We start from the raw sequence: 114,360 nt of genomic DNA, 5'->3' as shown, positions 1-114,360 counted from the left end.
CTCGAAGGACACGGGCTGGACCATGTCGGGCCCCGTTCTCGAACCGCACGCGCACGGTGTGACGTGGGGTCCGTGGTGGTCGCTCCAGTCCTGGACGCGGGACCGGTGACCACGGTCCAGGCGGGACGTGGGGAGCGCTCGGCCGGGCGCCCCGGGCAGGACGCCGGGCAGGCAGGCACGGTGCCCGACGGCGCCTCCCGCCCCGCGCCCGACGACGCACCCTCGGTGCGGGACCTGCGCCGCGGGCGCCACCGTGACGTCTGGGTCATGGTGGGGCGCCGCCTGCTCTTCATCGTGCCGGTCACGGCGGCCGTCTCCGCGGGGCTGTTCGCGGCCGCGAAGTACTCGCCGTTCGACCCCCTGGTCGGGTACCTGGGCACCCGGTACATGACCACGACCGAGGCGGACAAGGCCGTCATCTCGGAGCAGCTCGGGTTCGACCGGCCCTGGTACTCGACGTACTGGGGGTGGGTGCGGGACCTGTTCGGCGGGGACCTGGGCCTGTCGCGGTCGTTCCACCAGCCCGTCGCCCAGGTCGTCGGCGAGCGCCTGCCGTGGACGCTGCTGCTCGCGGGGGCCGCGCTCGCGCTCGCGATCGTGGTCGCGCTGGCGCTGGGCATCGCGGCGGGCGTGCGCAGCGGCGGGATCCTCGACCGGGGCGTCACGGCGCTGTGCGTCGTGGTGCAGGGGTTGCCGCCGTTCGTCCTGTCGCTCGCCGCGATCGCGGTCTTCGCGCTCGGGCTGGGGTGGTTGCCTGCGGCGGGGCTCACGGACGCGGGGGCCGACCCGACGGCCGGTGGCGTGCTGCGGCACCTGGTCCTGCCGGTCGTGGTCCTCGCGGTCGCGCAGGTGCCGTGGCTGCTGCTCGCGGTGCGCGAGTCGGTCGTGACGTCGAAGGGGGAGGACTTCGTCGCGGGGGCCGTCTCGCGCGGCATCCCGACGCGCGCGGTCACGCGCCGCCACATCGTGCCGACCTCGCTCGCGCCGTTCGTCAACATCGTGGGGGTGCGGCTGCCCGAGCTCGTGGTGGGTGCGGTCCTGGTCGAGGAGGTCTTCAGCTGGCCGGGCGTCGCTGGGGCGATCGTCACGTCGGCCCGCGACCTCGACATGGCGCTGCTGGCGTTCCTGACGATCGGGACCACGGTCGTGGTCATGCTCGGATCCCTCCTCGCGGACGTGGTCGTGGCCCTGATGGACCCCCGGGTGAGCACCGATGGCTAGGCGCCACCTCGTGGTCGCGGGCGCGGTCCTGGCGGTCGTGGTGCTCTACGCGGTCCTGGTCCCGTGGCTCGCGGGCGTCGACGACCGGGTCACGGACTTCGCGCAGGCCCGCCAGGCGCCGTCGTCCGAGCACCTTTTCGGTACCGACTCGGCGGGCCGCGACCTGTTCGTGCGCATCGCGTCGGGCATCCGGACCTCGCTCGTGGTGGCCCTGCTGTGCGCGCTGCTCGCGACCGTGATCGGGGTCGTGGTCGGTACCGCCGCGGGGTTCTGGGGCGGGTGGCCCGACCGGATCATCATGCGCAGCACCGACGCGGTCAACGCCCTGCCGCACCTGCTGCTCGGCATCGTGATCGTGGCGATGTTCCGCGGGAGCCTCCTCGCGATCGTCCTGTCGATCGCCCTGACCCACTGGACGCAGGTCGCGCGCATCGTCCGCTCGGAGATCCTCAGCCTGCGCCGGCTCCCCTACATCGACGCGGCCGTCCTGGCGGGGGCGAGCCGCCGGCAGGTCGCGGTGCGCCACCTCGTGCCGGCCACGGCCCCGCAGGCGCTGATCGCGGTGGTCCTGCTGCTCCCGCACGCGGTGTGGCACGAGTCCACGCTGTCCTTCCTGGGCTTCGGCCTCCCGCCGCACGAGCCGAGCCTCGGCACGCTCCTCGAGGAGGCGCGCAGCTCCCTGCTCCTGGGCGGGTGGTGGACGCTCGTCTTCCCGGCGGCGGTGCTCGTGGTCGTCACGCTCGCGGTCGCGTTCGCGGGCCAGGCGCTGCGCAAGGTCGTCACCCCGCCCCAACCCTCGGAGCTGAGGCTGTGAACGCTGTGAACACCATGAACGCTGCGAACGCCGCGAGCCTGCGCATCGAGCACCTGACCGTCCGCCTGCCCCTGCCGAACGGGTCGGTCGTGCACGCCGCGAGCGACGTGAGCCTCGACGTCCCGCGAGGCACGATCACTGCCCTCGTGGGCGAGTCGGGCTGCGGCAAGTCGATCCTCGCCTCGGCCGTCATGGACCAGCTCCCGGCGGGGGCACGTCGCACGGGGTCGATCACGATCACGACCCCGAAGGGCGTGCTGGACGTGTTCGCGGGCGCACCCTTCCGGGGCCTGCACGCCGCGCTCGTCCCGCAGTCCGCGGCCACGCACCTCACGCCCGTGCGCACCGCGCGCTCGCAGCTCGACGAGACGATCGCGACGCTCGGCTCGACGCGCACGAGCGACGACCTGGCCGTCCGGGTGGGCCTCGACCCGTCGGCCCTCGACTGCTACCCGCACGAGCTCTCGGGCGGCATGGCCCAGCGGGTGGCCGTCGCGGGGGCGCTCGCGGGCGACCCCTCGGTGATCGTCGCGGACGAGCCCACGGCGAGCCTCGACCGCGCCCTGACCGACCGGATCCTGGGGCTGCTGCGCGAGTGCGCCGACGACGGCGCGGCGGTCCTGCTCATCACGCACGACCTCGCGTCCCTGGTGCGCACGGGCGTGGCCGACCGGCTCGCGGTCATGTACGCCTCGCGGATCATGGAGACGGGCCCGGCCGGCGAGGTCTTCGAGGACCCGCTGCACGACTACACGCGCGACCTCCTGGGCGCGCTGCCCTCGCGCGGGCTGCACCCGCTGCCGGGCTCGCCGCCGCAGCTCACCGACCTGCCCGACGACTGCGTCTACCACCTGCGCCGCCCCGAGACCCGGCAGTCGGGCGGCCCGACGATCCTGGTCCAGGTCGGCGACCGCGCCTACCGCACGCTGCGCGAGGTGGCCTGATGAGCCTCGAGGCGCGCGGCGTCGTGGCGGGCTACCGCCGCAAGCCCCCGGTCCTGACCGACGTCTCGATCAGCGTCCCGGCGGGCACGATCGTGGGGCTCTGCGGCCCCTCGGGCACGGGCAAGACCACTCTCGCCCGGGTCCTGGCGCTGCTCGACGCACCGCGCGCCGGGTCCGTGAGCATCGACGACCAGGTCGCGACGGGCACGCGGTTCGCGGTCCAGGGGGAGCTGCGAGGGTCCGTGGCGATGCTCTTCCAGTCGCCCCGCGCGTCGACCGACCCGCGGCTGACGTTGCGCTCGATCATCGCGCAGCCCGCCGAGGTCGCGCGCCGCCCGGTCGACGTCGAGGGGGTCGCGGCGCGTGTGGGCCTGACCCCCGACCTGCTCACGCGCAGGCCCCACCAGGTCTCGGACGGCCAGCTCCAGCGGGCGTGCCTCGCCCGGGCGCTCGCGCAGCAGCCCCGCTACCTGATCTGCGACGAGGCGACCGCGATGCTCGACGCCGCGACGACCGCGACGCTCGTGCGCCTCGTCGAGGCCGAGGCCGCCGACCAGGGCGTGGGGGTGCTCCTCATCAGCCACGACGAGGAGCTGCTCGCCGCGTGCTGCGCGCGGGTCGACGCGCTCGCGGACCTGCGGCGGGAGCCGGCCCAGCACTGAGCGGTCCCCGCCCGGGCGGGGCGACCGGGGGAGAGGGTCCCTGCCCGACGGCGGTGCGCGGCGCCGTCGGGCACCTCACGCTCTCTTGACGGTCCAGCCGGGCCGGGCAACCGCTCAGACCGTGGGCGTCGCCGCCTCCTCCGCCCGGGCCGCCGCCTCGACCGCGGCCGCGACGACCGTCGTGACCTCGGGGTTGAAGACGCTCGGCACGATGTACGTCGGGTTGAGCTGGTCCTCGTGGATCGTCGAGGCGAGCGCGCGGGCCGCCGCGAGCAGCATGGTGTCGGTGATCTTGTGCGACTGGGCGTCGAGCAGACCGCGGAACACCCCCGGGAACGCGAGCACGTTGTTGATCTGGTTCGCGAAGTCGCTGCGGCCCGTGCCGACGATCGCGGCGTGCTGCGCGGCCTCGACCGGGTCGACCTCGGGGGTGGGGTTCGCCATCGCGAACACGATCGAGTCCGGCGCCATGGTCGCGACGTCGTCGCCCGAGAGGATGTTCGGGGCCGAGACCCCGATGAAGACGTCGGCCCCGACGAGCGCCTCGACGAGCGTGCCGCTCACGCGCCGCGGGTTGGTGCTGATCGCCGTCCACGCGAGCGCGGGCGACAGGCCCGGGCGGTCGGGGTGGATCACGCCCTCGACGTCGGCGACCACGACGTCGTGCGCGCCCGCCGCCAGGAGCAGCTTGAGGACCGCGGTGCCCGCGGCGCCCGCACCCGAGAGCACGATCCGCACCTCGGCCAGGTCCTTGCCCACGACCTTGAGCGCGTTCGTCAGCGCCGCGAGCGCCACGATCGCGGCGCCGTGCTGGTCGTCGTGGAACACGGGGATGTCGAGCTCGGCGCGCAGCCGCCGCTCGATCTCGAAGCAGCGCGGCGCCGAGATGTCCTCGAGGTTGATCCCCGCGAAGACCGGCGCGATGGCCTTGACCGTGCGCACGATCTCGTCGGTGTCCTGCGTGTCGAGCGCGATGGGGAACGCGTCGATGTCCGCGAAGCGCTTGAACAGCGCGGCCTTGCCCTCCATGACGGGCAGCGACGCGAGCGGGCCGATGTCCCCGAGGCCCAGCACCGCCGACCCGTCCGTGACGACCGCGATCGTGTTGCGCTTGATCGTCAGACGCCGCGCGTCCTCGGGGTGCGCGGCGATGGCTTCGCAGACCCGCGCGACGCCGGGCGTGTAGATCATCGACAGGTCGTCACGGTTGCGGATCGGGACCTTGGACTCGATCGAGAGCTTGCCGCCCAGGTGCAGCAGGAACGTGCGGTCCGAGACGCGGTCGACCACGACCCCGTGCAGCACGCGCAGGGCCTCGACGATCTCCTCGGCGTGCGACTCGCCGCGCGTCGCGACCGTGACGTCGACCGAGATCCGCTCGTGGCCCGACGCGGTGACGTCGAGGGCCGAGACGATCCCGCCGGTCTGCTCGATCGCTGTCGTGAGCTCGCTGACCGCGGTGGGCCTGGCCTCGACCTGGAGGCGGACGGTGATGGACGAGGAGACGCTCGGCGCTGAGGGCATGGGGTCAGCGTATTCGGCGGGCGCACGGGGCTGGTGCACGCGAGCGGGCGAACCGGTGACGAGATGGTCAGGAGCTGGGTGCACTCGTCAGCGGTGAGAGCGTCCATCCACCGGTCGTGGCGGTGTGGAAGGTGGCCCGGACACGGGAACGGCGCCCCGGAGGGGCGCCGTGCTCGCCAGCGGGGCGAGGGTTAACAGGCGTGCTGCGAGGGTAGTGCTGCAACGGGTCAAGCCCGGTCAGCCAGTCCTATGCGTGGACTTCTCGCGCGTGGGTTCCGCCCGCCCCTGATGCTGTTGTTCCTCAGTGATACTCCTGTCCCAGGAGCCGCACAAGAGGGACGGGCCGGAACGGCGGAACCTCCACGAGGTGTTCGATCCCGAGCCGGGAGGACCCGGACAACGAGGACCTGGTTCGAACGCCGCTGTCGCGGGGCGGCGGGTGGCGAGAGGACCGGGTGGCGGACGCTCCGGCGGTCCGGGCGGCTCCCTACGCGCTGGTGCCGCCCGGCGCTCCGCCGCCCGACCGCCGGCGCACGGACCGCCACACGAGCCACGCGACGACCGCGACCGTCACGGCGCCACCGACCACGGCCGCGGTCCGCGGCGGGGAGAGCTGGGTGCGCAGCGTGACCGGACGGGTGAACGTGAGGGTGCCCCAGCCGCTCTCGCCCGCGAGACGCCGCAGCGTCCGGTCCGGGTTGACCGCGAAGCCGTGCCCGACCTCGGCGAGCATCGGGGCGTCCGTGATCGAGTCGGAGTAGGCGTAGGAGGCGTCGAGGTCGTAGCCGTGGGCCTCGGCGAGCTCGCGGATCGCGATGGCCTTGTTCTCGCCGTACGCGTAGAAGTCGATCTCGCCCGTGTACCGTCCGTCGACGATCTCCATGCGGGTCGCGACGTAGTGGTCGGCGCCCAGGACGGCCGCGATGGGTTCGACGACCTCCGACCCCGAGGCCGAGACGATCACGACGTCGTGCCCCCGGTCGTGGTGGCTCACGATGAGCTCGACGGCCTCGGCGTACACGACCGGGTCGATGTACTCGTGCAGCGTCTCCTCGACGATCTGCGAGACGGTCCGCACGTCCCAGCCCGTCACGAGCGCGCTCAGGTGCGCGCGCATGCGCTCGGTCTGGTCCGCGTCCGCACCACCCACCATGTACAGGAAGTGGGCGTAGGCGCTGCGCAGCACGTCGCCACGGCTGATGAGGCCGCCCGCGTAGAACGGCTTGGAGAAGGCCGCGGTCGACGACGTCGCGATGATCGTCTTGTCCAGGTCGAAGAACGCGGCGACCTTCCGCGGGCGCCCCTCAGGGGCACCGGTCGTGGGGCGGGGGCCGGTCTGCGGTGAGTCCTGGGGATGGGTCACCCGGCGAGCCTAGCCGCAACCGGCGGCGGGTGGGGTGGGTATGTCCCGGTTCCGGGACGCTCGGGAGCGTGCGGATGTCGAACGCGCGAGCGCGCGGTACGTTCGCCGGGGACCAGCCGCGGCACCGGGGCTCCGGCGGCCCGTCGCTGCGACCCAGTCCGCCGGAGGCACTCATGATCACGCTCGACGAGCTCCGTGCCATCTCGATGTTCGAGCCGCTGCCACCCGAGCCGCTCGAGTTCCTCGTGGGCGCGGTCGAGGACATCCACCTCCTGCCCGGGGAGTACTTCGCGCACGAGGGCGACGAGCGCGCGTTCTTCGTCGTGATCGAGGGCAGGGCCGAGATCACCAAGATGGTGGCGGGGGCCGAGCGCGTGATCGGGGTGCGCACGCCCGGCATGTTCTTCGGCGAGGTCCCCATGACGCTGAGCACGGCGTTCCCGGCGAGCGGCCGCGCGACCGAGGCGTCGCGCATCATCAAGCTCGAGGCTCCCGTCTTCTACACCCTCGCGGCGATGGCCCCCTCGGTGCCCGACCACGTGGCGAGCCTCGCCCGCTCGTACCTCGACGCGCTCCAGGCGCACGCGTCGCAGAAGCCCGTCGCGGAGGCGTGCGTGATCGGCCCCCGGTTCGACGCGAGGGTCCGTGACCTCGCGACGTTCCTGACGCGCAACCACGTCCCGTTCGACCGGGTCGTGAGCGAGCCGGAGGACGGGCCCGACGGCGGCGCGCACCCCGTGCTCGAGCTCCGCGACGGGTCCCGGCTCGCCGACCCCGCGATGCGGGACGTCGCGCGGGCGGTGGGGCTCGCCGTCGAACCGGCGCACGGCGAGTACGACGTGGTCGTCCTGGGCGCCGGTCCCGCGGGGCTGACCGCGGCGGTCAACGCGGCCGCCGAGGGGCTGCGCACGCTGGTCGTCGAGAGCCTGGCGCCGGGCGGCCAGGCCGGGACCTCGACCCGCATCGAGAACTACACGGGCTTCCCGTACGGCATCTCGGGGGACGACCTCGCGAGCCGCGCGCTCACGCAGGCGCAGCGCCTCGGGGCGGAGATCGTCGTGACACGTACCGTCCGGGCGATCGAACCGGTCGCGCACGAGGTCCTCCTCGACGGCGGCGAGACCCTGCGGGCGCCCGTGGTCATCGTCGCGACGGGCGTCGAGTGGCGCTCGCTCGCGTTGCCGTCGGTCGACCGCTTCCTTGGCAACGGCCTGTACTACGGGGCCGCACGCAGCGACGCCGCGCTCGCGCAGGGGCAGGACGTCTGCATCGTCGGGGCGGGCAACTCCGCCGGCCAGGCCGCGATCTTCTTCTCGCGCCACGCCCGGTCGGTCACGATGCTGGTGCGCGGGCCCTCCCTCGCGGCGAGCATGTCGCGCTACCTGATCGACCAGATCGGCGCGAACCCCGGCATCCGCGTCGAGACGCGGCACCAGATCACCGAGCTGCACGGCGACGGCGCGCTCGAGTCCCTCGACGTGCTGGACTCCGCGACGGGGACCACGACCCGGCGTGCGCTGCCGGTCGTGTTCGTCATGATCGGTGCGGACGCGGTCACGGGCTGGCTCCCGCCCGAGGTCGCGCGCGACACGCACGGATTCGTCCTCACGGGCGGGGACGCGGCGGCCGCGCCGCAGTGGACGGCCGACCGGCGGCCGTTCGCGCTCGAGACGAGCGCGCCGGGCGTGTTCGCGATCGGCGACGTGCGCTCGGGGTCGGTCAAGAGGGTCGCGGCGGGGGTCGGTGAGGGCGGGATGGCGATCGCGTACGCGCACCAGTACCTCGCGCTCGGACACTGAGTCGGGGGCGGCCTGGGCGGTCGTCCACAGGCACCGTGCGGCGCGGGTTGTCCACAGGCCCGACGACGCAGCCCCCACGCGCTCGCGTCTCCCCCCAGGATGGACCTGGCCCGGTCCCGGGCCGCCGACAAGGGGGATGTTCATGGGCAGGGCAGTGGCAGCCGTGGTGGGTGCGATCGGCGCACGCGGCGGAGCGGGGACGAGCACGGTGGCCGCCACGCTCGCGGACGGGCTGCGCCGCACCGGCCGGCGCGCCGTGCTCGTGGACCTCGAGACACGCGGCGGCGGCATCGACGTGCTGCTCGGCATCGACCACCGGGACGGTCCGCGATGGCCCGACCTTCGCGACGCGCGCGGCGCCGTCGACGGGCAGGCGCTCGCCGGGCTCCTCCCCGCCTGGCGGCACGTGCCCGTCCTCAGCGCGCACCGCACCGACCCCGTGACCCTCGACGACGGCGTGGTCGTGGACGTCTGCTCGGCCCTCGCGGACGCGTGCGACGTCCTGGTCCTCGACCTGCCCCGGTCCGTGCTGGACGGTGCTGAAGGTGCCGCCGGTCCCGGGGGCACAGGGGGCGCCGGGCACGCGGCCCTCGTGGGGGCCTGCGACACCCTCCTGCTCGTGACCCCGCTCGACCTGCCCTCGGTCGCCGGGGCCGTCGCGACCGCGGCGCTCGCGACCCGGCACGGCGCCGGACGCGCGCTGCGGCTCGTGGCACGGCGACCCGCACCCGGTCGCCTCGACCCCTGGGAGGTGAGCGACGTCGTCGGGCTGCCGCTCGCCGGGGTCGTGCCCTGGGACCGGGGCCACGCCGCGCGCGTCGACCGCGGAGAAGGGCCCGACGTCCGGGCTCGGCGTCCCCTGGGACGCGCCGGTGCGGGCCTGGCCGCGATCGTCGGCGGCCTCGGAGGAGCCGTCGGCGCAGCCCCGGTCCGAGGTGTCGCATGAGCGGTGACGCGCTCGACGACGCCCTGCTCGCCGAGGTGCGCGGGCAGCTCGTCGGCGGCGCCCCGGCCGACGACGCCCAGCTCCACGCGGCCCTGCGCGGGTCCGGGCGGGTGCTCGGCAGCGACGCGCTCGCGGACCTGACCCGGCGCGCCCGCGCCGAGCTCTACGGCGCGGGTCCGCTCCAGCCGCTGCTCGACGACCCCGAGGTCACCGACGTCCTGGTCAACTCCCCGGCGGAGGTGTGGGTCGACCGGGGCGCCGGGCTCGAACGGGTCCCCCTGCACCTCGGGAGCCCCGCGCAGGTGCGGGCGCTCGCGGTCCGGCTGGCCGCAGCAGGCGGGCAACGGCTCGACGACGCGAGCCCGCTCGTCGACGCCCGCCTGCCCGACGGCACACGCCTGCACGCCGCGATCGCGCCCGTGTGCGAGTCCGGCGCCGTCATCTCGCTGCGCGTGCTCCGCTCCCGGGCCTTCACGCTCGACGAGCTCGTCGACTCGGGCGGCCTGCACGGGTGCTGGGCGCCCGTGCTCCGACGCCTCGTGGCGGAACGCGCCAACATGCTCGTCTCGGGGGGCACCGGGACGGGCAAGACGACCCTGCTCGCCGCGCTCCTGTCCCTGGTCCCCGGGCACGAACGCATCGTCTGCGTCGAGGAGGCCCGCGAGCTCGTGCCCGACCATCCGCACGTCGTGCCGCTCACCGCCCGCCGACCCAACGTCGAAGGGGCAGGCGCCATCGACCTCGCGGTCCTCGTCCGCAACGCCCTGCGCATGCGACCCGACCGCATCGTCCTGGGCGAGTGCCGCGGCGCCGAGGTCCGCGAGGTGCTCATGGCGCTCAACACGGGCCACGACGGCGGCCTCGCGACGCTCCACGCCAACGCGGCAGCCGTGGTCCCCGCGCGGCTCGAGGCGCTCGCAGCGCTCGCGGGCATGCCGCGCGATGCGGTCGCGGCCCAGGCCGCCGGGGCGCTCGACGTGGTCCTGCACCTGCGGCGGTCCGGGCGGGTGCGGTACCTCGCGGAGATCGGGGTCGTACGGCGTGACGCGCGCGGCGAGCTCGTGGTCGACCCGGTCGCGACCTGGGACCGGGTCCAGGACCCGGTCTACGGGGTCGGGTGGGACGCGTTCGTGGACCGTTGGGGCGGGGCGTGATCCTCGGCCTCCTGGTCACGTGCGCCGTGTGGACGGCGGTCGCACCGTCGGGGCGGCCTGCGACGGAGGTCGGCCCGGTCGCGGCCGGGCGCCCGCCGGGGCGACGGTGGACCGGGCGACACCGGTCCGCTCCGCCGTCCTCGGTGCGCATGGTCGTCGCGGACGTGGCCTCGCTGCTCCGGGCCGGCGCGGCTCCCGGCCCCGCCTGGGTCTCGGCCGCCGGGGTACGGGTCGACCAGCAGGGGGTGCCGGACCGCGACGACCTGCTCGCCGTGGTGGGCGCTCGTGGATCGGCCGAGGGGCAGGGGCAGGTCGCCGCGGTCGTGGCGGCGAGCCGACTGGCCGCCGACGTGGGCGCGCCGCTCGGCGAGGTCCTGGAGTCGATCGCGCGGGCGCTCGCGGCCGAGTCCGAGGCCCGCGCAGACCGCGAGGCGTCGCTCGCGGGGCCCGCCGCGACCGCACGGGTGCTGCTCTGGCTGCCGCTCGTCGGGGTGCTGCTCGGGGTGGTGCTGGGCGTCGACCCGCTGGCGACGGCGCTGGGTGGCGGCGTGGGGTCCGCCGGGCTGCTCGCCGGTGGTCTGCTCCTGCTGGTCGGCCGACGGTGGTCGGGGCGGCTCGTGGCGCGGGCCCGCGCCGCCGGGGCACCGTCGTGAGCGACTGGTTGGCGGGTGTCGACCGGTTCGTGGTCGGGGCGGTCGGGTGCGGGGTCGCCGTCGCGCTCGCTCCGTGGTGGGCCGCGCGGGCGGGGGTGCGGGCACGTCTCGTCGCGCTCACGCAGGCCGTGCGTGTCGTGGGTCGTGCGCCGGGACCGGCCGGGCAGGTCGAGATCGGCGTCCTGCTCGAGCTGCTCGGGGCTGCGGTCCGCGCAGGGACGAGCGTCCCGCGTGCGCTCGAGGCCGTGGGGCAGGCGATCGGAGGCCCCGACGGCGCCGCGCTCGCCCGCGCCGGGGCGGCGGTCGTGCTCGGGGCCGGCTGGGCCGAGGCGTGGTCCGGTGCGCCCGCCCGGCTCGCGGTGGTGCGTTCCGCGCTGGGACTCGCGTGGGAGCAGGGCGCGGCCCCCGGGGAGGCGCTGCGCGCAGCGGGTGAACAGCTGCGCAGCGACCAGCAGGCCGCGGCGCGTCAGGCCGCGGCCCGGCTCGCGGTGCACCTCGTGCTGCCGCTCGGGGTCTGCTTCCTGCCGGCCTTCGTCCTCATCGGCCTGCTGCCCGTGCTGCTGTCCCTGGGCGGCGGGGTGCTGGGGGACTGAGCGGCCGAGTGCTCGCGGTCGGTCGCCGGTGCTAGCGGCGGTGCCCGGGAGGGCCGTCGTCCAGCAGGTGCGCGACAGGGCAGCCGAACGCGGCCGCGATGGTGCCGAGGTCGTCGAGCGACCACGCGACCTTGCCCGTGAAGCGCTGGGAGACGGCGCTGCGCGACCTGCCGAGGAGCTCGGCGAGATCCTCCTGCGTGATGTCCCGCCGGGCCGACTCGAGCCGGACGGCTCCTGCGGCGATCCGGCTGAGCGGGACCGGGCCGCCGTCCCAGCGGTCGTCGCTCCGGCGCGGGTCGTCACTCCGGTGCTGGTCGTCGCTCCGGTGCGGGTCGTCACCGAACGGCATGGCCGGAGTCCTGGTCGCTGTCCTGCCACGGGGGCGGGGTAGCAGGCATGTGTGCTCGCAGAGGTGTGGGGATCGGAATCGGTGTTCGCTCAGCGGGTGGAGGTTTCGCTCAGCGAACAGTGCTGGTCGTCGTTCCTGCGTCGGTCACCTGGATCGTCGGGCGTCCGGTCGCCTCCATGGTGGCCCGACGACCGGCGGGAGCGGCGGCTGTCCACAGGGAGACCGTTCCGGGGAACGCCGGGGTGAGCCACGGGAGAGCCGCTGGAGAGCAACGGGAGAGCCTCGGGAGTGTCGGAGGCGCAGGGATCACCGGCGCGCGGCCGCCGCGTGCACCTCGGCCAGCCGTCGCGCCAGGTGCTCGCGCTCGGCCGTGTTGCCGCAGCGCCGGACCGCTTCCTCGAAGAACACCGCCGCCTCGGCCGGTCGGTCGGCCCGCCACAACAGCTCGGCACGCGTCGCGGGCAGTCGGTGACTGGTCCGCAGGACCTCCTCGATCCCCTCGAAGTCGTCGATCAGGGCGAGGGCAGCGACCGGCCCCTGGGACTCGGCGACCGCGACCGACCGCGCGAGCCGCACCATCGCCGAGCCCGTGGCCACCTCCAGGTCCGCGTACAGGTCGGCGATCGCACCCCAGTCCGTGTCGGCGGCGCGTCCCGCGACAGCGTGTGCGGCGGCGATCGACGCCTGGAGGCGGTACTCGTCCGCGAGGCCCGTGACGTCGTCGGGCACGGACGCCAGCAGCGCGAGGCCCGACGCGATCTCCTGGCCGTGCCACCGTGACCTGTCCTGGTCCGCGAGCAGCACGAGCGAGCCGTCGGGCGTGGTCCGCGCGTCCCGGCGCGAGTGCTGGAGCACCATGAGGGCGAGCAGCGCGCGCACCACCGGGCGTCCCGGCAGCAGCTCGTCGAGCAGCCGCCCCAGCCGGACCGCCTCGCCCGCGAGAGCGACCCGCAGGACGTCGGGCCCCGTGCCCGGCGCGTAGCCCGCCGTGAAGGTCAGGTACAGGACCGAGGCGACGTCGTCGAGCCGATCGCCCAGGCGTGCCGGCGGCGGGACCTCGAACGGGATGCCCGCCGCGACCAGGCGCTTCTTCGCGCGCGTCAGGCGGGCGGCCATGGTCGAGTCCTGGACCAGGAAGAGCCGCGCGATGTCCGGGACGGGCAGGCCCGCGACGAACCGCAGCGTCAGCGCCGCACGTGCCTCGACCGACAGGGCAGGGTGGCAGCACGAGAAGACGAGACGGAGCCGGTCGTCGGGCAGGTGCGCGCCGTCGTCGGGCGGGCCGGGCACTGCGTCCGAGGCGGCCGCCGCGGACCTCGCCTCGACGACCATGAGCGGCGCCTTCTGGACGGCGACCGCCTCGGCGCGCAGCCGGTCGAGGACCCGCCGCCCGGCCGCGGTGCGCAGCCAGGCGGCGGGCGAGTCGGGCACGCCGTCGACGGGCCACGTGCGGGCCGCGGCGGCGAACGCGTCCGCGAGCGCGTCCTCGGCGAGGTCCGGGCGGCGGTAGCGCGCGATGAGCATCGCGAGCAACCGCGCCCAGTGCTCCCGCCAGGCGGCCGAGAGCGCGTCGTCCGCCTCCGTCACCCGTGGTCTCCGAGGCGTCGGCTCACAGGTCGCCCACGTCCACGACCGGGCGCAGCTCGACCGGGTACTGCGGCAGGAGAGCGACGGCCTCGATCGCGGTGTCGATGCTCGGCAGGTCCGCGAGGTAGAACCCGCCGAGCTGCTCGGTGAGCTCGGCGTACGGACCCTCGGTCACCACGACCTCGCCGCCACGGCGCCGCACCGTGGTCGCCGCGGCGACCGTGCTCAACGCCTCGGCGGACTCCAGCGTCCCGCGCTCACGGAGGAACGCCGCGAAGTCGTCGTGCTGCACCATGTAGCGCGACCTCTCGTCCGCGGAGGCGGCGGCCCAGACCCGCTCGTCCTCGTACAGCAGGAACATGACCTTCACGGGTCAGACCTCCGCGCCGGCGGACGAGGCGACCGACGCGGGGTCGGCCGTGTCGTCGGACCCGCCGTGGTCGACCGTGGGGCGGATCTCGTACGTGCAGCCGTCCCCCGCGAAGACCTCGTCGATGATCGTCGCGAGCCCGGGCAGGTCGTCGCTCACGACCAGGTAGAGGCCGCCGATCTGCTCGGCGAGCTCGGTGAACGGGCCCTCGGTCGTGCCGACGCCCGGGCGGACCAGGGTCGCCGTCCCGGCGGCCTCGAGCTCGACCCCGCCCGAGATCCGGTGGCCCTCGGCCACGACGCGGCGCGAGAACTCGTCGTGCTGGGCCATGATCTCCGCGGCCAGGTCCGGACGCATGGCAGGGGTGCCGTCCTCGGGGGCGTGGATCAGGATCGCGTACTCGGTGCTCATGATTCCTCCAGATGAGTGGGTGGTGGGTCCTTCATCACGTTGACGCGTGACCACCGACGGAATCGACAGCCGCTGACGACCAGTTTCGTGGGAAGACGTGGTGGACGCGAGGAGAACCGGACACGGGTTGACCGGTACCGGTGCGCACCATTGCGGCATGAACCCACCGACGAGCCACAGTCTCCCCGACTTCCCCGAACCCACCCTGGTAGCCGTCAACGGCGTGGAGCTCGAAGTCTTCGAAGCAGGACGGCGCGACGCTGGACGGGCCGTCGTGCTGTGTCATGGCTGGCCGGGTCACGCCATCTCCTGGCGCCACCAGATGTCCGCTCTGGCGGCAGCGGGCTACCACGTCATCGTCCCGAACCAGCGCGGCTACGGCGGCTCGTCGTGTCCGACCGACGTGACGGAGTACGACATCGAGCACCTGTCGGGCGACCTCGTCGGGCTCCTCGACCACTACGGCTACGAGGACGCCATCTTCGTCGGTCACGACTGGGGGGCCTTCGTCGTCTGGGGACTGACCCTGCTGCACCCGGAGCGCGTCAGCAGGGTGATCAACCTGAGCCTGCCCTACCAGGAGCGCGGAGAGAGGCCCTGGATCGAGGTCATGGAGGCCGTGCTGGGCGGCGACTTCTACTTCGTCCACTTCAACCGCCGACCAGGCGTCGCGGACGCCGTGTTCGACGAGAACCCCCACCAGTTCCTGCGCAACCTCTACCGGAAGAACGAGCCCCCCACCGAGCCCCGGCCGGGCATGGCGCTCATCGATCTCGCCAGAGCGACGACGCCGCTCGGTGATCCCGTCCTGAGCGACGGCGAGCTGGCCGTCCTCGCCTCCTCCTTCGAGTCGACGGGGTTCACGGGAAGCGTCAACTGGTACCGGAACCTCGACCGCAACTGGCACCTGCTGGCGGACGCGGACCCGGTCGTCAAGCAGCCCGCGCTCATGGTCTACGGCGACCGGGACCTGGTCGCCAGGTCCGAGAGCCTGGCGGAGTTCGTGCCCGACGTGGAGGTGGTCACCCTGGACTGCGGTCACTGGATCCAGCAGGAGCTGCCCGACGAGACGAACCGCGCGATCCTCACCTGGCTGGAGAAGCAGGACGCCTAGCGACAGCCCGCGGCGGTTGACGGTCGCGGACCCGTCGACCGGGACGCGGTCGCGCGTGGAAGGCGTCGTGGGGAGCGGACGCCGGTGCGGGCCGTCCACAGGTCGCCGCTGCGGAGCACCGCTCCACAGCGGCGACCTTCGTCCGAGCGCACCGGTGCCGGTGCTCGCCACAGTGGGCGGCACGGCGCGCGACGGGCGGGCCACGAGAAGGAGGAGGCACCCATGCAGGCTGTGCACGGAGCGAGAGCGGGGTGGGCGGGGTTGCTCGCCCGCGTCCGCGGCGAGGACCCGGAGGCCGGTCTCGCGACCGCCGAGTACGCGGTGGCCACCATCGCGGCGGTCGGGTTCGCCGGCCTGCTCATCGCGATCCTCAAGAGCGGCGAGGTGCGCGAGATGCTGCTCGGCATCATCCAGCGCGCCCTGTCGATCGGGTGAGCGTGACGGCCATCAGCGTGCGGTGGCGGCTCGGGCGCAGGTTCCGCGACCGTGAGCGCGGCACCGTGACCGCCGAGCTCGCGCTCGCGCTGCCAGCGGTCGTCCTCGTGCTGGTGGCCGTCCTCACGCTCGCCGCGGCGGCGAACGCGCAGCTCCAGGCCGCCGACGCCGCGCGCGCCGCAGCCCGGGCCGTCGCGATCGGCGAGGACGACGCGGCGGTGCGCGCCGTCGTGGGGCAGGTGGCCGGGGCCGACGCCACGGTGACCGTCACGCGCGGCGACCCGTGGGTCGAGGTGCGGGTCGCCAGACCGGTGGTGGGTGGCTGGTTGTCGCGCTCTCCGCTCCAGGCACGCGGGGCCGCGGTCGCGTGGTCCGAGCCGTGAGCCCTCGCGACCGCGGGTCGGGGACCGTGCTCGCGCTCGGACTCGTCGCCGTGGTGCTCGTCCTGGGGCTCGCCCTCGCGGCACTCGCCTCGGCCCAGGGGGCCCGCGGCAGGGCGCAGGCGGCGGCCGACCTCGCAGCGCTCGCCGCGGCGACCGCCCTCCAGCAAGGGTGGGAGGCCTGCCCGACGGCGCAGGAGACCGCAGAGCGCAACGGCGCTGTGGTCGTGGCGTGCGTCGAGCAGGGCGGCGGGGTGGTCAGAGTCGACGTCACGCGCGAGGCGACGGGGTGGGGCGGAGCGCTGGGCACGGCACGTGCGGCAGCACGCGCGGGACCGGCGTCGGCGCGGTGAGGGGGCGAGCAGTCACTCGGACGGCGCGTACGCGAGCACCGCGTCGAGCAGGCGGACCGCCGCAGCCTTGTCGAGCGGGTGGTTGAAGTTGCCGCACTTGGGCGACTGCACGCACGCGGGGCAGCCGTCCGCGCACGGGCAGCGCGAGATCGCGGCCCGCGTCGCACGCAGCCACGTCGCGCCCAGGTGGAAACCGCGCTCGGCGAAGCCCGCGCCGCCCGGGTACGCGTCGTACACGAAGACCGTGGCCTGCTCGGTGTCGACGTGCATCGCGGTCGACACCCCGCCCAGGTCCCAGCGGTCGCAGGTCGCGAGCAGGGGGAGGAGCCCGATCGACGCGTGCTCGGCCGCGTGCAGAGCGCCCGGCGCCGTGTCGGCGTCGATGCCCGCCGCGTCGAGGACCTCGGCGGGGACCGTCCACCAGACGGCCGTGGTCGGGAGGGTGTGCTCGGGCAGGTCGAGCGGTTCGGTGCCCAGGATCTGCAGGTCGGGCAGTCGTCGCCGCTGGAAGCTCACGACCTGGTTCGTCACCTCGACCGGCCCGAACCCCCAGCCGATCGGCCCCCACCAGCGGTGGATCGCGGGGTGCGCGGTGTCGTTCGGGGCCGTGCCCTGCGGGACGGGCGGCTGGTCGCCCGGGGTGGGCTCCGCCGTCGGGCCGTCGCTCGGGGGCTCCCCACCGGGGACCGCAGCCGGGTCCTCGCCCGGCTCCTCGTCGCGGATGCCGTGGATCGTGATCTCCGTGACCGAGCGCGACCACGTCCCGAAGTCGACGTCGCGGCGCGCCACGAGCGCGACCCCGTCGCGCAGGTCGAGCGACTCCACGACGTAGCTCACGCCCTGGTGCACGTAGACCGCACCGTCGTGGACCGAGCCGTCGGCGGACCCGGCGTCGACGGTGCCGAGCAGGCGGCCCGTGCCGGTCTCGACGACGCGCACGGGCGAGCCGCCCGAGCCCCGCAGGTCCGTCATCGCGGCGGCGGACCGGGCGTGGGTCCAGTACCACCCGGACGCCCGACGGCGCAGCGCACCTCGTGCGACCAGCACCCCCAGGAGCTCGGTCACCGCGGCGGGGTCGCCGAACACGGGGAGGTCCGACTGCCGGAGGGGGACCTCCGCGGCGGCCGCGCACAGGTGCGGCGCGAGGACGTACGGGTTGGCGGGGTCGAAGACCGTCGCCTCCAGGGGAGCCGCGAAGATCGCCTCGGGGTGGTGCACGAGGTAGGTGTCGAGCGGGTCCTCGCGTGCGACGAACGCGACCAGGCCGTCGGCCCCCGCCCGCCCCGCGCGCCCGGCCTGCTGCCAGACCGACATGCGCGTGCCCGGCCAGCCCGCGATGAGCACCGCGTCGAGACCCGAGATGTCGACGCCCAGCTCGAGCGCGTTGGTGGTTGCGAGACCCCGGATCGCACCGCTGCGCAGCGCCTGCTCGAGCGCTCGCCGCTCCTCGGGCAGATACCCGCCGCGATAGGCCGCGACGCGGCGCGCGAGCTGGGGCGAGACGACGCGCAGGTGGTCCTGGGTCTGGGTCGCGACGGACTCGGCGCCGCGACGCGAGCGGGTGAAGGCAAGGGTCCGGGCGCCTGCGGCCGTGAGGTCGGCCAGGAGGTCCGCGACCTCTGCCGTGGCCGACCGGCGCGGGCGCTCCGGCGGGTCGCCCGGGGTCGCCGGTTCGTCGGGGTCGTTCGTCAGGCCGGGGAGCATCGAGGCGTCGTGGGCCGTGGGGTCCGTGAGCTGCGGGGTCAGGAGGGACTCGGCGGCGGGGTCGTCCGCCGTGGCGGCGCGAGCCCGTGCGGCCTCGTAGCCCAGGACCTCGGGCGGCTGCCACAGCGCGAACGTCCTGCGCCCGGCGGGGCTCGTGTCGGCATCGACCGTCACGATCTGCTCGGGCGGGACCCCGATGAGCCGACCCGCGCTGACCGCGGGGTCCGCCGTCGTGGCCGACGCGACGACGAACGTGAGGCCCCTGGTGGCGGTGCTGTCAGAACGCGCGTGACCTCGACGGCTCGCTGGTTCTGACAGTCCGGCGGGAGTCGACGGGGGCGCCGGGGCGTAGTGCGCCGAGAGCCGTGCGAGCCGTCGCAGCACCAGGGCCACGTGCGCCCCGAACACCCCCCGGTAGGAATGCCCCTCGTCGACGACGACGTAGCGCAGGTTGCGCAGGAACCGTGCCCAGCGCCGGTGGTTCGGCAGGAGCGCGAAGTGCAGGAAGTCGGGGTTGGTCAGCACGACGTCGGCGTACTCCTGGACCCACTTGCGCTCCTCGAACGAGGTGTCCCCGTCGCACGTCGAGACCTTGACGTCGCCCGCGCGCGACGCGTCGAGAAGTCGCTGGAGACCGTTCACCTGGTCGGCTGCGAGAGCCTTGGTCGGGCTCAGGTAGAGGACCGTGCCGCGTGTCCGGGCGCTCTCGATCCGGCCGGGGGCCAGGGTCTCGGCGGCGCGGTCGGCACGCACCGCGCTGAGCGCGGGGAGCCAGAACGCGAGCGACTTGCCCGAACCGGTCGAGGTCGCGAGTGCGACGTGCCGACCCGACCAGGCGGCCTCTGCCGCCTCGACCTGGTGCACCCAGGGCCGCTCGACGCCCATCGAGCGGTAGCCCGCGACGAGCGAGGCGTCGGCCCAGACGGGCCAGTCCGCCTGGCGGCCGGGGCGTCCGGGCAGGTGCTCGACGTGCGTCATCCGGTCGGCGCGGCGGCCCCCCGCGAGCAGGACGTCGAGCAGGGCGCCGGGGCGCTCGGAGAGAGGCGGTGCGCCGGCGCTCGCGTCGGTGCGGGCACCGGGGCCGCGGGAACGTGACGAGACGCTCGCCGAGTCGTCCGACGCGGCGTCCGGTTCCGGGGTTCGCGACGGGCTGGGCACGTCCCCGAGTCTCCCACCTGGGCCCTGCGGGTGCCGAACCCGAGGTCGGTCGGGCAGCTGCGACGAGTCGCCCGACGACCTCGGGTTCGGCACCGGCGCCGTGCTCAGCCCGCGAGCACCCGCCCGATCGCGCGGGACAGGTAGTACGGGTCCGCGACCGCCGTGAGCTCGCGCGCGGAGTGCATCGAGAGGATCGGCGCGCCGACGTCGACCGTCCGGATGCCGAGGCGGGTCGCGGTCAGCGGCCCGATCGTCGACCCGCACGGCACCGTGTTCTCCGAGACGAACTCCTGGCTCGGCACCCCGGCCGCCGCACAGGCAGCTGCCCAGGCGGCGGCGCCGTGGGCGTCGGTCGCGTACCGCTGGTTGGCGTTGATCTTGAGGATGGGCCCGCCGCCCGCCACGGGGCGGTTCGCCGGGTCGTGACGCTCGGGATAGTTGGGGTGGACCGAGTGCCCGACGTCGCTCGACACGCACAGCGACCCCGCGAGCGCCCGGTGCCGGTCCTCGTTGCTCGCCCCGAACCCGTCGCCGATGCGCGACAGGACGTCCGCGAGGAACGGCCCGCTGGCCCCCGAGCGGGTCTCGCTGCCGATCTCCTCGTGGTCGAACGCCGCGAGGACGGCGATCGGTGCCTGGCCGCTCGGGCCGACGGGGTGGCCGGGACCGCCCTCGTCGGCCGGGTTCCCGGCCGACACCTCCAGCAGCGCGACGAGCCCCGCATGGACCGAGAGCAGGTTGTCGAGCCGTCCCGAGGCGAGCAGCTCCTCGTGCGCGCCGAAGATCCGCGGCGCCTGCGTGTCGGCCACGACGAGGTCGTACCCGCCGACCTCCGCGGCCCGGACCCCCGCGTGCTCGGCGAGGAGCGCGAGCAGGTCGGCGTCCGGGGCGCCGAGCGCGCCGAGGCCCCACACGGGCTGCGTGTGGCGCTGCTTGTCGAGCTTCAGGCCGTCGTTCGCGGCGCGGTCGAGGTGGATCGCGAGCTGCGGGATGCGCAGCAGGGGCCCGGTGCGCACGAGGTGGCTGCGGCCGTCGAGCGTCACGAGCCGTCCGGCGAGCTCGAGCTCGCGGTCGAGCCACGAGTTGAGCAGGGGTCCGCCGTAGACCTCGACGCCGGCCTGCCACCAGCCCTCGCGTCCCGTGGTGGGCGTGGGCTTGAGCTTGAAGCCGGGGGAGTCGGTGTGCGCTCCGAGGATCGCGAAGGGCGTCGTCGGGCCTGCCCCGGCGGGTGTGACCCATGCGATGACCGCACCGTCCCGTACGACGACGTAGCGGCCCCCGGCGGCCCGTTGCGGCCAGGGGTCGGCCTCGTCGAGCAGCGTGAAGCCTGCCTCGACGGCGCGGCGTGCGACCTCGTGGGCCGCGTGGAAGGACGAGGGCGACGTCTCGACGAATCGCGCGAGGTCCTCCGCGTGGGCTCGCGCCTGCGGGGACGGGCCCCGTGGGGTGGCGACCACGGGGGAGGTGGGACGGGCGGGGGCGGGGGCTGCGTCGTCGGGCATGGGTCCATTGTCCGCCCGTGCGCGTCTCGGCTCGCCGGGTCGCCCGTCCGTGCGCGGGGCCGGGTAGTAGCGTGAGTCCCGCCATGAGCCCGTCAGACGTCGTGTCCACCCTGCGTGCTGCGGGGTGCGTGTTCGCCGAGGAGGAGGCCGACCTCCTCCGTGCGGCCGCGACGTCCGCAGCAGAGCTGGACGCGATGGTGGCGAGCCGGGTCGCGGGACTGCCCCTGGAGCAGGTTCTCGGCTGGGCGGAGTTCTGCGGGCTGCGCATCCTGGTTGAGCCCACGGTGTTCGTGCCGCGACGACGCACGGAGGTCCTCGCCGCGCTCGCGAGCGGGCTCACGGCGGAGCACGCGACGGTCGTGGACCTGTGCTGCGGCACGGGCGCGCTGGGGGCGGCGCTGCTCGCGGCGCACCCGGGCATCGACCTGCACGCGGCCGACATCGATCCCGCCGCAGTGCGCTGCGCCCGCCGGAACCTCCACGGACAAGTGCACGAGGGGGACTTGTACAACGCCCTGCCGGCCCGTCTGCACGGGATCGTCGACGTCCTCGTCGTGAACGCTCCCTACGTCCCGACCGCCGCGATCGAGACCATGCCGCCCGAGGCGAGGGTCCACGAGGCGCGGGTCGCGCTCGACGGCGGCCACGACGGCCTCGACGTGCATCGCCGCGTCGCCGCGGACGCGGCGGCCTGGCTGGCACCACGCGGCCACCTCCTGATCGAGACGAGCGAGCGGCAGGCACCGGTCGCGGTCGGGCTCTTCGAGCGCGCGGGACTTCAGGCGCGCGTCGAGACCGACGACGAGCTCGGGGCGACGGTCGTGATCGGCGAGAAGCCGTAGCGTCCCGTGACGGGGCCGGCCCGCCCAGGCCCGCCCCGTAGGATCGGGGGAATGCAGTGCCCCCACTTCGACGCCCACGAGTGCCGTTCGTGCACCCTCATGGGCCAGGGCTACGCCGCGCAGCTCGCCGACAAGCAGCGGCACGCGGGCGAGCTCCTCGCGGCGCACGCGGACCTGCGGTGGGAGCGGCCGGTCGCGAGCCGCGAGTCGGGCTTCCGCAACAAGGCCAAGATGGTCGTGGCCGGCACGGTCGAGCGCCCGACGCTCGGCATCCTCGACGCGGGCGGCCGCGGTGTGGACCTCCAGGACTGCGGCCTGTACCCGGCCGACCTCCAGGCCGTCTTCCCCGTCCTCGCGGACTTCGTCACGCGGGCGGGCCTCACGCCCTACGACGTGGCCACCCGGCGCGGCGAGCTCAAGAACCTTCTGGTCACGCAGTCCCCGGACGGCGAGCTCATGGTGCGGTTCGTGCTCCGTTCGCAGGAGCCGGTCTCGCGCCTGCGCAAGCACCTGCCGAGCCTGCTCGACGAGCTGCCGCAGGCCCGCGTGGTGTCGGTCAACATCCTGCCCGAGCACAAGGCTGCGCTCGAGGGCGAGCAGGAGATCCTGCTGACCGAGGCCGACACCCTGACCATGCGGGTCAACGGCATCGAGATGCACCTGCGTCAGCAGAGCTTCTTCCAGACGAACACCGAGGTCGCCGCGGCCCTGTACCGCCAGGGGCGCGAGTGGGTCGACGAGGCCGCGCCGGCGAGCGTCTGGGACCTGTACTGCGGCGTGGGCGGTTTCGCGCTGCACTGTGCGACGCCGGGACGTCAGGTGGTCGGGATCGAGTCGAGCCGCGAGGCGATCGTGAGCGCCGAGCGCAGCGCGGCCCAGGCCGGGCTCGACGACGTGACGTTCGAGGCCGGCGACGCCACGGCGTTCGCCCTCGCGGCCCAGCACGCCCCTGACCTCGTGATCGTGAACCCGCCGCGGCGCGGGATCGGAGCCGAGCTCGCGGGCTGGCTCGAGTCCTCGTCGGTGCAGCGCGTCGTCTACTCGAGCTGCAACGCGGTGTCGTTGGCGCGAGACCTCGCGGCCATGCCGTCGCTGCGCCCCGTGCGTGGTCGGGTGCTCGACATGTTCCCGCAGACGACGCACTACGAGGTCATGGTCCTGCTCGAGCGTGCGGCCTGAGCCGCCCGACGAGAACGGGGCGGTTCAGCGGTCCAGGGCGGTGAGCCTCTCGGCCGCCGCGAGGGCTGCTGCGGCGAGCACGGCCCGCAGGCCGTCGAGGTCGACGGCTGTCCCGTCCGCCGTGCGGTCGGGCACGCCGGGCAGGAGCTCGGTGGCGGCAGGAGGTTCGGGGACGTCGGGTGGTGGGGGCAGCTCGCCGAGGACCCGCACGCCCGACGGCGCAGCTCCCGTTCCCTCGTCGCTCGCCGCGGCGTCGGCCGGGTCGGGTGCGGCCCCCGCCGGCGGGGGTGACGGAGCGGGAGCCGGGTCCGGCGACGACAGCCCGCGCAGCGCGTCGAGGACCTGCTCGCGGGATCGTCCGCGCAGGAGGAAGAGCACGAAGGGGTCGGCGTCGAGCAGCCAGCCCGCCTGGTAGCTGAGCGCCGCCGCGTGCAGGCAGGGGAGGTCCCAGGTGGGGCAGTCGCACTCGGGCTCGAGGTCGCCGATCCCCGGGAGCAGGGTGACGTCGGCGTCGACCGCGGCGGCCACGACGTCGCGGGGCATCTCGCCCGTGAGCAGTGCGGCGAGCCGCCCGGACCGCGATGCGAGGGTGCGCAGGAAGCGGTCCCACTCCTCGTCGGTCAGCGGTTCGAGCGAGACGACCGTGTGGTACATCTCGCCATCATCGTCTTGTACACGTGCTTGTACGGCTCCCGGGCTGACCGTGATCGACCCCACGCGCCCTGTCCGGGCGTAGGCGCGTCCCTTCTTGAGCGGCCCCGCGTCCAGGGCGAACTCCTCCATCGCCCGGACCCAGGCGCGTGCCCACCACGACTGGCCACGACGGACGGCACCCTTGGTCGCCGTGCCCGTCGGGGGGAAGGCGGGGAACCCCACGGCGCTCACGGGCGCCCCCTCTCGTCGCCGCCGGTCGACCGGCCTTCGCCCTCGGTCAGCACGTCGCCGTCGGCGCTCCGCAGCGATACCAGCTCCGCGAGCTCCGTGGTGCTCAGCTCGGAGATGGCGCCCTCGACGCCCCCGGCACCCAGCACGGCGTCGGCGAGCTCCCTCTTCGACTCGATCATGCGCGCGATGTGCTCCTCGATGGTTCCTTCGCTGGTCAGGCGGTGCACCTGGACGGGCCGTGTCTGCCCGATCCGGTAGGCCCGGTCGGTCGCCTGCTCCTCGACGGCCGGGTTCCACCAGCGGTCGAAGTGGATGACGTGGTCGGCTCGCGTGAGGTTGAGGCCCGTCCCCGCGGCCTTGAGGGACAGCAGGAACACGGGCGGCATCGCTTCGGTCGCCTGGAAGCGCGCGACCATCTGCTCGCGCTGCGCCACGGGGGTCCCGCCGTGCAGCAGCATCGTCGGCACGCCGCGGCGCGCGAGGTAGGACTCCAGGAGACGGGCCATCGCGACGTACTGCGTGAACACGAGGATCGCGCCCTCCTCGGCCCGGACGGTCGTGACGAGCTCGGTGAACGCGTCGAGCTTGCCCGAGCGTCCCGCCAGCCGGGGGTCCTCCTCGTGCAGGTACTGGGCCGGGTGGTTGCAGATCTGCTTGAGGTGCGTGAGCAGGCCGCCGATCATGGCGCGGCGCCCCATGCCCTCGGCGCGGTCGATGTCCTCGAGCGCCGATCGCACGGCGTCCTCGTAGAGCCCGACCTGCTCGGCCGTGAGCGGCACGACCTGGTCGGTCACGGTCTTGGGCGGCAGCTCGGGAGCGATCCCCGGGTCGGACTTGCGTCGCCGCAGCAGGAAGGGCCGCACCAGGCGCGAGAGGCGTTCGGCCAGGACGGGGTCGCGGGTCCCCTCGATCGGGTCCGCCCAGCGGCGCCGGAACTGCCCGCGCGTGCCCAGCAGGCCCGGGTTGAGCCAGTCCATGACGGCCCACAGCTCGGTGAGGTTGTTCTCCACGGGCGTCCCGGACAGCGCCACGCGCGCCTCGGCGGGGATCGTCCGCAGCGCCTTCGCGGTGCCCGACCCCGGGTTCTTGACGTGCTGTGCCTCGTCCGCGACGACCAGGCCCCAGCGGTGCGCACCGAGCACGGGGGCACTCCGCGAGGAGTCCGACAGGACCGTCCCGTACGTCGTCAGCACGAACCCGTCGTCGACCCCGCGCAGGTCGCGCGACGCACCGTGGAAGCGGCGCACCGCGACCCCCGGCGCGAACCGGCGGATCTCCTGCTCCCAGTTGCCCAGGAGCGAGGCCGGGCACACGACCAGGGTGGGCCCGGTGTCGGCGCCGACCGCCGACGGTCGGCCGGCGCCGTCGGGCCGGGAGCGGTGCAGGTGCAGCGCGATGAGCGTGATCGTCTTGCCGAGGCCCATGTCGTCCGCGAGGCACGCGCCGAGCCCCAGCCCGGTCAGCCGCGCGAGCCAGCGCAGGCCGTCGAGCTGGTAGTCGCGCAGCGAGGCGTCGAGCCCGTCCGGCACGACGACGTCGCGCGCCGGGGCGGGGTCCTCGAGCTCGGCGCGGAGCCGGTCGAGCCACGGCGTCGGCGTCACGACCAGGTCCTGGTCGCCCGCACGGACCACGCCCGTGAGGGCGGCCGCGACGGCGTCGAACGCCGAGACGGGCTGGGACGTCCGTCGCGTCGCGGCCTGCGTCGCAGCAGGATCGGCGAGCACCCACCGCCCCCGCAGCCGCACGACGGCGGAGCGCCCCTCGGCATGGACGCGCGCGAGGTGCTCACGCTCGGCCGCGGTGAGGCGGACCCCGTCGAGCGTCAGGTCGTGCGTGAGCGTCATGGGGCTCGACAGGGAGCCGGACGAGGCGGAGGCGCCCCCGTGCGCGCCGAGCCGCAGCAGCGCGGGGAGCGCTCCGGCGGGACCGGCCGGGGCCTCGGTCGGCGAGAAGACCGCGACGGACCGGACCTGGCCGGCGAGGCTCGCGGGCCACTCGACCTCGATCCCGCTCGCGCCGAGCGCCGCAGCCCCTTCGGCGAGGAGCTCGCGCACGTCGGCCGGGGCGAGGACGAGGGCACCGGGGACCGGTTGGTCGAGCAGACCGTCGAGCGCGGGCCACGCGTGGGCCCCCGCGCGCAGCCGCACCAGGACGTCCCCGATCGCCTCGCGCGCGCCCGGGTCGGTGCGGGCGGAGGCCCACAGCTCGTCGGCGGTCCGCGCGCCGTCCCGGCCGCGCACGACCACCGTCGCGAGCCAGTCGCGGCTCGCGAGGTCGTCGTCGGTGGGAGCGTCTACGTCGGGGAGGTCTGCGTCGCCCTCGGCGGGACGGCGGGCTCCCTCGACCGGGGACCGGTCACCGTCGACGGAGCCCGGCAGGGGTTCGAGCCGCAGGCTCACCGTGACGCGCGGGTCGAGCAGCGCGGCGACGTCGTGGGCCCAGGCGGCGAGGTCGTCGCGGTCCGGGTCCTCGGTCGGTGCGTCGGAGGCGCCTGCTTCGACCAGCAGCCGTGCGGGGCCCTCGGGCGCACCCGCGATCGCCGCGGAGCGCCGGACCCAGACGGTCGCGACCGTGTCCATGGCCGCCCGCACCCTGTCGGTGCGCGTCGCCGGTGCGGGCCTCGCCCCGTCGTCGGTCCCGTCGGGCATCGCGTCGGCGAGGGCGTCCACGCGGTCGAGGGCGGCGCCGTCGAGCGGGCCGACCCGCCAGCCCGTGCGGCCCGGGTCGACCACGGGCACGAGGCGACCGGCCGCGACGTGCCCGAGCGCCTCGGCGCACACCGCGCCCCAGAACACGTCGGCGGGGGCGCCGTCGCCCGCCGTCCAGGCGTCGAGCAGCGCGTCGATCCGTGACGGGGCGTCGCCGTCCGACGGGGAGCCGGTGGTCGGGTGTGGCGCTCGTCGCGGCACGGGACCTCTTTCCTGGTGCGTCGTACGGCCATCTTCCGAGCGATCAACGTACGATGTACGCAGATCATTCCCGACAGGTCGGGCGTTCGTCGAGCCCCCTCGATGATCCCCGATCCCTCCCGAGGAGGCAGTCCGTGCCGACCCCGACGGCTCCCGCACCACCCGCCGCACCCCAGCGCGACCCCGCACGCACCCTCGCGCTCCTGTGGGGCCTGCACGCCGACCGTGGCGCGCGAGGACCCCAGCAGTCCCGGACGCCCGCCGAGGTGGCGAGCGCCGCCGTCGGGCTCGCGGACTCCGAGGGGGCGCTCACCGGGCTGTCCATGCGCAAGGTGGCCGCCGAGCTGGGGATCGGCACCATGTCGCTCTACACGTACGTGCAGAACAAGGACGACCTCGTCGACCTCGTGGTCGACCGCGCGTACGGCGAGCTCTACCCGCAGGGCGAGGCGCCGGGAAGCACCTGGCAGGAGCGGCTGCGCGCGGTGGCCCGCGCCAACTGGGACCTGTTCGCGGCGCACCCGTGGCTCCTCGACATCGACCTCGCGCGCCCCGTCCTCGGCCCGGGCGAGACCCGCAAGTACGACGTCGAGCTGCGGGCGATCGACGGAATCGGGCTCGGCGACGTCGCGATGGACGCGACCGTGACGCTCGTCGTCGGGCAGGCGACCACCGCGGCACGCCGGGCCCGCGCGGCCCGTCTCGCGCACGAGGAGAGCGGGCAGACCGACGACGAGTGGTGGACGCAGAACGCCCCGCTCCTCGCGCGGATCAGCGAGATGAGCACGTTCGCCGTGGCCGGGCGGGTGGGCGCCACGGTCGGCGAGGCGCAGCAGTCCGCGTACTCGGCCGAGGCCGAGCTGGAGTTCGGGATCGAGCGCATCGTCGCGGGCGTGCAGGCGCTGGTCGCGTGAGGTGGCCCCCCGCCGCCCGGACCGACCCCAGGAACGCCCTCGTCACGACCGCGCAGGTCCTCCTGACGCTCGCGGGGATCCTCTACGTGGGCGTGGTCCTGGAGGCCGCCGCCGGGTGGCCCCTCGATCCGGCCCGGTCCTACCTGTCCGAGCTCGCCGCGCTCGACCAGCCGACGTCCGCGCTGTTCCGCAGCACCGACCTCGCCGCCGGGGCGCTCGTGGTCGCGGGGCTCACGGCCCTGGGAGTCGCCCACCGCCGTCGCCGTGCGGCGGGGCACCCGGCCGCGCCCCTCGTCCAGCACGTGACGTTCTGGGCGCTGGGGACGTTCGGCCTCGCGACCATGGCCGACGCTCTGCTGCCCCTCGACTGCGCGCTGTCCGTCGGGGACTGCGCCGCGCGCGAGGACGCGGGGACGCTGAGCCCCGCCCACCAGGCCCACACGTTCTCGAGCGTCACGTCGGGCATCAGCTCGTTCGTGGCGAGCGCGGGGATCGTGTGGCTTGCACGCGCCCGACGACGCACCCTCCTCGGGTCCTCGGCCCGCCTCGCGGGTGCCCTCGGACCGTTCCTGGGGATCGTGACCGGGGCGATCGGCATGTTCGGCAGCCCGCTGCCGCTCGGCACGGGCATCGCGCAGCGGATCCAGATCGTGGCCTTCTCGGTCGTCCTGGTCCTGGCGGTGCAGGTCCTGAGGATCCCGCAGCACGGGCGACGGTCCAGAGAGGACCGTGCGGCAGACCCGACGTCGGCATCCCCAGGCTCCTCCGAGGCGGCTCTCAGGGACGCGTGATGAACTGGGGCTCATGACGACGGTGACCGCGACCCCGCCCCCCACCACGTGGGTCGTCCTGCCCGGCCTGCTGCTCGCCCCTTCCGACATGGAGCCGCTCGCGCGCGTCGTGCGTGAGCAGTTCCCGGCCGCGACCGTGCTCGTGCTCGACTCGTGGGAGACGGCGGTGACCGCGCCGGTCGCCGCGATCCGGGCGTCGCTCGGCCTGACCGGGTCGCACCAGCCCGCGAGCATCGGCCTCGTGGGGCACAGCGTCGGCGGGCTCGCCGCGATCGAGTGGGCCCTGACGCACCCCGAGGAGCTCGGAGCCGTCGTGCTCCTCGACCCGACGGCTCCGTTCCTGCCGCGACGTCCCGAGCGGCCCGCCCCGGTCGGCGCGACGCTGTTCGCCGAGAGGCTGCTCCACGCGAGCGGCACCCTGCTCTCGCGCTGCGGAGCGGTGACGAGGCGCGGACCCGCGCTGCGCCGTCGGGCGTGGTACGACGGGACCCACCGCCCGGACCCCATGCCCGACGCCGAGGCGGCCCGACGCTACGGCACGCCCGAGGCGTGGCGCCTCCTGGTGGGGCAGTACGAGCAGAGCTGGTCGCAGGCCGAGCGCGTGACCGAGCTCTTCGCGCGCAACGCCGCGGCGCTCGACCGCCTGCCGGTCCGGCCCGTCCAGCTCGTCGGGTGGGGACGACGCGGGCAGGGCCCGTTCCTGCGGGAGGAGCGTGAGCTCGGGGCGCGCCTGGGAGCGCGCGTCTACGGTCTGCCGGGCGAGGGACACATGTTCCCGCTCACGAGGCCCGACGTCGTCGCGCAGGTCCTGCGTGGAGAGATCCCCGAGGGGGCGCTCGCCCCCGACGTGGAGGCGGCCTTCCGGTGAAGGCTGCCGGCTACCAGCCGGCCGCGTACTCGAAGTGCCAGGGCTCGGGCTTCGAACCGTTCGGCCGAGCCCACGCGGGGTTGTCCCACCCGTACAGCGGGGCGTTGGCGCGCAACCACTTGTACTGGGCCGAGCCCGGGCTCGACGCCGGGGCCGCGAGGTCGATCGCGAGGCCCCAGCCGTGGTTCGACGTTCCAGGGACGGCCGCGAGGCCGGGCTTGGCGGCGCGGGTCGAGACCTGCTCCCGGTAGGAGCGGTACGAGTCCGTCATGGGGATCGCCGAGCCGAACCGCTGCGCGTACGCCGAGGACAGCTCCTCGAGCATCGCTGCCGCGTCGCAGCGCAGCGAGTGGCTCGGGGCGAACGACAACGACGTGAGCGCCGACGCGGGGATCTTGCCGTTGGCGAAGTTGGTCGACCCGCACTGGTCGAGCAGGGTCGCGGCACGGACACGGCGCTCGGCCGCGAGCTCGGCCGGGGTCGCGGGCGCCGGGGTGACGACCGACCTGGACGGCTCGCCGAAGTCGTTGAGCTCCATGGCCATCTTGTCCATCGCCTGGCCGAGGTCCGCAGACGTGACCGGGCCTGTCGCCACCTCGTCCTGGGTGGCCGTCGTGTCGGCGACCTCGGTGCTGTCCGCGAGCGAGGTGCGCTCGTTCGAGCGCGAAGCCCGCTGCGAGCCCTCGCTGCGCTCGGCGAGGATCGACTCCTTGAGCGCGAGGAGCTCGGCACGCGCGGTCTCGAGCTCGTGCGTGGAGCTCGAGGACGCCTCTGCACGGGCCAGCAGGGCCTCCGCCTTGGCGATCATCTCGTCCTTGCCGGCGTCTGCCTGCGTGCTGCCGCCCTCGCCGTCGGCGAGGTCTGCCCGCTGCCCACCGGGGGCCAGGTCGCCCGACGCGGTGCCGGGGATGAACATGGGCACGCACGCCAGGGCGCCGACGAACGCCGCACCCGTCGCGGCACGGGCCACGAGACGCGAGCCGAACAGCGTGCCGCGTGCCGGGGTCGCGGGGGCGGCCACCGGGGTGGCGGCGGTCGCGGGGGCGCCCGACTTGCGCTCGCGTCGGCTCAGGGGCGGGAAGACCGGGTCGACGAGCACGGGCGTCGGGTCGGCCACAGCCGGGTCGGCGGCGACGACGGGCGTCGGCGTCGAGCGCAGGGGGGTCGGCGCGGGGACCATGACGACCGGGATCTCTCCCGACGGGGTCTGGAGCGGCGCCACGGCCTCGACGGCTGCACGCCGGATGCCGGTCGGCGGGAAGAGGGCGGTGCGCGGGGCAGCGGCGACGGCTGCCGCCGGGGCCGGGGCATGCAGGGCGGGGGCGGTGGCCGGGGTGGCCGCCGTCGGCACCCGGAGGGGGGCGAGAGCGGCTGGGCGAGCCGCGACCAGGACCTGCTGCATGGCGGACGTCACGGGGCGGGGAGCGCCGGTGTGCCGGTGCTCGACCTGCAGGTGGTCGACGTGGGGGCGTCCTTCGAGTCCGGCTGCGGCGAGCTCACGCGCGCGAAGCTCGGCCTGACGTTGACGCCGCGTGGGGGTCGGCGCGGCGCCGTGCGGGCGCTGCTGGACCGGTGCGGACGTTTCCACCTGACGTGACTCCTGTGCTCTGGGACGGCCTCCGGCGGGAGGTCGGCACTGACTGCGTGGTGCGGGAGCCAGTGGTCGTTGCCGTCCGTCGTGCGCCCGATCGCGGCCTACGTTACTCGTTCGTTATCGATGCGCGGAACCCCGTCCGTCGCCGATCCTGTCGGGGCCGCACGGTGGTGCGGAAAACTCGTCCGATCCCGACGCGGTCCCGAACCCCGGCTCGCCGAGGGCTGTCCGGTACGTCATGGTTGGTGCGGTCGACCACCGACAGGAATGAGGGACGATCATGCTGTACCTGTTCGCCGTGGTGTTCGGAGCCGCGACAGGAGTGGTCCTCGACCACCTCAAGCGGGAGCGGGCGACGACCGCGATGGTCGCGCTCGTGCTCGCCACCGGGGCCGGGGGTGGAGCCTTCGGCGCGGTGACGGACGCGCCCTACGCGGTCTCGGCCGCGATCCTCTCGCTGCCCCTCGGGATGCTGCTCGCCACGCTGCTCCGACGGGCCTCGCAGCGCTGACCGGCTCCGCCGCCTGCGGACGCCACGTGCCGGACCCGAGGTTCGTCAGGCAACCACGCGAGCCTGCCTGACGAACCTCGAGGTCGGCACGGCGGGCCGGACCGGCGTCAGCCGCGGGCCGAAGGGCGGACGAACGGGAACGCGAGCGTCTCGCGGATGCTCGCCCCGATGAGCATCATGTAGACGCGGTCCACCCCGATCCCGAGCCCGCCCGTGGGCGGCATCGCGAACTCCAGGGCGGACAGGAACTCCTCGTCGACCTCCATGGCCTCGGGGTCCCCCGCGGCCGCGAGCAGCGACTGCTGCGTGAGCCGGTCGCGCTGGTCCACGGGGTCGATGAGCTCCGAGTAGGCGGTGCCCAGCTCGGCGCCGAACGCCACGAGGTCCCAGCGCTCGGCGAGCCGCGGGTCGCGGCGGTGCGTGCGCGTCAGGGGCGAGGTCTCGAGCGGGAAGTCGGTGTAGAACGTCGGCTCGACGGTCTGCCCCTCGACGAACGCGTCGTAGAGCTCGGTCACGATCGCCCCGTGCGTCATGTCCGGCGTGAAGTGGACGCCCTTGTCCTCGCAGATCGCCTGCAGCGTGGCCATCGGGGTGTCCGGGGTGACCTCCTGGCCCACGGCCTCGGACACGGCCCCGTGCACGGTACGGACGGGCCACTCGCCGTCGAGCCGGACCACGGTCCCGTCCGCCCGGCGGGAGACCGGTTCGCCGTGCACCGCGATCGCGGCCTCGACGATGAGGTCGCGCGTGAGCTCGCGCATGGTCGTGTAGTCGCCGTACGCCTGGTACGCCTCGAGCGACGTGAACTCGGGGTTGTGGGTCGCGTCGACGCCCTCGTTGCGGAAGTTGCGGCCCAGCTCGAAGACCCGCCCGACGCCGCCGATCGCGAGCCGCTTGAGGAACAGCTCGGGTGCGATGCGCAGGTACAGGTCGAGGTCGTACGCGTTGATGTGCGTCGTGAAGGGCCGGGCGTTCGCGCCGCCGTGCACGCGCTGCAGGATGGGGGTCTCGACCTCGATGAAGTCGCGGGCCGCGAGCGAGTCGCGCAGGGACTTCACGGCCTTGCTGCGTCCGCGCAGGATCTGCGCGGTCCGGGTGTCGAGGGCCAGCTCCATGTGCTTGAGCCGGACCTTGGCCTCGGCGTCGGCGAGGCCGCGGTGCTTGTCGGGCGGCGACGTCAGGGCCTTGGACGCCATCTGCCAGGCGCTCGCGTGCAGCGACAGCTCGCCACGGCGGCTGCGGGTCAGGTCCCCCGTGACGCTCACCTGGTCGCCCAGGTCGACCGCGCGTCGCCAGAGCGCGAGGTCCGGCCCGGGGCGGTCCGCCGTGAACATGACCTGGATCTCGTCCGTCCCCTCGCGCAGGTCCGCGAAGATCACGCCGCCGTGGTCGCGCAGCCGCACCACGCGCCCGACGACGGACAGGTCGCCCGGGGTGGTCACGTCGCCAGGCGACGCGCTCGCCCCGGCCGGTGCGGCGCCGTCGTGCCCCGAGGTGGTGCGTGCCGGGCCGAGCGACACGCCCTGGCGCACCGCCTCGCCGATCGAGACCGTGCGCGGGACCGAGACGGGGTAGGGCTCCATACCCGCCGCGCGCAGCACGCCGAGCTTGGCGTGACGCGTGGCCTGCTGCTCGGTCAGGCGACGCGTGGGCGCCGAGACCGTGAGCAGCGCGGTCTCCTGGGCTCGCACGGCCTCTGCGAAGGCTGCGGAGACCTCGGGCCGGTGCAGGTCCGGCGAGCGGTCGCGGCGGTGGAAGAGGTTCGGGGTGTTCGGCAGGAAGCCCTCGGCCTGGCCCACCGCGAAGATGACCTGCGTGAGCTGGCCCGCGTTCTGGAAGCACAGCAGGCGCGGCTTCCAGTCCGGCAGGTACTTCTCGTTCGACTTGTACAGCGAGTCGAGCTGCCAGAACCGCGACGCGATGAGCAGCACGCGGCGGTTGAAGCGCTGGATCGGCGTCGCGCCGATACGCGCCCCCTGCTCGAACGAGCCACGGAACATCGCGAAGTTCATCGAGATGCGGTCGACGCCCGCGCCGCGGCCGGCCTTGACGAGCTCGGTCACCATGAGCTCGGTGACGCCGCTGACGGCCTCCGGGTGGCGGCGCATCACGTCGAGCGACAGACCGCGACGACCCCACGGCACGAACGCGAGGAGCCCGCGAGGGTTCCCGTCGGCGTCGTGCGCGGAGACGATCATCTCGCGCGGGTCGGCCGCGTCCCCGAGACGGCTGAGCGACATCGAGAAGCCGCGCTCCTCGCCGTGCCGCCACTCGTCGGCCGCGGCGACCAGGGTCGCGAGCTCGTCGACCGGGATCTCGGCCTGGCGCCGGACCAGCACCCGGTAGCCCTCACGCTCGGGGCGCGCGACCGCGTGCCGCACCGACCGCATCGCCGGCCCCTCGAGCGTGAACGTCCGCGTGTTGATGATCGCCTCGTCGCCCAGCGCGATCGGGTGCAGGTCCACGGCCTGGAACGCCTTGGCGCCCAGCTCGCTCGTCGACAGGACGGCGGGCACCCAGCCGAAGCGTCGGGCGTGCGCGCGCCACTGCTCGATCGCGTCGGGCCAGCTCGCCTTGTCCCCGATCGGGTCGCCCGCCGCGAGGCACACGCCCGAGATGACGCGGTAGGAGATCGCGGCCCGCTGGTCGTGCGAGAAGATCGCGCTGCGGTCCCAGCGCGTCGCGAAGTACTCGAGCGAGTCGTCGCTCGGGAACTCGAGCAGGAGCTTGCGCACCGCGAGCTCGTCGGCCGCCTCGACCTTGGCGTCGTGCGGGGCCGAGCGCATGAAGACCGCGATCGCGAGCACCAGGGCGAGCGCCGAGATCAGGCCCGCGACGAGCGCGAGCCACCCGGGACCCGAGCCGTCGGCGTGCAGCGGGTAGTCGCTGGGCTTGAGGCCGAGAGCGACCGACAGGCTCCAGTTCACCCGGTTGCGCATCCCGTGCAACGTGTGCGGGAAGACCTCCAGCAGAAGGAGCGTCAGGAAGGCCGACACCGCGACGCCGCCCACGAGCACGAGGATCGCCCGCCACCACGCGCCCTTGCTGACCCTGGCAGGGAACGCGGAGCGGGCCGCGATCAGCAGGATCACGGCCGCGACGGCGACGATCCAGGACGCGATCTCCAACGGCGTCAGGACCAGGCCGTCCGAGCGCAGTGCCTGCTTGTCCTCGTCGAAGACCCACAGCAGGCCCACCGCGAGCCCCAGCACCGCGACCGGGAACTGCCACACGATCACGACGAACCACAGGGCGGCGCGCTGGCGCCGCAGCAGCCCGCTCGCGATCACCCCGACCAGGACCACCGAGAACACGCTCGGGAAGGTGGGGATGTTCAGGACCGCCAGCCAGTCGCTGACGGTCCGGACGAACCCGGGGGCGAACAGCAGCAGGATCAGCGCGAGCACGAGCCAGAAGGCCACGGCCTGCACGATCCTCCCCGCCCACGAGGCGACGGTCTCCGCCCAGGGAGGGGCGGAGGTGCGGGAGAGGGAGGTCGAGCGGGGCATGCGTGCTCCTTGGTGCAGGTCGGTGCACTCATTCAAGCGCAGGAGCGGGGGATGCGAGAGGTGGAGCGGGACGGGCGCGCCCGGCGCGTCCCGGCAGAGGCGCTCCTGCGAACGCGACCGTGACGACCCCCGATCGGGGCCGTCACGGTCATGCGGGCTCTCCTGTGGACCTCACAGAGAGGTCGCCTTCACGACCTCTACCTGATCGTGAAGGGGATGGGTTCGGCCACGAGTGCCCCGTCGAAGAAGAAGGGTGGACTGGACTGCATGGCGCTGTTGACGGGCCCCCACGTGCCGTCCTGAAGACGGAGCGAGTAGGCCGACACCCTGTAGGGCTTGTAGGCAGAGAGCAGGTAGTCACCCGGTGGCAGGTTCGGGCTGTCCGGCGTGGCGCACGATCGAGGAACGACCTCGAATTGTTCCCTGACGGGCGTCTGCTCGTCGAGGTGAGTGTTCCGCCGCTGGTCATCGATTCGCATGCCGTTGGCGACAATCAGTCCGTCCTTCGTGAGGCTCCAGAAGACCAGCCCCCCGAACTCGGCGTCGTCGACCCTGGCATTGGGCACTGCTGACTGAGTCAACTCCACGGTCACGGTCGAACCGCTCACGACCGTCACATCGGGTTGGCCGAACTTCAGCTGTCCCAGCGCCTCACCCTTGGTGGGTGTGAGCGCGGGGGCGAGGCACATGCCGACATCCTGGTACTCATCCTCCGGCGCCCCCAGAAGACCGGGGAAGGTGAACGTGGGTGACGCGAAGCCGCCAGGGTTGACGGGGCCTGCGGGGGGCTCGGCGTCGGTGGCCGTCGGGGGCGGGCTCGTCGTGGGCTCGTCGTCGATCGCGACCCCGGCGATGCTCGTGAGCCTGCCGGTGTCGTCGATCGTGACGGTCCAGGGGCCGCCGACGACGGTCGCCGCCGCCGGGGTCCCGTGCGCGGGCGTGATCTCGGCCGTCACGGTGCCGATGGCCGAGTACGTCCCGGCCGCGAGGGGTGCGGTGTCGCACGCCGCGACGTCGGACGGCCACAGGTCGGCCGTCTCGCCGGGGTCCAGGTCGAGACGAGCCGGGGACTCCTCGGCCGGTGCCTCGTCGGTCGTGGGGATCGCGACGACGTCGCCCTCGGCGTCGATCAGGTGGACGGCGACGCGGCCGGGGGAGCCGATCGTGAGAGCGGAGTCGCTCGTGCTGGCCAGGTCGAAGGGCCGGCTCGTCGCGCCGTTGGGCGCGAGCGTCAGGGGGGTGGTGGTGGCGAGGACCTCCGAGAGGTCGTCACCGCACACGGGTGCGAAGGTCCCGCTGAGGGGTTCGACGCTCGTCGTGGGTGAGGGGGTGATCGGGGGAGCGGGGAGGATCTCGATGGGTGCCGGGGTGAGGAGTCCGGAGAGTCCGATGCCTGCGAGGCCCAGGACGACGAATCCGCTCGCTCCCAGGGCGGTGGCGCGCTGGCGGCGGGATCGCTTGACGAGGCGGCGGACCTCGAGGGTCCCGGTGGTTCCGTCGGTGGCGGCGGCGCCCGCGCTGGCGGCGATGTCGGAGAAGGCGGTGTCGAGGTGCAGGGGAGTCGGTGGCAGGTGCTTGTCGTTCATCGGGCTCCTCCCAGGGGAGTGACGTCGAGGTCGTCGGACGGCGTGTCGATCGGGCCGAGGCAGGCTGCGAGCTTGCTGTTCGCGTCGCTCAGGTAGCGCTTGACGGTGCCTTCGCTGAGGGAGAGCTGGTCGGCGACCTGGCGGACCGTGAGGTCGGAGTAGAAGCGCAGGACGACGCATGCGCGTTCGCGGGGTGAGAGCGTCATGAGTGCTTTCTGCACGTCGAGGCGGGCGTCCGTGGCGGCGGGGGTTCCGGGGCCGGTCGTCTCGGGCTCGTCCGACCCGGTGAACAGGTGTCGGACGCCTTCCCAGTGGCGTCGTCGTCGGAACCCGTCGAGGTAGGTCGTGAGGATCGCCTTGCGGACGTAGCTCTCGGCGAGCTGGAAGTCGATCGCGGCACGTCCGCGCCGGAACGTGCGCACGAGTCCTTCCTGGACGAGGTCCTCCGACTCCCGCAGGTCGCCGCACAGGAGGTACGCGTACCCCACGAGCGCTCTCCGACGGGTGCGGACGATCTCGTCCAGCACCTGTTCCCAACGGGCCATGAAGTCCTCCTGCGTCGATCAGCGTGCCCTGTCACCGCTCTCAACGAGCACCACCGACGAAACGTTGGGGTGAAGCCGGAGCGGGGCCGTGCGCCGCTGTGCAAGCAACGCACGGCCCTCCGGCCACGGCTAGCAGACCTGCAGGATCTTGGCGAGCGGGACCGGGTCGATGCTCCGGGTCGCCACATCGATCTGCATCGCCCACCAGACCCGCGGCGAGTCGATCCACCGTGCCCGGATCTCGTCGTGCCGGGGGGACCTGTCGCCCGGTACGGGGTGATCGACGAGATACCGGAGATCGGCGGCCAGGTCGGCCGGATAGGCAGAGCGGGTCGTGACCGACTCGGTGATGGCCTCGCAGATCTCGCCGTCTCTCGTGGGAGGAGCCGTGGCTGGGGTCCCGCCGTCGAGGACTCGGAGGGTGAAGGTCGGCTGGTCTCCCGATTCGTCGAGCACCACCTCGTATGTCCCGACGAGGCGGTTGGACGGCCAGGAGCTCGTGAACGCGTCGGAGAAGAGCGAGCCGCCGTGCACTTCCATGGCCCAGCCGTCGTCGCTGGTGGTGCGATCGCGGCCGAGGTCTTCAGCCTTGGCGGGCAGCGTCAGTCGTCGGGTCTCGCCCTGTTCGACGACCTCGACGACCTGCCAGTCCGAGGTCACGACGAATGCGAGGTCCACGGCGGCCGGGACGCCCGTCGTCGCCGCACCTCGGAGGGCCTCGAAGACCGCCGAGTCGTCGTCGCCGATCACGTCACGGACCTCGATCGGAGCGGGGTCGGGCTCGGCAGTAACCGTCAAGGGGACGGGCTCCGATACGAGCCAGCCGTCGAACAGCGACCCTGTCGTCTCCGGCCCCACGGAGCCGTCGGGCTGGATGTGCGCCCAGGAGTCGAGCTGGAACCGGTACAGCGCGAACAGCTGGTAGTCGCCGGGCAGCATCGAGGGCGAGTGGTCGTCGAGCCCTTCGGGGTCGCAGGACGCGAACGAGTCGATACTCATCTCCCAGGAGATCGACGACCCCGGCTCTGGGGCGAGAGTGCCTGTGGTCTCCGGAAGGGGGAGCGCCGAGCTGACGATGAGCCCGTCCTGCACGACGACGTAGGCACCCGGCAGCTTCTCCTCGGCGAGGTTGATCCGCGCGTCGTCGGTGAAGGTCGTCGTGACCGTGGTGTCGACGAGGTCGAGGTTCTGCACCGTCAGTCCGGTCGCGTCGATGCGCAGACGTGCGGGCAGGTCGTCGCCCGTCGGGGTGGGGGCCGGCTGCTGGCATGCGAGGTCCTGCGCGGTGAGAGGAGTCGGGAAGGTCGGCACGGACGTGGGCGACGGCGACTCCGCCGGTGCGACCGGCTCGGGCCGGACGGTCTGGGGCAGGGAGATCGCGGCGACGCCGAGCGCCCCCGCGACGCACAGCGTCGTCGCCCCGAGGGCGACCTTCTTCGCTGCCCGACGGCGCCGCGTCCGTCCGCGGACGACGGCGAGGTGGGTGTCGAGGCCGGGCAGGGACGCGTCGTCGACCAGGTCGCGCAGGGCGCGGCCCAGGTCGTCCTCGTGGTTCGAGGGGCCGTGGTCGGTGGTGCTCACTTCGTGGTCCTCCCGTTCGTCGTGCGCGGTGCCGTCCCTGTGATCCGGGTCGAGGCTGGAGCCGGCCCGCGGGCCGGGGTTGGGTGTGCCGTGTCGGGCGTGGTCCGGGGGGTCGGAGCCGACGCCGTGCTCGTCGGGGCGGCGACCGTCCTCGGGGTACCGGCGCCCAGCGTCTGCTGCATGACGGCCATCGCGTCGGACAGGTGACGCTTGACGGTCCCTTCGGCGCAGTCGAGCTCTTCGGCGATGCGCGGGACCGTGAGGTCCTCGTAGTACCGGAGCACGACGCACGCCCGCTGGCGCGGCGTCAGGCCTGCGAGGGCGCGGGCGGTGTCCGCGCGGGCCGAGGCGGGGGCTTCCGGTCCGGGGACGCCCTCCCGTTGGCCGACGAGATGCCGTAGCCCGAGCCAGTGGCGCCGGCGCCGGTACCCGTCGAGGTACAGCGTGAGGATGGCGCGGCGCACGTACCCCTCGAGGTGTGCGACGTCTCGGTCGGCCTCCTGGCCGTCGTCGTCGTCGAGCGTGAAGAGCCGCGTCCCGCCCGCAGGTGCGCCGGACGCGGTCTGCCGCGCCGTCGTCGGGCCCCTTCCGCGGAGCCTGGAGAACACCTTGACGAGCGCGTCCTGCACCACGTCCTCCGCGTCACGCCTGTTCCCGCAGAGCAGGTAGGCGTATCCCACGAGCGCAGCACCGCGCCGGATGCTCAGCGCGGTGAGCTCGTCGTCCCAGTCGGCCACCGTTCCCCCTTCGTCCTCAGCCCGACCGCCCCTGGTGGGCGGTGTCACTGATCATGACGCGTGGCGCCCGCGGATCGTTGGGGGTGAAGTCCGGCGCGTGACGCACGTCGCCCCGCGTCCCGGGTGGGGGGTGCGGGGCGGTGCGGGGGTGTGTGGGGTGGGTGGTGGTCAGGGGGCGGTGACGAAGAGGTGGCGGGCGACGTCGTCGGGCAGGTCCAGGACGGTCTCGGCGCCGTCGGCCCAGACGGTGAACCCCCCGGCCTCGGGGGTGATCGTGACCTCCTGGCGGGGCAGGATGCCCGCGGCCGCCAGGCGCGCGAGCAGGTCCGTGTCGGTCTGCAGGGGCTCGGCGATGCGCTGGACGACCACGCGCAGCGCGCCCGGCGCGCGCCCGGCACGGTCGGCCGCGGCCACGAACGCGGGCAACGCCACGACCCCGTCGAGGTACTCGATCTCCACGATGTCCTCGCCCAGCTCCGACAGACCCGGGATCGGGTTGCCGTACGGGTCGTGGTGGGGGTGGTCCAGCAGACCGATCAACCGCTTCTCCACGAGCTCGCTCATCACGTGCTCCCACCGGCACGCCTCCACGTGCACGAACTCCCAGTCCAGCTTGATCACATCGGTCAACAACCGCTCCGCCAACCGGTGCTTGCGCATCACCCGCTGCGCCTTCGCATGACCCTCAGGAGTGAGCTCCAGATGACGATCCCCCGTCACCACGACCAGACCATCACGCTCCATGCGCGCCACCGTCTGAGAGACCGTCGGACCCGAATGACCCAGCCGCTCCGCGATCCGCGCACGCAGAGGGACGATCCCCTCCTCGTCCAGCTCGTAGATCGTCTTCAGATACATCTCGGTGGTGTCGATCAGGTCGGTCACGTCGCACTCCGGGCTAAAGTTGAAGGATTCCAATCTTGGAACATCTCCAAATGTTACGCCACGTGCGCACCCGTGGCGAGACGGGTCGACGCCCGTCGGAGGCGCCACGCACGACGTCTCGTGACCCACGCCACACATGACTAGACTCGGGCGCATCCTCCGGGGGTGCCGGAGGACCAGCCGGTGACCCCGGTCCAGCAGTCGTCAAGGAGGACGGATGCTCACGCTCAGCTCCACCAGTCTCACGATCGTCGCGGTGATCGGGGCCATAGGTCTCGCCGCGCTCGTCTTCGCGTTCGTCCTCAGACGCCAGGTCCTGGCCGCTCCCGAGGGCACCGCGAAGATGCAGGACATCGCCCAGGCCATCCAGGAGGGGGCCTCGGCCTACCTCAACCGGCAGTTCCGGACCCTGGCGCTGTTCGCGGTGATCGTCTTCGGACTACTGTTCCTGCTCCCCGGCGACGCCGGGATCAAGGTGGGACGGTCGGTCGCGTTCCTCGTCGGTGCCGGGTTCTCCGCGTGCATCGGCTACCTGGGGATGTGGCTCGCGGTGCGCGCGAACGTGCGCGTCGCGTCGGCCGCGACCAGACCCGGGGGGCGGGCCGAGGGCGCGCGCGTCGCGTTCCGCACCGGAGGCGTGGTGGGGATGTCCGTCGTGGGTTTAGGTCTGCTCGGTGCGGCCGGCGTGGTGCTGCTGTACCGAGGAGACGCTCCGGCGGTGCTCGAGGGGTTCGGGTTCGGGGCTGCACTGCTCGCGATGTTCATGCGCGTGGGCGGCGGGATCTTCACCAAGGCGGCGGACGTCGGTGCCGACCTGGTGGGCAAGGTCGAGCAGGGGATCCCCGAGGATGACCCGCGCAACGCCGCGACCATCGCGGACAACGTGGGCGACAACGTGGGCGACTGCGCGGGCATGGCCGCGGATCTCTTCGAGTCCTACGCCGTCATGCTCGTCGCGGCCCTCATCCTCGGCAAGGCCGCGATGGGCGAGCAGGGGCTCGTCTTCCCGCTGATCGTCACGGCCATCGGCGCGTTCGTCGCGGTGCTGGGCGTCTTCATCACGCGTATCCGCGGCGAGGAGAACGGCCTGCGGGCCATCTACCGCGGGTTCTACCTCTCGGCGCTGCTCGGCGCGGTCCTCGCAGGCGTCGCGGCGTTCGCGTACCTGCCGTCGTCGTTCTCGGAGCTGTCGGGCACCGCGGACCTGGGCGACGTCACGAGCGACCCGCGCGTGGTCGCGGCGCTCGCCGTCCTCATCGGCGTGGTCCTGGCGGGCATCATCCTGTGGGTCACGGGCTACTTCACGGGCACGACGTCGAAGCCCACCCTGCACGTCGCCGCCACCTCGCGCACGGGTGCTGCCACGGTCGTCCTGTCCGGGATCGGGGTCGGGTTCGAGTCCGCGGTCTACACCGCGGGCATCATCGCGGCAGCGATCTGCGGGGTCTTCCTCATCGCGGGCGGCTCGGTGTGGCTGTCGCTCTTCCTCATCGCGCTCGCCGGCTGCGGGCTCCTGACGACGGTCGGCGTGATCGTCGCGATGGACACGTTCGGGCCCGTCTCGGACAACGCGCAAGGAATCTACGAGATGTCCGTCGGCGAGGCCGGTGACGGCGACCCGGAGGCCGCGCAGATCCTCACCGACCTCGACGCCGTGGGCAACACGACCAAGGCCATCACCAAGGGCATCGCGATCGCGACCGCCGTCCTCGCGGCGACCGCGCTGTTCGGGTCCTACGCCGACGCGGTGGGCGGGGCGCTCGCGGACATCACGAACCCGGCCGGCGGCCTCGTCGTCTCGATGCTCGACTACTCGATCATCTCGCCGATCACCCTGGTCGGCGTGATCCTCGGCGCCGCGACCGTGTTCCTGTTCTCGGGCCTCGCGATCGACGCCGTGACCCGCGCTGCCGGCGCGATCGTCTACGAGGTGCGCCGCCAGTTCCGCGAGCACCCCGGGATCATGACGTACGACGAGCGCCCCGAGTACGGCAAGGTCGTCGACATCTGCACGCGCGACTCGTTGCGCGAGCTCGCGACGCCGGGCCTCCTGGCCGCCTTCGCACCCATCGCGGTGGGCTTCGGGCTCGGCGTCGGACCGCTCGCGGGCTTCCTCGCGGGGGCCATCGGGGCGGGCGTGCTCATGGCCGTCTTCCTGGCGAACTCGGGCGGTGCGTGGGACAACGCGAAGAAGATCGTCGAGGACGGCGCGTACGGCGGCAAGGGGTCGCCCGCGCACGAGGCGACCGTCGTCGGCGACACCGTGGGCGACCCGTTCAAGGACACGGCCGGTCCGGCGATCAACCCGCTGCTCAAGGTCATGAACCTGGTCGCGGTGCTCATCGCTCCCGCCGTGGTCGCGCTGAGCGTGCCCGCGGACGCCAACCACGCGCTGCGCATCGGGATCGCCGTGGTCGCGGCGGGCATCGCGTTCGGGGCCGTCATCCTGTCGAGGCTGCGTGCGGCGCGCGTGGACCGCGAGCAGATGTCGGAGGAGCCGCAGGCGGTGCGCGCGGGCTGAGGTCCACAGGTCCTCCTGCGTCGAGCCCTCCTGCGTCGACCTGTCAGAACGAGCGTGACCTCGAGGTCACGCTCGTTCTGACAGGCCGCGTGCCGGGTGGGCCGCCCGCGTCAGCGCCAGTGCTCGAGCAGCCGCGCCGTCGTCCCCGTCGCCTTGTCGAGGACGTCCTCGGTCCCGTCGGCCGCCGCGGACAGGAGTGCTGCGTCGATAAAGTGGCCCAGGAGGTCGACGTCGGTGACGTGGTCGTACCCGCTCGCCTCGAGCACGGTCCGCAGGGCCGCGAGCAGCCGGGGGCGGGACGCGCGCAGGATGGGGCGCAGCGCGGGGTCGCGCATCGCGGTGAGCACGGGGTCGAGCCGGACGTCGACGACCTGGTCGTCGACCGAGGGTGCGTAGAACGTCTCGATGAGCAGCCGAGCCGTGCTCGCGGTCGAGCGGTCGCGTCGCGCCAGGCCTGCGGCCTTCTCGGTCGCGGCCGTGCCGCGCAGCTCCTCGGCGGCCTCGACGGCGGCTGTGACGAGCGAGGAGCTCGACGGGAAGTAGTACGAGGCGGAGCCCTGCGGCACGCCCGCCGCCCGGGCGACCCGTCGGTGGGTCACTGCGGGGAACCCTTCGGCGAGCAGGAGCCGCGCGGCGGCCTCGACCATGGCGCGCTGGCGATCGCTGCTGCGGGCCTGGACGGGGATGCGCGCGTCGGTGCTCCGGCGGCGGGCGCCCGCAGCGAGGTCCGGGGGGCCGGCGAGGGGAGTGTCGGGGCGCACGAGGAGGGGTGCACCCTCCGGCCCGGTGTCGTGGGAGGGGTCGACCGTCTCTCGCTGCGTCGCGCTCACGCGGTCATCCTAGGGAGGAATCGGACCAAGGGGGCGACGATCGCCGTGACGGACCGGTGACGGTCGCGGGGCAGGGCGGGAGCGGGGTCGGTGGCGGATTTTCTGCGCAGGGTCACCAGCCCGCATCATGGAGGGATGAAGACCTCGTTCCTGCGCCCGACGTCGGCGCTCGCCGTCGTCGCGCTGCTCGCCCTGGGGGCCTGCTCGGGAGGCGACGACGCCGCGTCGTCCGCCTCATCGCCGAAGGCGGCCGCGAGCGAGAGCGCGGCCGACAGTGCTGCCGTCGACGCCGCGACCGATGCCGCTTCGGCAGCCGACGCGGACGCCGGAGCAGCAGCCGCGGCGGAGGGCGGGGACGCGGCACCCGCCGTCGACACCTCGTTCTGCGCGCCGATCGAAGCCGCGTGGGCCGCGGCCAACACCGCGCAGGTCTCGATGAGCGTGGACCACCCGCGCACCCTGGTGACCGGTTTCGAGAACGCCCGGGTCGCGCTCACGAGCGTCGAGCCTCCTGCGGACGTCGCGACCGACTGGAAGACGGTGACCAGCTACGTCTCGACCGCGGCCAAGGCGCTCGCGAAGGCCGACAGCGACTCCCCGAAGGAGATCGTCAAGGCGCTCGACGACGCGGGCAAGGACCTCGACACCCAGGCGATGACGGCCGCCTCGGCGCGCGTGACGACGTACCTGGACACCACCTGCACCGGGTGAATCGGATGGGGAGAACTCCCCTGCGGGCGAATTCTGGCGACGTTGCTCACAGCAATGCTCCAGGATGGGGTCCGTGACCAACCGAAAAAGCTCGACCACGACCGTCGGCGGCCTCGCGACCGCCGTCCTCCTGACCCTCTCGCTCGCGGCCTGCAGCGGCGGTGGCGCCGACGTCGCCGCGTTCTGCAAGGCGGGCGAGGACCTCGACTCGACCATGTCCGACGTCGACCCCTCGGACCTCGCCAGCACGGGTGACGCGTTCACGACCCTGGCCGCCGAGATGAAGAAGATCACGGCCCCCGACGAGGTCGCCGCGGACTGGACGGTCCTCACCGACGCCATGTCCGGGGCCGGCGACGCCTTCACCGAGCTCAACGACCTCGACCCGACGGACCCGGCCTTCCTCGACAAGGCCACGGCGGTCGGCGAGGACATCCAGAGCGACAAGGTGACGGCCGCGATGAAGAACCTCGAGACGTTCTCCGCGGAGAACTGCACGGCCTGACCCGAGCACCCGCCCGACGGGGCCGGTCCCGCAGCACGCGCTGCGGGGCCGGCCCCTCGTCGTCGGTCGGGGCGCCGCGCGGGTCGACCGGGGGAGGATAGGGGCATGTCCCTCGGTGAACCCACGATCGACCCACGCCTCCTGCCGCTGCTGCGCGACGACCTCGCGGCCGCCTCCTACACGGTCGACGGGGTCGAGGACTTCCTCGGTCCGCTCGCTGCCGCGGCCCTGCACCGCGAGCAGGCCGTCCCCGCCCTGCGTGTCGCCCGGGCCGCGCTCGGCGACGCGACGGGTGCGACGTCGTCGGGCCGCAAGGACCCTCGTGCGGTGCTCGCCGCGCTGTTCCTGCTGGGCCTCGAGGTCCGCCGCGCGGACCTCGACGCCGCCCTGCCGCGCGTCGGGGCAGACGGCGCCGCTCGCCTCGGGCTCGTGGCCGCGGCGGGCAACGGGCCCGACGACGGCGTCCGCGCCCTGGCGGACCTGCGCCCCTACGCCGCGGCCGACGCGGCCGGTCCGGTCACGTGGTGGCTGGCCTCGGACCTGGGCGAGCTCGCGACCGGGCGACGTCTCGCGGGCGACCACGTCCTCGGCGCGGGCGGCGCCTCGATCACGCTCGCGCAGGTCACGATGCGCACGCCCGTGGGCCGGGTGCTCGACCTCGGGACCGGCTGCGGTATCCAGGCGCTGCACGCCTCGCGGCACGCGCAGTCGGTCGTCGGGACCGACATCTCCCGGCGTGCGCTGCGGTTCGCCGAGTTCAACGCGGCCCTCGACGGCGTGAGCCTGGACCTGCGCGAAGGGTCGATGCTGGACCCTGTCGCGGGCGAGCAGTTCGACCTCGTGGTCTCCAACCCGCCGTTCGTCATCACGCCGCGCGGGGCCTCGGGAGCGACCAGCGCCCTTCCCGAGTACGAGTACCGCGACGGCGGCCGTGCGGGCGACGACCTGGTGCGCGACCTGATCCTGGGCGTCGGGGACGTGCTCGCACCGGGCGGTGTCGCGCAGATGCTCGGCAACTGGGAGCACCGGCGGGGCGAGCCCTGGACCGAGCGCGTCGGGGCCTGGCTCGAGGAGGCCGGGCTCGACGGTTGGATCATCCAGCGCGAGGTCCTCGACCCGGCCGAGTACGCCGAGACGTGGATCCGCGACGGCGGCACGACCCCCGAGCGCGAGCCCGGGGCCTGGGCCGCGTCGTACGAGGCGTGGCTCGACGACTTCGCGACGCGCGACGTCGAGGCCGTGGGGTTCGGGATCGTGACGCTCCGCAAGCCCGCCGCGGGCCACGGCGTGAGCCTGCGCCGCCTCGAGGAGCACACGGGGTCGGTGCGCCAGCCGCTCGGCGGGCACCTCGCGGCCTCGCTCGCGGCCCACGACTGGCTCGAGGCGCGCGACGACGCCGCGCTCGCGTCGTCGCGGCTGTCCGTGGCGCCCGACGTGACCGAGGAGCGCTACCTGACGCCCGGCGCCGAGGACCCGAACGTCGTGATCGTCCGGCAGGGCGACGGCCTGGGCCGCGGGATCCAGGCGTCGACCGGGCTGGCGGCGCTCGTGGGGGCGAGCGACGGCGAGCTGACCGTGGGGCAGCTCATCGGGGCGATCGCGTCGCTGTTCGAGGTCCCGGCCGGCGACCTCGCGGGCGAGCTGCTCCCGGCGGTGCGCGGCCTGGTGCGGGACGGCTTCCTGCTCCCGTGACGCTCGGGGTTGCCTCTGGGGTGCCGAGCACGGGGTTGAGGCCGTTCTCCCGGCGATGACGGCCTCAACCTCGTGCTCGACCGCACGGAACCTCGTGGTCGGCCGCAGCGACCGGAAAGGCCGTGCGGCGGGCGCCGCGCCTCCCTAGGTTGAGCCCATGACCTCTCGCATCCAGCACACGACGTTCGACGCCCGCGACGCCCACGCGCAGTCGGTCTGGTGGCGCGGGGTCCTCGGCTACGTCGAGGACCCCGACGACCCGAACCTGCCCGGCCACGAGGAGTGCATGATCTTCCCGCCCGCGGGCGCCGACGCCCCCGCCGAGTCCCGCGGGCGCCTGCTGTTCATCGAGGTCCCGGAGGGCAAGGAGATCAAGAACCGGCTCCACCTGGACCTGCGGCCCACCGACGGGACGCGCGAGCAGGAGGTCGAACGGCTCGTCGGCCTGGGGGCGACCAGGCTCGCCGACCACAGACGCCCCGACGGCTCCGGGTGGATCACGCTCGCGGACCCCGAGGGCAACGAGTTCTGCATCCTGCGCAGCGACGCCGAGGTCGCGGCCCAGGGCGGCTGATCCGCACCCCGCTCGGCCCCCGTCAGTCCCGCCCGAGGATCATCGCGAGGCTCAGCTCGCGCACGGTGCGGGCGTCGTCCCCGGTGGGCGCCAGCTCCGGGGTCGCGAGCGTCAGGTGCTCGGCTCCCACGACGGTCGCGAGCGCGATGGTCGCGCGCGCCCGGGCCTCGGCGGGCGTGAAACCCGCCGACCGCAGGAGGCGCGTGACGACGTCGAGCCGTCGGGCCGTGACGCGGGACATGGCCTCGGCGACGCCCGGGAGGTCGGTCTGCGCGTAGAGGAGCTGCTCGCCCGTCCGGGGCGAGCGGCGGCGCGTGACCGCCGTGAAGAGCGCGGCGAGCTGGTCCGCGGGACTGCCGGGCGTGGCCTCGACCTCCTCGACGATCCGCGCGGTCTCGGCCTCCCAGCGGGCGAGGACGGCGTCGACGAGGGCCTGCCGGTCGGCGAAGTGCCAGTAGAACGACCCCTTGGTCGCGCCGAGCGCGCGCGCGACGGGCTCGACCTTGACGGCGTCGAGCCCGGCGGTCGTGAACGCGTCGTAGGCGGCGTCGACCCAGGCGGCGGCGTCGAGGCGGGTGGTCGGCGGCATGCTCCGTACGCTACCGTACGGAGTGTCCGTACGGTGGCGTACGGATCCGGTTCGAGGAAGGCGTTCCCATGACCGCAGCACCCGTGAAGCCGCACTTCTCCTCGCTCGCGTTCGAGGACGTCCCGCAGCCCGACCACGCGGACGTCGTCGTCGTCCCCCTGCCGGCCCGTGCGACGACCGACCCGGCGACCTGGGCCCGCGCGATCTTCGACGTCCGCTCGACGCCCCTGTGGGTACGCGTCGCGCTGGGGCTCCGACAGGTCCTCGTCCCGCTCATCGGGGTGCGCCCCGCGGACCGGGACGTCTTCGACGTCTCGCGCGTCGAGGGAGAGGAGGCGCTCATCGTCGCGGACGACACGCACCTGGACTTCCGCTGCGCGGTAGGGGTCGACGGCGCCGCTCGCCTCGTGCGCGTCACGACCGTCGTGCGCCTGCACGGCTGGAGGGGGCGCGCCTACTTCGTCCCGGTGCGCCTGGCTCACGGACCCGTGCTCAGGGCGATGCTCCGCGGGGCCGCCCGCCGCCTCGGCTGAACCCTCCCCTTCGTTCCCGAGCATGCGGTTGGCGTCTCGAAACCGCCGATTCTCGACGCCAACCGCATGCTCGACCGACAGCAACCGCATGCTCGGCAGCGCAAGGGGGCCTGCGGCGCGGCAACCGGCCACCCCCGACGAGGCGCGAAACGTCACCCGCCGCGCTAGTTTCGGGCGCATGGACCTCGAGCTCCGTCACCTGCGGCTGATCGTGGCCGTCGCGGACCAGGGGAGTGTGACGCGGGCCGCGGCGGCCCTCGGGATCGCGCAGCCCGCGCTGACCGCGCAGCTCAACCGCATCGACCGTGCGCTCGGCGGACAGGTCTTCACCCGGGACCAGCGCGGTGCCCACCCCACGGCCCTCGGTGAGCTCGTCCTGGGCCGCGCCCGCATGGTGCTGCCCGCCATGACCTCGCTGCTCGACGACGTCCAGCAGCACGTCAACCGGGACGAGGACGGCCCGGGGACGCTGCGGGTCGGGACCGTGGCGAGCGCCCTCGCGGGCCGCTTCGTGCACCGGCTCGTCACGGCCCTGCCCGACGTCCGGCTCACGACCGCGACGAGCTGGTCCGTGGACGACACCGCGCAGCAGCTCGCGGCAGGCACGCTCGACGTCGCGCTCGTGGGCCTGTGCTCGGACGCGACCCCGCCCACGACGGGAGGGGTCGCGTGGTGGCGTGTCGACGTCGACCCCGTGTTCGTGCTCGTCCCCGCAGGGCACCGGCACGCAGACCGTCCGTCGGTCGCCCTGGGCGAGCTCGCCGACGAGGTGTGGCTCAGCGGGCCCGGGGAGGGGTGCTTCGAGCGCTGCTTCGCGCAGGCGTGCGCGCGGGCGGGCTTCACGCCGTCGGGCCTGAGCGAGGCCGACCGCCCGACCGTGATCGACCTCGTCCAGGCCGGGCACGCGGTCGCCCTGGTCCAGCCGACGTTCCCCGACACCCCGGGCACGCAGGTCGTGCCGCTCGACGGTGCGCCCCTGCGCTGGGCGCACTACGTGGGCTGGCGCAGCGGCTCGGCGCACCTGCCCGTCGAGGTGCTCGTCGACGCCGCCGTCCGCTCCCACCACGACGCCGCGAGCCGCAGCCCGCGCTACCTGTGCTGGCTCGACGCCTACGGGGAGACCCTCACATAACGCTCCGATATGCCCAGGTTGCCATCTGTGCCGCCCACGTCCCGCTCCCTAGCGTGAGCCTCGTTCGCCCGGCGATCCCGGGACCCGACGAAGGGACATCGAGATGGCACGATCACTCTGGAAGACGCTCGCCACGGCGTGCGCCGCGACGGCACTCGTGGCCGGACCTGCGGCGCTCACCGCGAACGCGGCGCCGCCCACCCCCGACACCCCGACCGTTTCTCCCCAGACCTCCCCGAAGGTCGCGCCCGAGGTGCTGCGCGCCCTCCAGCGCGACCTGGGGCTGAGCGCCAAGGACGCGACGAAGCGTCTGGCGTTCCAGTCCGACGCGGCGAGCACCGAGGACTCTCTCGCCGAGAGCCTGGACGCCTACGCGGGCGCCTGGGTCGACCCCGCGAAGAACACCCTGTACGTGGGCGTCGCCGACGGTACCGAGACCCAGGAGGTCCGTGCGGCAGGCGCGACGCCCGTGGTCGTCGACCACACGCTCGCCGAGCTCGACACGTGGAAGGCGGCGCTCGACGGCGAGCTCACCGACCCGGCCGCGGTCCCGAGCTGGTACGTCGACGTCACGACCAACCAGGTCGTCGTCAACGTGCACGACGACGGCCGCGCCCTCGCCGAACAAGCGGCCGCGGACGCAGGCGTGCCCGCCGACGCCATCACCTACGTGACCACGACCGAGGATCCCCGTCCGCTGATCGACGTGGTGGGCGGCAACGCGTACACCATGGGCTCAGGTGGCCGCTGCTCGGTGGGCTTCGCGGTGAACGGCGGCTTCGTCACCGCAGGCCACTGCGGGACGGTGGGCACCCGCACCTCGGGGCCGGGCGGCACGTTCCGCGGGTCGAGCTTCCCCGGCAACGACTACGCCTGGGTGCAGGTCGACGCGGGGAACACCCCGGTCGGGGCCGTCAACAACTACAGCGGTGGACGCGTCGCGGTCGCGGGCTCGACGGCCGCACCCGTGGGTTCCTCGGTCTGCCGGTCCGGTTCCACGACGGGCTGGCGCTGCGGCACGATCGCGGCCTACAACAGCTCGGTGACGTACCCGCAGGGGACCGTCTCGGGGCTCATCCGCACCAACGTGTGCGCCGAGCCGGGCGACTCGGGCGGCTCGCTCCTCGCGGGCAACCAGGCACAGGGCCTGACGTCGGGCGGGTCGGGCAACTGCTCGTCGGGCGGCACGACGTACTTCCAGCCCGTCAACGAGGCGCTCTCGGCCTACGGCCTCACGCTCGTGACCTCGGGCGGAGGGGGCAACGAGCCGCCGCCGGCCGGGTGCCCGGGCTATGCGCGGACCTACCAGGGCAGCGTCTCGGCCGGAGCCACGGTCGCCCAGCCGAACGGCTCGTACGTCACGGTCCAGAACAGCGGGGTGCACCGCGTGTGCCTGAGCGGTCCGGCCGGCACGGACCTCGACCTGTACCTGCAGAAGTGGAACGGTTCCGCGTGGGCGAACGTCGCGCAGTCGACGTCCTCCGGCGCCGCGGAGGCGCTCACGTACACCGGCACCGCCGGGTACTACCGGTACGCGGTGAACGCGTACGCGGGCTCCGGCGCGTACACGCTGGGAGCGACGACGCCGTAGCAGCGGCCTCGGTCGAGAACGGGGGTCGAGGTCGCCACCGGTCCGGTGGCGGCCTCGGCCTCGTTCTCGGCACGTGCGGCGACGACGACGGCGTGGTCGATCGGCACGGTCCGTGGACACAGTGCCTCGCACCCTGCATCGTCGTCCCATGACTCGACGCGACGACCCGATGAGCCCTCGGCACTGGGCGGGGGGTTTCTACGAGCTCGCCCTGCTGGTGGGGCGCGCCGACGACGACCGCCTCGACGACCGGGTCGCCGCCCTCGTCGCCGCCGTCGGCCTCTCCCGCCTCACGGTCGTCGACGGCACGGTCGAGGCCCGTGTGGCCTCGGAGGACCGGGCGGCGGTCCGGGCCGCCGGTGGGGCGCTCGTCCGAGGGGCGCACCTGCGCGGCGTGGTGCGCCTTCCCGGTGGTGGCGAGTCCTCGTGCGGGATCCTGCTCCTTCGGGGTGAGCGCGACGACGGCGACGCTCGCGGTTCGGGCTCTGGCCTCGACGTCGTGGACCTCGACTGGTTGGTCCTCCACCTTCCCCTCGCGGGGCTCGACGCCGGCGGTGTCGAGGTCGACGGGTTCCCGTTCGACGACCGCTCGGGGGCCGAGTCCCTCACCTGGCGCCGCCCCCTCGACGAATGGCTGGCCGGAGTCGGTCGCTCGGTGCACCGGACCGTCCCGTTCCGTCGCGCCGTGATCGGGTTCGAGGTCGCGGGCGACGGCGACGGCGTGGACGGGCCGGACCGGCTCGCTCCCGCCGCTCCACGGGACCGGGCGCATCTCGTCGTGGGACCGGCCGGGCTGACCTACGTCGCGGCGGAGCACTGACGAGGACGTCGGGGCGTCGGTCGAGAACGGGGTTGAGGTCGCTGGCGGTCCCGTGGCGGCCTCGACGTCGTTCTCGGCACCTTCGACGGACGACGTTGGCGCGTTCGGCGGGCCGCGCGGTCGGCAAGGGCCTAGTCTCTCGATCGTGCTGATCGCCATGGCGGGACTGCCCGGAACCGGCAAGAGTCGACTCGCGCGCCTCCTCGCGCGCGACCTGAGGGCGGTGATGCTCAGCGTCGACCCCGTCGAGGACGCGTTCCTGCGAGCAGGGGCGGTGCACGACGACGTCACCGGCCTGGGCGCGTACCTCGCCGTCGAGGCAGCGGCCGAGGAGAACCTGCTCCTGGGCAACGCGGTGATCGTCGACGCGGTCAACGACCACCCCGCGGCCCGTCAGCAGTGGGTCGACCTCGCGACGCGGGTCGGCACCCGGCTCTGGTTCGTCGAGGTGTACCTCGCGGACGAGGGGCTGCACCGCGAGCGTCTCGTGACTCGCGGCTCGCGCTACCCGGCGCTGCCCGAGCCCGGGTGGGACTCGCTCGCCGACCGCGCCCGGGCGCTCGCGGCCTGGACCGACCCAAGGGCGCGGCTCGACGCCTCGCTCGACGACGCCGAGCTGCTGGCCGCGGCCAAGGACTGGCTCGACGTCTGATCAGCCCGTCCCGCACCCAGCCTCGACCCGCACCACCCGGCCTGCCCGGTCCGGCTGCCGAACATGCGGTTGTGGTCGGAATCCGGCCCGGATCGGACGACAACGGCATGCTCGACTGACGCCCACCGCATGCTCGGCCAGGGCGCCGTCGTCACGGGCGGTCGCGGGCGGCCTCGGCGCACCGGTCGCGGAGAATGCGCTCCCGATGGCGAACCGCGGCCGCTACGCTCCGGGCATGTCCCGCACGATCTCCCTCGACGAGGCACGCACGACCGGCGTCGTCGTTACGGTCCACCGCCGCACCCTGGGCCCCGACACCGACCTGCTGGAGGGGGTGGTGCTCGCGACGGGGCACTGGACGCTCGTCGGGTCGTTGGCGGACCGGGCTCACACCGACGGCTACGAGGCGATCAGGACCGACGACGTCACGCGGGTCCGTCGTGCGCGGCGCTCGGACCAACGTTTCGTCGAGCGAGCCGCATCCGGGCTCGGGACGTGGCCGGTCCCGCTACCGGACCTCGCCGTCGACCTCGCCTCCGTCGAAGGGGTCGTGCGGTCGGTCGCCCGCGCGAGCCGCCTGCTCGCCGTGCACGCCGAGCGGACGTCGCCCGGTGAGTACTTTCCCGGGGCGGTCGAGGGACTGACGGGAGAGGGCCTCGGCCTGTGGTTCCTCGACACGGCCGGACACTGGGAGGTGGCTCCGAAGTGGTTCGGGCTCGACGAGATCACCCGTGTGTCGTGGGCGTCGCGCTACCTCGACACGTTCGACCGGTTCGGCGACAGCCCGCCGTTCGAGCCGTTCGCCCCGTCCGACCGGTAGCCACCCACTGAGTCCGCCGGGATCGTCGAGTCCCCGGCGCGGTCCGCAGCCGGCCCGGCGAGGTCCACGGGGTCCGGCACCTCGCCCCGCCCGGCACCCGCGTCCTTCGCGTCGCTCCCGAGCCCCAGCAGCACCCACACGGGACCGAACACGACCCACGCCCCGAGCACGATCGAGACCCGCAGCGCCCAGCCCCACAGCGGGTCGCCCGGCCACTGCGCGGGCGGGAGCAGGCCGTCGCCCGCGACGACCGACAGGGTGCTGATGACTCCGAGCGCGATGACTGCGGCGATCAGCGCCTTGCCGAGCTCTCGCATCTCGTGCACGAGCCCCGCCAGGCCGTCCTTGGGCGGCTTGACGGGGGCCGGCCCGTCGCCGAACCAGTGCGCGGCGCGGACGTCGGCCCACGAGACGATCGAGTGCCCGAAAGCCACCGTGAACCCCAGGTAGACGGCCGCGAGCCCGTGCACGGCCTCGGGCGGCGACCCGCTCGCGACGTCCGCGATCGATACGGTCACGAGCAGCAGGTCGATGAGCGGCACGCTGAGCAGCAGGACCGTGCTCACGCGCTGTCGCCGCAGCACGTATCGCGTGATCAGCCCCGCGGCGAGCACGACCCAGAAGCCGACCTCGCACGCGAGGATCAGCAGGACCAGCGGGTTCTCCAGGAGGCTCGACATGGTGTCCATGCTGGTCGAGCGCCCGCCCGACGGCGTCGCCCACCTCGGCGATCTTCGCTCGCCGCGCGTACATCGTTCGACGGAGCGCCTCGACGGAGGTCCGCGGCGGCGGGACGGGGTGCGCCTCACGACCGTGCCGATCCCTGGATCGTGGGACCCGGCGCCTAGGATGCTCGGTGCGGCTGATCGTGCGACTCCTTGCAGCAACCGCCCCGACCGGCGCACGACCCAGCCACCGGTCGGCACCGAACAAGCACGCGCGAGAGGGCCTGAGTGCAGCACGACGACATCGACGCCCTGCGGCGCACCCCCGCCTGGCGTCTCCTGCGCTCGGACAACGCGCCGCTCGCGCTGAGCTTCCTCGGCACCGTCTTCGTCGAGCAGAACGTCCGCTCGATCGGTGAGGCCGAGCTGGTCTCTCTCCTCGACGACGCGCTGTACGCGATCGACGGCCCGGACCGACCCGCCCGCGCGCAACCCCGGCCCGCCCCGGAGGGGGACGAGCCCGCGGTGGGGAGCGACGTCGTCGGGCAGGAGGGGGCGGACGCCGAAGCGCAGCCCCCGGCCGGGGGACGCAGGTACCCGCGCGCGCCCAAGGCGTACCTCGACCACTGGTCCGCACCCGAGCAGGGTTGGCTGCGCAAGTTCTACCCGACGGGCTCGGAGGAGGCGCACTACGACGCGACCCCGGCCGTCGAGAAGGCCGTCTCGTGGGTCTCGGCGCTGCGGGAGCGCAGCTTCGTGGGCACGGAGTCGCGCCTCAACACGGTCTTCGAGCTGCTGCGTCAGCTCACGGTCGGCACCGAGTCCGACGCCGACGCACGCCTGCGCGAGCTCGAGGCGCGACGCGCGCGGATCGAGGAGGAGATCGAGCGCGTGCGCGCGGGCCAGCTCTCGTTGCTCGACGCGGCCGCCCAGCGCGACCGCTACCAGCAGCTCACGGGCACGGCCGCGGACCTGCTCGCGGACTTCCGCGAGGTCGAGGCGAACTTCCGGAACCTCGACCGCGAGATGCGCGAGCGCATCACGGGCTGGGACGGGGCCAAGGGCGACCTGCTGGACGCGGTCGTCGGGAGCAGGTCCGCGATCGCGGACTCGGACCAGGGCCGCAGCTTCCACGCGTTCTACGACTTCCTCCTGGACCGCCAGCGGCAGGAGGAGTTCGCCGAGCTCGTCGAGAAGGTCCAGTCGCTGCCCGCGCTGGAGGAGCAGGTCGGGGACGACGACGAGGGCCCCGGGGTCACCGGCCGCGCCGCCGGGCGCCGCCTGCGCCGCATCCACTACGACTGGCTCGACGCGGGCGAGCGCACGCAGTCGACCGTGCGCGTCCTGTCCGAGCAGCTGCGCCGCTTCCTCGACGACCAGGTGTGGCTCGAGAACCGGCGCGTGATCGACGTGCTCCGCAGCATCGAGTCGCGCGCCCTCGCGCTGCGGGACGTCCCCGACCGCCTGCGGCTCGGCGCGGCGGAGACCGGACCGCTCGCGACGACCATGGACGCGACCTCGGTCGACGTGCACCTGCCGACCGAGCGCCCCCTCTACCGGCCCCAGCACCAGGAGCCGCTCGCGAGCGAGGGCGTGACCGCGGGCGTCGCGGACTTCGACGCGTCGGCCCTGTTCACGCAGGTCCACGTCGACCCCGAGCGTCTGAGCCGCACGGTCCGCGATGCGCTGCGACGCCGGGGCCAGGTCTCGCTCGCGCAGCTCGTCGAGGAGAACCCGCTCGAGCAGGGGCTCGCGGAGCTCGTGACGTACCTGTCGCTCGACGACCCGCGCTTCGCCGTCGTGCACGACCCCGCGCACACGGACGAGGTGCGGTGGGTCGTGGACGACGTGGACGCCCTGGTGCCGAGCGGCCTTGGCGGGGCGCCCGTCGCCGAGGAGGGCGAGGCCGCCGGCGGCCCCGAGGCCCTGGTCGCCCCTGCCGAGGAGGACGACGGGTCTCGCGCGAGGCCCACCGGGCCGCGCGTGCGCGTCGCGCGCGTCCCACGGGTCACGTTCGCCCGGACGGGGGCCAAGGACCTCGCGGGCGCGGTCGCCCGCTCGCTCGCGCAGGCGCCGCCCGCCGCACCCGACCAGCCGACCGCCCCGCCCAGCCCGCCGTCCGACCAGCCGTCTCCCCAGGAGGGAACCCCGTGAGCCAGCAGCCCGTCCGGACCGAACGTCCCGGGCAGACCGGTGGGCCCAGCCCCGAGCTCTCGCTCGTCGTGACCTCGCTCGTCAAGGGCGTCGTCTACCGCGAGGCGGGCACGCGCACGTGGCGCGACCTGCTCGCGCTCGAGGCGCAGGCGCGGGACTTCGTCGCGACGCTGGGCCTGGAGATCGTGATCGACGAGTCCGAGGGGTACGCGTACCTGCGTGCGCAGCCCGAGGACGAGCACGACGGCACGTTCATCCCGCGCCTCGTCGCGCGCCGCGAGCTGTCGTTCGACGTGAGCCTGCTGCTCGCGCTGCTGCGCAAGCGCCTCGCGCAGTTCGACTCCGAGGGCGGCGACACGCGCCTGGTCCTGACGCGCGACGAGATCGTGGACCTCGTCAAGGTCTTCCTGCCCGGGTCCAGCAACGAGGCCCGCGCGCGCGACCGCGTCGAGGCCAACGTGCGCCGCGTGGTCGAGCTCGGCTTCCTGCGCCCCGTGCCCGACACCCCGGACACGTACGAGGTGCGCCGCATCCTCAAGGCGTTCGTCGACGGGCAGTGGCTCGCGGACTTCGACGCGCGCCTCGCGGAGTACGCGGCCGAGCTCGCGTCGCGCGACGGGGGAGCGCCCGTGCCCGACGGCGGAGCGCCCGTGGGTGCGCTGACCATGCGTTTGTCGCAGGCCGAGCATGCGGTTGACGTCGAGAACGGGCCTGAATCCGACGCCTACCGCATGCTCGGCACCGAGCCCGGCACCGGCACGACCCACGAGGAGTCCTGATGGCCGAGGCATTGTTCAGCGCGGTCGAGCTGCACGACGCGGCGGCGGACCTGGACCAGCGGTCTGGCTACCGCCTCGACCGGCTCGAGGTCCTCAACTGGGGCACGTTCGACAAGTACGCGTGGAGCTTCGAGCTCGAAGGGCGCAACGCACTGCTCACGGGGGACATCGGCTCGGGCAAGTCGACCATCGTCGACGCGATCACGACGCTCCTGCTCCCCGCGAACCGCATCAGCTACAACAAGGCCGCCGGCGCGGACACGCGCGAGCGCACGCTGCGCTCGTACGTGGCCGGGCACTACAAGTCCGAGCGCAACGAGGTCACGGGCGCCTCCCGGCACGTGGGCCTGCGCCGCGGCCACACCTACTCGGTCATCCTGGGCGAGTTCGCCAACCGCGGGTTCGACTCGCGCGCCGTGCTGGCGCAGGTGTTCTGGCTCAAGGACGGCGCGCAGGGCCAGCCCGAGCGCTTCTACGTCACGAGCACCTCGCCCATGACGATCGCCGACGACTTCGCGGGCTTCGACGGGGACATCAACGTCCTGCGCCGGCGCCTGCGCGAGTCCGGCGCGCAGATCCGCGACCACTTCCCGGAGTACGGGCGCGACTTCCGGCGCCTGCTCGGCATCGAGTCCGAGCAGGCCATGGAGCTGTTCCACCAGACCGTGTCGATGAAGTCGGTGGGCGACCTCAACGAGTTCGTGCGCGAGCACATGCTCGAGCCGTTCGACGCGGCCCGCTGGACCGAAAAGCTCGTCGCGCACTTCGACGACCTCACGAGCGCGCACGACGCCGTGGTCAAGGCTCGCGCGCAGATCGACCAGCTCGCGCCCCTGCTCGCCGATGCGGACGCGTACGACGCCGCGGGTGCGCAGGTGCGCACCCTGACCGGTCAGCGCGAGGCCCTGCGGGGCTTCACCGCTGGGCGCCGGGTCGAGGCGCTCGACGCGCGCATCCGCGAGCTCGAGGCGTCGACCACTGCCCGCGCCGACGGCCTCGACCGCCTCAAGGAGGAGCTCGCGCTGCTCGACGCCGAGCGCCAGCGCCTCGAGGTCGAGCGCGCCGGTCACGGCGGCGACCGCCTCGCGCAGATCGAGGGCGAGGTCGCGCGCCGCGAGGTCGAGCGGGCCGAGCGCCGCGCCAAGGCCGACGAGCACACCCGCTACCTGGCCGCCGCGGGCCTGGAGCCCGTGACGTCACGGGACGAGTTCGCGGCCCTGCGCGAGCGCACGGCCGACCTGCAGTCCGACGCGCAGGACGCCCTGGGCGAGATCGAGGGGCGGGCCGGGGAGGTCGCGGCCGAGCTGCGCGCGGTCGAGGCCGAGGCCCGCGAGATCAACGCCGAGCTGAAGTCGCTGGCCGACCGCGAGTCCAACCTGCCCCGCACGAGCCTGGACCTGCGCTCGCGCCTGTGCTCCGACGTCGGGCTCACGGACGCCGACCTGCCCTTCGCGGGCGAGCTCATCGGCGTGCGCGCCGAGCACGTCGAGTGGGAGGGCGCGGCCGAGCGTGTGCTGCGCGGCTTCGCGCTCTCGCTGCTCGTGCCCGCCCGGCACTACGACGCGGTCTCGGCGTGGATCAACTCGCACGACCTGCGGTCCAAGCTCGTCTACCACCGGGTGCCCGAGCCCGCCGGCGGCCGCTCGGGGAAGGGGCGCGGCGCCGTCGGGACGCCCGCGAGCCGGGACGACGGGCCGCTCCTCGCAGACCTGCTCGAGGTCAAGGACGGCGACCTCGCGACCTGGCTGAGCGACGAGCTCGAACGGCGCGCCGACTACGTGTGCGCCGACACGCTCGCCGACTTCCAGCGCGTGCCGCGCGCCGTGACGCGCGAGGGGCAGGTCAAGCACTCGGCCAGCCACCACGAGAAGGACGACCGTCGCGCGGTCCGCGACCGCAGCGGCTACGTCCTCGGCTGGAGCAACCAGGGCAAGATCGACGCGCTGCTCGAGGAGGCCACCGACGTCACGACGCGGCGCACGGCACTGGAGGAACGGCGCGACGAGGTCGGGCGCGAGAAGAACGCGGCGATCTCCCGGTCGGGCGCGCTCAACCGGCTCGACGTGTTCCGCGAGTGGCGCGAGCTCGACTGGGAGGAGCCCGTGCGCGCGATCGCCGAGCTCCACGAGGAGAAGCGCCGCATCGAGGGCGCGTCGACCGAGCTCAGCCGCATCGCCGACCAGCTCCGCGACCTCGCGACCCGGGCTGCGGGCATCGCATCCGAGCGTGACGCGTTGCTCTCGGCGGCCGGCGCCGACAAGCACGCTCTCGACAGCGCGCGCACGCAGCGCGACCGGTCCGCGCGCGTGCTCACCGAGCAGGGTCCGCTGGAAGCGGCCCTGGTCGACGAGCTCGCCCGGCTGTTCGACGCGGAAGCCGACGACCAGGCCACCGCCCAGGGTGGCGCGCCCGGCGACGTCGAGCCCGACGCGGTCGAGAGCGCACTGAGGACCCGGCTCACGAGCCGCGTCGAGGAGGCGCAGGCCCGGCAGGGCCAGCTCGGGACGCGCATCGCCGCGCAGATGACGGCGTTCCGGGCGGCGTACCCGGTCGAGACGACCGAGCTCGACAACGACGTGCGCTCGGCACCCGAGTACCGGGCGCTGCACGAGCGGCTCACGCGCGACGACCTGCCGCGGTTCGAGGTCGACTTCAAGACGTACCTCAACACCAACACGATCCGCGACATCGCGGGCTTCCACGCCGAGCTCTCCAAGCAGGCGGACCTGATCCGCGAGCGCGTCGAGATCATCAACGACTCGCTGCGCGCGATCGACTACAACCCCGGTCGGTACATCCGCCTCGAGATGGCGCCCACGCCCAACACCGAGGTGCGCGAGTTTCGGGCGGACCTGCGGGCGTGCACCGACGGCGCCCTGGGCCTCGACCTCGAGGGGCGTCGCGACGAGGACACGGGCGAGGAGACCGTCGCGTACTACTCGGAGGAGCGGTTCCTGCGGGTCAAGGCGATCGTCGAGCGCTTCCGCGGACGTGAGGGGCAGGCCGAGGCCGACGAGGCATGGAAGCGTCGCGTGACCGACGTGCGGAGCTGGTTCGTGCTGTCCGCGTCGGAGCGCTCGCGCGAGGACGACGTCGAGCACGAGCACTACTCCGACTCGGGCGGCAAGTCCGGCGGTCAGAAGGAGAAGCTCGCCTACACGATCCTCGCGGCCTCGCTCGCGTACCAGTTCAAGCTCGACTGGGGCGCGGTGCGGTCCAAGGCGTTCCGGTTCGTCGTGATCGACGAGGCGTTCGGCCGTGGGTCCGACGAGTCGACGCGGTTCGCGCTCGAGCTCTTCAAGAGCCTGGGCCTGCAGCTCCTCATCGTGACGCCGCTGCAGAAGATCCACGTGATCGAGCCGTACATCTCGGCCGTGGGCTACGTCGACAACCCGACGGGCCGCAACTCGCGCTTGCGGACGCTGACGATCGAGGAGTACCAGCAGGAGAAGGAGGCCCACGCGGCCCTCTGACCGGCACGTCTCGGGTGCCGAGAACGGGGTTGAGGCCGTTGTCCGACGGATGACGACCTCAACCCCGTTCTCGGCCCCCGAGGGAACGGGGCAGGCGGACCTCGAACGTCGTGCCCGACGACGGAGCCGGGCCCGCGTCGTCGGCTCCCGTGCCCGTAGGGCTCGGCCGGGCGAGGTTCGTCGCCGCCGCGTCGCGCACCGTGATCTCGCCGCCGTGCGCCTGGACCACGGCCTGCGCGATCGCGAGGCCCAGCCCCGTCGAGCCCCCGACCCGGTTGCGCGCCGAGTCCCCGCGGCTGAACCGTTGGAACAACGACGGCCGGAGCGAGGCCGGGATACCGGGGCCGTCGTCGGTCACCGACAGGACGACGTGGTCCTCGCCGTCGGGCCGGACGCTCACGACCACCCGCGTGCCCGGCGGGGTGTGGACGCGGGCGTTGCCCAGCAGGTTCGCGAAGACCTGACGCAGCCGTGCCTCGTCGCCCACGACCGTGACGTCGGGGAGGTCGAACGTGTCGTCGCCGTCGGCCCACAGCACGTCGCCCTCGGCGGCAGCCTCGTCACCGTCGAGCACCGGGCCGTCACTCTCGGCCACCGGCAGGTCCAGCTCCCACACGTGGTCGCGGCCGGCCGCGTGCGCGTCGGCGACCGCGTCGATCGCGAGCGCCGCGAGGTCCACGGGCTCCCGGTCGAGCGGCCTGCCCGCGTCGAGCCGGGCGAGCAGGAGCAGGTCCTCGACGAGGTCGCCCATGCGCAGCGCCTCGGACTCGATGCGGTCGAGCGCGCGCAGGGTGTCGGGCGGGACCTGGTCGGGGGAGCGGCGCACGAGCTCCGAGTACCCGCGGATCGACGCGAGGGGCGTGCGCAGCTCGTGGCTCGCGTCGGCGACGAACTGGCGGACCTGCGTCTCGGACTCGTGGCGCGCGGTGAGCGACGCCTCGACGTGGTCGAGCATGCGGTTGAGCGCGGCCCCCACCTGGCCGACCTCGGTGCGCTCGTCCGTGAACTGCTCGTCGACGCGCGGGATCTCGCCGACCTCGCCGCGGTCGAGCGGCAGCTCGGACACGTGCACGGCGGCGTCGGCGAGCGAGTCGAGCGGGCGCAGCGAGCGGCGGACGAGCCACGTGCCGAGCACCGACGCGAGCGCGATCCCGACCGCTGCGAGCAGCACCTCGACGAGGAGGAATCCTTCGAGGGTCTGCGTCACCGAGGCCGTGCTCATGGCGGTGATCGACGGTTCGCCGCGCTCGGTCGTCGTGGAGATGGCGCGGAACGTCCCGAGGTCGGTGACCTCGACGTCGTGCGGCTTCCCGTCCGCGGGGACCGACTCGAGCTCGGCGATCTGCGTGGCGTCGAGCTCGCGGCGGTCGCCCCGGTCGTCGACGTACCCGGCGAACTGCACCTCGCCGCCCGAGTAGACGACGTTGACGGTCCCTGCGCCCTGCCCGGGCGGCAGGGGATCGTCGTTCCCCGTGCCCGACGACGGCGCCTCGCCCGGGGAGGTCCCGGCGCCCGGGTCCTGGGCGGGGGGCGTTCCGTCGCCAGGACGGTCGAAGGGGCCGCGCTCGGCGCGCTGGCTCGCCTGGACGAGCTCGTCGTCGAGACGGTCGACCAGGCTCGTGCGCAGGGCCAGCGTCGAGCTGACCGCGAGCGCGACGCTGAGCACGAGCAGGATGCCGACGAGGACCACGACGAGCTGCCTGCGCAGCGTGCGCGGCCGTGCGGTGAGCGACGCCCGGGGTGAGGTCACGCGTCAGGCCCTCGCGGCGCCGTCGGGCGTGGTGCTCGCCGGCCGGCCGCTGTCGGCGCCCGCGGTGTCCGCGCTGCCCGAGCCGCCGTCGGCGGGCTTGATGACGTACCCGACCCCGCGCAGGGTGTGGATCATGGGCTCGCGGCCCTTGTCGATCTTGCGACGCAGGTAGGAGATGTAGAGCTCGACGATGTTGGCCTGCCCGCGGAAGTCGTAGTTCCACACGCGGTCGAGGATCTGCGGCTTGGACATGACGCGCCGGGCGTTGCGCATGAGGTAGCGCAGGAGCTCGAACTCGGTGGCCGACAGGTGGATGGGGTCGCCCCCGCGGAACACCTCGTGCGAGTCCTCGTCGAGGACCAGGTCGCCGACCACGACGGTCGAGTCCTCGCGCGCGGCGGTCGCGCCGCCGCGGCGCATGAGGCCGCGCAGCCGGGCCACGACCTCCTCGAGGCTGAACGGCTTGGTCACGTAGTCGTCGCCGCCCGCGGTGAGCCCGGCGACACGGTCCTCGACGGTGTCGCGGGCCGTGAGGAACAGGACGGGCACGTCGGGGGAGACCGCGCGGATGCGGCGCAGCACGGTGAGGCCGTCGAGGTCGGGCAGCATGACGTCGAGCACGATCACGTCGGGCCCGACGTCGCGGGCCGTGCGGATCGCGGACTGCCCGTCGAGGGCGGTCGAGACGTCCCATCCCTCGTAGCGCAGGGCCGAGGTGAGGAGCTCGGCGAGGTTGGGCTCGTCGTCGACCACGAGGACGCGCACGGGGGAGCCGTCGGCCCGGGTCAGGCGCTCGGGGGCGCGAGGCGAGACGAGGGGTTCCGTGGGCGCGGGGGTCGTGGTCATGGGTCCATGGTGCGCGCGGTGTCTCGGCCGCGCCTGTGCTGTTCCTATGAGTCGACTGTGAGGCCCCGTTTCGGCAGGATCATGCGGATCGAAACGGCCACGATCGAAGTCGACCTTTTTGTTGTTCTTGCTTTCACTGATGCCCCCTCTTGCTTGTTTGATTCGAAACTGCTAGTCAGGCTGCTCCAGAGTCACCTCCGCCGTAGCCGTGGAGCCGCACGGGTTCTCTTCGGTCTTCCACGGGATCCTCAAGGTGTCAGCGTATATGACGGTTCCCGAAGCGTCCTTGACGGTGATCGTTGTCTCGTCCGGGACGGAGCCGGGGAAACTAATGGTGCGCGATTCTTCGTCGCCACCAGCCTCACGCCCGAAACAAGCCTCTGTGGCTTCACAACTCGCCTCGATGATCGAGCCCGGTGGCAGGTCACCGGGAAACGAAACGACCAGCGTGTTGGAGGCGCCATCGGCGGGGCAGTCAAGATTACTCGAGCAACCCGAGATCAAGGTGGCAGGCACCATGAGGCACGCCAAGGCGGGAAAGGTCAAGCGCCGATGCCTGTACATGCCGGGGAGGGTATCAGAGACACGGCACCAAGTCCCCTAGGTCCGTCGGCGGGAGTTCCATCTGGCCAACGGCAGGAACGTTAGGTGAATCGAGCTGAGCCCCATCATCGCTCCCGACGGAACACGTCCCAACGGGAGCGCTCCTTGAATCAGCGCCCGCACGACCTTCGTCCACGGGAGTGCCCCTGGACTACGTCGCGTCTCCTCCGGTTCTGACGAAGCCAGTACACGAATGACGCCAGTCCGGTCGGGGTGGGGAGCGGATCGAGGAGTTAATGGCGCATGTAGGCGTTGGCCGAAACGTGCCTGAGTACCGGTGCCCCGTCCCTCACGGACCCGAAGGCGAGCGGCGGGAGCTCTGAGGCTTGTGGCGTGCCCTCAGTCGAGCGGCCGCTCCCGGTGCGAGGCGGCGAGCGTCGAGGCGAGGATCGCCTCGATCGCGAAGGCCGTGGCGCCGGCGAGGTCGACCGCGTCGGGGTCGAGCAGCCACTGCGTCTGGAGCCCGTCCATGACGGCGATGATGGTGCTGGCCGCGCGGTCGAGCGCGACGGGGTCGAGCGCGACGTCGTCCTCGGGGGTCAGGAGGCCGGCCTCGCGGCGTTCGGCGATCACGGTGGTCAGGGCGCTCGTGATGTCTCCGCGCAGGCCTGCGAAACGGCGCGTGGCCCAGTCGCGCGCGGGGTGCTGGTCGGTCACGGACTCGCCGGTCAGGACGGTGTAGGCCTGCACGATGCCGGGGCGCTCGGCGTTCATCCGGGCGGTCGTGACGAGGTGGCGGAACAGGTCGAGACCGCCGGGGATGTGCTTGCCCTCGAGGTGCTCGACGTCCACGACGTCCCGGAACTCGAGGACCTCGATGAGGAGCTGGTTCTTGGACCCGAAGTGGTGGAGCACCCCGGCGTGGGTGATCCCGACCTGCTCGGCGACCTCGGCGAGCGAGCCCTGGTGGTACCCCTTGGACCCGAAGACGCGCATGGCTGCGCGCAGGATCTCTTCGCGCCGGGCGGCGGTGCCCTTGCGCGGTCGGCGCGTGCGCGCCGGTATGGCCTCTGTCATGACCGCAACCATACTGTGATCTTCGTTGACTTACTGACCTGTAAGTAAGTGTGGTTGTATATCGGCCAGCAGACAACGCCGTCCGAACGGAGCACCTGGTGTCACTGAAGACCCACGACGTCACGACCGACGTCACCCCCGACGTCAGCCCTGAGGGCGCGGTCGACGTCGACGGGACCGAGGAACGCCTCGCGCGCCTCACCGCAGACCTCACGGTCGAGGAGAAGGTCTCCCTCGTCGTCGGCGCGGGCATGTGGACCACGACCCCGATCGAGCGCATCGGCCTGCGGGCCGTCGCGATGTCCGACGGCCCCGTGGGCGTGCGCGGCACGGGCGGCGAGACCGACGGCGTCGCGGCGGGAGCGCGGACCTCCGCGATGTTCCCCGCCCCCAGCGCGCTCGCCGCGACCTGGGACCTCGACCTCGCGACCCGCGCGGGCGCGCTCTTCGCGTCCGAGGCCCGGCGCCACGGCGTCCACGTGGTCCTCGCCCCGCAGATCAACCTCCAGCGCACGCCCGTCGGCGGCCGCCACTTCGAGTGCTACTCCGAGGACCCGCACCTGACGGCCGAGATCGCGGTCCGGCTCGTGCGCGCCTCGCAGGAGAACGGGGTCGGCATGAGCGTCAAGCACTACGTCGCGAACGACTCCGAGACCGAGCGCACGCGCTACCTCGCCCGCCTCGACGAGCGCACGCTGCGCGAGGTCTACCTCCCGCCGTTCGAGCGCGTCGTGCACGAGGCCCAGGCCTGGAGCGTCATGGGTGCCTACTCGGGCGTCGACGACGGCGAGACCGCCGCGCCCGTCCTCGAGCACCGCCCGCTCCTCACCGGGATCCTCAAGGACGAGTGGGGCTTCGACGGCGTCGTCGTGAGCGACTGGGTCGCGACCAGGTCGATCCGGGGCGCGGTCGAGGGCGGGCTCGACCTCCAGATGCCCGGCCCCGACGGCCCCTGGGGCGACGGCCTGCTCGACGCCGTCCGCTCGGGCGAGGTCGCCGAGGCCGAGCTCGACGACAAGGTCCTGCGCCTCCTGCGCCTGGCCCACCGCGTGGGCGCGCTCGACCTCGGCGGGCCTTCCGCCCCCGGCACCGGCTCCGGCACGGAGTCCGGCCTCCAGCCCGACGGCGCACCCTCCTCCGCGTCGTCGGCCCGCGACGGGCTCACGGGTCAGGAGGCGTCGGCCGCCTTCCTCCGTGAGCTCGTCGCACGCTCGATCGTCGTGCTCAAGAACTCGCCGGTCGCACCGCGTGCCGGGGTGCCCGGCGGGGAGGTCCGGCTCGTCCCCCTCGACCCCGCCGCCCTCGCGGCCCCGGGGCGCCCCCTGACCGTGGCGCTCCTCGGCCCGGCCGCGACGGCCCCCTTCCTGCAGGGCGGAGGCTCGTCGTTCGTGGTCCCGGACCGCGTCTCGACCCCCGAGGAGGAGATCCGCGCAGGGCTGCCCGAGGGTACGCGCCTCCTCGTCCACGACGGCGCGCGCTCCCGCTCCAACCCGCCCGCTCTCGACGTCGCCGGCCGGTGCAGCGACCCGCTCACGGGCGCGCCGGGCCTGCGCGTCGAGCTGCTCGACGCCCACGGCGACGTCCTCGACTCCCGCACGGCCCCGACGTGGGACGGCTGGCTCCAGGACGTCCGCGCCGACGCCGTGGCCGTGCGGGTCCGCGCCGACGTCGACCTCGACGAGCCCGGCACGCACGAGCTCGGCATCGGCACGGTCGGCGTCCACACCGTCACGGTCGAGGGTCAGGTCGTATCGACCGGCGACGTCGTGGTCGACGAGGACGTCGTGCTGAGCTCGGGTCACAACCACCCTGTCGCGCGCACCGTGACGGTCGAGGTCGCCGAGCCGCGCACCACCCACCTCGACGCGACCCTCCAGGTCGTCCACGCGGTCGGGTACGCGTCGTTCGTGCGCGGCGAGCTGGTCCACCGGCTGCCCGGGGCGAGCGCCGAGGAGCTGCTCGACGACGCCGTGGCCGCGGCCGCCGCAGCCGACGTCGCGATCGTCGTGATCGGCACGACCGAGGAGGTCGAGTCCGAGGGCTACGACCGCCCCGACCTCGACCTGCCCGGCGACCAGGACCGGCTGGTCGAGGCCGTCCTCGCCGCCAACCCGAGGACCGTGGTCGTCGTCAACGCGGGCGCCCCCGTCCTGCTGCCGTGGCTCGACGACGCCCCCAGCGTCCTGTGGGCCTGGCTCGGCGGGCAGGAGGCCGGGACCGGTCTCGCCGACGCGCTGCTCGGGGTGACCGAGCCCTCGGGCCGTCTCCCCTGGACGCTGCCCGCCCGGGCCGAGGACGTCCCAGTCCCGCACGCGATCCCGCACGAGGGCGTCGTCGAGTACACCGAAGGGCTCGACGTCGGCTACCGCGCGTGGGAGCGCACGGGCACCACGCCCGCGGCCCCGTTCGGTCACGGCCTCGGCTGGTCCGAGTGGGAGTACCTGGGCGCGACGGTCGTCGGGCCCGACGACGGCTCGAACGTCCTGATCGACGTGACCGTCCGCAACGCGGGCACCCGCACGAGCCGCGAGGTCGTGCAGGTCTACGTCGAACCCGGCGCGGCCTCGTCGCACGACGCGTCCGGCGCCCCGCACCGCCCCGTGCGCTGGCTCGGCGGCTTCGCCGTCGTGGACGCCGGGCCGGGCGAGACCACCACGGTTCGCGTGTGCGTCCCCGCACGCGCCTTCCAGACCTGGGACGTCCCCGCGCAGCAGTGGGTCACCGCTGCGGGCGGGCACGTCCTGCGGGCCGGCCGGTCGATCCGCGACCTCCGGCTCCGGGCGACCCTGCCCGACTGACCCCGGGGCGCTGGTCGACCAGGGCGACCCGCTCGACCAGCTCCCCGAACGCACGACCCGCACGACCCAGCCCCACCCCGTCCCACCAGCAAGATGACCGGTTCACCGCGGACCGCACGTACGGTTCGTCCAGTTTTTTCAGTGCAAGGAGGCACTCATGAACAAGCGCAGGATCAGCACGGCGATCATCGGGCTCACGTCCCTCGCCCTGGTCGCCACCGCATGCAGCGGCGGCAGCGGCGACGGGGGCACCTCGTCGGCAGGCAGCTCGGACGTGCTCACGATCGGCATGCCCAACGGCCCGCAGACCGACAACTCGAACCCCTTCGCGAACACGTCGTCGGCGATGTCGCTCGGCTACGCGTTCGCGATCTACGAGCCGCTCGCCCAGGTCAACACCGTGCGGCCCTCCGAGGACCCCACGCCGTGGCTCGCGAGCGAGTGGGAGTGGAACGCCGACTACACGCAGCTCACGCTCACGGCCCGCGACGGCGTCACGTGGTCCGACGGCGAGGACTTCACCGCCGACGACATCGCCTACTCGTTCCAGATCCGCAAGGACAACGAGGGCCTCAACACGTTCGCCCTGCCCTTCGGCGACATCGCGGTCGACGGCAACAAGGTCACGGTCTCCTTCACCTCGGGCCAGTTCGTCAAGCAGGCCCAGATCCTCCAGCTCTTCATCGTCCCCGAGCACATCTGGAAGGACGTCGACGACCCCACGACCTGGACCAACGAGGAGCCCGTCGGCACCGGCCCGTACACCCTCAAGTCCTGGACCGCGCAGGCCGCGACCCTCACCGCGCGCGACGACTACTGGGGTGGCGAGCTCGGCGTCAAGGAGCTGCGCTACAGCTCCTACAACGACAACAACGCCCTCACCAACGCCCTCGTCTCGGGCGAGGCGCAGTGGGGATGGACCTTCATCCCGGACTACCAGAAGGTCTACATCGACGACAACCCCGACGTGAACAACCAGTGGGCCCCCACGGGCCTCGGCGTCGACACGCTCTTCCTCAACACCGAGACCGAGCCGTTCGACGACGTCGCCGTCCGCAAGGCCGTCCAGATGGTCCTCGACCGCCAGCAGATCTCCGACCTCGCGTCCTCGGGCGTCTTCCCGCCCCTGCTCAACGTCACCGGCATGCCCGAGCCCGCAGGCACCGACTTCATCACCGCGCCCTTCCAGGGCAAGAAGTACACGGTCGACGTCGACGGCGCCAAGAAGGTCCTCGCCGACGCCGGCTACACCCTCGACGGCACGACCCTCAAGGACCCCGAGGGCAACGCCGTGACCTTCACGCTCACCAACCCCACGGGCTGGTCCGACTACCTGACCGAGCTCCAGATGGTCGCCGACGCCGTCAAGCCCCTCGGCATCGCCGCGACCGTCGAGGGCCAGAACGCCGACGCCTGGTTCACCGCGATCGCCGAAGGCGACTTCCAGGCCTCCATGCACTGGACGGACGGCGGCGCGACCCCCTGGGACACCTACTCCAACCAGATGGACGGTGCCCAGTACATGCCGCTCGGCGAGCGCGCCAACTGGAACTTCGGCCGCTTCAAGAACGACGAGGCGACCGCGGCCCTGGCCACGTACGCCAACGCCACGGACGAGGCAGCCCGTACCGCCGCGCTCGAGACCGTCCAGCAGGTCTTCGTCGACGAGGTCCCGACCATCGCGCTCCTCGGACGCCCGGCCGCGGCCCAGTACTCGACCAAGAACTTCGTGGGCTGGCCCTCGGACGAGGACCCGTACGCGAACCCGCAGCCGACGACGGCGAACGCGTCGCTGATCCTCACGAAGCTGAAGCCGGCTTCCTGATCGTCTCGTGAGCGAGGGGGCGGGGCCACGGCCCCGCCCCCTCGCGAGCAGCCGGTCAGCGCTGACTCCACCCCGTTCCCCCCCCAGCAGTCAGGTTCACCCATGAGTTCCGACACGCACCACGCCCCCGCGCCCCCGCCCGACGCGCCCGTCCTCGAGGCCCGCGGGCTCACCAAGCACTTCCCCGTCAAGGGGCTGCGGTCCCACGCCGTCGTGCACGCGGTCGACGGCGTCGACGTCTCGCTGCGCAGCGGCCAGGTCGTCGCGCTCGTGGGGGAGTCCGGCTCCGGCAAGTCGACCATCGCGCGGCTCCTCGCCCGCCTGTACACGCAGACGTCGGGCGAGATCCTCCTGCACGGCGAGCCCGTGACCGCGCACCGCGGCCGGGCCTTCCGCCGGTACTGCCGCCGCGTGCAGATGATCTTCCAGGACCCGTTCGGCTCGCTGAACCCGGTCCACACGATCCGCTACACGCTCACGCGGTCGCTGCGGATCCACCAGCCGAAGCTGCGCGGGCAGGCGCTCGAGGACGCCCTCGAGGCGCTGCTCACCAGGGTGCAGCTCCAGCCCGAGCGGTACGTCGACAAGTACCCGCACGAGCTCTCGGGCGGGCAGCGCCAGCGCGTCGCGATCGCGCGCGCCCTGGCCGCGGACCCCGAGGTCCTGCTCGCCGACGAGCCCATCTCGATGCTCGACGTGTCGATCCGCATCGGCATCCTCAACCTCCTCAAGGACCTGCGCGACCGCCTCGGCATCGCGATCCTCTACATCACGCACGACATCGCCTCGGCCCGGTACTTCGCCGACGAGACCCGCGTCATGTACGCGGGGCGCATCGTCGAGCACGGCGAGAGCGAGCTCGTGACGCAGGAGCCCGCGCACCCCTACACCCAGCTCCTGGTGCGCTCGGCCCCCGACCCCGAGAACCTCGCGGCGCAGGACCGCACGGGCGCGAACGGTGAGCCGCCGTCGATGGTCCGTCCGCCCGAGGGCTGCCGCTTCAGCCCGCGCTGCCCGTTCGCGACGGACCTGTGCCGGAGCTCGGTCCCCGGCCTCGTGCCCGTGGGCGACGGCCGCCAGGTCGCCTGCTGGGGCTACGTGGGAGCGTCCGACGTCGAACCTGCCGAGCGGGACCTGCTGCCCGTGCTCGGCGCTGCACGAGTGGGGGTGTCGGCATGAAGTACTTCCTGCGACGCATCGTCTTCTACGTGATCACCGCGTGGGCGGCCATCACGATCAACTTCTTCATCCCGCGCATGATGGACGGCGACCCGGTGTCGTCCTTCATCAACAAGAACCAGGGCCGCATCAGCTCCGAGGCCCGCGAGTCCCTGTACGTCCTGTTCGGGCTCGACAGCGGCGCCTCCCTCTGGGAGCAGTACGTCGACTACTGGAAGATGCTCTTCTCGGGCGACCTGGGTCTGTCGATCATGCTCTTCCCGAGCACCGTGAGCGAGGTCATCGCGCAGGCCCTGCCGTGGACCATCGGCCTGGTCGGCATCGCGACGGTCATCAGCTTCCTGCTCGGCTCGTTCCTGGGCGTCGTCATCGGCTGGCGGCGCGGCTCGTGGGCCGACGGCCTCCTCCCGATCACGACCTTCTTCTCCTCGGTGCCGTACTTCTGGCTGGGCCTGGTCGCGATCATGCTCTTCTCGGTGACGTGGTCGGTCTTCCCGTCGTCGGGCGCCTACCAGCCGGGGCTCGTGCCCGGGTGGAGCTGGGAGTTCATCAGCTCCGTGATCGAGCACGGCACGCTGCCCGCGATCACGATCGTGCTGTCCTCGGTAGCGGGCTGGATCCTCGGCATGCGGAACATGACGGTCACGGTCACCTCGGAGGACTACGTGACGGTCGCGCAGGCCAAGGGCCTCTCGGAGCGTCGCGTGATGTTCGGCTACGCGGCCCGCAACGCGATCCTGCCGCAGGTCTCGGGCTTCGCGCTGTCGCTCGGATTCATCGTGTCCGGGACGCTCGTCATGGAGAAGGTCTTTTCCTACCAGGGCGTGGGCTTCACGCTCCTGCAGGCGATCGGCGCGCACGACTACCCCCTCATGCAGGGCATCTTCCTCATGATCACGCTGTCCGTCCTCGTGGCGAACATCCTCGCCGACCTCGCCTACGTGGTCCTCGACCCGCGCACCCGACAGGAGGGCTGAGAAGATGACCGGCATCCCCGTCCAGATGGACCACGCCCAGCTCGACACCGGCTCCGAGCCGCTCGCCCCCGAGGTGCCCCGGCGCCGCAAGGGGACGCGCAAGAAGCAGAAGCTCCTGTTCCTGCGCAACGGCAAGTCCTTCACGGGGCTCGCGATCCTGGGCTTCTTCGCGATCCTCGCGGTGATCGGCCCGTGGATCGCGCCCTACGACCCGAGCGCCATGTCGCCCGACGTCCTGCAGCCCCCGAGCGCCGCGCACTGGCTCGGCACCACGCACGTGGGCCAGGACGTGTTCTCCCAGATCCTCGTGGGCACGCGCGGCGTCATGATCGTCGGCTTCGTCGCGGGCATCGGGGCGACGCTCCTGTCGATCCTGGTGGGCGTGAGCGCGGGCTTCCTGGGCGGCGTGAGCGACGAGCTGCTCTCGTCGTTGTCCAACATCTTCCTCGTCATCCCCGCCCTGCCGCTCATCATCATCGTCGCGGGCCAGCTCCCCGACGCGGGCGGCCTGACGGTCGCGCTCATCCTGGCGGCGACGAGCTGGGCGTGGGGTGCGCGCATCCTGCGCGCCCAGACCCTGTCGCTGCGCCGCCGTGACTTCGTCGAGGCCGCGCGCGCCAACGGCGAGTCGACGTGGCGCATCGTGTGGTTCGAGACGCTGCCGAACCTGACGGCCATCATGGCGTCGAGCTTCGTAGGCACCGTGACGTTCGCGATCCTCATGCAGACGACGCTCGCGTTCATCGGCGTGACGTCCATCTCGGACTGGAACTGGGGCACGATCCTCTTCTGGGCCGAGCAGCAGCAGGCGCTCTCGCGCGGCGCGTGGTGGTGGTTCGTCCCGGCGGGCCTGTGCATCGCGATGCTCGGTATGGCGCTGACCCTCATCAACTTCGGGATCGACGAGTTCGTCAACCCGCGTCTGCGCTCGACGGGCGCGAGCCCGCGTGCTCTGCGCAGGCGCCGCATCTCGCCGCGCATCGGCTTCACGGCCGTGGTCCGCGAGGGCGCGCCGGTCGCGTCCCGGGCGAGCGCCACGAGCACCAGCAGGCCCGACGGCGCCACGCGCCCGGGTGCGCCGCCCACCCCGACCGGTGCGACGCCGTCGGGCAGGGGGACGGGCACGCCCACCCCGGGCGGGCCGGGCACCCCGGGGAGCACGCGCGACGACCGCGACACCGACGGCACGACCGCACGCAAGGAGAACGCCCGATGACCGTCACCGACCTTTCCCCCGCCGGGGCCTCCACCGGGACCGGCAGACCCGTGCTGGAGATCCGCGACCTGCACGTCGCGTACGGCTACGGCCCCGAGCCCGTGCGCGCGCTGCGCGGGGTGAACCTCACACTGCACGAGGGCGAGGTGCTCGGGATCGCGGGTGAGTCGGGCTGCGGCAAGTCGACGCTCGTCTACGCCGCGACCCGCCTCCTGCCCCCGCCCGGCCTCATCACGGGCGGCGAGGTCCTGTTCCACGGGGGAGTGGGGGCGACGGGCGACGAACCCGTCGACATCCTGCGCATGAGCGACAAGGAGCTGCGGCGCTCGCGCTGGCAGGACACGGCCATCGTGTTCCAGGGCGCCATGAACTCGCTCAACCCCGTCTACCGCGTCGGCAAGCAGCTCACCGACGCGATCGCGGCGCACCGCCCCGGCATGTCACGCTTCGACCGCAACCAGCGGGCCGCCGAGCTGCTGTCCATGGTCGGGATCGCGACGGACCGCATCTCGGCGTACCCGCACCAGCTCTCGGGCGGCATGCGCCAACGCGTCATGATCGCGATGGCGCTCGCGCTCGAGCCCAAGGTGCTCATCATGGACGAGCCCACCACGGCGCTCGACGTCGTCATGCAGCGTCAGATCGTCGAGCAGATCATCGAGCTGCGCGACCGCCTGGGCTTCTCGGTCGTGTTCATCACGCACGACGTGTCGCTGCTCATCGAGGTCGCCGACCGGATCGCGATCATGTACGCGGGCGAGATCGTCGAGCAGGCGTCCGCGAGCGACGTCTACCGGCGCCCGCGCCACCCGTACACGCACGGGCTGCTCAACTCGTTCCCGCCCCTGCACGGGCCCAAGCGCCCGCTCGTCGGCATCCCGGGCTCTCCGCCCGACCTCCAGGCCCTGCCGAGCGGGTGCCCGTTCCGGCCCCGCTGCGCGCACGTCCTGGACGCGTGCGCCGACGTCCACCCGACGCTGGGCCCCACGTCGCTGGGCCTGCCCGGTGTCGGCGAACCGGGCCGGTCGGTCGCGTGCCTGCTCCACGACGGGCACGGCGAGGTCCCCGCGGAGCTGCGCGTCTGAGGGTCGTACCCGGGCCGCCGGGGTCGACGATCCCAGGTGGCTCCTCGGCCGCGGGGACGCCCGGTCGTCCCCCGCGAGCAGAGCCGGTCGGCACCCCGCGTCGGGGGTCGGCCGGCTCGTGCTCGTCGCAGGGTGCTCCCGGCGGGGGTGTGAAAGACCACCCGCCGCCACGCCCTGACCTGCCCGTTCTCTTTGCCGGATCCCCACACGCGGTGACCTACGGTGGACGGGTGAGCTTCCCCCCTCCTTCGACGACGCAGCCGACCGCACGCCCGTCGGCCCCCCCCGCGGGCCGTCGGTGCACGCCCCGTGCACGCACCCGGCAGCGGTGCGACGAACGTGCCGGGACGCGTCGTGGCGGGTCTCACCGCGGTCGCCGCGGTCGTCCTCACGTGGCAGGTGTGGAACGTCTTCGTGGCGACCGAGCAGGGGCAGTTCCTGGACCAGGCGGCCTTCCGTGGCGCCGACTACGGGCAGGGGACGCTGTGGTCGTTCGCGTCCCCCGTGCTCGACGTCGTCTCCGTGTCCTTCGTCGTCCTCGGGCTGGGCACCGCGATGGGCATCGCGCTCCTGCGGCGTCGATGGGGCCTCGCGGTCCAGGTCGCGTTCCTCGTCGTGGGAGCCAACGTCACGACGCAGCTCACGAAGAAGGTCGTCCTCGACCGCCCGGACCTCATCGGCGGGTGGAACGGCAACAGCCTCCCCAGCGGTCACACGACCGTCGCCGGTTCGGTGTCGGTCGCGCTGCTGATGGCGGTGCCGCGCGGCTATCGCCCCGTCGTCGCGCTCCTGGGCGGCACGTACACGGCGGCCACGGGCATCTCGACGCTCGTAGGGGAGTGGCACCGACCGAGCGACGTGGTCGCGGCCGTGCTCGTCGTCCTCGCCTGGGGAGCGCTGGTCCTGGCGTTCACACCCACCTCGGCCCTGGACGAGCTCCCCGCCGGCAGGAGCGGCGCCTACCCGGGGTCGGTCGTCGTGTCGGTGCTCCTCGTCGCAGGTGGCCTCGTGGCCGCGCTCGTCGCGGCCTGGTGCCTTCGTGAGGTCTACCCCGCGAGCTGGGGCATGACGGACCTGGCGGAGACCACGGCCTACGTGGGTGGCGCGTCGGGGGTGGTCGCCGCCACGGCGATCTCGTTCGCGACGCTCCTCCTGCTCCGACAGGCCACGTCCCGTCCCCCGCGCAGGTGACGGTCGTCCACAGGTCCGGTCACGGTGTCGCGCCCGGCGTCCCGGACGACCACGAGCCCCGGTCACGAGGGCTGTCCACAACGGATAAGGTGCCGCCTGGCGCCAGTGGCGTAACGTCATAGGCTGCCGGTGGGAACGAGACGGTGGGGTCCAGCGCCACGCCCTGCCCGACGCCGTAGCCCACCCCCAGCACCTCGGCCCACCCGGAGATCGCTCCGGGCGAGAGCCACACCAGCAGCAACGGAAAGCAGGAACGGATGTCCTCAGGTCGCAAGCTCGTCATCGTGGAGTCCCCCACGAAGGCACGCAAGATCCAGGGCTACCTCGGTGACGACTTCGAGGTGGAGTCGAGCGTCGGGCACATCCGCGACCTGCCGCAGCCGTCCGAGCTGCCCGCCGACATGAAGAAGGGCCCGTTCGGCAAGTTCGCCGTCAACGTCGACGACGGCTTCGAGCCGTACTACGAGGTCTACGCGGACAAGAAGAAGAAGGTCGCGGAGCTCAAGCGCGCCCTGAAGAACGCCGACGAGCTCTACCTCGCGACCGACGAGGACCGCGAGGGCGAGGCCATCGCGTGGCACCTGCTCGAGGAGCTCAAGCCCAAGGTGCCCGTGCACCGCATGGTCTTCCACGAGATCACGCGCGAGGCCATCGAGCGGGCGCTCGAGAACACGCGCGACCTCGACGAGCACCTGGTCGACGCCCAGGAGACGCGCCGCATCCTCGACCGTCTCTACGGCTACGAGGTCTCGCCCGTGCTGTGGCGCAAGGTCCGTCAGGGCCTGTCGGCCGGGCGCGTCCAGTCGGTCGCGACCCGGCTCGTCGTCGAGCGCGAGCGTGAGCGCATGGCGTTCGTCGCGGCCGAGTACTGGGACGTCTCGGGGACCTTCTCGCTCGCCGACAAGCAGGCCGAGGACGCCGACAAGAGCTTCGACGCCCGACTGGTCCAGCTCGGCGGCGCGCGCGTGGCCTCGGGCCGCGACTTCGACGACCGCGGGCAGCTCAAGCCCGCGGCGGCGCGCGACGGCGTGGTCCAGCTCGGCGAGCAGGCCGCGACGCTCGTGGTCGGTGGGCTCGAGGGGGCCGACTTCGCGGTCCGCAGCCTCGAGACCAAGCCGTACACGCGCCGTCCGGCCGCGCCGTTCACGACGTCGACGCTCCAGCAGGAGGCGAGCCGCAAGCTCCGCTTCAACTCGCGGCAGACCATGCGCACCGCGCAGGCGCTGTACGAGAACGGCTACATCACCTACATGCGTACGGACTCCCCGTCCCTGTCGGCCGAGGCCACGGACGCCGCGCGCCGCCAGGCCGCCGAGCTGTACGGGCCCGAGTTCGTGCCCGGTTCGCCGCGCGTCTACGCGTCGAAGGCGAAGGGCGCGCAGGAGGCCCACGAGGCCATCCGTCCCGCCGGCGACTCCTTCCGTACCCCGGCCCAGGTGGCCCGCGAGATCAGCGGCGACCAGTTCAAGCTGTACGAGCTCATCTGGAAGCGCACGGTCGCCTCGCAGATGGCGGACGCCAAGGGGTCGACGGCGTCGGTGCGGCTGGCCGCGCCCGTGGCGGGTGCGGACGCCGAGGTCGCCGGCAAGGAGGCCGTGTTCGCGGCGTCGGGCACGGTCATCAGCTTCCGTGGCTTCCTCGCCGCGTACGAGGAGGGCACCGACGACGGCGCGGAGACGGCCGACGGCACCCCCGCGAAGTCCGGCCGGCGTCGCAACGACGAGGACGCCCGCCTGCCCCAGATGGGCGAGGGCGACCTGCTCGACGGGCGCGACCTCACGGCCGACGGGCACTCGACGTCCGCACCTCCGCGCTACACCGAGGCCAGCCTCATCAAGGCCCTCGAGGAGCGCGGCATCGGACGCCCGTCCACGTACGCGTCGACCATCTCGACGGTCCAGGACCGCGGGTACGTGCTGCCGCGCGGTCAGGCCCTCGTGCCGAGCTGGCTCGCCTTCGCCGTGATCCGGCTCCTGGAGGAGCACTTCGAGTGGCTCATCGACTACGACTTCACCGCGGAGATGGAGGCGGACCTCGACGCGATCGCGGCCGGCGACAAGGACCGCGTCGCGTGGCTGACCCGGTTCTACTTCGGGGACGGGACGGGGCGTGAGGAGGGCGAGGGGCTGCGTCAGCTCGTCGACGACCTCGGCGACATCGACGCGCGCGACATCAACTCGGTCCAGATCGGCGAGGGCATCCAGCTCCGCGTCGGTCGGTACGGTCCGTACGTCGAGGATCTCTCGGTCGAGGTCAAGGAGGGCGAGAACCCGCCGCGTGCCTCGGTGCCCGACGACCTGGCCCCCGACGAGCTCACGGTCGACAAGGCGCGCGAGCTCCTCGCCGCAGGCGCGGACGACGGCCGTGTCCTCGGCACCGACCCCGCGTCGGGCAACCCGATCGTGGCCCGTGCGGGTCGCTACGGTCCGTACGTGACCGAGCAGCTCCCCGAGCCGAAGTTCGACGAGGGCCTGTCGGCCGCGGCGCTCAAGAAGGCCAAGGCCGCGCTGCCCAAGCCGCGGACAGCGTCGCTGCTCAAGGACATGAGCCTGGACACCGTGACGCTCGACGACGCCCTGCGCCTGCTGTCGCTGCCTCGCCTCGTGGGCACGGACCCGGAGACGGGGGCCGAGATCACCGCGCAGAACGGCCGGTACGGTCCGTACCTCAAGAAGGGCACGGACTCGCGCACCCTCCCGTCCGAGGAGGCCATGTTCACGGTCACTCTCGAGGAGGCGCTCGAGCTGTACAAGCAGCCCAAGCGCGGCCGCGGAGCGACGGCCACGCCGCCGTTGCGCGAGCTCGGTGACGACCCGACGTCGGGCAAGCCCATCGTGGTCAAGGACGGCCGCTTCGGCGCGTACGTGACGGACGGCGAGACCAACCGGACGCTGCCGCGCGACCTGACGCCCGAGTCGATCACCCCGGAGAAGGCCATCGAGCTCCTCGCGGAGAAGCGCGCGGCCGGACCGGCCAAGAAGAAGGCCCCGGCCCGCAAGGCGCCGGCCAAGAAGCCTGCGGCGAAGAAGGCTCCGGCCAAGAAGGCGACGGCCGAGAAGAAGTAGCGGTCACGGCTCGGCGGCGGACACCGACGGCTGCCGAGGCGGCTCCGCGCACGACGAAGGCCCCGGACCTGCCCCCGTGAGGGAGCGGCCCGGGGCCTTCGTCGTGCGGAACCTCAGTGGTGGGTGTACCGGACCGGCTCCGGGAGCCCCGCGTCCGCGCGGATCGCACGCGAGAGCCCTTCGATCGAGCGCAGCGCGTCGACGAGCTCGGGCACGCGGACCTCGAACGGCATGGCGTGGATCGTCTCGCCCGGCGCCGTCGCGGCCTCGGCGACACGGCGCAGGTCACCCACGTCGGCGGTCGTCAGACCGATCTCGGTGAGCGTGTTGGGCAGCCCGACGCGCGTCGTGAACTCGACGAAGTCGCGGATCTCCTGCGACGGCGCCCCCTCCAGCACGAGCTGGGTCAGCGAGCCGATGTTGACCTTCTGGCCGTGCGTGAGGCCGTGGGTCTGCGGTGCGGCCGTGAGCCCGTTGTGGATCGCGTGGGCCGCCGCGAGACCGCCCGACTCGAACCCGAGCCCCGAGAGCAGGGTGTTGGCCTCGACCACGGCGTCGACCGCGGGGGTCACGAGGTGCTCCTTGACCGCCTCGATCGCGGCGAGCGAGTTCTCCCACAGGATCTTCCAGGAGAGCTCGGCGAGCGCGGTGCCCGTGATGAGCGGCAGGCCGCCCGCCATGGTCGTCGCGTTGGCCTTGGCCACGGCTCGGGCCTCGATCCAGGTGGCGAGCGCGTCGCCGATGCCCGCGACGAGGAACTTCACCGGGGCGTTGGCCACGAGCTGGGTGTCGACCAGGACCAGGTCGGGGTTGTGCGGGAAGAAGCGGTACTCCTCGAACGCGCCCTCGTCGGTGTAGATCACGGACAGCGCGGAGCACGGCGCGTCGGTCGACGCGACGGTCGGCACCGAGACCCAGCGGATGCCCTCGAGGTGGCCGGCTGCCTTGACCGCGTCGATCGTGCTGCCGCCGCCGATGCCCACGATCACGTCGGAGCCCGTCTCACGGATGCGCCGCGCGAGGTGGTCGACGGCCGCGGCGGTCGCGTACGTGCCGAAGCCCTCGCGCTCGCGGCGCAGGTTCGCGGCCTGGAACGACTCGGCGACGGTGTCCTGGACGATCTCCCAGACGACGTCGTCGGCGACCAGCAGCGGCTTGGTGCCGATCGGGGCGACGAACTCACCGAGCCGGGACAGCGCGCCACGCGACTGCACGTAGCGCAGCGGGCTGATGAGGGTGCGGATCGGGACCTCGGACATGGGTGACCTCCTCGGAGAACGGGCGGGACGTCGTCGGGCCGTGGAGGGTCGCTCCGTGGGACCGGCGACCTCTCGACGCTATGTCGGAGTCGGGCGCGGCGCCCGGTGGGGCCGTGTGACGTCCGCCGTCGTCCCGCGGTCCGAGACGAGGAGCGTCAGTCGACCGTGACGGCCTCCAGCACGGGCAGGCGCGACGCCCGGATCCCGGGCCACACGCTCGCGACGAGCCCGATCACGACCGCGAGCCCCAGGACCGCGAGCACCTGCCCCCAGGGGATCGCGAGGCTCGTCAGGCCCTGCTCGGCGAGCACCCCCGGCAGGGCCGCGGCGATCGCGATGCCCGTGAGCACGCCCAGCACGGTCCCGTAGACCGCGGTCAGGACCGACTCGATCGTGATGATGCCCGCGAGCTGGAGGCGCCCGAGCCCCACGGCCCGCAGCAGCCCGATCTCCCGGGTGCGCTCGATGATCGACAGCGCGAGCGTGTTGACGATGCCCAGCAGTGCGATGACGATCGACAGCCCGAGCAGCGCGTAGAGGATCACGAGCACCTGGTCCACCTGGGCAGCGGCCGCGTTGGCGAGCTCCTCGCGGTCGAGCACCGAGACGACGAGGAACGGCTTGACCGCCTCGGTGAGCGCGTCGCGCAGCTCGGTGGTCGAGATCCCCGGGGCGGCCGTGACGTACACCGCGTACGTCGGGATCTCGGCGGCCCCCACGTCCGCGTACGTCGCGTCGGCGAGGACCAGGTCGGACGAGATCACCTGGGTGTCGATGATCGCCCCGACCGTCACGTCCTGGGTCCGGGTGCCGTCGTCGCTCGTGAGGGTCAGCGAGTCGCCGACCGTCCAGCCGTTGTCCCGGGCCGCGGTCCGGCGGACCACGGCCTCGCCGTCGACGAGGGCGCGGTCGGGGTCGCCCTCGACCACGGGAGCGTCGAGGGCCTCGGTGAAGAACCCGGGCGGCACGACCGTGGCCCCGCTGGGCTCACCGTCGACGTCGAGCGTCCCGAGCCGCAGGGGAAGTGCCTGCCCGACGGCGGGGAGCCCGGTCACGGCCTCCGTGACCCCTGGCGGGAGCGCACCCGTGGCTGCGGCCGCCTGGACCACGTAGTCGGCCCGCATCTGCTCGTCGACGATCGAGCGGACCGAAGCCTGCGTCGAGGCCGCGATGACCCCGGTCGCGCTCACGAGCGCCATCCCGATCAGCAGCGCCCCCGCGGTGTTCGAGGTGCGGCGCGGGCTGCGCGTGACGTTGCCGCGCGCGAGCCGGCCCAGCGGACGGATCGCGGCCACGGCCGGGACGGCCAGCACCGTGATCACCGCCCCGGCGATCGCGGGGGACAGGACCAGGACGCCCACGAGCGCCGCGCTCGCACCGACCGCGAGCAGGACCCGCGGGTTGAGGTCGTCGACCAGGGCCCACCCGGTCGGGTCGGCCGAGGCCGAGCTGCCGAGCCGCGAGGCCAGGACCAGGAGCCCCGCGCCGAGCACCGCCAGCACGAGCCCGACCACCGCGCGGGTGCCGGTCCCGCGGTCCGGTGCGACGTCGTCGTGCATGGCCTGGACCGGGGGAGTGAGGGCCGCGCGGCGGCCCGGGACCGCGGCCGCGACCACGCTCACCAGGACGCCCAGCGAGATCGCGACCACGACCGAGGTCGCGCTCAGCGGCACGCGCCCCGAGAGCTCCATGCCCGTCGAGCCGAACACCGCGCGCAGCCCGCTGACCAGCACCCGCCCCAGCACGACCCCCGTCGCGGCGCCGAGCACCCCGACCGCGACCGCCTGCGCCAGGATCGACGCGAACACCTGCGCGGGCGAGGCGCCGAGCGCGCGGAGCAGCGCGAACTCGCGCTGTCGCTCTCGCACCGACATCGCGAACGTGTTGGCGATGATGAACGCGCCCACGAACAGCGCGATGGCCGCGAAGACCAGCAGGAACGTCTCGATGAAGCCCAGGATCTGCTCGACCCCCTCGCGGGCCTCCTCGCGCACGGCCTCGCCCGTGAGGGACTCGGTGCCCGCCGGGAGGACCTCGGCCACGCGGTCGGAGAGCTCCTGCTCGGACACGTCGCCCGCGGCGTAGACCGAGATCGTGGGGACCGTGCCGTCGGGAGCGTAGGTCGCGAGCGCGGTCGCGGGATCGAGGCCCACCAGGATCGTGCCCGCAGCGGCCGCCTCGATCGCGAAGATCCCCGTGACCGCGACGGGCTGGGGCGCGCCCGCGAGAACCACCGTCGTCGTGTCCCCCGTGGTCAGGTCGGCCGTCGACGCGGCGCTCTCCTCCAGGGCGATCTCCGCCGGACCCACGGGCCACGCGCCGCTCGCGAGCGTCACGGTCGGCTCGTCGGGACCCACGGCGATCCCGATGCTCGGCGGCCCCGACGTCGTGACGGCCGTGCCGTCCGCCGCGACCAGGACGATCGGGCCGGACGCGTCGGGCACGGCGCGCGCGACGCCGTCGACCCCTGCGACCGTGTCCGCGAGCGAGACCGGGACCGGGGAGTGCGGCGTCCCGAAGGTGCTGCCCGCGGTCGTGGAGTCGTCGATCTCCTCGGCCCCCCGCACGTACACGTCCGCGACCAGCGTCGTGGCGATGATCTCGTCGAACGTCGAGGACAGCATGGCCCGGAAGGTGAAGGTGCCCACGACGAACGCGACGCCCAGCATCACCGCGAGCGTCGACAGCAGGAAACGGACCAGGTGGGCCTTGACCCCGCGCAGCGCGACCCGCAGCATCAGTCCTCCTCCGCCTGCCCGAGCGCGTCCAGGATGTCGCGCCGCGTCGGGGCCGCGAGGTCGGCGGTGATCCGTCCGTCGGTGAGGAACAGGACCCGGTGCGCGTACGACGCCGCACGCGGGTCGTGCGTGACCATGACGACCGTCTGGCCCAGCTCGTCGACCGAGCGCCGCAGGAAGCCCAGGACCTCGGCGGACGAGCGCGAGTCCAGGTTGCCCGTGGGCTCGTCGGCGAACACCACGGACGGCCGCGACACCAGGGCGCGCGCGCACGCGACCCGCTGCTGCTGACCGCCCGAGAGCTCGGACGGCCGGTGGTGCAGGCGGTCGCCCAGGCCCACGGCGCCCACGACCTCGTCGAACCACGCCCGGTCCACGGGGGCGCGGGCGATGTCGAGGGGGAGCGTGATGTTCTCCGCCGCGGTGAGCGTCGGGACCAGGTTGTACGACTGGAACACGAACCCGATCCGGGTCCGCCGCAGCGCGGTGAGGCGCCGCTGCGAGAGGCGGCTCACCTCGGTCCCGCCGATCACGACGCTGCCCGAGGTCGGTGCGTCCAGGCCGGCCATGCAGTGCATGAGCGTCGACTTGCCCGAACCCGACGGCCCCATGATCGCCGTGAGCTCGGCCGTGCGGAAGTCGACGTCGACGCCGTCGAGCGCGCGCACGACCGTCTCGCCCTGGCCGTACGTCTTGACGAGGTCGCGCGCCCAGGCCGCCGTCCCGGGTGGCGCGGTCGCGGGGAGAGCGGTCGACGGCACTCCCGTGCCCGGGACGGTGGCGGGACGGGAGGACCCGGGCGGGCCGGACGGGGACGGGGCGGGCTCCATCGGAGCTCCCTTCGGTCGGAAGGTCTCCATCGTGGCCCCGGGGACGGGTGACGTGCGACACATCGGTGACGTCTCGCGTCAAGACCGCGGACAGGGGAGGTCTTCACCGGTACCACGGACCACCCGCCCGTGCGACCCGACGGCTCGACCCCCCTGCCCGCCGGGCACGACCCGAGGAGCCCATCATGACGAACCACACTCAGGCCGGATCCCCCCGGCACGCGGCGGTGCTGGCACTGCCTCTCACGGCGAGGCCCCCCACGCTCGCGTGGCGCCTGCTGTCGACGGCGCTCGCAGCGCTGCTCGTGCTCGTGGGCGTCGTCGCGATGCCCCGCACGGCGTCCGCCGCCGAGCTCGACGCCATCAAGACGGTCACGATCACCCAGCCCCTCGACGAGGTCCACCTGTGGCAGTCGCTGCGGATCGAGGCCACGTGGGCCGTGCCCGACGGGTCGCACGCGGGGGACACGTTCACCCTGGCGTTCCCGCAGTCGCCTCGCGTGACGGGCTTCGCGCAGACGTTCGACCTCAAGACGCCCGCCGGAGCGGTCGTCGGGACGTGCGACGTGACCCAGGAGGGATTCGCGTGCACGCTCAGTCCGTACGTCGAGACCGCGACCAACGTCCACGGCACGCTGTTCTTCTACGCGCAGGTCAGCAGCGTGGGCGAGGGCGGCACGTTCACGTTCACCACGGGCAACGAGATGGTGATCGAGGTCCCCGTGCCGGGCGGCGGCGTGGTCCCGGGCAGCGGCTGGTCCGCCCCGGAGCAGCCCGCCAAGGGCGGCTGGGTCAGCACGGACGGCAGGACCGCCGTCTGGGAGGTCTACGTGCCGAGCGAGTTCCTGGCCGCCTCGGCCGGTGGCCCCGTGGTCGTGACCGACACGTACGACCCGCGACTGACCATGCGCGACGACTCGCTCGTCGTCGCGTACGTCCCCCTGGCCGACTGGAACGACGGTGACTACGGCGCGAGCGCGGTACGCCTCAGCCCGGGGACCGGCTACGTCTACACGCCCAACGCGGCAGGATCGTCGTTCGACCTGGCATTCGTCGACCCCGTCACGGACGGCTCGCGCATGTACATCTTCACGTACCGGATGACGCTGCCGACGGGAGTCCAGGACGGGGACACGTTCGCGAACAAGGTCCAGGGCAGCACGGGCTGGGACGACCAGCAGGTGCTCGAGTACGCGGCCGCCGGCGGCGACGGCAACGGTGACGGCAACGGCGAGCTCCGCCTGACCAAGCACGTCACGGGCGAGGGTGTGGCGTCGGTCCCGACGGGCACCGCGTTCACCGTCGACTACACGACGGACCGGAACGGAGCGACGACGTCGGGCAGCCTCACGGTGACCGACGGCGCGACCGTCACGATCCCCGGCCTCGCGGCCGGGACCGTGGTGACGCTGAGCGAGGTCTCGCCCGCCGCGATCGACGGCGTGACCTGGGGCGAGCCCGTGTTCTCGGGTGAGGGGGTGACCTCGGTCGAGGGCGGAGCACAGGTCACCGTCGGCGTGGAGGGCGTGGTCGAGGTCGCGCTCGACAACCCCGTGACCCCGGTCGTGCCGCCCGTCGAGCCGCCGGCCCCGCCGCCCACGACGCCTCCGGCGCCCGAGCCTCCCGCGTCCACGCCGCCGGCCGCAGTGGTCCCTCCGGTCAAGGCGCCGCCGGTCAAGCATGCGGCGAAGAAGGCCTCGCACGGGTCGCTCGCCACGACCGGTGCGACGGTAGGCCTGGCTGCCGGTGCGGCCGCGCTGCTGGTCGGCACGGGCGTGACGCTCGTGGCGCTGCGTCGCCGGGGGGCGAGCTCCTGATCGCGGCGCGCGGGCTGCGGCCCCGGGGTGGCCGGTCCACCCCGGGGCCGCAGTAGCGTGGACGCATGGTCTCTCACGCAGTGGTGAACGTGCTCGGCGCCGTGCCCGATCCGGGTGACGCGCCGCCCGTGCGCTGGGGCGTCCTCGGGGCGGGGAAGATCGCCGGGACGTTCGCGGACGAGGTCCGGACGTTCACGCAGGGGCACGTCGCGGCCGTGGGATCGCGCGACGAGCACCGGGCACGTGACTTCGCGCAGCGGCACGCACCGTCGGCGACCGTGCACGGGTCGTACGCGTCGCTCGTCGCGGACCCCGACGTCGACGTCGTGTACGTCGCGACGCCGCACTCGCACCACCGCGACCACGGGCTGCTGGCGATCGCGGCGGGCAAGCCGGTCCTCATGGAGAAGGCGTTCACGCGCAACGAGGGCGAGGCGCGCGAGGTCCTGGCCGCGGCGCAGGCCGCGGGCGTGTTCGTCATGGAGGCCATGCTGACGCGGCACCTGCCGCACGTCGCGGCGATCCGCGCGCTGATCGCCCAGGGGGAGATCGGCGAGGTCCGGTCGGTCACGGCGACGTACGGCTCGCGCGCGGCGTACGACCCGTCGCACCGGCTCTTCGCGCCCGAGCTCGCGGGCGGCGCGCTGCTGGACATCGGGATCTACCCGCTCGCGTTCGCGACGGACCTCCTGGGCAGGCCCGACGACGTCACGGCCGTCGGCCTGCAGGCTCCCACCGGGGTGGACGCGCAGTCGACCGTCGTGCTGCGGTACGGGGACCGTGCGACGGCGACACTGACCTCGTCGGTCCTGGCGCAGTCCGCGGCGTCGCTCGTGGTCGCGGGCACGGGGGGCCGGATCGAGGTCGTGGACCGGTTCATGGTGCCCACGACGTTCAGCGTGGTGTGGGCCGACGGGGCGCGGCGCGAGTACGACGGGTATGCAACGGGGGCCAAGCAGTACGAGGCGGCCGAGGTCGCTCGGTGCCTCGCGGAGGGCCTGACCGAGAGCCCGCGGATGACGTGGCAGGACACGCTCGACCTGATGCGGGTCATGGACACGGCCCGCGCGCAGCTGGGGGTCGTCTACCCGGGCGAGTGACCTCCACGGGTACCTCCCCGTGGACCTCCCCGTGCCGAGAACGGGGTTGACGCCGTTCCGGCGGTCGTCACGGCCTCGATCGCCGGGTTCGACCGCGCGCAACCTCGTGCTCGTCCCTGACGGCCTGGTCGCCGCGCGACCACACCTCGGGCAATGACCCGTGGGTGCGCTCTCACGGGGTTAGCGTGAACCCATGAGCAACGACGCACGCACCGCGGCACCGACCGAGCCGGCCTCCCTGCCCGACCTCGTCGCGACCGCCGCCGACCTGCCCGACGTGATCTCCGGCGTCGTGCCCGATCCCCGGACCGCACCGACCGTCCGCTGGGGCATCCTCGGCGCCGGGAACATCGCCGGGTCCTTCGCCGAGGCCGTACGCGACCACACCCGCGCGCGCGTCGTGGCCGTGGGATCACGCGACCGCGTCCGGGCCGAGCGCTTCGCGACCGAGCACGGCATCCACACGACCCACGCCGACTACACCGAGCTCGTCGAGGACCCCCAGGTCGACGTCGTCTACGTCGCCACACCCCACTCCCACCACCGCGAGCACGCCCTGCTGGCCATCGCCGCGGGCAAGCACGTCCTGGTCGAGAAGGCGTTCACGCGCAACGAGGCCGAGGCGCGCGAGATCCTCGACGCCGCACGCGCCGCGGGCGTGTTCGTCATGGAGGCCATGTGGACGCGCTTCCTGCCGCACGTCGCGGCGCTGCGCGCGGTCATCGCACGCGGTGAGATCGGTGAGATCGTCACCGTGAGCGCCGACCACGGCCAGTTCTTCCCGTTCGACCCCGAGCACCGGCTCTACGCCCCCGATCTCGCGGGGGGAGCGCTGCTCGACCTGGGCGTGTACCCCGTGTCGTTCGCGCACGACGTGCTGGGGGCGCCGTCGTCGGTCACGGCGGTCGGCGCGCTCACGGAGACGGGCGTCGACGGCCAGCTCGGCATCACCCTCGGCTACGGCCGGGCCATGGCCACGCTGTCGACGACCCTGTGGTCGCAGACGCCCAACGTCGCCTCGATCTCGGGGACCGCGGGGCGCATCGAGATCGAGGGCACGTTCTACGCCCCGACGTCGTTCCGCGTGATCCGGCACGACGGCGCGCAGTGGCGCTACGACGGCTTCCGGGGCGAGGGCAAGCAGTACCAGGCGGCCGAGGTCGCCCGGTGCCTCGACGCCGGGCTGACGCAGAGCCCGCGCATGACCTGGCAGGACACGCTCGACGTCATGCGGACCATGGACGAGGTCCGCCGCCAGACCGGGGTGGTCTACCCGGGCGAGTAGTCCCGGTCCGGCGACGGGCGGGGCGTCACCTGTCCTTGAAGTAGCGGAACAGGTGACGCTCCCGCACGAGCGAGACCGCGACCGTCGCCCCGAGCAGGGCTCCGAGCGCGCCGAGCGCCACTCCCTGGGCCGCGAGCCTGAACACGGCCGCCTGATCGTGGGCGCCGGACAGCGTCACCAGGACCAGCAGTGCCGAACCCCCGACGATCGCCCCCGCGCCCGCCCAGACCGCGGTCTCGAGCGACGCCGTCGCGAGCTGTGCCGACCGGCTCTGTCCCGCATGGCGCGCCCCGGCGTGCTCGAGGCGACGACGGCGCAGCCCCCAGTACCCCAGGACGAAGCCCACGCCCGCGCAGCCCCAGGGCGCGAATCGGGTGGGTCGCTCCTCGAAGGACTGGTGCGCGTCGAAGCTCTTGCCGAGCGACGTGTTGACCTGCCCGACGGTCACGGCCTCCGTGCTCTGCGGCTCGACGTCGACGACCGTGCGCAGGAGGTCGTCGACCGCACCGGTCGTGGGCCACCCGGCAGCCCAGCACTCGTCGTAGCGCTGGTCGACCGTGGTCGGCACGAGGACCGCCAGGGCGAGCCGGCTGTCCCGCCCGTCCTGGGGCCAGGGAAACGTCCCCGCCACGACGAGCGGACCGTCGCTCGTTCCGAGCGTTCCCCCCACGGACAGGCCAAGGGTCTGCGCGAGGGTCTCCGACACCCAGACCCCCTCCGGGTGCGTGGCGTCGACGCCGAGCACCCGGCCGAGCGAGGTGGTCACGGAGAACGCCTGCAGCGGGTTCGCCGGTGTCGCCGACGGGATCAGGGGCTCGGTCGGCACGAGCGCCCCCGCCGCCTGGACGGACGAGGAGTCCGTGAGCGCGGCGCACGCGTCGGGGTCGACGGCGGCCGGGGCGGACACCGTGCGGACGTGGGCGGCGGACGCCTGGTAGGCGGTGGCGTCCTGCTCCAGGCCGATGACCGTCACCGCGTCGACGCCGCTCAGGAGACCGCAGGCGATCGCGAGCCCCAGAGCGAGCCCCACCGCGTGGGACGTCCCGGTGGCGACGTTCCGGCCCGACTCGGACAGGATGGTCGCGAGCCTCATGTGCTGCTCTCCTCGAGCTGGGACGGGGGTCGGGCAGGGGACCGGCGGGGTGCCGACGAGCCTGCCTGGTCGTCCGTCGGGCGCCCGGGCGGGTGATGGCGTGCGAGGTCCAGCATGTCGATGACACGGGTGCACGCGGCCCGGGTGTCCGGGTCGTGCGTGGCGATGACGACGATCGAGCCCGCCTCCGCGATGTGGCCCAGCGTCTCGTTGACGGTCGCCGCCGTGTGGATGTCGAGCTGTGCCGTCGGCTCGTCGACCAGCAGGAGGTCCGGGGCCGTGCACACCGCGCGAGCCAGCATCAGGCGCTGGGCCTCCCCACCGGAGAGTGCGGCGAACGGCCGGTCGGCCGTGGCCTCGAGGTTGAACAGGCGCATGACCCGCAGGGCCTCCTCCTGTGCCTGCGCCCGCGACGCGCCCTGGGTCAGCAACGGGAAGGCGACATGGTCCAGGGCCGAACGACGTGGCACCCCGTACGGGTTCTGGAAGACCCAGCCCGTCCGGGCGATGCCGGCCGTGGTCAAGGTCCCGGTCGTCGGGGTCTCCCACCCGGCGAGGATGGAGAGCAGGGTCGACTTCCCGCAGCCCGACGGCCCGCACACCCCGACCACCTCCCCAGGCCCGATGGTGAAGCTGAGGTCCTCGAACAGCATCTGGGTCCCGGCGAACCGGTGCCCCAGTCCTTCGGCCCGGACCTCCGAGGCGCCGGTCGGGACGAGCGCCGGGCCGTTCTGCTTCGCGTCGAGGCGCGCTCGGCGGGTCATCGGCACGCGCTCGCGGTGATCGCGCTGCCGAGGTCGACCTCGGTGGGCGGTTCGCCCTCGAGCGTGACGAGGCTCGCGCCCAGCCCGGAGCCGACGATGGTCACGGGGACGGCGGTGCCGTCGACCTGGATGCAGGCCTGAGCCCCCTCGACGGCGAAGACCGCGGCGGGCGGGACCCTGATCGTGGTCAAGGGGGTCGTCAGGGCGATGGACGCGGTCGCCTCGTCCGGGGTGTCGGACTGGCGGATCGACCGGTACTCGGCCGAGGCCATGACCGCGGCGAGGAACGCGGGGTCGGTGCTCGCGTTGTTGGCGTCGAGGGTCGTGGTCTGGCCGAGCAGCTCGAGCACCCGCTCGCCCGGCACGAGGCCCGCGGGCGGGCTCGCCACGGAGACGGCCGTGAGTGCGGCCGGCACGGTACCCAGCTCGCCGGTCTCGTCGATCGCGCTGCCGAGGGTCGCGGTCCAGGTCTCGGGCGTCACGGTCGCCGCGGGCAGCCACACGATCTGTGCCAGGGCGACCGAGCCGCTGGGCTTGGACATGCCCTCGCGCTTCTGCAACGCCTTGACGGCGGCTGTCGTCCGGGGCCCGAACCTGCCGTTGGCGTCGACGGTGTACCCCAGGCGGGCGAGCTCGGACTGGAGCGCCGTGACGTCGATGCCGCGGTCTCCCGCGGTGAGGTCCCGGTAGATCGGGACGCTCGTGTGGAGCGCGATGACGGGCTCGCTGTTCACGTCGAACGGGGCCGTGCCGGAGGTGAGCTCGCCCGCGGCTCCGAGCGTCACCTCGGTCACGACGCCGGTCGCGGCCGTGCGGAGGATCGTGGACTCGGAGACGTGCAGGGTCACGGGCACGGTGCGCTTGTCGTCGAACTGCTGGGTCGACGTGGCGACCGTCTGCTCGGCGGACGCCGCGGCGAGCTCGGCGGGGGCGCGGGGCGGGGCCAGGACGAGGCCGGCGGCGACGCCGAGGGCGGCGACGGTCACACCTCCCAGGGCGACGGCGGAGCCGGTGCGGAAGGTACGCATCTACTTCTCGTCGTCGTTCGGTGCGACGTACTCGGGCACCTGCTCCTGGCAGGTGGTCTGCGCGGCGGACTCGGGCGAGGTGGTGTCCCCGCCGGTCTTGATGGAGCCGCCCTTCTCGGCGGCACCGTAGGCGATGCGACCGCTGCCGTCGATGATGGCGTCGACACCGTTGTCGATCAGGCAGTCCAGGTACTTCTGGGTCGCCTCGTCGGGGGTTCCCGCAGCGGGTTCGTCGCTGCCACCCTTCTGCTGGCCGCCCGTGGTCGTCCCGGCGTCGGCGCCTGGAGCGGTCCCGGCGTCGGAGGTGGTGATCGCGTCGGGTGCGTCGGGTGCGGGCGCGGCCGTGCAGGCGGACAGGAGGAGGGCGCAGCCGAGGGCGAGGGGGAGGATCACGCGCTGTGCGTTCATGATTCAGCGTCCTTTCGAGGGGAGGGGTGGTGTCTCACTGGAGGGCGATGGCGAAGCCGGCACCGCGCAGGCACTGGTTCGCCTCGGGGTCCTTGGCGTCGAAGGAGGCCTTCTGGAGGTCCCCCTGGAGCTCGGTCTCGAGGTCCTCGGGGCTGTAGTCGGCGGGCACCGCGCCCAGCGTCTGCAGGCACTGGACCGCGACCTCGCGGGGATCGGCGAGCAGGTCGGCGTTGTTCTGCTGCTGCCCGTAGGTGGCTTCGATCCGCATGACGGTCCCGTCGGCACAGTCCGAGCCGCGCTCCATGTACTCCTCGGCAGCCTTGGGGTCCTGGGTGATCGATGCCGGGGGAGTGATCTGGAAGAGACCGTCCGGTCCCTTGGTCCAGGTGTCCTGATAGCCGAGGTCGAGCATGCAGGCCTGGTAGCGGTTGAACGCCTCCTCGTAGTCGACGGCGGAGATCTCACCGGTCTCGACCGCGCGCTCGAAGACCTCGCGCTCGAAGTCGGAGAGGTCCGGTTCCTCGAGCCGCTGCTCGAACAGGGCGGTGAGGCTCGAGGCGATCTTCTGTCCGGCGACGGGGCTCTCGCCCTCGCCGGGTCCGTCGGTGGACGAGCAGGCGGTCAGGGCGAGCGTCGTGAGCACCAGGGCGCCGAGGCCCAGGGTCAGGGCGCGCAGCCGGGGTGGTCTGGTGTCGGGCATGGGGACTCCTCGGGCGGCGGGAGGTGCTGGGGTGGTGTCGAGCGGCGGTCGCCGGACGGGACGTGCTCGGGGCGCGCGGTGCGCGGGGTCGTGCGGCTCCGGACATGCCAAGGGTGGGGGTGCGCGTCCGCACCCCCACCCTTGGAGGACGATCAGCGGAACTGAACGGCTGCGTAGTAGCTCGACGACCAGCCGGAGTCGGCGAACGCGTACGAGCTTGCCGTGTACCAGCTCGAGAGTGCCGAGAGGTTGCCGTGCTGGGCGTAGGAACGCCCCTGCCAGCCGTTCGTGGTGGTGGTGGTCGCCTGCGAGTAGTCCGAGGCGGCGTGCAGCGTGTAGTACCCGGCCGCGGATGCGGGGCTCGCCGACAAGGCGAGTCCGATCGTGAGCGCGGACACTGCGACGGTCGTTCCGATGGAACGCTTTGCTCCCTGCTTCATGAATCCCCCATGTGATTTGTGAAGAGGCGAACCGAATGGTCCGTCCCGAGGAGGTTATGAGGCAAGGAGAAGTGTCCGCAAGAGATGTCTCAGGAATCGAGATGATGAAAACAACAACTACCGGCTGGTAGATTTCCTGCGAGGTTCGCGGCCGGGCTTCCGAATCCTTCCGTCGCGCCGGGAGGCGGAGGGTCGCGGCGCGGGACAGGCTGTGGTGGGCGACAGGGCAGACCGTCGATTCTCCGCGGAATCCTGCGGATCTGACGACGTCCTCGTCGTGCTGCGAAAGTGTGGATGAGTGCTGCACCGCGAGGCCCCCTGCCCGTTCTGCGACGTTGCGTTGCAATGAGCGTAGGGCGGCGTCCTGGGGAACTGCTGGGAAATATGGATCCGTGCCTGTGGGTTTCCTGAGAGTGTTCCCGATGTGGCGAGAATTAATTGGGAAGCCAATTCTTGGGGTCCCAAGGAAATGCGCGGCGTATTGCGCTATCGTTTCCGGTTGTGAACCTACCGGGCGACGACCCTCTCGACCTCGACGCACAGGCGTGCTTCGTGCTCTCCGCGGCGGCGCGCGGACTGGTGTCCTTGTATCGACCCTTCCTCGAGCCGCTCGGGATCACCCACCCGCAGTTCCTCGTCCTGGTCGCGTTGTGGCAGGGCGCGGGGGCCGGCGGGCGTGCGACGGTCACGGGCCTCGCCGATCGCCTCCTGATCGACCCCGGGACGCTCTCCCCGGCGCTCAAGCGGCTCGAGGCCGTCGGCTACGTCACGCGGGTGCGTTCGCCGACGGACGCGAGGGTCGTGGAGGTCGGCCTCACTCTCCGCGGGCAGGAGCTGCGTGCGGAGGCGGCGGGGGTGCCGGGCGCCATCGCTGCCGCGGCAGGGCTGTCGCCCGACGACGTGGCCCAGGTCGTCGCGGTGGCGGGCAAGGTGGTCGCCGCCGTCCGGGCTGCGGGGGCCACCGGCGCGGTCAGCGGGGTGTGACCTCGTCGGAGTGCTCGACGACGTAGCTGCGCCCGTCGGGACCGGTCACGTACTCGAAGCGCGTCCTGAGCTCGCGGTCGCGCTCGACCTCGGCGGCGGATACGCCGCGCCCGGACGAGCCCTGCTTGCCCACCTGGGCGGGTCCGAAGATCGGCAGGAACGTCTCGGTCATGCGCAGGCCCAGGGGGCGTCGACGCTGCTTGTCGGCCATGCGCCTCTCCTCACGAGAAACGGTGCAATTGCATGGTGCACCAATGATTGGTGTACCAAGCATATGCCCACCCTGGCTACGATGGCCACATGACCACCTCGATCGAGAGAGCTGCGCCGTCCGGGCGAGGACCCGTGGCGGCCGCCGCTGCGGCCTCGCAGCACTCGTCGTCCGGTACCGACCCGCTCGCGCTCGAGTCCCAGGTCTGTTTCGCGCTGTCGGCAGGTGCCCGCGCCATGGTCGCGATGTACAAGCCGTTGCTCGAACCGTTGCGCCTGACCCACCCGCAGTACCTCGTGATGCTCGCGCTCTGGCAGGACGCCGCAGCGGGAGAGCGGACCACCGCCACGTCCCTCGCGGACCGGCTGCACCTCGACCCCGCGACCCTGTCCCCGCTCGTCCGTCGGCTCGAGGCCACCGGGTACCTCACGCGGTCGCGCAACGAGCAGGACGGCCGCGTCGTCGACGTGACGCTCACCCGGGCAGGACGCGACCTGCGCGCCCGGGCCGAGGAGGTCCCGCCCGCCATCACGGCCGCGACGGGCCTCACGCCCGACGAGCTCATGGAGGTCCACGCCGCGGCCTCGAAGGTCGTCTCGGCCGCACTGAGCGCCGGCGTCATCTAGCCGCGCGCGGGGGATCAGGCCCCCGTGCCGGGGGACATGTCGTACGTGACCCACGGGGTCGCGGTCGCGACCGAGTCGTAGAGCCGCCGCGCGGTCGCGTTCGCCGGGTCCGTGATCCACCGCACGACGCTCGCCCCCTGGTCCCCGGCGTGCACCCCCACGGCCCCGAGGAGCAGACGCCCGACCCCGGCACCACGAGCGTCGTCGGCGACGAACAGGTCGTCGAGCCAGCAGCCGTGCGACCCGTCGAGCGGGCGCTCGAACGTGCGCAGCACCGCGATCCCGCCGAGGCGGTCCCCGTCCGTGGCGACCAGCCCGCGGACCCCCGAGGCGCCGTCGTGCAGCCAGGACCAGACCAGGCGGTCCCGCGCCGCGTCCGCGGGCAGCTCGTAGAACGCGCGGTAGCCCGCGTACAGGTCGAGCCACTCGGGCTCGTCGTCGAGGAGGACGGGGCGCACCCGCCAGGTCGTCGTCACGGCGACACCGTACCCACCCGGGGCCCGCCTCTGCGGGCGTGTCCCAGCCGTGCCTAGGGTGGCGCGATGAGTTCCCCCAGCGTCTCCCACCCACGAACGGCCCGAGCGCGCGGCCTGGCCGCCGGCGCGCTCCGGCAGTGGCACCTGCACCCCCGGTGGGCCATGGCCCTGCGCGGCGCCGTGGCCGCTGCGGTCGCGTGGGTCGTCGGGATCGTCCTGCCCGAGCCCTTCTCCGACTACCCCTACTACGCACCGCTCGGTGCTGTCGTCGCGACCACGAGCACGGTGGCGCGCTCGGTCCGGGAGTCGTTCCAGGCGGCGGCCGCGATCGTCGTCGGGGCGCTCGTGGCGCGGGGGGCGGACCTCGTGCTCGCCCCCAGCGCGCTGTCGATCGCGCTCGTCGTCGCGGTGGCGATCCTGGTCGCCGGGTGGGGGCTGCTGGGCGACATGGGCTCGTGGGCCGTGACCTCGGCGCTGTTCGTCCTGATCATCGGGAACGCGGACAAGGTCGGGTACATGGGCGCGTACGTGGGGCTCGTGGTGGTCGGGGCGCTCATCGGGATCGGGATCAACCTGCTCTTCCCGCCCCTCCCGCTCGCCGCCTCCGACGTGGCCCTCGACCGCCTGCGGACCGCCCTCGCCGACCAGCTCGAGCACCTGGCGGACGGCCTGGACCTGGACGCGGCGCCCTCGCCCGAGGAGTGGGACGAGCGGCGCATGCTGCTGGACCCCGTGCTCCATCGGTCGCAGCGCTCGGCCGAGCAGGCCCGCGAGGCCGCACGGGCGAACCGCCGCGCCCGCCGGTACGAGGACGCGACCCGTGCCCAACGTGCTCAGGCGGACGCGCTCTCGCTCACGTCATCGGTCGTCGGCGACCTGACCCGGCTCATCACGGCCTGGGAGACGCAGGACCGTGACGACCTCGCGTTCGGGGAGCCGTTGCGCCCCCTGACGCGCGACGCGCTGCGGGCCTACGCGACGGCCGTGCGGTCCACGGCCGGGGCGCTCGCGGACCCCGAGGCGCTCGACCAGGTCCGCGAGACGACCGAGCGGCTGCGACGGGCGGTGCGGGACGTGCGCAGCGCCTCGGACGAGGACTACTTCGTCGCGGGGGCGACCGTGCTGGCGATCACGCGAGGGGCGGCGGCGCTCGCCGGGGAGTAGCGCACGCGCAGCCCTGCGGACCGGGCGCGGCGAGAGGCCGCGCGGCTAGCCTGGGCCGCGACGCCCGCCGGGGCGCCCATGATCAGGAGGTCGTTCCTTGAGTGAGTCCCCCTCCGTCGCCGTGCAGGAGATCCTCGCGCGGTGGCACGGCTTCCAGGAGTGTCCCCTCGACGATATCCGCGTCGAGGAGTTCGGCTACAGCGTCCGGCTGACGTTCGACCACGTGTGGCAGTCGAAGGACGTCCTGCGGGACGACCTCGACGTGCCGTCGCTCGTCTCGCTCCGGTGCGTGGGGGTCCGCAGGCTCGAGTACGTCGCAGATGCCCCCGCGCGCACCGTTGCCGACCGGGCGCAGCTCGCGCCCGGCGGGACCGAGGTCTCGCTCGTCGTCGCGATCCCTTCGGACGATCCCGTCGCGATCCGCCTCGGGTGGGACTGGGACGGGCGCGCGCTGGAGATCCACTGCGTGGCCGTCGAAGAGGTGCCGCCCGAGGCCCCTGGGGCGCCCTGAGCGCGCGTCAGGCGTCGGTCACGCTGATCGACCCGTCCTGCCCGACGGCGAAGCGCACCTGGTCGAGCCCGCTCGCCCCGGCGTCGGGAGCCACGGCGGCCTGGGCGAGCTGGGCGAGCGTGTGCGTGCCCTCGACGACGAGCACGGCGCACCCCGCCGCCCGGCCCGCGGCGACCCCGGCGGGCGCGTCCTCGACCACGAGGCAGCGCGACGGGTCGACGCCGAGCCGCTCGGCGCCCAGCAGGAACGGGTCCGGGTCGGGCTTGCCGTGCGTGACGTCGTCGGCCGTGACGACGACCGCGGGCGGCACGAGGCCCGACGCCCCGATGCGCGCCGCGGCGAGCGGGCGCGTGCACGACGTGACGATCGCCTGACGGGTCGCGGGGAGCGACGCGAACGCGTCGACCGTGCCCGGGAGGATGCGCACGCCCTCGGTGTCGTGGAGCTCGAGGTCGTGGATGCGGTGGTACGCCTCCTCGACCAGGTCGGCCGGCAGGAGTCGCGCGATGAACGTCCTGGCCGGGGTGCCGTGCTCGATCTGGAAGGTGTCCGCGTCCGCCAGGCCGTACTCGTGGGCCCACCGGCGCCAGTTCCGGTCGACCGCGGGCACGGAGTCGATCAGGGTGCCGTCCATGTCGAACAGGATCGCGTCGAACGTGCGCCCCGCGAACGCGACGCCCGGGGTCGGGAGCGCAGGGGAGTCGGGGAGGTCGGGGCCGGGTGCGGGGAGGACGGACATGCCACCGAGGCTACCGGCCGGGTCCGGCGGCCCGTCGCGTGTCGGGTGGCCCGACTATCGTGGGCGCGTGAGCACACCCGGTTACTTCATCTCGTTCGAGGGCGGCGACGCCGTCGGCAAGTCCACCCAGTCCCGACTCCTCGGGGAGTGGTTGGGCGAGCTGACCGGTCGCGAGGTCGTGCTGACCCGCGAGCCCGGGGGCACCGAGCTGGGCGTCGAGCTGCGCCAGGCGGTGCTGCACGGCCGGGACATGGACGCCCGCACCGAGGCCCTCATCTATGCGGCGGACCGCGCGCACCACGTCGCGCACCTCGTGCGGCCCGCGCTCGAACGCGGCGCCGTGGTCGTCACGGACCGCTACCTCGACTCGTCGGTCGCCTACCAGGCGGGTGGCCGCGAGCTGGGAGTCGACGAGGTCGAGCTCATCTCGTTGTGGGCCGTCCAGGGACTCATGCCGCACGTGACCGTCCTGCTGGACCTCGACCCTGCCGTCGCCGCCGAGCGGCTCCTGGGCACGCCGGACCGGCTGGAGCGAGCGGGGATCGACTTCCACCGCCGCACGCGCGAGGCGTTCCTGTCCCGCGCTGCGGCGGACCCCGAGCGGTGGGTCGTGATCGACGCGACCGCGTCGATCGAGGACATCCAGGCCCAGATCCGGGTGGACCTCGCGGCCCGGCTCGAGCTCACGCCCGTGGTCGAGGAGGCCGAGGACACGGTCGAGGCGCTGCCCGACGACGGCTTCGACGACACCGACTCCGCGATCGGCTACACCCCCGGCCTTGCGGAGCTCCCGCTCACGCGCCCGGTCACGCACCCTGCGGCCGGCCCGGCCGACGCCCCCGTCGACGGGACGGCTCCCGGCACGGGAACCCCGGCCGCCACCGGGACCGGCGCGCCGTGACGGTCTGGGACGACGTCGTCGGGCAGGAGCACGCGGTCGAGATGCTCTCGGCCGCGGCGACCGACCCCGCAGCCATGACGCACGGGTGGCTCCTCACCGGCCCACCCGGTTCGGGGCGCTCCAACGCGGCCCGGGCCTTCGCGGCCGCGCTGCAGTGCGAGCAGGGCGGGTGCGGCGTGTGCCAGGCGTGCACCACGACGCTCGCGGGCACGCACGCCGACGTGAAGATCGTCGCGACCGAGAAGGTGACCATCGCGATCGACGAGGTCCGTGAGCTGGTGGGCCTCGCGAGCCGGCGCCCGTCGCAGGGCCGCTGGCGCGTCATCATCGTCGAGGACGCCGACCGCATGGCCGAGCGGACCACGAACGTCCTGCTCAAGGCCATCGAGGAGCCGCCGCCCCGCACGGTCTGGATCCTGTGCGCGCCCAGCCCGCAGGACGTCCTGGTGACGATCCGGTCGCGCTGCCGCGGCGTGGCACTGCGGGTCCCCCCGGTCGAGGCCGTCGCGCGGCTGCTCGTCGCACGCGACGGCGTGGACCCGGTCGTCGCGGAGGCCGCGGCGCGGGCCGCGCAGAGCCACATCGGGCTCGCTCGACGCCTGGCCCGGGACGGCAAGGCGCGCGAGCGCAGGTCCTCGGTGCTGTCGCTCGCGCGGCGGATCCGCGGCGTCGGGGACGCCGTGGTCGCCGCGGGCGAGCTGGTCGAGGTCGCGCAGGCCGAGGCCAAGGCCGCCACCGAGGAGCGCGACGCGATCGAGAAGGCCGAGCTCCTGCGCGCCCTGGGGGTCGAGCCGGGCGGCACCATGCCGCCCCGGCTCCGGTCCCAGCTCACCGATCTCGAGAAGGACCAGAAGCGTCGCGCGACCCGCCACCAGCGCGACGTCCTGGACCGGTCGATGCTCGACCTCCTCTCGCTCTACCGCGACGTGCTCGTGGTGCAGCTCGGAGCGCAGGTGGACCTCGTCAACGCCGAGCTCGCGGAGACCGTGCAGGCGCTCGCGGAGGACTCGACGCCCGAGCAGACCGTGCGTCGCATGGACGCGATCGGCGTGGCGCGCGAGCGGCTCGGCGGCAACGTGGCGCCGCTGCTCGCGCTCGAGGCCATGGCGATCGCGCTGCGCCCGCAGGGATGAGCAGGGCGGGGGTCCCGGGGCCCGCGCAGGAGCTGCGACGACTCGCGCTCTCGCTGCTCGTCGGCGGTCCGTACTCGACGGACGGTGTGCCCGCGGGGCTGGTCTGCGCGTCCTGGCCGGACGACGACGGGGTCGTGCGCAGGGCTCGCACCGTGGGCCGCCTCGTGACGGACCTGGTCGAGACGGGTCAGGTCTCGCTCCTGGACGTCCGGTACGCCTCGGCGAGGGCGATGGTGGCCTCGACGCGACGGCTGCCGGTCGACGAGGTCGAGCGGGACCCGGCGCGCTTGTTCCCGGTGGTCGTGCCGGCCGCGGTCCCGCCCGGCGCCGTCTCGACCGTCCCCGTCCTGCCGGTCGACGCGGCGGGCTGGATCCCGCACCTGTTCGCCGAGGAACCGTTGGACGCGCTGCTGTGGCCGGAGGTCGCCACGCGCACGCCGGACGTCGAGGGGAGGGCGCGCCTCGCCGTCGGGCTGGCTCGGTTGCACGCCGTGTGCGTCGCGGCGAGCTCGACTCGTGGACCCGGGGCGGACCTCGACGGCCGCCTCGCTGATCTGCTCGCGCTGCTCTCCCGGGCACGCTTCGTCGGGGCGGAGCCGCCGCGTCCCGCCGTCTCCGCCGTGATGATGCTGCTCTCGGCCGTCGTCGGAGCCGAGGGTGCGGACGTGACCCGTGAGGTGGCCGGGGTGCTGGAGCTCCTCCGGGCGCGCACGGGCTGGGTCCCGTCCGACTCCCCGTGGAGGGCCCCGGAGGACCTCTTCGGAGCCGATGCCTGGCTCACCCTCGGCTAGGGGGTCGTCTCAGACGGTCGACGCCGCGCGTGCTGCGGCGATGCGCTCGCCGTTGATCTCGCACCAGGCGCGGATCGCGTCGACGGGCTCGAGCAGGGAACGGCCCAGGTCGGTCAGCGAGTACTCGACGCGCGGCGGCACCTCGGCGTAGACGGTGCGGGTCACGATCCCGTCGCGTTCGAGCGATCGCAGGGTCTGCGTGAGGACCTTGGGAGTCACCGCGCCGATCGTGTCGCGCAGCTCGCCGAAGCGGAGCACGCCGGGTCGCAGCGCCATGAGGACGAGGAGGGTCCACTTGTCGCCGAGGCGTTCGACGACGAGCCGCGAGGGGCAGGTCGGCGAGAACACGTCGGGGACCTCGTCGACCGGGACCGCCACAGTATCCATGAGGTAATAATGGCACGTTGAAGTCATTGGTACCCGCTGGATACTGTCACCTCATCGCGACGCGCCGGGCGTCGCCGGCACCCCGCAGGGGTGGGTTCGAGGAGGCTGACATGAAGGTTCTGCTCACGGGTGGCACGGGGTACATCGGGTCCGCGGTGCTGGCCGCTCTCACGGCGCACGGGCACCAGGTGACGGCTCTCGTCCGTAGCGAGGGGGCGGCCCGCGCGGTCGAGGCCGCGGGTGCGACCCCGGTCGTCGCCGACCTCACCGACACGACCGTGGTCGCCACGTTCCTCGCGGACGCCGACGCGGCGGTGCACGCCGCGGCCGCGGCCGACGGCACGAGCCTCGCGATCGACAACTCGGTCGTCGACGCGGTCCTCGCGACGTTCGACGGCACGGGCAAGCCGTTCGTCCACACGGGCGGCATCTGGGTCTACGGGAACAACGACGCGATCGTCGAGGACTCGCCCCTGGACCCGCCCGCGATCGTCGCGTGGCGCGTCCCGATCGAGGAGCGGCTCCTCGCCGCCGCGGCCCAGGGTGCCGTGGTCGCGTCGGTCGTCGTCCCGGGCGTCGTGTACGGCCACGGGTCGGGCATCCCGCCCCTCCTCGCGGGAGCCCCGCGCACCGGGCCCGACGACGCCGCGCTCACCCTGGTCGGCAGCGGTACCCAGCACTGGGCGACGGTCCACGTCGACGACCTCGCCGAGCTCTACGTGCTCGCGGTCGAACAGCGGCTCACGGGGCGCCTCCTCGGCACGGGCGACGACCATGCCACGGTCGCGGACCTCACGCGGGCCGCGAGCCGTGCTGCCGGGCTGGGCGGCGCCGTCGGGCCGGAGAGCGACGACGCGAGCCGGGAACGGCTCGGTGCGCCCTTCGCGGACGCGCTCCTGCTCGACCAGCGCGCCGCGACCACGACGCGCTCGCGTGCGGCGGGCTGGTCGCCCACGCGGCCGTCGCTCACGCAGGAGCTCGAGACCGGGAGCTACGCGCCCGCCCCCGCGGCGCACTGAGGCCCACCGGGCCGGGGCTGGACGCAGCCCCGGCCCTCCGGGAGGATGTGGCGACCCGCCCCGCGACGAGAGCGAGACCATGGCCGACAGTGCTTCCCCCAGGACGTCCGACCGTCGCGAGGCCCGCGCCCGCGACGGGGAGAAGGCCGGTGCGCTCGCCCTGACGGGCGCCGTGGTCGCCTGGGCGCTCGCGCTGGTCCACCTGGTCAACGGGTTCACCCGGCCGCTGGGGTCGGTCGACGTGCGCGTGGTCGATGCCGCCAAGGGCACGGGTGCCGCGGAGCTCGGGACCGACCAGGTCGGGGTGACCGCCGTCCTGGGGGAGACCATGCCCTGGACCGACGTCTACCTCCACCGCCCCCTCGACAAGATCGACCTGATCGTGTTCTTCGCGCTCGCCGGGGTGGCGCTCTTCCTCACCTACCTGCTCGCGCGGCGCGGACCACGCGGAGCGCGCGCGGTCCTCGACGGCACGGCGACGGCCCGTTGGCTCGGGATCGCGCTCGTCGCGGTGGGCGTCCTGCCCGCGATCGCCCAGGAGCAGGGGACGCTCGTGCGCCTCGCGGACGCCGGGCTCTCGGACGTCCTCGCCCCGGCCTACCCGGAGCTCGGGTGGGGGTGGATCGTCGCGGGGATCGGCGTGACGTTCGTGGTCCCGGCCCTGCGGAAGGCGTCGCGGCGGGGCCGCGACTGACGCCGACGCCGCGCGACGTTCATCCGATCGTCGCGCAGGCGCCCCGCCGGGGACACCGTGGCGCCGGGGCTAGTGTCGCGAGCGACAACGCACCGGACCACCGGAAAGGGCACTTCGACGATGACCCTCACACTGACGCTCGTCCGCCACGGCCAGACCGTCCTCAACTCCCGCCGCTTCCTCCAGGGCGCGTGCGACTCGCCGCTCACGCGGACGGGCCGAGCGGGGGTCCGCGTCACGGCGCAGCACCTCTCGCGCCACGACTTCGACGCCGCCTACTCCTCGCCCCAGGGACGCGCCGTGCTCACGGCGATCGAGATCCTGCGGCACCACCCCGAGCTCACGCTCACGGTCGACGAGGACCTGCGCGAGCTGTCCTTCGGCACGTTCGAGCGACGGCCCGAGCGCGAGCTCGACGCCGTCGTCCCGTGGAGCACCCTCGTGCCCGCGGTGCTCGCCGGCACCCACCCGGGCATCGGCGGGGGAGAGCCCGGCGCGGAGTTCATGGCGCGCGTCCGGGCGGTCCTCGGTCGGATCGTCGCCGCGCACGACGAAGCGGCCGGCCCGGGTGCGGACCGTGACGAGCACGTGCTCGTCGTGGGTCACGGGCTGACGCTCGGCGCGATGCTCGCGACGATCGACCCGGCCGGGCTCGTCGCGCTGCCCAACGCCTCGGTCTCGACGGTCGAGGTCACGGACGGCGTCGCGCGCGTCGTCGCGGCGGGGATCGATGTCGCGGGGCACAGAGCGGTCGCCGCTCGGCCGGCACTGGCACCGGCCCCGGCCGCGGCGCCGCTGCCAGCCTGACGTCCGCCTGACGTCCGCCCGGCGTCCGCCCGGCGTCCGCCGTCGACCCCGCGCCCGCTGCGGACCCGTCGCACGCCTCGATCGGTGAGGCGTACGTCACTCCTTCCCCGGAACAGGTGCCTCGGTCACCCGTCGTTCAGGTACCCGACATGTCGGGCCACCTTCGGTTCATACCGGTTTCCTACGGTCCAGCGGAACCCCCACGACCGGGAAAGACCGGAGGAACCCGCATGTCCCTGACCAGACGACTCACCGGCTGCCTCGCCGTGGTGTCGATCGGCCTCACGACGGCCGTCGGCACCGCGGCGACCGCATCGGCCGGCGCGCCGACGGCGCCCGCTGCCTTCGCGGCACCGACGGCACCGACGGCACCGACGGCACCGACGGCTCTGTCGGCCCTGTCGGCTCCGCCCCGGGCCGCCGCGAGCACGCCGTTCCCGCTCTTCGTCTCCGAGCTCGCCCCGGACAACACCGGCGTCGACGACTTCGAGTACGTCGAGCTCTTCAACCGCTCGGACGCCCCGGTGGACCTGACGGCCGCAGGCATCGGGCTCGCGTACACCTACGCCGACTCGGACGACCGTTCGCGCGACGTGCCGCTGAGCATCCCGGCGGGCACGGTCGTGCCGGCCGGGCAGGCCGTGGTCCTGTGGCTCGACTACACGTCGGGCAACGTCGACACCTCGGTCCGCACCGAGCAGGACTTCCGTGACCACTACGCCGCCGCGGGCGCGACCACGAGCGACTACCGGCTCGTGCGCGTGAGCGGCCAGGCGGGCATGGCCAACGGCGGGGACCGCGGCATCCGCGTCCTCGGGCCCGACGGCGCGTCCCCCACCTGGTCGTTCTACCCCGCCGGGTCGGTCGCGGCCGGACGCACCGCGCACTTCCAGGTGCCGGCCGCAGGTGCGGCGTCGGCGGGGCTGCTCGAGGCGAAGGGCGTCCCGTCGCCAGGGGTCGTCGCGCCCGAGGCGCTCGCCCCGCCCGTCACTCCCGACCCGGAGCCGAGCCCCGAACCGACGGACCAGCCGACGGACCAGCCGACCGAGCCCACGCCCGGCCCGAGCGAGTCCCCGACCGACCCGCCCACGACCGAGCCCGCCCCGGGTAGCGGCGCGCACCTCCAGGTGACGGAGCTGCTCCCCGACTCCTCGAACGTGGGGACCGGCGACGGCTACGAGTTCGTCGAGCTGTACAACGCGTCGAGCACGCCCGTCGACTTCGACGACTACACGCTGAACTACCTCTACCCGCTCGACGACCTGACCAACAGCCAGGTCGTGGAGTGGCCGGCCGTGCCGGGCGACGTCGTCGTGCCCGCGGGCGGGACGCTCGTGCTGTGGGTCAAGAACGGCCAGAACGACCACCTGACCGGGGCCGACTTCAACGCGAAGTTCGGTACGCACCTCGTGGCCGGGACCGACCTGGTGGAGATCCGCTCGGGCGGCATGGCCAACGGCTCGCCCCGCGGGCTGGAGATCACGACCCGCACGGGCTTCGCGCTCAACCGCGCCTACTACAACCTGGGCGGCGCCAAGGACCCGGTCGCGGACCGGGGCATCCAGTACGCGGCCGACGCGGCCGACGCCGTGGTCCAGCGCAAGATCGGCGTGAGCGCCGCGACGCCCGGCGCGGTCTCGGCCGCGCAGAAGCCTGCCTCGCCCGTCGAGGTCCCGGCCGACACGGCCGCGCCGAAGGTCACGGACGCGACCCCGGCGCAGGTCGACCCGGCCGACGAGCTCGCGATCGAGGCGACCGTGACCGACGACGTCCAGGTGCGCTCGGTGCGCCTGCTGCTGCGCAGCGACGTCGACGCCGACTACCAGCGGATCGACCTTGCGGCGGGCCTCGCCGCCGACGGCTCCGGCGCCCGGACCGCGTTCCGGCACGCGATCCACCCGGCCGACCTCACGGGCAAGCGCTGGTACGAGTACGTGCTCGTCGCCTCCGACGGTACGCACGAGACCCGCACGGCCCCGCGCCGGATCGAGATCACGGGTGCCGACACCGCGCCCGTGCGCCTGAGCGTGACCGAGGGCGAGTTCGTCACGGGCACGACGCCCGTCGCGGCCGCGGGCGACTCCTACCCGAGCCCCCTGTCGCTCACGATCGACGGCGCCCCCGTCACCCCCGTCGCCCCCGCGCTCGAGGACGAGCCCGTCTTCGCGTTCGAGGCGGGCGGCGTCAACACCTTCTTCCGCAACGGCGTGCTGTCGGGCGGCGAGGTGCTGAGCATCTTCGACGACGGCATCTTCGAGGGCTACGAGACGATCGCGACCGACGTGCCGCTGCGCATGGTGCGCCAGGGCGACGAGCTCGTCGTGAGCGTCTACGCGGGCACCAAGGCCGCCCCGGAGATCGACCCCGACGAGAACAACGACGACTTCCAGATCAAGAACCTGCGCCTGGTCCTGCCCGACGGCCGCACGCTGCGCCCCGCCGGGTACGACGACCCGACCACGGTCCTCCAGATGGGCGACAGCGTCGGCAAGCTGGACTTCTTCGACGCGCGCTTCGCGCTCCCCGACGACGCGTTCACCGCGGTCTCGCACCCCTGGGACACCACGGCAGTGACCGACGGCGAGCACGCGGTCGCCGCGACGGACGGTACGGACTCCGCGCGGGCCACCGTGGTCGTCGACAACACGAGCCCTGTCATCACGACCGACGCCGTGGACGGCACGGACTACCGCGGCGAGTTCACGCTCGACGCGTCCGCGACCGACGCGGGCTCGGGGCTCGCGTCGCTCACCGCGACGCTCGACGGGAAGGCGGTCTCGCTCCCGTACGCGACGTCCTCGCTCGTCCTGCCCGACGGCGAGCACACCTTCGCGCTGACGGCGCGCGACGTCGTCGGGAACCGGAGCGAGCGGACCGTGACCTTCACGACCCCGGTCGAGAACCCCGGCTCCGAGGCCGTCTCGCCCGCGGGCGGCGCGACGGTCGAGGGCGACGAGGTCGAGCTGCGCGCCAAGGTCACCGACCCGAGCGGCGACCGTCTCGACGTCTCGTTCCGTGAGGGCTACCGGCTCGACGACGAGGACGCGGCGGTCGTGACGACGTCGGGCACGACGCGCGTCGCCGCCGACACGGCGCTCGCCCAGCCCGGCCCGGGCGCGCGCGCCGGCGACCCGGCACGAGCGGACGGCGCGACCACGGCCTCCGACTCCCAGTTCCCCTACCGGACCTACCAGGTCACGATCCCCGAGGACGCGGGCGAGGACTACGCGACCCGCCTCACGTGGGACGGGTCGGCCAACGCCGACGCCAAGGTGCTCCTGTACGTGCTCGACACCGCGACGGGCGACTGGGACGAGGTCGACCGGCACGTCACCGCGGCCGGGGCGACCGAGCCCGAGACGTTCACCCTCGCCGCGACCGTGCCCGCGAAGGACCACGCGCGCGACGGCGTCCTCACGGTGCTCGTGCAGCACTCCGAGGGCTTCGCGGGCGAGGACCTCTCGACGCGTGAGACGCCCGTGACCCCGAACCACCCCGAGGACACGCCGCGCTCGTCGTACGACTTCACGCTCGGCTGGGAGTCCGACACCCAGTACTACAACGACTCCTACTACGACCGTCAGCTCGACATCCACGACTACTTCCTGGACCAGCGCGAGGCGACCAACCTCCAGTACGTGTTCCACACGGGCGACATCGTGGACAACCACACCCAGCCCCACCAGTGGGCCAACGCGGACGCGGCCTACTCGATGCTCGACGACGCCGGCCTGCCCTACGGCGTGCTCGCGGGCAACCACGACGTGGGCCACAAGGAGATCGACTACGGGCCGTACTCGCAGCTCTTCGGCGAGGCCCGCTACGCGGCCAACCCCTGGTACGGCGGCTCGTACCAGGACAACCGCGGGCACTACGACCTGATCACCGCGGGCGGCATCGACTTCCTCATGCTCTACATGGGCTGGGGGCCGGGCGACGACGAGATCGCGTGGATGAACGAGGTCCTCGCGCGGTACCCCGAGCGCGAGGCGATCATCAACCTGCACGAGTACATGCTCACGACCGGTGGCCTGGGCCCCGTACCGCAGCGCATCTACGACGAGGTCGTGGCGACCAACCCGAACGTCAAGATGGTCTTCTCGGGCCACTACCACGACGCGTTCACGCGGGTCGACGCGTTCGACGACGACGGCGACGGCGTGACCGACCGCTCGGTCCACCAGATCCTCTTCGACTACCAGGGGCTCCCCGAGGGCGGGCAGTCGTTCCTGCGGCTGCTCCAGTTCGACAACCAGGGGCGCACGGTCCACGCCCGGACGTACTCGCCGTACCTCGACCGGTACGGGTCCGACGACCCGTCGCTCGCTCCCGAGCACCAGGACTTCGTGATCCCGTACGCGGCGCTCGGCATCGAGCCGCGGACCAAGACCCTCACGTCGGACGCCTTCACGGCCGAGGTCCTCATGACGCGGTCCATCGCCGAGTTCGACGACGTCGAGAGCGGCACCGAGCTGTCCGCGACGTGGCAGCGCCCCGGCGCGGGCGAGCACGGCTGGTACGTCGTGACCGCCGACCCGTACGGCGGCACCGACTCGTCCGAGGTGTACCTGGTGAACTTCGCCGAGGTCACGGGCCCCGGAGCGGGCGACGGTGACGGACCGACCGGCGGCACGGGTGGTACCGGTGGCACCGGCGGTGGCGGCACGACGGGAGGCCAGAGCAGCGCGAACCAGGGCGCCGGGACCGGCACCGGCTTCCTGCCCGACACGGGCACGCAGGCGGCCCTCCTCGTCGGGCTGGCGCTGCTGCTCGTCGGGGGCGGCAGTCTGCTCGTGGCGCGCAGCCGGCGCACGGCACGCGCCGCCGCGAGCGGTGCGGGCACCGAGGGCGACGACGGGCGGTAGCCCTCCCCGACCCCGCCCGACGGCGCCGCTCGCCCCCGAGGTGAGCGGCGCCGTCGGGCCGTGGTCCGACCCGGTGACGGCCCTGCGCGACCGGGTGGGCCGCGACCTGTTGCGCTCCGACCGGGCATGCCTACGATCGGAAGGACGGAACCTGGGGAGGGCAGCCCCGGGGCGGCCTGGGGAGCGTCGGCGCGATGGCACAGGACACGACGGACGAGAACGACCAAGGGCCCTCGGCGGCCCTCCTGGCCGGAGGGCGGCAACCCGTCGCGCGGTACACCCTCGACGTGCCCACCGGCCGGTGGTGGTGGTCCGACGAGCTGTTCGAGATGCACGGCTTCGCGCCCCACGAGGTCGTCCCGACGACCCAGCTCATGCTCGCCCACAAGCATCCAGACGACGTCACCCGCGTCGCGGGGATCCTGGCCGACGTCACGCGCACCGGCGCACCGTTCAGCGGCATGCACCGGATCATCGACGCGAACGGGCGGACACGGATCCTCGGGGTCGTGGGCCAGGGAGACGTCGACGCCTCGACCGGTCAGGTCACGCAGGTCACGGGCTACTTCATGGACCTCACGGACTCGCAGGAGGCCTTCGCCCAGGCGCACGCCACGCAGGCGGTCTCCGCGTCCGCGGCCCGCCGGGCGACGATCGAGCAGGCCAAGGGGGCGCTCATGGTCGTCTACGGCCTCGACGACGAGGAGGCCTTCGAGATCCTGCGACACCACTCGTCGATCACCAACGAGCCCGTCCGGGACCTCGCGGTCCGCCTCCTCGCGAGCCTCGCGGGCGGCACCGACGGCGCGTCGCTCACGCGCGAGGACGTGGACCACTTCTTCGAGACGCCCCGGCCGCCGACGCAGGCGAGCCAGGCGGGGTAGGGCGCCGTCGGGCAGCCTCAGGCGGAGGGCGCGTCCTCGGTGGTCGCGCGCCGCGAGAGCGCGACGTCCCCCAGGATCACCGCGAGCAGCACGCCGTTCGAGACCCAGTTGATCGCGAGCGGCGACAGCACCGGGAACGTCAGGTAGAGCAGGCCGAGCGCGACCACGCCCGCGACGTGCGGCACCGACCACGACCCGCCCGTCGCACGCCGGAACAGCGTGTTCCCCACGAGGTACACCACGCCCGCACCGCAGATCAGCCCGGCGGTCCACGGGTCCGAGTGCCCCACGTCCTCGTGGCCGAGAGGGTGCAGCAGCACGATCTCGTCCGCGACCGCCGTGAGCACGATCCCGACCACGAGCAGGTACGGGACGTAGGTGTACGCCGTCTGCGCGATCATGCCGGGCGAGTCCGAGCCCGCGAAGAACGCCGTCGCCCGCCGCTCCGAACGGTCGAAGTACAGCAGCCACATGAGGACCGTCGACGCGAAGGCGGCGAGGAACGCGAGGAGCACCGTGCCCGTCAGCTCGAGCTCCCCGAACGCCGTCCCCGTGACGATGATCGACTCGCCCAGGCTGATGATGATGAACAGCCCCACGCGCTCGGCCATGTGCCCGCCGCGCACGACCCACGTCGCGGGGTCCGTCGGTCCCAGCACCGGGACCCGGAACAGCGCGCGGGGACCCGCGTAGTCGACGAGCACCGCCGCGACCCACAGGAGCAGTCGCCACGAGGAGTCGGGGACCAGGGCGCCGGCGATCCACAGGACGCCCGAGGACACCTGCCACACCGTGATGCGCACGAAGTTCGTGCCGTTCTCCGGCCAGTGCCGGTGGAGCGCGAACGCCGTCCACGCCGAGCGCCCCACCTGGATCGTCACGAACGTCGCCGCGAACAGCAGCGCCTTGCCGCCGAACGCCTCGGGGATCGCGCTCGACATGAGCAGGCCCAGCAGCATGAGGACGATCAGCAGGGTCCGCACGGGGGTGCGTTCGGGGTCGAGCCAGTTCGTGACCCACGTGGTGTCGATCCACAGGTACCAGACCGCAGCCCCCAGGATGAGCGTCTGGACGAGCGTCGTACCGTCGGGGTGCGCGATGAGCGAGTGCGAGAGCTGGGTCACCGCGAAGACGAACACCAGGTCGAAGAACAGCTCGATGTAGCCGACCCGGTCCGAGTCGTGGCCGTGGCCGTGGCGCAGGACGTCGGTACGCATGCCCCACGAGCCCGGCGGGCCGGTCGGGGCCGGGGGCGGCGTGGCGGCGCTCATGGTCGCGATCCTCGCACGCGCCGCACGAGGGGGCGCGGGGTGCGGGTGGGGGCGCGTGCGGCGGCGCGTTGCGGGCCGGGCGCCTCAGGACGCGGTGTACGGCTTGCTGGGCCAGTACGCCCACTCCGCGAAGTCCTCGACGCGGCCGTCGTCAGCGAACCGCAGGATCCACAGGTCGCGGTACTCCTGGGGATCGGGCGCACCGTAGTGGACCTCGACACGGACGACCGCCGCGAGGCCGTCGACCGCGACAGGCTCGGCGGCCATGGTGAAGGTCTCCCCGGCGTCGGCGAGCCAGAAGTCCTTGATCGCGTCGTGCCCGCGCAGGGGGTCGTCGTAGGGCGAGCGGGCGTAGGTGGCGTCCTCGGTGAACAGGGTGGCGACGGCCTGCGGGTCCTCCGCGCGCCAGGCCGTCTCGTACGCGTCGACCCACGCCATGACACCGTCGCGGTCCATGTGATCCCTCCTGTCGGTCGGGCGGCCGGGCGCCTCCGGGCTCGGGGCGCCCGACCTGCCCGTCAGCGGATGTCCGTCCCCTCCAGGACCTTGCGCAGCGCCGCGGCGAACCCGTCGGGGTCACCCGGCATGCCGTACTCGTCCCCCATGAAACCGCCGTGACCGCTGGGGAACGCGACCGCCTCGGTGCCGATGCTCTTCGCGACGCCCCGGGCCGCGCGAGCCGCCATCTGCTCGCCCGACTCCTCCCCGGCCGCCAGGACCACGCGCGTCGAGACACGGGAGAGGGCGTCGTAGTCGTGCTCGTAGTGGGTGCAGCTGATGAGGTTCTGGCCCAGCAGCGCGTCGTCGCGCGACCCGTCGTCCTCCGTGGGGAACCCGAACGCGCCCGGGTCGGGAGCGGGCTGGTCCGCGAAGTCGGTGGGGAACGGGCCCTCCCAGCTCGTGAGGGCGATGAAGTGCGCCATGCCCGCGCCGAACCCCTTGTCCTGGTAGGACCGTGACACGGCCTGCACGGCGGCGAGCGCGGCGTCGCGGTCGGGCAGCGCAGGGCCCGACGGCGGCTCGTGGGCCACGAGGGTCCGCACCTGCTCGGGGTGGTTCGTGACGAGGGCGAGGGCGTTGACCGCCCCGCCGCTGCTCGCCAGGACGTCGACCGGCCCGGCGCCCAGCGCCGCGATCACGAGGTGCAGGTCGTCGGCGTGATGGTCGGGCGTGACGGGCGCGGACGGGTCGGTGCGGGTGCTGCGGGAGACCCCGCGAGGGTCGTACGTCACGACCGGCCGGTCCGTGAAGTGCGAGGCCAGGGTGACGAACCCGTCGGCGCCCATGGGGGAGCCGGCGATCAGGAGGACAGGGGCCTCGGGCGTGGCGTCGGCGAGGTTCCCGCGGACGTCGTAGGTGATGGTCGCCCCCGGGGCTTCGAGGGTGCGGGTCTCGATGTCGGTCACGGTCGTGTGCCTCTCGGTCGGGTGAGCGGGCGGCGTGGGCGCCGGCCGTCACAGCGGTATGGGACCAAGACCTGCCGCGTCGTCGGAACTCATCGCACCGCCTCGTCCCACCCTGCCTCGCGGGTGGTGGTCGTGCACGGTGAGCGGGCGCGGTGCTCGCGCACGCTCGGGCACGATCGTGAAAGGGGTGGTCGCCCTGCCTCGGTGCGGGCACAATGCACGGGACGAGAGGGAGACGACGCATGGTCGGCACGGCAGCGGTCCTGGGCATGACGGTGGTCGCCCTCGGTATGGTCCTGACCCCGGGGCCCAACATGGTCTACCTGGTCTCGCGCAGCATCAGCCAGGGCCGGCAGGCGGGCATGGTCTCGCTCGCGGGGACGGCCGTGGGGTTCGTCGTCTACATGACGATGGCGAACGTGGGGCTCGCCGCGGTGTTCGTGGTCGTGCCGTGGCTGTACGTCGCGCTGAAGGTCGCAGGCGCCTGCTACCTGCTGTACCTCGCGTGGCGGACGCTGCGCCCGGGCGGACGCGGCCCGTTCGAGGCGCAGGACCTGCCGCGCGACTCCCGCGGCAGGCTCTTTCGCATGGGTCTGTTGACCAACCTGCTCAACCCGAAGGCCGCGATCATGTACCTCGCGCTCATCCCGCAGTTCATCGACCCGGCGGCCGGGGACGTCATGGTGCAGGGGTTCGTGCTGGGCAGTGTGCAGATCGGGGTCAGCGTGGTCGTCAACGCCGCGATCGTGCTCGCGGCGGGCAGCATCGCGGTCTTCCTGCGCTCGCGGCCCATGTGGATGCGGTGGCAGCGCCGCGCGACCGGGACGCTGCTGGGCGCCGTCGGGGTGAAGCTGGCGATCGACGCCCCGTCCCCGGCGGCCGTGTGAGGACCGTGAACCTGGGCGAGGTCGACCGAGGGTCGTGGGTCCGGCTCGGGGTCCTCGCCGTCCTGGTGCTGGGAGTGGTCGTGTGGTGGACGTCCTCCGACGCCGCGCTCGTCGCCCACGGGGGAGAGGAGCTCGACCTGATCCGGGACTACTCCTCGGTCGACGACCTGGCGGTCGAGGCCACGGACGTCGCGGTCGTCGAGCCGACTGGCCGGACGTGGACCGAGCACATCAGCACCGCGCCCTTCGTCGTGACCGAGGTCCGGGTCGTCACGTCGGACGGTGGACCGCTCGTGGCGGACGACCTCGTCGCGCTCCGCCAGGACTCCGGCCACTACGTCAACGCTGCGCCGACGCCCGAGGAGGGCGAGCGCTACCTGGTGTTCCTCCACCCGTCGGGGGTCGGGACGGACGGGCGGCAGTACTCGGTCGTGGGCGCTCAGGCGGTGTGGCGCCTCGACGGGTCGACGGGGCGTCTCACGACGCCTAAGAGCTCGTTGCCCCGGCGGGTGTCGGTCGAGGGCGAGGACGGGAGGCTCGTCGCGTCGTCCCGCTGACGGGTGTGCGCAGCGAGCGTGACCCCAGCGTGAGCAGCGGCGCCGTGAGGGTCACGAGCGCGACGAAGACCGCGACCCCCGGCCACCCCGCGTGCACCCACGTCACTCCGCCGAGCCAGCCCAGCAGGCTCGACGCGGCGTAGTAGAACGCGTTGTACAGCGAGGTCGCCTGGGACCGTCCGACGACCGCCCGGTGCCCGACCCACCCCGAGGCGACAGCGTGCGCCCCGAAGAAGGAGGCGGTCAGGATCACGAGCCCCAGCAGGATCAGGGGAACCTGGGGGGCGAGCGTCAGGAGCGCCCCCGCGCTCATCGTGGCCCCGGCGACGGCCAGGACCCGCCGACGTCCCCACCGGACGGTGAGGCTGCCCGCGAGCCGCGACGACACGGTCCCGCCCAGGTAGGCGAAGAAGACGAGCGACGTGACCGCGGGGGACAGCAGGTAGGGCGGGGCTTCGAGGCGGAACCCGAGGTAGTTGTAGATGGTCACGAACCCGCCGATGACGAGGGCGCCGTTGGCGTACAGGACGAGCAGGCCACGGTCGCGCAGGTTCGTCAGGACGAGCGAGCCGACGTGCTTCAACCCGTCGCGGTCCGGCACGAATCCTCGCGCCCGCGGCGCGAGGGCGACGAACGCGGCGGTCGTGAGCACGCACAGTCCCGACACCACGGCCAGGCCCACGCGCCAGCCCGCGAGCTCGGCGACGCCCGCGGCGAGGACCCGGCCCGCGAGCCCGCCGATCGACACCCCGCCCACGAACATCCCCGCGACGACCGCGGTGTGCGCGGAGTGGATCTCCTCGTGCAGCAGGGTGATCGCGAGCGCCGGGACGCCGCCGAGCGCGGCTCCCCCCAGGAAGCGGCCCGCGACGAGCAGCTCGGTCGTGGGGGCGAACGGGGTCAGCAGGCCGATGGTGGTCGCCGCGACCAGCGCGATCCGGATGGCACGGACGCGGCCGATGCGGTCGGCGACCACGGACCAGGGCAGGACCGCGAGCGCGAGGCCCAGCGTCGCGGCCGAGACGGTGAGCGAGGCCGTGGGGGCGGCGATCCGGAGGTCGGCCGAGATCATCGGCAGGATGCCCTGCGGCGAGTAGAGCTGGGCGAACGTCGCGAGTCCCGCGCACACGAGGGCCACGACCGTCCTGCGGTAGCCCTGGGAGCTGCGTCGGTGTCCCGTCCACGGAGCGGGTGGTGGGACGACGAGCGCGCGGGTCGTGGCCGGCGCGAGGGCGGTGGGCATGGGCTCGACGCTAGAAACCATGCATCCTTGCGTCCAATGCATGTGTGTGTGCTGGGGAATACGATCTAGGCATGGATGCCGCGCTGGACGAAGAGACCCGCCGCCTGCTGCCCCTCCTGCCCGCCTTCGTCGCGGTCGCCGAGGTCGAGCAGGTCACGCTCGCGGCCGCGATGCTGCGCGCGCCGCAACCGACCGTGAGCCGCGCGGTCGCCCGCGTGGGTGAGGTGCTGGGCGTGCCCGTGGTCGAGCGGCACGGGCGCGGCATCCGGCTCACCGACGCGGGCCGCGCCCTGCTGCCGCACGCGCGCCAGGCGCTCGCGGCGCTCGGTGCGGGCGTGGACGCCGTCCGCTCGAGGGAGGCGCTCGCGCGCGGCACGCTGTCGGTCGCGTTCCAGACCTCGCTCGGCGAGTCCGTCGTCCCGGCGCTCATCAAGGAGTTCCTCGCCGACCACCCCGCGGTCCGGTTCACCATGACGCAGGGCGCCCGCCGCTCGTGCCTCGACGCGCTCGCCGCGGGCGAGGCCGACATCGCGCTCGTCTCGCGCCTCGTCCCGGCGCCTGCCGGTCGCGAGACCCTCACGCTGTTCCGGGAGCCCCTGGTCCTCATCGTCCCCGCAGGGCACGAGCTCGCGTCGCGTCCCGCCGCCACGCTGCGCGAGGCCGCTCGGTCGACCTTCATCACGCTCAAGCACGGGTTCGGGCTGCGGGGCACGGTCGACGCGCTGTGCGCCGCTGCGGGAGTGCGCCCGACCATCGGCTTCGAGGGCGAGGACCTGCACACCGTGCGCGGCCTCGTCGCCGCGGGCCTCGGCGTGAGCGTCTTGCCTCCGGCCCGCCACCCCGTGCACGACGTCGTCGAGATCCGCCTCGACGAGCCCGTGCCCTCGCGCGACATCGGCGCGGCCTGGTCTCCCGACAACACCTCGCCCACGCTCGCGGCCTTCGTCGAGATGCTCCGCACGGGGATCCTCGAGGGCGCCGCGCCCGACGGCGGCGCGCCCGTCGGTGTCGCGCCCGTCGGTGTCGCGCCCGACGGCGGCGCGCCCGTCGGCTGACAGCCTCACCACGGTGGTGGGCCGGCCCGGGCAACGGGCCGGTGCGCCCGGACGGGCCCCGCGCCGGTGACCTGACGGGGCGAGGTGCGCGACGTCGTCGGGCACGGTCGTGTCGCCACGCAAGAACCGCGGTCCCCACGACATGATGAGAGTGAGGGGTGCACGCCACCGCGGCGCCCACGCCGAAGCCCGAAGGAGACCCCGCTCATGACTTCCCTGCGCCGCCTCGCCCCCGCCGTCTCGCTCGTCGCGCTCCTGGCGCTCACCGCGTGCGGCACGGCCACCGACTCCGGCGGAGACGCCTCGGACACCCCCAGCGCCT

100 protein-coding genes and 1 pseudogene (2 of these 101 only partly in view) are annotated in these 114,360 nt (G+C 73.4%); 61 read left to right on the top strand and 40 right to left on the bottom strand.

Annotation, left to right across the window (positions count from 1 at the left end; all coding sequences use genetic code 11):
* The 5 genes in view from JOD49_RS08240 to JOD49_RS08220 are tightly spaced (each overlapping or abutting the next) and all read left to right on the top strand, a layout consistent with a single transcriptional unit that may run on beyond the window.
* Positions 1–109, top strand: partial view of an ABC transporter substrate-binding protein gene (locus JOD49_RS08240; protein ID WP_205306739.1) — the 3' portion only. 1,490 nt of this gene lie to the left of the window's left edge; 109 of the gene's 1,599 nt are visible here — the last part of the coding sequence; its start codon lies beyond the left edge, outside the window; the stop codon is at positions 107–109.
* Positions 106–1,221: an ABC transporter permease gene (locus JOD49_RS08235; RefSeq protein ID WP_307822450.1), complete on the top strand. Its 1,116-nt coding sequence runs from the start codon at positions 106–108 to the stop codon at positions 1,219–1,221. The genes JOD49_RS08240 and JOD49_RS08235 overlap by 4 nt, the downstream gene beginning before the upstream one ends.
* Positions 1,214–2,035, top strand: coding sequence for an ABC transporter permease (locus JOD49_RS08230; protein WP_205306738.1), 822 nt, complete (start codon positions 1,214–1,216; stop codon positions 2,033–2,035). The genes JOD49_RS08235 and JOD49_RS08230 overlap by 8 nt, the downstream gene beginning before the upstream one ends.
* Entirely contained in the window at positions 2,032–2,979 is a 948-nt protein-coding gene (locus tag JOD49_RS08225) for an oligopeptide/dipeptide ABC transporter ATP-binding protein (RefSeq protein WP_307822449.1), read from the top strand. Before JOD49_RS08230 ends, JOD49_RS08225 begins: the two co-directional genes overlap by 4 nt.
* Positions 2,979–3,641, top strand: coding sequence for an ABC transporter ATP-binding protein (locus JOD49_RS08220; protein WP_205306737.1), 663 nt, complete (start codon positions 2,979–2,981; stop codon positions 3,639–3,641). Before JOD49_RS08225 ends, JOD49_RS08220 begins: the two co-directional genes overlap by 1 nt.
* 114 nt (positions 3,642–3,755) lie before the next feature.
* On the opposite strand, the gene JOD49_RS08215 is transcribed toward JOD49_RS08220, so the two are convergent.
* Both JOD49_RS08215 and JOD49_RS08210 read right to left on the bottom strand, forming a co-directional pair.
* Entirely contained in the window at positions 3,756–5,165 is a 1,410-nt protein-coding gene (locus JOD49_RS08215) for an NAD-dependent malic enzyme (RefSeq protein WP_205306736.1), read from the bottom strand.
* A gap of 487 nt (positions 5,166–5,652) precedes the next feature.
* On the bottom strand, positions 5,653–6,528 hold the full coding sequence (locus JOD49_RS08210) for an HAD family hydrolase (RefSeq protein WP_205306735.1): 876 nt from the start codon (positions 6,526–6,528) through the stop codon (positions 5,653–5,655).
* A 173-nt stretch (positions 6,529–6,701) separates the two neighbouring features.
* On the opposite strand from JOD49_RS08210, the gene JOD49_RS08205 reads away from it, so the two are divergent.
* The 5 genes from JOD49_RS08205 (at position 6,702) to JOD49_RS08185 (ending at position 11,673) form a co-directional block, all read left to right on the top strand.
* Positions 6,702–8,327, top strand: a complete 1,626-nt coding sequence (locus JOD49_RS08205) for an FAD-dependent oxidoreductase (protein ID WP_205306734.1) — start codon at positions 6,702–6,704, stop codon at positions 8,325–8,327.
* Positions 8,328–8,469: 142 nt separating this feature from the next.
* On the top strand, positions 8,470–9,273 hold the full coding sequence (ssd, locus tag JOD49_RS08200; RefSeq protein WP_239525168.1) for a septum site-determining protein Ssd: 804 nt from the start codon (positions 8,470–8,472) through the stop codon (positions 9,271–9,273).
* Positions 9,270–10,427 carry a TadA family conjugal transfer-associated ATPase gene (locus tag JOD49_RS08195; protein WP_205306732.1) on the top strand — a complete coding sequence of 386 codons (1,158 nt, stop codon included), beginning with the start codon at positions 9,270–9,272 and terminating at the stop codon, positions 10,425–10,427. Before ssd ends, JOD49_RS08195 begins: the two co-directional genes overlap by 4 nt.
* On the top strand, positions 10,424–11,080 hold the full coding sequence (locus JOD49_RS08190; RefSeq protein WP_307822448.1) for a hypothetical protein: 657 nt from the start codon (positions 10,424–10,426) through the stop codon (positions 11,078–11,080). The genes JOD49_RS08195 and JOD49_RS08190 overlap by 4 nt, the downstream gene beginning before the upstream one ends.
* Positions 11,077–11,673, top strand: a complete 597-nt coding sequence (locus JOD49_RS08185; RefSeq protein WP_307822447.1) for a type II secretion system F family protein — start codon at positions 11,077–11,079, stop codon at positions 11,671–11,673. The genes JOD49_RS08190 and JOD49_RS08185 overlap by 4 nt, the downstream gene beginning before the upstream one ends.
* A 31-nt stretch (positions 11,674–11,704) precedes the next feature.
* Here JOD49_RS08185 and JOD49_RS08180 read toward each other — a convergent pair whose 3' ends face one another.
* The 4 genes from JOD49_RS08180 to JOD49_RS08165 all read right to left on the bottom strand — a co-directional run bounded on the left by JOD49_RS08180 (position 11,705) and on the right by JOD49_RS08165 (position 14,390).
* On the bottom strand, positions 11,705–12,022 hold the full coding sequence (locus JOD49_RS08180) for a helix-turn-helix domain-containing protein (RefSeq protein ID WP_205306731.1): 318 nt from the start codon (positions 12,020–12,022) through the stop codon (positions 11,705–11,707).
* Between the two features lie 306 nt (positions 12,023–12,328).
* Complete coding sequence (locus JOD49_RS08175; RefSeq protein ID WP_307822446.1) at positions 12,329–13,609, bottom strand: RNA polymerase sigma factor; 1,281 nt, start codon at positions 13,607–13,609, stop codon at positions 12,329–12,331.
* A gap of 22 nt (positions 13,610–13,631) precedes the next feature.
* The gene (locus tag JOD49_RS08170) at positions 13,632–13,970 is read right to left on the bottom strand and encodes a YciI family protein (protein WP_205308875.1); all 339 of its coding nucleotides are present in this window, start codon (positions 13,968–13,970) and stop codon (positions 13,632–13,634) included.
* Between the two features lie 12 nt (positions 13,971–13,982).
* Positions 13,983–14,390, bottom strand: coding sequence for a YciI family protein (locus tag JOD49_RS08165; RefSeq protein ID WP_205306730.1), 408 nt, complete (start codon positions 14,388–14,390; stop codon positions 13,983–13,985).
* 157 nt (positions 14,391–14,547) lie between these two features.
* Between JOD49_RS08165 and JOD49_RS08160 the strand changes: the two genes are divergently transcribed.
* The 4 genes from JOD49_RS08160 (at position 14,548) to JOD49_RS08145 (ending at position 16,672) form a co-directional block, all read left to right on the top strand.
* Positions 14,548–15,504, top strand: coding sequence for an alpha/beta fold hydrolase (locus tag JOD49_RS08160; RefSeq protein ID WP_205306729.1), 957 nt, complete (start codon positions 14,548–14,550; stop codon positions 15,502–15,504).
* Between the two features lie 222 nt (positions 15,505–15,726).
* Complete coding sequence (locus JOD49_RS08155; protein ID WP_205306728.1) at positions 15,727–15,939, top strand: DUF4244 domain-containing protein; 213 nt, start codon at positions 15,727–15,729, stop codon at positions 15,937–15,939.
* Positions 15,940–15,941: 2 nt separating this feature from the next.
* On the top strand, positions 15,942–16,322 hold the full coding sequence (locus JOD49_RS08150) for a TadE family type IV pilus minor pilin (protein ID WP_307822445.1): 381 nt from the start codon (positions 15,942–15,944) through the stop codon (positions 16,320–16,322).
* Positions 16,319–16,672: an Rv3654c family TadE-like protein gene (locus JOD49_RS08145; RefSeq protein WP_205306727.1), complete on the top strand. Its 354-nt coding sequence runs from the start codon at positions 16,319–16,321 to the stop codon at positions 16,670–16,672. Before JOD49_RS08150 ends, JOD49_RS08145 begins: the two co-directional genes overlap by 4 nt.
* A gap of 12 nt (positions 16,673–16,684) precedes the next feature.
* On the opposite strand, the gene JOD49_RS08140 is transcribed toward JOD49_RS08145, so the two are convergent.
* Both JOD49_RS08140 and JOD49_RS08135 read right to left on the bottom strand, forming a co-directional pair.
* Positions 16,685–19,354, bottom strand: a complete 2,670-nt coding sequence (locus JOD49_RS08140) for a DEAD/DEAH box helicase (RefSeq protein ID WP_205308873.1) — start codon at positions 19,352–19,354, stop codon at positions 16,685–16,687.
* A gap of 284 nt (positions 19,355–19,638) precedes the next feature.
* On the bottom strand, positions 19,639–21,036 hold the full coding sequence (locus JOD49_RS08135; protein ID WP_205306726.1) for a M18 family aminopeptidase: 1,398 nt from the start codon (positions 21,034–21,036) through the stop codon (positions 19,639–19,641).
* 83 nt (positions 21,037–21,119) lie between these two features.
* On the opposite strand from JOD49_RS08135, the gene JOD49_RS08130 reads away from it, so the two are divergent.
* Both JOD49_RS08130 and rlmC read left to right on the top strand, forming a co-directional pair.
* Complete coding sequence (locus JOD49_RS08130) at positions 21,120–21,878, top strand: putative protein N(5)-glutamine methyltransferase (protein ID WP_205306725.1); 759 nt, start codon at positions 21,120–21,122, stop codon at positions 21,876–21,878.
* A gap of 51 nt (positions 21,879–21,929) precedes the next feature.
* Positions 21,930–23,057 carry a 23S rRNA (uracil(747)-C(5))-methyltransferase RlmC gene (gene rlmC / locus JOD49_RS08125; protein WP_205306724.1) on the top strand — a complete coding sequence of 376 codons (1,128 nt, stop codon included), beginning with the start codon at positions 21,930–21,932 and terminating at the stop codon, positions 23,055–23,057.
* A gap of 24 nt (positions 23,058–23,081) precedes the next feature.
* Here the strand turns inward: rlmC and JOD49_RS08120 are convergent, their stop codons facing one another.
* Together JOD49_RS08120 and JOD49_RS08115 are read right to left on the bottom strand one after the other, a co-directional pair.
* On the bottom strand, positions 23,082–23,942 hold the full coding sequence (locus JOD49_RS08120) for an SWIM zinc finger family protein (protein ID WP_205306723.1): 861 nt from the start codon (positions 23,940–23,942) through the stop codon (positions 23,082–23,084).
* Positions 23,939–26,851, bottom strand: coding sequence for a DEAD/DEAH box helicase (locus JOD49_RS08115; RefSeq protein WP_205306722.1), 2,913 nt, complete (start codon positions 26,849–26,851; stop codon positions 23,939–23,941). Before JOD49_RS08115 ends, JOD49_RS08120 begins: the two co-directional genes overlap by 4 nt.
* A gap of 134 nt (positions 26,852–26,985) precedes the next feature.
* Between JOD49_RS08115 and JOD49_RS08110 the strand changes: the two genes are divergently transcribed.
* The 3 genes from JOD49_RS08110 to JOD49_RS08100 are packed head-to-tail and all read left to right on the top strand — an operon-like array spanning position 26,986 to position 29,424.
* Entirely contained in the window at positions 26,986–27,765 is a 780-nt protein-coding gene (locus JOD49_RS08110; RefSeq protein ID WP_205306721.1) for a TetR/AcrR family transcriptional regulator, read from the top strand.
* A complete protein-coding gene (locus tag JOD49_RS08105; protein ID WP_205306720.1) occupies positions 27,762–28,556 on the top strand; it encodes a DUF998 domain-containing protein in 795 nt (264 codons plus the stop codon). The genes JOD49_RS08110 and JOD49_RS08105 overlap by 4 nt, the downstream gene beginning before the upstream one ends.
* Positions 28,557–28,569: 13 nt before the next feature.
* Entirely contained in the window at positions 28,570–29,424 is an 855-nt protein-coding gene (locus tag JOD49_RS08100; protein WP_205306719.1) for an alpha/beta fold hydrolase, read from the top strand.
* 10 nt (positions 29,425–29,434) lie between these two features.
* On the opposite strand, the gene JOD49_RS20705 is transcribed toward JOD49_RS08100, so the two are convergent.
* Positions 29,435–31,012, bottom strand: coding sequence for a M15 family metallopeptidase (locus JOD49_RS20705; RefSeq protein ID WP_205306718.1), 1,578 nt, complete (start codon positions 31,010–31,012; stop codon positions 29,435–29,437).
* A 286-nt stretch (positions 31,013–31,298) separates the two neighbouring features.
* On the opposite strand from JOD49_RS20705, the gene JOD49_RS08090 reads away from it, so the two are divergent.
* Positions 31,299–31,529: a hypothetical protein gene (locus JOD49_RS08090; RefSeq protein ID WP_205306717.1), complete on the top strand. Its 231-nt coding sequence runs from the start codon at positions 31,299–31,301 to the stop codon at positions 31,527–31,529.
* 107 nt (positions 31,530–31,636) lie between these two features.
* Here JOD49_RS08090 and lysX read toward each other — a convergent pair whose 3' ends face one another.
* The 6 genes from lysX to JOD49_RS08060 form a co-directional block, all read right to left on the bottom strand.
* Positions 31,637–35,038: a bifunctional lysylphosphatidylglycerol synthetase/lysine--tRNA ligase LysX gene (lysX, locus tag JOD49_RS08085; RefSeq protein WP_205306716.1), complete on the bottom strand. Its 3,402-nt coding sequence runs from the start codon at positions 35,036–35,038 to the stop codon at positions 31,637–31,639.
* 197 nt (positions 35,039–35,235) lie between these two features.
* Entirely contained in the window at positions 35,236–36,624 is a 1,389-nt protein-coding gene (locus tag JOD49_RS08080; protein WP_205306715.1) for a hypothetical protein, read from the bottom strand.
* Positions 36,621–37,169, bottom strand: coding sequence for a sigma-70 family RNA polymerase sigma factor (locus tag JOD49_RS08075; RefSeq protein ID WP_205306714.1), 549 nt, complete (start codon positions 37,167–37,169; stop codon positions 36,621–36,623). The genes JOD49_RS08080 and JOD49_RS08075 overlap by 4 nt, the downstream gene beginning before the upstream one ends.
* Positions 37,170–37,298: 129 nt before the next feature.
* On the bottom strand, positions 37,299–38,750 hold the full coding sequence (locus tag JOD49_RS08070; protein WP_205306713.1) for a hypothetical protein: 1,452 nt from the start codon (positions 38,748–38,750) through the stop codon (positions 37,299–37,301).
* The gene (locus tag JOD49_RS08065; protein WP_205306712.1) at positions 38,747–39,487 is read right to left on the bottom strand and encodes an RNA polymerase sigma factor; all 741 of its coding nucleotides are present in this window, start codon (positions 39,485–39,487) and stop codon (positions 38,747–38,749) included. Before JOD49_RS08065 ends, JOD49_RS08070 begins: the two co-directional genes overlap by 4 nt.
* A gap of 168 nt (positions 39,488–39,655) precedes the next feature.
* Positions 39,656–40,372 (bottom strand): iron-dependent transcriptional repressor DtxR, encoded by a 717-nt coding sequence (locus JOD49_RS08060; protein ID WP_205306711.1) that lies wholly within the window; start codon positions 40,370–40,372, stop codon positions 39,656–39,658.
* A gap of 217 nt (positions 40,373–40,589) precedes the next feature.
* On the opposite strand from JOD49_RS08060, the gene JOD49_RS08055 reads away from it, so the two are divergent.
* Positions 40,590–42,893 (top strand): sodium-translocating pyrophosphatase, encoded by a 2,304-nt coding sequence (locus JOD49_RS08055; protein WP_205306710.1) that lies wholly within the window; start codon positions 40,590–40,592, stop codon positions 42,891–42,893.
* Positions 42,894–43,003: 110 nt separating this feature from the next.
* On the opposite strand, the gene JOD49_RS08050 is transcribed toward JOD49_RS08055, so the two are convergent.
* Positions 43,004–43,723 carry a TetR/AcrR family transcriptional regulator gene (locus tag JOD49_RS08050; RefSeq protein ID WP_205306709.1) on the bottom strand — a complete coding sequence of 240 codons (720 nt, stop codon included), beginning with the start codon at positions 43,721–43,723 and terminating at the stop codon, positions 43,004–43,006.
* 135 nt (positions 43,724–43,858) lie between these two features.
* Between JOD49_RS08050 and JOD49_RS08045 the strand changes: the two genes are divergently transcribed.
* The 4 genes from JOD49_RS08045 (at position 43,859) to JOD49_RS08030 (ending at position 47,205) form a co-directional block, all read left to right on the top strand.
* The gene (locus JOD49_RS08045) at positions 43,859–44,434 is read left to right on the top strand and encodes a hypothetical protein (protein WP_205306708.1); all 576 of its coding nucleotides are present in this window, start codon (positions 43,859–43,861) and stop codon (positions 44,432–44,434) included.
* A 73-nt stretch (positions 44,435–44,507) separates the two neighbouring features.
* A complete protein-coding gene (locus JOD49_RS08040; RefSeq protein ID WP_205306707.1) occupies positions 44,508–44,939 on the top strand; it encodes a hypothetical protein in 432 nt (143 codons plus the stop codon).
* Positions 44,940–45,044: 105 nt separating this feature from the next.
* Positions 45,045–46,631, top strand: coding sequence for a DUF7059 domain-containing protein (locus JOD49_RS08035; RefSeq protein ID WP_205306706.1), 1,587 nt, complete (start codon positions 45,045–45,047; stop codon positions 46,629–46,631).
* A gap of 157 nt (positions 46,632–46,788) precedes the next feature.
* The gene (locus JOD49_RS08030; RefSeq protein ID WP_205306705.1) at positions 46,789–47,205 is read left to right on the top strand and encodes a VOC family protein; all 417 of its coding nucleotides are present in this window, start codon (positions 46,789–46,791) and stop codon (positions 47,203–47,205) included.
* Positions 47,206–47,227: 22 nt separating this feature from the next.
* On the opposite strand, the gene JOD49_RS08025 is transcribed toward JOD49_RS08030, so the two are convergent.
* The gene (locus JOD49_RS08025) at positions 47,228–47,794 is read right to left on the bottom strand and encodes a TetR/AcrR family transcriptional regulator (protein WP_205306704.1); all 567 of its coding nucleotides are present in this window, start codon (positions 47,792–47,794) and stop codon (positions 47,228–47,230) included.
* Between the two features lie 68 nt (positions 47,795–47,862).
* On the opposite strand from JOD49_RS08025, the gene JOD49_RS08020 reads away from it, so the two are divergent.
* The 6 genes from JOD49_RS08020 (at position 47,863) to JOD49_RS07995 (ending at position 53,342) form a co-directional block, all read left to right on the top strand.
* The gene (locus tag JOD49_RS08020) at positions 47,863–48,327 is read left to right on the top strand and encodes a DUF2867 domain-containing protein (RefSeq protein WP_205306703.1); all 465 of its coding nucleotides are present in this window, start codon (positions 47,863–47,865) and stop codon (positions 48,325–48,327) included.
* A gap of 178 nt (positions 48,328–48,505) precedes the next feature.
* The gene (locus JOD49_RS08015) at positions 48,506–49,459 is read left to right on the top strand and encodes a LysR family transcriptional regulator (RefSeq protein WP_205306702.1); all 954 of its coding nucleotides are present in this window, start codon (positions 48,506–48,508) and stop codon (positions 49,457–49,459) included.
* Between the two features lie 103 nt (positions 49,460–49,562).
* On the top strand, positions 49,563–51,050 hold the full coding sequence (locus JOD49_RS08010) for a S1 family peptidase (RefSeq protein WP_205306701.1): 1,488 nt from the start codon (positions 49,563–49,565) through the stop codon (positions 51,048–51,050).
* Positions 51,051–51,198: 148 nt separating this feature from the next.
* A complete protein-coding gene (locus JOD49_RS08005) occupies positions 51,199–51,870 on the top strand; it encodes a hypothetical protein (RefSeq protein WP_205306700.1) in 672 nt (223 codons plus the stop codon).
* A gap of 145 nt (positions 51,871–52,015) precedes the next feature.
* Positions 52,016–52,522, top strand: coding sequence for a P-loop nucleotide/nucleoside kinase family protein (locus JOD49_RS08000; RefSeq protein ID WP_205306699.1), 507 nt, complete (start codon positions 52,016–52,018; stop codon positions 52,520–52,522).
* Positions 52,523–52,757: 235 nt separating this feature from the next.
* Positions 52,758–53,342 carry a hypothetical protein gene (locus tag JOD49_RS07995; RefSeq protein ID WP_205306698.1) on the top strand — a complete coding sequence of 195 codons (585 nt, stop codon included), beginning with the start codon at positions 52,758–52,760 and terminating at the stop codon, positions 53,340–53,342.
* On the opposite strand, the gene JOD49_RS07990 is transcribed toward JOD49_RS07995, so the two are convergent.
* The gene (locus JOD49_RS07990) at positions 53,273–54,022 is read right to left on the bottom strand and encodes a hypothetical protein (protein ID WP_205306697.1); all 750 of its coding nucleotides are present in this window, start codon (positions 54,020–54,022) and stop codon (positions 53,273–53,275) included. The genes JOD49_RS07995 and JOD49_RS07990 overlap by 70 nt on opposite strands.
* Positions 54,023–54,295: 273 nt before the next feature.
* Here JOD49_RS07990 and JOD49_RS07985 point away from each other — a divergent pair, with 273 nt between their 5' ends.
* The 3 genes from JOD49_RS07985 to JOD49_RS07975 are packed head-to-tail and all read left to right on the top strand — an operon-like array spanning position 54,296 to position 60,413.
* The gene (locus JOD49_RS07985; protein WP_307822444.1) at positions 54,296–56,161 is read left to right on the top strand and encodes a DUF3375 domain-containing protein; all 1,866 of its coding nucleotides are present in this window, start codon (positions 54,296–54,298) and stop codon (positions 56,159–56,161) included.
* On the top strand, positions 56,158–56,940 hold the full coding sequence (locus JOD49_RS07980) for a DUF4194 domain-containing protein (RefSeq protein ID WP_205306696.1): 783 nt from the start codon (positions 56,158–56,160) through the stop codon (positions 56,938–56,940). Before JOD49_RS07985 ends, JOD49_RS07980 begins: the two co-directional genes overlap by 4 nt.
* On the top strand, positions 56,940–60,413 hold the full coding sequence (locus tag JOD49_RS07975; RefSeq protein ID WP_205306695.1) for an ATP-binding protein: 3,474 nt from the start codon (positions 56,940–56,942) through the stop codon (positions 60,411–60,413). The genes JOD49_RS07980 and JOD49_RS07975 overlap by 1 nt, the downstream gene beginning before the upstream one ends.
* 58 nt (positions 60,414–60,471) lie before the next feature.
* Here JOD49_RS07975 and JOD49_RS07970 read toward each other — a convergent pair whose 3' ends face one another.
* The 3 genes from JOD49_RS07970 to JOD49_RS07960 all read right to left on the bottom strand — a co-directional run bounded on the left by JOD49_RS07970 (position 60,472) and on the right by JOD49_RS07960 (position 64,629).
* Positions 60,472–62,163, bottom strand: coding sequence for a sensor histidine kinase (locus JOD49_RS07970; protein WP_205306694.1), 1,692 nt, complete (start codon positions 62,161–62,163; stop codon positions 60,472–60,474).
* A gap of 3 nt (positions 62,164–62,166) precedes the next feature.
* Positions 62,167–63,009 carry a response regulator transcription factor gene (locus JOD49_RS07965; RefSeq protein ID WP_275588968.1) on the bottom strand — a complete coding sequence of 281 codons (843 nt, stop codon included), beginning with the start codon at positions 63,007–63,009 and terminating at the stop codon, positions 62,167–62,169.
* A 942-nt stretch (positions 63,010–63,951) separates the two neighbouring features.
* Positions 63,952–64,629 carry a TetR/AcrR family transcriptional regulator gene (locus tag JOD49_RS07960; protein ID WP_191791808.1) on the bottom strand — a complete coding sequence of 226 codons (678 nt, stop codon included), beginning with the start codon at positions 64,627–64,629 and terminating at the stop codon, positions 63,952–63,954.
* Positions 64,630–64,727: 98 nt separating this feature from the next.
* On the opposite strand from JOD49_RS07960, the gene JOD49_RS07955 reads away from it, so the two are divergent.
* The 8 genes from JOD49_RS07955 (at position 64,728) to topA (ending at position 77,965) form a co-directional block, all read left to right on the top strand.
* On the top strand, positions 64,728–67,427 hold the full coding sequence (locus JOD49_RS07955; protein WP_307822443.1) for a beta-d-glucosidase: 2,700 nt from the start codon (positions 64,728–64,730) through the stop codon (positions 67,425–67,427).
* A gap of 157 nt (positions 67,428–67,584) precedes the next feature.
* The gene (locus tag JOD49_RS07950; RefSeq protein WP_205306693.1) at positions 67,585–69,252 is read left to right on the top strand and encodes an ABC transporter substrate-binding protein; all 1,668 of its coding nucleotides are present in this window, start codon (positions 67,585–67,587) and stop codon (positions 69,250–69,252) included.
* Positions 69,253–69,354: 102 nt separating this feature from the next.
* The gene (locus JOD49_RS07945) at positions 69,355–70,431 is read left to right on the top strand and encodes an ABC transporter ATP-binding protein (RefSeq protein WP_205306692.1); all 1,077 of its coding nucleotides are present in this window, start codon (positions 69,355–69,357) and stop codon (positions 70,429–70,431) included.
* Positions 70,428–71,408 carry an ABC transporter permease gene (locus JOD49_RS07940; RefSeq protein ID WP_205306691.1) on the top strand — a complete coding sequence of 327 codons (981 nt, stop codon included), beginning with the start codon at positions 70,428–70,430 and terminating at the stop codon, positions 71,406–71,408. The genes JOD49_RS07945 and JOD49_RS07940 overlap by 4 nt, the downstream gene beginning before the upstream one ends.
* Before the next feature lie 4 nt (positions 71,409–71,412).
* Complete coding sequence (locus tag JOD49_RS07935) at positions 71,413–72,624, top strand: ABC transporter permease (RefSeq protein ID WP_239525167.1); 1,212 nt, start codon at positions 71,413–71,415, stop codon at positions 72,622–72,624.
* Positions 72,621–73,709 (top strand): ABC transporter ATP-binding protein, encoded by a 1,089-nt coding sequence (locus JOD49_RS07930; RefSeq protein WP_205306690.1) that lies wholly within the window; start codon positions 72,621–72,623, stop codon positions 73,707–73,709. The genes JOD49_RS07935 and JOD49_RS07930 overlap by 4 nt, the downstream gene beginning before the upstream one ends.
* 309 nt (positions 73,710–74,018) lie before the next feature.
* The gene (locus tag JOD49_RS20035; protein ID WP_307822442.1) at positions 74,019–74,900 is read left to right on the top strand and encodes a phosphatase PAP2 family protein; all 882 of its coding nucleotides are present in this window, start codon (positions 74,019–74,021) and stop codon (positions 74,898–74,900) included.
* Positions 74,901–75,157: 257 nt separating this feature from the next.
* A complete protein-coding gene (gene topA / locus JOD49_RS07920) occupies positions 75,158–77,965 on the top strand; it encodes a type I DNA topoisomerase (RefSeq protein WP_205306689.1) in 2,808 nt (935 codons plus the stop codon).
* A gap of 113 nt (positions 77,966–78,078) precedes the next feature.
* Here topA and JOD49_RS07915 read toward each other — a convergent pair whose 3' ends face one another.
* The 3 genes from JOD49_RS07915 to JOD49_RS07905 all read right to left on the bottom strand — a co-directional run bounded on the left by JOD49_RS07915 (position 78,079) and on the right by JOD49_RS07905 (position 82,792).
* A complete protein-coding gene (locus tag JOD49_RS07915) occupies positions 78,079–79,224 on the bottom strand; it encodes a glycerol dehydrogenase (RefSeq protein WP_205306688.1) in 1,146 nt (381 codons plus the stop codon).
* Between the two features lie 155 nt (positions 79,225–79,379).
* Complete coding sequence (locus JOD49_RS07910; RefSeq protein WP_205306687.1) at positions 79,380–81,962, bottom strand: ABC transporter permease; 2,583 nt, start codon at positions 81,960–81,962, stop codon at positions 79,380–79,382.
* The gene (locus JOD49_RS07905) at positions 81,962–82,792 is read right to left on the bottom strand and encodes an ABC transporter ATP-binding protein (RefSeq protein WP_205306686.1); all 831 of its coding nucleotides are present in this window, start codon (positions 82,790–82,792) and stop codon (positions 81,962–81,964) included. Before JOD49_RS07905 ends, JOD49_RS07910 begins: the two co-directional genes overlap by 1 nt.
* A gap of 185 nt (positions 82,793–82,977) precedes the next feature.
* On the opposite strand from JOD49_RS07905, the gene JOD49_RS07900 reads away from it, so the two are divergent.
* The 3 genes from JOD49_RS07900 (at position 82,978) to JOD49_RS07890 (ending at position 86,994) form a co-directional block, all read left to right on the top strand.
* A complete protein-coding gene (locus tag JOD49_RS07900; protein WP_205306685.1) occupies positions 82,978–84,609 on the top strand; it encodes an Ig-like domain-containing protein in 1,632 nt (543 codons plus the stop codon).
* Positions 84,610–84,674: 65 nt separating this feature from the next.
* The gene (locus JOD49_RS07895; RefSeq protein WP_205306684.1) at positions 84,675–85,709 is read left to right on the top strand and encodes a Gfo/Idh/MocA family protein; all 1,035 of its coding nucleotides are present in this window, start codon (positions 84,675–84,677) and stop codon (positions 85,707–85,709) included.
* Between the two features lie 193 nt (positions 85,710–85,902).
* On the top strand, positions 85,903–86,994 hold the full coding sequence (locus JOD49_RS07890) for a Gfo/Idh/MocA family protein (protein ID WP_205306683.1): 1,092 nt from the start codon (positions 85,903–85,905) through the stop codon (positions 86,992–86,994).
* Positions 86,995–87,019: 25 nt separating this feature from the next.
* Here the strand turns inward: JOD49_RS07890 and JOD49_RS07885 are convergent, their stop codons facing one another.
* The 6 genes from JOD49_RS07885 to JOD49_RS07860 all read right to left on the bottom strand — a co-directional run bounded on the left by JOD49_RS07885 (position 87,020) and on the right by JOD49_RS07860 (position 91,427).
* A complete protein-coding gene (locus JOD49_RS07885; protein WP_205306682.1) occupies positions 87,020–88,087 on the bottom strand; it encodes an ABC transporter permease family protein in 1,068 nt (355 codons plus the stop codon).
* The gene (locus JOD49_RS07880; protein ID WP_239525166.1) at positions 88,084–88,851 is read right to left on the bottom strand and encodes an ABC transporter ATP-binding protein; all 768 of its coding nucleotides are present in this window, start codon (positions 88,849–88,851) and stop codon (positions 88,084–88,086) included. Before JOD49_RS07880 ends, JOD49_RS07885 begins: the two co-directional genes overlap by 4 nt.
* Complete coding sequence (locus JOD49_RS07875; RefSeq protein ID WP_205306681.1) at positions 88,848–89,879, bottom strand: peptidoglycan-binding domain-containing protein; 1,032 nt, start codon at positions 89,877–89,879, stop codon at positions 88,848–88,850. The genes JOD49_RS07880 and JOD49_RS07875 overlap by 4 nt, the downstream gene beginning before the upstream one ends.
* A complete protein-coding gene (locus tag JOD49_RS07870; RefSeq protein WP_205306680.1) occupies positions 89,880–90,287 on the bottom strand; it encodes a hypothetical protein in 408 nt (135 codons plus the stop codon).
* 34 nt (positions 90,288–90,321) lie between these two features.
* On the bottom strand, positions 90,322–90,987 hold the full coding sequence (locus JOD49_RS07865) for a hypothetical protein (RefSeq protein WP_205306679.1): 666 nt from the start codon (positions 90,985–90,987) through the stop codon (positions 90,322–90,324).
* A 152-nt stretch (positions 90,988–91,139) separates the two neighbouring features.
* A complete protein-coding gene (locus JOD49_RS07860; protein WP_205306678.1) occupies positions 91,140–91,427 on the bottom strand; it encodes a hypothetical protein in 288 nt (95 codons plus the stop codon).
* 501 nt (positions 91,428–91,928) lie between these two features.
* Here JOD49_RS07860 and JOD49_RS07855 point away from each other — a divergent pair.
* The gene (locus JOD49_RS07855; protein WP_205306677.1) at positions 91,929–92,411 is read left to right on the top strand and encodes a MarR family winged helix-turn-helix transcriptional regulator; all 483 of its coding nucleotides are present in this window, start codon (positions 91,929–91,931) and stop codon (positions 92,409–92,411) included.
* On the opposite strand, the gene JOD49_RS07850 is transcribed toward JOD49_RS07855, so the two are convergent.
* Complete coding sequence (locus tag JOD49_RS07850; protein WP_205306676.1) at positions 92,398–92,622, bottom strand: hypothetical protein; 225 nt, start codon at positions 92,620–92,622, stop codon at positions 92,398–92,400. The two genes, JOD49_RS07855 and JOD49_RS07850, sit on opposite strands and share 14 nt — an antisense overlap.
* 89 nt (positions 92,623–92,711) lie before the next feature.
* Here JOD49_RS07850 and JOD49_RS07845 point away from each other — a divergent pair, with 89 nt between their 5' ends.
* Positions 92,712–93,248, top strand: coding sequence for a MarR family winged helix-turn-helix transcriptional regulator (locus JOD49_RS07845; RefSeq protein ID WP_205306675.1), 537 nt, complete (start codon positions 92,712–92,714; stop codon positions 93,246–93,248).
* Between the two features lie 14 nt (positions 93,249–93,262).
* Here JOD49_RS07845 and JOD49_RS20030 read toward each other — a convergent pair whose 3' ends face one another.
* Positions 93,263–93,724, bottom strand: coding sequence for a GNAT family N-acetyltransferase (locus JOD49_RS20030; RefSeq protein ID WP_307822441.1), 462 nt, complete (start codon positions 93,722–93,724; stop codon positions 93,263–93,265).
* A gap of 66 nt (positions 93,725–93,790) precedes the next feature.
* Here JOD49_RS20030 and JOD49_RS20025 point away from each other — a divergent pair, with 66 nt between their 5' ends.
* Positions 93,791–94,888 carry an FUSC family protein gene (locus JOD49_RS20025; protein ID WP_239525165.1) on the top strand — a complete coding sequence of 366 codons (1,098 nt, stop codon included), beginning with the start codon at positions 93,791–93,793 and terminating at the stop codon, positions 94,886–94,888.
* Between the two features lie 97 nt (positions 94,889–94,985).
* The gene (locus JOD49_RS07830; protein ID WP_205306672.1) at positions 94,986–95,399 is read left to right on the top strand and encodes a hypothetical protein; all 414 of its coding nucleotides are present in this window, start codon (positions 94,986–94,988) and stop codon (positions 95,397–95,399) included.
* 7 nt (positions 95,400–95,406) lie between these two features.
* Here the strand turns inward: JOD49_RS07830 and JOD49_RS07825 are convergent, their stop codons facing one another.
* The gene (locus JOD49_RS07825) at positions 95,407–96,138 is read right to left on the bottom strand and encodes an HAD-IA family hydrolase (RefSeq protein WP_205306671.1); all 732 of its coding nucleotides are present in this window, start codon (positions 96,136–96,138) and stop codon (positions 95,407–95,409) included.
* Positions 96,139–96,205: 67 nt separating this feature from the next.
* On the opposite strand from JOD49_RS07825, the pseudogene tmk reads away from it, so the two are divergent.
* From tmk to JOD49_RS07810, 3 genes and pseudogenes are all read left to right on the top strand, one after another.
* Positions 96,206–96,826, top strand: a pseudogene (gene tmk, locus JOD49_RS07820) (dTMP kinase); the annotation flags it as partial.
* Positions 96,827–97,035: 209 nt separating this feature from the next.
* Positions 97,036–98,172: a DNA polymerase III subunit delta' gene (locus JOD49_RS07815; protein ID WP_205306670.1), complete on the top strand. Its 1,137-nt coding sequence runs from the start codon at positions 97,036–97,038 to the stop codon at positions 98,170–98,172.
* Positions 98,169–98,963: a hypothetical protein gene (locus JOD49_RS07810; RefSeq protein WP_205306669.1), complete on the top strand. Its 795-nt coding sequence runs from the start codon at positions 98,169–98,171 to the stop codon at positions 98,961–98,963. The genes JOD49_RS07815 and JOD49_RS07810 overlap by 4 nt, the downstream gene beginning before the upstream one ends.
* A 9-nt stretch (positions 98,964–98,972) precedes the next feature.
* Here JOD49_RS07810 and JOD49_RS07805 read toward each other — a convergent pair whose 3' ends face one another.
* Positions 98,973–99,350, bottom strand: a complete 378-nt coding sequence (locus tag JOD49_RS07805) for a winged helix-turn-helix transcriptional regulator (RefSeq protein ID WP_205306668.1) — start codon at positions 99,348–99,350, stop codon at positions 98,973–98,975.
* Positions 99,351–99,460: 110 nt separating this feature from the next.
* Between JOD49_RS07805 and JOD49_RS07800 the strand changes: the two genes are divergently transcribed.
* The 5 genes from JOD49_RS07800 to JOD49_RS07780 all read left to right on the top strand — a co-directional run bounded on the left by JOD49_RS07800 (position 99,461) and on the right by JOD49_RS07780 (position 107,619).
* Entirely contained in the window at positions 99,461–100,369 is a 909-nt protein-coding gene (locus JOD49_RS07800; RefSeq protein ID WP_205306667.1) for an NAD-dependent epimerase/dehydratase family protein, read from the top strand.
* 79 nt (positions 100,370–100,448) lie between these two features.
* Positions 100,449–101,063 carry a hypothetical protein gene (locus JOD49_RS07795; RefSeq protein WP_205306666.1) on the top strand — a complete coding sequence of 205 codons (615 nt, stop codon included), beginning with the start codon at positions 100,449–100,451 and terminating at the stop codon, positions 101,061–101,063.
* Positions 101,064–101,183: 120 nt separating this feature from the next.
* Complete coding sequence (locus tag JOD49_RS07790; RefSeq protein WP_205306665.1) at positions 101,184–101,870, top strand: histidine phosphatase family protein; 687 nt, start codon at positions 101,184–101,186, stop codon at positions 101,868–101,870.
* Positions 101,871–102,100: 230 nt separating this feature from the next.
* Positions 102,101–106,735: a metallophosphoesterase gene (locus tag JOD49_RS07785; RefSeq protein ID WP_205306664.1), complete on the top strand. Its 4,635-nt coding sequence runs from the start codon at positions 102,101–102,103 to the stop codon at positions 106,733–106,735.
* 194 nt (positions 106,736–106,929) lie between these two features.
* Positions 106,930–107,619 (top strand): PAS and ANTAR domain-containing protein, encoded by a 690-nt coding sequence (locus JOD49_RS07780; RefSeq protein ID WP_205306663.1) that lies wholly within the window; start codon positions 106,930–106,932, stop codon positions 107,617–107,619.
* Positions 107,620–107,636: 17 nt separating this feature from the next.
* Here JOD49_RS07780 and JOD49_RS07775 read toward each other — a convergent pair whose 3' ends face one another.
* The 3 genes from JOD49_RS07775 to JOD49_RS07765 form a co-directional block, all read right to left on the bottom strand.
* Positions 107,637–108,890 (bottom strand): low temperature requirement protein A, encoded by a 1,254-nt coding sequence (locus JOD49_RS07775; RefSeq protein WP_205306662.1) that lies wholly within the window; start codon positions 108,888–108,890, stop codon positions 107,637–107,639.
* Between the two features lie 84 nt (positions 108,891–108,974).
* The gene (locus JOD49_RS07770; protein ID WP_205306661.1) at positions 108,975–109,346 is read right to left on the bottom strand and encodes a YybH family protein; all 372 of its coding nucleotides are present in this window, start codon (positions 109,344–109,346) and stop codon (positions 108,975–108,977) included.
* Positions 109,347–109,408: 62 nt separating this feature from the next.
* The gene (locus JOD49_RS07765) at positions 109,409–110,296 is read right to left on the bottom strand and encodes an alpha/beta fold hydrolase (RefSeq protein WP_205306660.1); all 888 of its coding nucleotides are present in this window, start codon (positions 110,294–110,296) and stop codon (positions 109,409–109,411) included.
* A gap of 242 nt (positions 110,297–110,538) precedes the next feature.
* On the opposite strand from JOD49_RS07765, the gene JOD49_RS07760 reads away from it, so the two are divergent.
* Together JOD49_RS07760 and JOD49_RS07755 are read left to right on the top strand one after the other, a co-directional pair.
* Positions 110,539–111,183 (top strand): LysE family translocator, encoded by a 645-nt coding sequence (locus JOD49_RS07760; protein WP_205306659.1) that lies wholly within the window; start codon positions 110,539–110,541, stop codon positions 111,181–111,183.
* A complete protein-coding gene (locus JOD49_RS07755; RefSeq protein WP_205306658.1) occupies positions 111,180–111,740 on the top strand; it encodes a hypothetical protein in 561 nt (186 codons plus the stop codon). Before JOD49_RS07760 ends, JOD49_RS07755 begins: the two co-directional genes overlap by 4 nt.
* Here JOD49_RS07755 and JOD49_RS07750 read toward each other — a convergent pair.
* Entirely contained in the window at positions 111,670–113,004 is a 1,335-nt protein-coding gene (locus JOD49_RS07750) for an MFS transporter (protein WP_239525164.1), read from the bottom strand. The two genes, JOD49_RS07755 and JOD49_RS07750, sit on opposite strands and share 71 nt — an antisense overlap.
* Before the next feature lie 50 nt (positions 113,005–113,054).
* On the opposite strand from JOD49_RS07750, the gene JOD49_RS07745 reads away from it, so the two are divergent.
* Together JOD49_RS07745 and JOD49_RS07740 are read left to right on the top strand one after the other, a co-directional pair.
* Complete coding sequence (locus JOD49_RS07745) at positions 113,055–114,038, top strand: LysR family transcriptional regulator (protein ID WP_205306657.1); 984 nt, start codon at positions 113,055–113,057, stop codon at positions 114,036–114,038.
* 207 nt (positions 114,039–114,245) lie between these two features.
* On the top strand, positions 114,246–114,360 hold the beginning of the coding sequence (locus JOD49_RS07740) for a hypothetical protein (RefSeq protein WP_205306656.1). 449 nt of this gene lie beyond the right edge of the window; the window shows 115 of its 564 coding nt (coding positions 1–115); it begins with the start codon at positions 114,246–114,248; its stop codon lies off the right edge, out of view.

The sequence above is a fragment of the Oerskovia jenensis genome (assembly GCF_016907235.1).
Lineage (GTDB): Bacteria > Actinomycetota > Actinomycetes > Actinomycetales > Cellulomonadaceae > Oerskovia > Oerskovia jenensis.
This window is presented reverse-complemented; position numbering and strand designations above follow the sequence as displayed.

Bases quoted from the DNA above. Each gene is read 5' to 3' on its own strand.
- JOD49_RS07770 (WP_205306661.1), bottom strand. From the start codon at position 109,346: ATGGACCGCGACGGTGTCATGGCGTGGGTCGACGCGTACGAGACGGCC.
- JOD49_RS08055 (WP_205306710.1), top strand. From the start codon at position 40,590: ATGCTCACGCTCAGCTCCACCAGTCTCACGATCGTCGCGGTGATCGGG.
- JOD49_RS08155 (WP_205306728.1), top strand. From the start codon at position 15,727: ATGCAGGCTGTGCACGGAGCGAGAGCGGGGTGGGCGGGGTTGCTCGCC.
- JOD49_RS07850 (WP_205306676.1), bottom strand. From the start codon at position 92,622: ATGGCCGACAAGCAGCGTCGACGCCCCCTGGGCCTGCGCATGACCGAG.
- JOD49_RS08160 (WP_205306729.1), top strand. From the start codon at position 14,548: ATGAACCCACCGACGAGCCACAGTCTCCCCGACTTCCCCGAACCCACC.
- JOD49_RS08135 (WP_205306726.1), bottom strand. From the start codon at position 21,036: ATGCCCGACGACGCAGCCCCCGCCCCCGCCCGTCCCACCTCCCCCGTG.
- JOD49_RS07900 (WP_205306685.1), top strand. From the start codon at position 82,978: ATGACGAACCACACTCAGGCCGGATCCCCCCGGCACGCGGCGGTGCTG.
- JOD49_RS07805 (WP_205306668.1), bottom strand. From the start codon at position 99,350: ATGGATACTGTGGCGGTCCCGGTCGACGAGGTCCCCGACGTGTTCTCG.
- JOD49_RS07880 (WP_239525166.1), bottom strand. From the start codon at position 88,851: ATGACCCGCCGAGCGCGCCTCGACGCGAAGCAGAACGGCCCGGCGCTC.
- JOD49_RS07885 (WP_205306682.1), bottom strand. From the start codon at position 88,087: ATGAGGCTCGCGACCATCCTGTCCGAGTCGGGCCGGAACGTCGCCACC.
- JOD49_RS08205 (WP_205306734.1), top strand. From the start codon at position 6,702: ATGATCACGCTCGACGAGCTCCGTGCCATCTCGATGTTCGAGCCGCTG.
- JOD49_RS07865 (WP_205306679.1), bottom strand. From the start codon at position 90,987: ATGCCCGACACCAGACCACCCCGGCTGCGCGCCCTGACCCTGGGCCTC.
- JOD49_RS08015 (WP_205306702.1), top strand. From the start codon at position 48,506: ATGGACCTCGAGCTCCGTCACCTGCGGCTGATCGTGGCCGTCGCGGAC.
- JOD49_RS08090 (WP_205306717.1), top strand. From the start codon at position 31,299: ATGCTGTACCTGTTCGCCGTGGTGTTCGGAGCCGCGACAGGAGTGGTC.
- JOD49_RS08035 (WP_205306706.1), top strand. From the start codon at position 45,045: ATGTCCCTCGGTGAACCCACGATCGACCCACGCCTCCTGCCGCTGCTG.
- JOD49_RS07965 (WP_275588968.1), bottom strand. From the start codon at position 63,009: ATGACCACGACCCCCGCGCCCACGGAACCCCTCGTCTCGCCTCGCGCC.
- JOD49_RS07890 (WP_205306683.1), top strand. From the start codon at position 85,903: ATGAGCAACGACGCACGCACCGCGGCACCGACCGAGCCGGCCTCCCTG.
- JOD49_RS07750 (WP_239525164.1), bottom strand. From the start codon at position 113,004: ATGGTTTCTAGCGTCGAGCCCATGCCCACCGCCCTCGCGCCGGCCACG.
- JOD49_RS07905 (WP_205306686.1), bottom strand. From the start codon at position 82,792: ATGGAGCCCGCCCCGTCCCCGTCCGGCCCGCCCGGGTCCTCCCGTCCC.
- JOD49_RS08215 (WP_205306736.1), bottom strand. From the start codon at position 5,165: ATGCCCTCAGCGCCGAGCGTCTCCTCGTCCATCACCGTCCGCCTCCAG.
- rlmC (WP_205306724.1), top strand. From the start codon at position 21,930: ATGCAGTGCCCCCACTTCGACGCCCACGAGTGCCGTTCGTGCACCCTC.
- JOD49_RS07825 (WP_205306671.1), bottom strand. From the start codon at position 96,138: ATGTCCGTCCTCCCCGCACCCGGCCCCGACCTCCCCGACTCCCCTGCG.
- JOD49_RS08170 (WP_205308875.1), bottom strand. From the start codon at position 13,970: ATGTTCCTGCTGTACGAGGACGAGCGGGTCTGGGCCGCCGCCTCCGCG.
- JOD49_RS07975 (WP_205306695.1), top strand. From the start codon at position 56,940: ATGGCCGAGGCATTGTTCAGCGCGGTCGAGCTGCACGACGCGGCGGCG.
- JOD49_RS07895 (WP_205306684.1), top strand. From the start codon at position 84,675: ATGGTCTCTCACGCAGTGGTGAACGTGCTCGGCGCCGTGCCCGATCCG.
- topA (WP_205306689.1), top strand. From the start codon at position 75,158: ATGTCCTCAGGTCGCAAGCTCGTCATCGTGGAGTCCCCCACGAAGGCA.
- ssd (WP_239525168.1), top strand. From the start codon at position 8,470: ATGGGCAGGGCAGTGGCAGCCGTGGTGGGTGCGATCGGCGCACGCGGC.
- JOD49_RS07945 (WP_205306692.1), top strand. From the start codon at position 69,355: ATGAGTTCCGACACGCACCACGCCCCCGCGCCCCCGCCCGACGCGCCC.
- JOD49_RS07810 (WP_205306669.1), top strand. From the start codon at position 98,169: ATGAGCAGGGCGGGGGTCCCGGGGCCCGCGCAGGAGCTGCGACGACTC.
- JOD49_RS07935 (WP_239525167.1), top strand. From the start codon at position 71,413: ATGACCGGCATCCCCGTCCAGATGGACCACGCCCAGCTCGACACCGGC.
- JOD49_RS07745 (WP_205306657.1), top strand. From the start codon at position 113,055: ATGGATGCCGCGCTGGACGAAGAGACCCGCCGCCTGCTGCCCCTCCTG.
- JOD49_RS07860 (WP_205306678.1), bottom strand. From the start codon at position 91,427: ATGAAGCAGGGAGCAAAGCGTTCCATCGGAACGACCGTCGCAGTGTCC.
- JOD49_RS07960 (WP_191791808.1), bottom strand. From the start codon at position 64,629: ATGACAGAGGCCATACCGGCGCGCACGCGCCGACCGCGCAAGGGCACC.
- JOD49_RS07785 (WP_205306664.1), top strand. From the start codon at position 102,101: ATGTCCCTGACCAGACGACTCACCGGCTGCCTCGCCGTGGTGTCGATC.
- JOD49_RS08020 (WP_205306703.1), top strand. From the start codon at position 47,863: ATGACCGCAGCACCCGTGAAGCCGCACTTCTCCTCGCTCGCGTTCGAG.
- JOD49_RS08075 (WP_205306714.1), bottom strand. From the start codon at position 37,169: ATGGCCCGTTGGGAACAGGTGCTGGACGAGATCGTCCGCACCCGTCGG.
- JOD49_RS07910 (WP_205306687.1), bottom strand. From the start codon at position 81,962: ATGCTGCGGGTCGCGCTGCGCGGGGTCAAGGCCCACCTGGTCCGTTTC.
- JOD49_RS08005 (WP_205306700.1), top strand. From the start codon at position 51,199: ATGACTCGACGCGACGACCCGATGAGCCCTCGGCACTGGGCGGGGGGT.
- JOD49_RS08165 (WP_205306730.1), bottom strand. From the start codon at position 14,390: ATGAGCACCGAGTACGCGATCCTGATCCACGCCCCCGAGGACGGCACC.
- JOD49_RS07875 (WP_205306681.1), bottom strand. From the start codon at position 89,879: ATGCGTACCTTCCGCACCGGCTCCGCCGTCGCCCTGGGAGGTGTGACC.
- lysX (WP_205306716.1), bottom strand. From the start codon at position 35,038: ATGCCCCGCTCGACCTCCCTCTCCCGCACCTCCGCCCCTCCCTGGGCG.
- JOD49_RS07990 (WP_205306697.1), bottom strand. From the start codon at position 54,022: ATGTCGAGCCTCCTGGAGAACCCGCTGGTCCTGCTGATCCTCGCGTGC.
- JOD49_RS07795 (WP_205306666.1), top strand. From the start codon at position 100,449: ATGGCCGACAGTGCTTCCCCCAGGACGTCCGACCGTCGCGAGGCCCGC.
- JOD49_RS20025 (WP_239525165.1), top strand. From the start codon at position 93,791: ATGAGTTCCCCCAGCGTCTCCCACCCACGAACGGCCCGAGCGCGCGGC.
- JOD49_RS08010 (WP_205306701.1), top strand. From the start codon at position 49,563: ATGGCACGATCACTCTGGAAGACGCTCGCCACGGCGTGCGCCGCGACG.
- JOD49_RS07915 (WP_205306688.1), bottom strand. From the start codon at position 79,224: ATGTCCGAGGTCCCGATCCGCACCCTCATCAGCCCGCTGCGCTACGTG.
- JOD49_RS07780 (WP_205306663.1), top strand. From the start codon at position 106,930: ATGGCACAGGACACGACGGACGAGAACGACCAAGGGCCCTCGGCGGCC.
- JOD49_RS07930 (WP_205306690.1), top strand. From the start codon at position 72,621: ATGACCGTCACCGACCTTTCCCCCGCCGGGGCCTCCACCGGGACCGGC.
- JOD49_RS08130 (WP_205306725.1), top strand. From the start codon at position 21,120: ATGAGCCCGTCAGACGTCGTGTCCACCCTGCGTGCTGCGGGGTGCGTG.
- JOD49_RS08230 (WP_205306738.1), top strand. From the start codon at position 1,214: ATGGCTAGGCGCCACCTCGTGGTCGCGGGCGCGGTCCTGGCGGTCGTG.
- JOD49_RS07800 (WP_205306667.1), top strand. From the start codon at position 99,461: ATGAAGGTTCTGCTCACGGGTGGCACGGGGTACATCGGGTCCGCGGTG.
- JOD49_RS08080 (WP_205306715.1), bottom strand. From the start codon at position 36,624: ATGAACGACAAGCACCTGCCACCGACTCCCCTGCACCTCGACACCGCC.
- JOD49_RS07995 (WP_205306698.1), top strand. From the start codon at position 52,758: ATGTCCCGCACGATCTCCCTCGACGAGGCACGCACGACCGGCGTCGTC.
- JOD49_RS07775 (WP_205306662.1), bottom strand. From the start codon at position 108,890: ATGAGCGCCGCCACGCCGCCCCCGGCCCCGACCGGCCCGCCGGGCTCG.
- JOD49_RS07940 (WP_205306691.1), top strand. From the start codon at position 70,428: ATGAAGTACTTCCTGCGACGCATCGTCTTCTACGTGATCACCGCGTGG.
- JOD49_RS07870 (WP_205306680.1), bottom strand. From the start codon at position 90,287: ATGAACGCACAGCGCGTGATCCTCCCCCTCGCCCTCGGCTGCGCCCTC.
- JOD49_RS07790 (WP_205306665.1), top strand. From the start codon at position 101,184: ATGACCCTCACACTGACGCTCGTCCGCCACGGCCAGACCGTCCTCAAC.
- JOD49_RS08045 (WP_205306708.1), top strand. From the start codon at position 43,859: ATGAAGACCTCGTTCCTGCGCCCGACGTCGGCGCTCGCCGTCGTCGCG.
- JOD49_RS08195 (WP_205306732.1), top strand. From the start codon at position 9,270: ATGAGCGGTGACGCGCTCGACGACGCCCTGCTCGCCGAGGTGCGCGGG.
- JOD49_RS08100 (WP_205306719.1), top strand. From the start codon at position 28,570: ATGACGACGGTGACCGCGACCCCGCCCCCCACCACGTGGGTCGTCCTG.
- JOD49_RS08030 (WP_205306705.1), top strand. From the start codon at position 46,789: ATGACCTCTCGCATCCAGCACACGACGTTCGACGCCCGCGACGCCCAC.
- JOD49_RS08025 (WP_205306704.1), bottom strand. From the start codon at position 47,794: ATGCCGCCGACCACCCGCCTCGACGCCGCCGCCTGGGTCGACGCCGCC.
- JOD49_RS07845 (WP_205306675.1), top strand. From the start codon at position 92,712: ATGACCACCTCGATCGAGAGAGCTGCGCCGTCCGGGCGAGGACCCGTG.
- JOD49_RS07760 (WP_205306659.1), top strand. From the start codon at position 110,539: ATGGTCGGCACGGCAGCGGTCCTGGGCATGACGGTGGTCGCCCTCGGT.
- JOD49_RS08180 (WP_205306731.1), bottom strand. From the start codon at position 12,022: ATGCCGTTCGGTGACGACCCGCACCGGAGCGACGACCAGCACCGGAGT.
- JOD49_RS08220 (WP_205306737.1), top strand. From the start codon at position 2,979: ATGAGCCTCGAGGCGCGCGGCGTCGTGGCGGGCTACCGCCGCAAGCCC.
- JOD49_RS07950 (WP_205306693.1), top strand. From the start codon at position 67,585: ATGAACAAGCGCAGGATCAGCACGGCGATCATCGGGCTCACGTCCCTC.
- JOD49_RS08140 (WP_205308873.1), bottom strand. From the start codon at position 19,354: ATGACGCACGTCGAGCACCTGCCCGGACGCCCCGGCCGCCAGGCGGAC.